113 protein-coding genes, 1 tRNA gene and 1 pseudogene (2 of these 115 running past the window's edge) are annotated in these 111,414 nt (G+C 62.6%); 56 read left to right on the top strand and 59 right to left on the bottom strand.

Features of this window, described 5'->3' with window-relative positions:
• Positions 1-108, top strand: partial view of a DUF680 domain-containing protein gene (locus tag NLY43_RS24365; protein WP_023671148.1) — the end only. 126 nt of this gene lie to the left of the window's left edge; 108 of the gene's 234 nt are visible here — the last part of the coding sequence; its start codon lies off the left edge, out of view; the stop codon is at positions 106-108.
• A 139-nt stretch (positions 109-247) separates the two neighbouring features.
• Here NLY43_RS24365 and NLY43_RS24360 read toward each other — a convergent pair whose 3' ends face one another.
• Genes NLY43_RS24360 through NLY43_RS24335 form a run of 6 tightly spaced genes read right to left on the bottom strand, consistent with a single transcriptional unit; the run spans position 248 to position 6,094 of the window.
• Entirely contained in the window at positions 248-475 is a 228-nt protein-coding gene (locus NLY43_RS24360) for a hypothetical protein (protein ID WP_023671147.1), read from the bottom strand.
• 52 nt (positions 476-527) lie between these two features.
• Entirely contained in the window at positions 528-1,112 is a 585-nt protein-coding gene (locus NLY43_RS24355; protein ID WP_023686457.1) for a sarcosine oxidase subunit gamma, read from the bottom strand.
• The gene (locus NLY43_RS24350; RefSeq protein ID WP_023710914.1) at positions 1,105-4,098 is read right to left on the bottom strand and encodes a sarcosine oxidase subunit alpha; all 2,994 of its coding nucleotides are present in this window, start codon (positions 4,096-4,098) and stop codon (positions 1,105-1,107) included. The genes NLY43_RS24355 and NLY43_RS24350 overlap by 8 nt, the downstream gene beginning before the upstream one ends.
• The gene (locus tag NLY43_RS24345; RefSeq protein ID WP_023683197.1) at positions 4,095-4,406 is read right to left on the bottom strand and encodes a sarcosine oxidase subunit delta; all 312 of its coding nucleotides are present in this window, start codon (positions 4,404-4,406) and stop codon (positions 4,095-4,097) included. Before NLY43_RS24345 ends, NLY43_RS24350 begins: the two co-directional genes overlap by 4 nt.
• 12 nt (positions 4,407-4,418) lie before the next feature.
• Complete coding sequence (locus NLY43_RS24340; protein ID WP_023710913.1) at positions 4,419-4,841, bottom strand: hypothetical protein; 423 nt, start codon at positions 4,839-4,841, stop codon at positions 4,419-4,421.
• Complete coding sequence (locus tag NLY43_RS24335) at positions 4,841-6,094, bottom strand: sarcosine oxidase subunit beta (protein WP_023686460.1); 1,254 nt, start codon at positions 6,092-6,094, stop codon at positions 4,841-4,843. Before NLY43_RS24335 ends, NLY43_RS24340 begins: the two co-directional genes overlap by 1 nt.
• A 202-nt stretch (positions 6,095-6,296) precedes the next feature.
• On the opposite strand from NLY43_RS24335, the gene NLY43_RS24330 reads away from it, so the two are divergent.
• The 8 genes from NLY43_RS24330 (at position 6,297) to NLY43_RS24295 (ending at position 12,495) form a co-directional block, all read left to right on the top strand.
• Positions 6,297-6,665 carry a YrdB family protein gene (locus NLY43_RS24330; RefSeq protein WP_023671141.1) on the top strand — a complete coding sequence of 123 codons (369 nt, stop codon included), beginning with the start codon at positions 6,297-6,299 and terminating at the stop codon, positions 6,663-6,665.
• 134 nt (positions 6,666-6,799) lie between these two features.
• Complete coding sequence (locus NLY43_RS24325) at positions 6,800-7,558, top strand: SDR family oxidoreductase (protein ID WP_023710912.1); 759 nt, start codon at positions 6,800-6,802, stop codon at positions 7,556-7,558.
• Positions 7,559-7,663: 105 nt separating this feature from the next.
• Complete coding sequence (locus NLY43_RS24320) at positions 7,664-8,050, top strand: SET domain-containing protein (RefSeq protein WP_023671139.1); 387 nt, start codon at positions 7,664-7,666, stop codon at positions 8,048-8,050.
• A gap of 176 nt (positions 8,051-8,226) precedes the next feature.
• On the top strand, positions 8,227-8,505 hold the full coding sequence (gene rpsU, locus NLY43_RS24315; RefSeq protein ID WP_023671138.1) for a 30S ribosomal protein S21: 279 nt from the start codon (positions 8,227-8,229) through the stop codon (positions 8,503-8,505).
• A 203-nt stretch (positions 8,506-8,708) separates the two neighbouring features.
• Positions 8,709-9,563, top strand: coding sequence for a tetratricopeptide repeat protein (locus tag NLY43_RS24310; RefSeq protein ID WP_023686462.1), 855 nt, complete (start codon positions 8,709-8,711; stop codon positions 9,561-9,563).
• 259 nt (positions 9,564-9,822) lie between these two features.
• Positions 9,823-10,296: a DUF992 domain-containing protein gene (locus NLY43_RS24305; RefSeq protein ID WP_023671136.1), complete on the top strand. Its 474-nt coding sequence runs from the start codon at positions 9,823-9,825 to the stop codon at positions 10,294-10,296.
• 89 nt (positions 10,297-10,385) lie between these two features.
• Positions 10,386-10,865 carry a DUF992 domain-containing protein gene (locus tag NLY43_RS24300; RefSeq protein ID WP_023671135.1) on the top strand — a complete coding sequence of 160 codons (480 nt, stop codon included), beginning with the start codon at positions 10,386-10,388 and terminating at the stop codon, positions 10,863-10,865.
• A 193-nt stretch (positions 10,866-11,058) separates the two neighbouring features.
• Positions 11,059-12,495 (top strand): MFS transporter, encoded by a 1,437-nt coding sequence (locus NLY43_RS24295; RefSeq protein ID WP_023686463.1) that lies wholly within the window; start codon positions 11,059-11,061, stop codon positions 12,493-12,495.
• A gap of 120 nt (positions 12,496-12,615) precedes the next feature.
• Here the strand turns inward: NLY43_RS24295 and coaBC are convergent, their stop codons facing one another.
• The 3 genes from coaBC to ubiE all read right to left on the bottom strand — a co-directional run bounded on the left by coaBC (position 12,616) and on the right by ubiE (position 16,532).
• Positions 12,616-14,082, bottom strand: a complete 1,467-nt coding sequence (gene coaBC, locus NLY43_RS24290; protein ID WP_023695617.1) for a bifunctional phosphopantothenoylcysteine decarboxylase/phosphopantothenate--cysteine ligase CoaBC — start codon at positions 14,080-14,082, stop codon at positions 12,616-12,618.
• Between the two features lie 67 nt (positions 14,083-14,149).
• Positions 14,150-15,724: a 2-polyprenylphenol 6-hydroxylase gene (ubiB, locus tag NLY43_RS24285; protein WP_023671132.1), complete on the bottom strand. Its 1,575-nt coding sequence runs from the start codon at positions 15,722-15,724 to the stop codon at positions 14,150-14,152.
• A 31-nt stretch (positions 15,725-15,755) separates the two neighbouring features.
• Positions 15,756-16,532, bottom strand: coding sequence for a bifunctional demethylmenaquinone methyltransferase/2-methoxy-6-polyprenyl-1,4-benzoquinol methylase UbiE (gene ubiE, locus NLY43_RS24280; protein WP_023710911.1), 777 nt, complete (start codon positions 16,530-16,532; stop codon positions 15,756-15,758).
• A 133-nt stretch (positions 16,533-16,665) separates the two neighbouring features.
• Here ubiE and NLY43_RS24275 point away from each other — a divergent pair, with 133 nt between their 5' ends.
• The 3 genes from NLY43_RS24275 (at position 16,666) to NLY43_RS24265 (ending at position 19,089) form a co-directional block, all read left to right on the top strand.
• A complete protein-coding gene (locus tag NLY43_RS24275; RefSeq protein ID WP_023710910.1) occupies positions 16,666-17,637 on the top strand; it encodes an adenosine deaminase in 972 nt (323 codons plus the stop codon).
• Positions 17,638-17,772: 135 nt separating this feature from the next.
• Positions 17,773-18,402: a uracil phosphoribosyltransferase gene (gene upp, locus NLY43_RS24270; RefSeq protein WP_023710909.1), complete on the top strand. Its 630-nt coding sequence runs from the start codon at positions 17,773-17,775 to the stop codon at positions 18,400-18,402.
• A gap of 129 nt (positions 18,403-18,531) precedes the next feature.
• Positions 18,532-19,089 (top strand): TIGR02281 family clan AA aspartic protease, encoded by a 558-nt coding sequence (locus NLY43_RS24265; protein ID WP_023710908.1) that lies wholly within the window; start codon positions 18,532-18,534, stop codon positions 19,087-19,089.
• 9 nt (positions 19,090-19,098) lie between these two features.
• Here the strand turns inward: NLY43_RS24265 and deoA are convergent, their stop codons facing one another.
• The 6 genes from deoA to NLY43_RS24235 all read right to left on the bottom strand — a co-directional run bounded on the left by deoA (position 19,099) and on the right by NLY43_RS24235 (position 25,388).
• The gene (deoA, locus tag NLY43_RS24260; protein WP_023710907.1) at positions 19,099-20,418 is read right to left on the bottom strand and encodes a thymidine phosphorylase; all 1,320 of its coding nucleotides are present in this window, start codon (positions 20,416-20,418) and stop codon (positions 19,099-19,101) included.
• Positions 20,418-21,233 (bottom strand): purine-nucleoside phosphorylase, encoded by an 816-nt coding sequence (locus NLY43_RS24255; protein WP_023710906.1) that lies wholly within the window; start codon positions 21,231-21,233, stop codon positions 20,418-20,420. The genes deoA and NLY43_RS24255 overlap by 1 nt, the downstream gene beginning before the upstream one ends.
• 12 nt (positions 21,234-21,245) lie before the next feature.
• Positions 21,246-21,638: a cytidine deaminase gene (gene cdd, locus NLY43_RS24250; RefSeq protein WP_023683183.1), complete on the bottom strand. Its 393-nt coding sequence runs from the start codon at positions 21,636-21,638 to the stop codon at positions 21,246-21,248.
• Between the two features lie 108 nt (positions 21,639-21,746).
• On the bottom strand, positions 21,747-22,718 hold the full coding sequence (locus tag NLY43_RS24245) for an ABC transporter permease (protein WP_023683182.1): 972 nt from the start codon (positions 22,716-22,718) through the stop codon (positions 21,747-21,749).
• 1 nt (position 22,719) lies between these two features.
• Positions 22,720-23,859, bottom strand: a complete 1,140-nt coding sequence (locus NLY43_RS24240) for an ABC transporter permease (protein WP_023686470.1) — start codon at positions 23,857-23,859, stop codon at positions 22,720-22,722.
• On the bottom strand, positions 23,856-25,388 hold the full coding sequence (locus NLY43_RS24235; RefSeq protein WP_023698756.1) for an ABC transporter ATP-binding protein: 1,533 nt from the start codon (positions 25,386-25,388) through the stop codon (positions 23,856-23,858). Before NLY43_RS24235 ends, NLY43_RS24240 begins: the two co-directional genes overlap by 4 nt.
• Positions 25,389-25,606: 218 nt before the next feature.
• Between NLY43_RS24235 and NLY43_RS24230 the strand changes: the two genes are divergently transcribed.
• Together NLY43_RS24230 and NLY43_RS24225 are read left to right on the top strand one after the other, a co-directional pair.
• Positions 25,607-25,813, top strand: a complete 207-nt coding sequence (locus NLY43_RS24230; protein ID WP_198024385.1) for a SlyX family protein — start codon at positions 25,607-25,609, stop codon at positions 25,811-25,813.
• Positions 25,814-25,826: 13 nt separating this feature from the next.
• Positions 25,827-26,237 (top strand): hypothetical protein, encoded by a 411-nt coding sequence (locus NLY43_RS24225; protein WP_023710904.1) that lies wholly within the window; start codon positions 25,827-25,829, stop codon positions 26,235-26,237.
• A 317-nt stretch (positions 26,238-26,554) separates the two neighbouring features.
• Here NLY43_RS24225 and NLY43_RS24220 read toward each other — a convergent pair whose 3' ends face one another.
• From NLY43_RS24220 to NLY43_RS24210, 3 genes are all read right to left on the bottom strand, one after another.
• The gene (locus NLY43_RS24220) at positions 26,555-27,544 is read right to left on the bottom strand and encodes a BMP family lipoprotein (RefSeq protein WP_023683177.1); all 990 of its coding nucleotides are present in this window, start codon (positions 27,542-27,544) and stop codon (positions 26,555-26,557) included.
• A 252-nt stretch (positions 27,545-27,796) separates the two neighbouring features.
• The gene (locus NLY43_RS24215) at positions 27,797-28,120 is read right to left on the bottom strand and encodes a hypothetical protein (RefSeq protein WP_023683176.1); all 324 of its coding nucleotides are present in this window, start codon (positions 28,118-28,120) and stop codon (positions 27,797-27,799) included.
• 116 nt (positions 28,121-28,236) lie between these two features.
• The gene (locus NLY43_RS24210) at positions 28,237-28,983 is read right to left on the bottom strand and encodes a hypothetical protein (RefSeq protein ID WP_023710903.1); all 747 of its coding nucleotides are present in this window, start codon (positions 28,981-28,983) and stop codon (positions 28,237-28,239) included.
• A 359-nt stretch (positions 28,984-29,342) separates the two neighbouring features.
• On the opposite strand from NLY43_RS24210, the gene NLY43_RS24205 reads away from it, so the two are divergent.
• A tRNA-Ser gene (locus tag NLY43_RS24205) sits at positions 29,343-29,432 on the top strand.
• 163 nt (positions 29,433-29,595) lie between these two features.
• Here NLY43_RS24205 and NLY43_RS24200 read toward each other — a convergent pair.
• From NLY43_RS24200 to NLY43_RS24190, 3 genes and pseudogenes are all read right to left on the bottom strand, one after another.
• On the bottom strand, positions 29,596-30,324 hold the full coding sequence (locus NLY43_RS24200) for a DUF3800 domain-containing protein (RefSeq protein WP_023710902.1): 729 nt from the start codon (positions 30,322-30,324) through the stop codon (positions 29,596-29,598).
• Positions 30,325-30,441: 117 nt separating this feature from the next.
• A complete protein-coding gene (locus tag NLY43_RS24195; protein ID WP_023710901.1) occupies positions 30,442-30,717 on the bottom strand; it encodes a DUF3892 domain-containing protein in 276 nt (91 codons plus the stop codon).
• Positions 30,718-31,042: 325 nt separating this feature from the next.
• A pseudogene (locus NLY43_RS24190) lies at positions 31,043-31,159 on the bottom strand (IS1595 family transposase); the annotation flags it as partial.
• Between the two features lie 746 nt (positions 31,160-31,905).
• Between NLY43_RS24190 and NLY43_RS24185 the strand changes: the two are divergent.
• The 7 genes from NLY43_RS24185 (at position 31,906) to NLY43_RS24155 (ending at position 35,659) form a co-directional block, all read left to right on the top strand.
• Positions 31,906-32,193: a hypothetical protein gene (locus tag NLY43_RS24185; RefSeq protein WP_023710900.1), complete on the top strand. Its 288-nt coding sequence runs from the start codon at positions 31,906-31,908 to the stop codon at positions 32,191-32,193.
• Between the two features lie 217 nt (positions 32,194-32,410).
• On the top strand, positions 32,411-32,605 hold the full coding sequence (locus NLY43_RS24180) for a helix-turn-helix transcriptional regulator (RefSeq protein ID WP_084561086.1): 195 nt from the start codon (positions 32,411-32,413) through the stop codon (positions 32,603-32,605).
• Between the two features lie 13 nt (positions 32,606-32,618).
• Entirely contained in the window at positions 32,619-32,918 is a 300-nt protein-coding gene (locus NLY43_RS24175) for a hypothetical protein (protein WP_023710899.1), read from the top strand.
• Positions 32,905-33,321 carry a hypothetical protein gene (locus NLY43_RS24170; RefSeq protein ID WP_023710898.1) on the top strand — a complete coding sequence of 139 codons (417 nt, stop codon included), beginning with the start codon at positions 32,905-32,907 and terminating at the stop codon, positions 33,319-33,321. Before NLY43_RS24175 ends, NLY43_RS24170 begins: the two co-directional genes overlap by 14 nt.
• Before the next feature lie 107 nt (positions 33,322-33,428).
• Positions 33,429-33,665: a hypothetical protein gene (locus NLY43_RS24165; protein ID WP_023710897.1), complete on the top strand. Its 237-nt coding sequence runs from the start codon at positions 33,429-33,431 to the stop codon at positions 33,663-33,665.
• The gene (locus NLY43_RS24160; RefSeq protein WP_023710896.1) at positions 33,653-35,059 is read left to right on the top strand and encodes a virulence-associated E family protein; all 1,407 of its coding nucleotides are present in this window, start codon (positions 33,653-33,655) and stop codon (positions 35,057-35,059) included. Before NLY43_RS24165 ends, NLY43_RS24160 begins: the two co-directional genes overlap by 13 nt.
• Positions 35,060-35,314: 255 nt before the next feature.
• Positions 35,315-35,659: a hypothetical protein gene (locus NLY43_RS24155; protein WP_023710895.1), complete on the top strand. Its 345-nt coding sequence runs from the start codon at positions 35,315-35,317 to the stop codon at positions 35,657-35,659.
• Positions 35,660-35,668: 9 nt separating this feature from the next.
• On the opposite strand, the gene NLY43_RS24150 is transcribed toward NLY43_RS24155, so the two are convergent.
• The 5 genes from NLY43_RS24150 to NLY43_RS24130 form a co-directional block, all read right to left on the bottom strand.
• Positions 35,669-36,190, bottom strand: a complete 522-nt coding sequence (locus NLY43_RS24150) for a hypothetical protein (protein WP_245263995.1) — start codon at positions 36,188-36,190, stop codon at positions 35,669-35,671.
• Positions 36,191-36,311: 121 nt separating this feature from the next.
• Positions 36,312-37,346: a DUF2806 domain-containing protein gene (locus NLY43_RS24145; RefSeq protein ID WP_198025499.1), complete on the bottom strand. Its 1,035-nt coding sequence runs from the start codon at positions 37,344-37,346 to the stop codon at positions 36,312-36,314.
• Positions 37,347-37,484: 138 nt separating this feature from the next.
• The gene (locus tag NLY43_RS24140; RefSeq protein WP_023710892.1) at positions 37,485-38,255 is read right to left on the bottom strand and encodes a hypothetical protein; all 771 of its coding nucleotides are present in this window, start codon (positions 38,253-38,255) and stop codon (positions 37,485-37,487) included.
• 105 nt (positions 38,256-38,360) lie between these two features.
• Positions 38,361-38,933, bottom strand: coding sequence for a recombinase family protein (locus tag NLY43_RS24135; RefSeq protein ID WP_031215761.1), 573 nt, complete (start codon positions 38,931-38,933; stop codon positions 38,361-38,363).
• 84 nt (positions 38,934-39,017) lie between these two features.
• Positions 39,018-39,503: a hypothetical protein gene (locus NLY43_RS24130; protein ID WP_023710890.1), complete on the bottom strand. Its 486-nt coding sequence runs from the start codon at positions 39,501-39,503 to the stop codon at positions 39,018-39,020.
• Between the two features lie 611 nt (positions 39,504-40,114).
• Between NLY43_RS24130 and NLY43_RS24125 the strand changes: the two genes are divergently transcribed.
• On the top strand, positions 40,115-41,305 hold the full coding sequence (locus tag NLY43_RS24125) for a DUF4365 domain-containing protein (RefSeq protein WP_031199157.1): 1,191 nt from the start codon (positions 40,115-40,117) through the stop codon (positions 41,303-41,305).
• A gap of 450 nt (positions 41,306-41,755) precedes the next feature.
• On the opposite strand, the gene NLY43_RS24120 is transcribed toward NLY43_RS24125, so the two are convergent.
• Entirely contained in the window at positions 41,756-42,988 is a 1,233-nt protein-coding gene (locus NLY43_RS24120; RefSeq protein WP_023710887.1) for a tyrosine-type recombinase/integrase, read from the bottom strand.
• A gap of 475 nt (positions 42,989-43,463) precedes the next feature.
• Between NLY43_RS24120 and NLY43_RS24115 the strand changes: the two genes are divergently transcribed.
• The 6 genes from NLY43_RS24115 to NLY43_RS24090 all read left to right on the top strand — a co-directional run bounded on the left by NLY43_RS24115 (position 43,464) and on the right by NLY43_RS24090 (position 49,695).
• Positions 43,464-44,423 (top strand): LysR family transcriptional regulator, encoded by a 960-nt coding sequence (locus NLY43_RS24115; RefSeq protein WP_023710886.1) that lies wholly within the window; start codon positions 43,464-43,466, stop codon positions 44,421-44,423.
• A 165-nt stretch (positions 44,424-44,588) separates the two neighbouring features.
• Positions 44,589-44,900, top strand: a complete 312-nt coding sequence (locus NLY43_RS24110) for a transporter substrate-binding domain-containing protein (protein ID WP_031199156.1) — start codon at positions 44,589-44,591, stop codon at positions 44,898-44,900.
• On the top strand, positions 44,897-45,910 hold the full coding sequence (locus NLY43_RS24105) for an amino acid ABC transporter substrate-binding protein (protein ID WP_286458730.1): 1,014 nt from the start codon (positions 44,897-44,899) through the stop codon (positions 45,908-45,910). Before NLY43_RS24110 ends, NLY43_RS24105 begins: the two co-directional genes overlap by 4 nt.
• Positions 45,911-46,082: 172 nt before the next feature.
• Positions 46,083-47,270: an amino acid ABC transporter permease gene (locus NLY43_RS24100; RefSeq protein ID WP_023710885.1), complete on the top strand. Its 1,188-nt coding sequence runs from the start codon at positions 46,083-46,085 to the stop codon at positions 47,268-47,270.
• Between the two features lie 18 nt (positions 47,271-47,288).
• Entirely contained in the window at positions 47,289-48,413 is a 1,125-nt protein-coding gene (locus NLY43_RS24095; protein ID WP_031199154.1) for an amino acid ABC transporter permease, read from the top strand.
• A 49-nt stretch (positions 48,414-48,462) separates the two neighbouring features.
• On the top strand, positions 48,463-49,695 hold the full coding sequence (locus NLY43_RS24090) for a MalY/PatB family protein (RefSeq protein ID WP_050589736.1): 1,233 nt from the start codon (positions 48,463-48,465) through the stop codon (positions 49,693-49,695).
• Positions 49,696-49,856: 161 nt separating this feature from the next.
• On the opposite strand, the gene NLY43_RS24085 is transcribed toward NLY43_RS24090, so the two are convergent.
• The 3 genes from NLY43_RS24085 to NLY43_RS24075 all read right to left on the bottom strand — a co-directional run bounded on the left by NLY43_RS24085 (position 49,857) and on the right by NLY43_RS24075 (position 57,497).
• A complete protein-coding gene (locus NLY43_RS24085; protein ID WP_156935534.1) occupies positions 49,857-54,899 on the bottom strand; it encodes an autotransporter outer membrane beta-barrel domain-containing protein in 5,043 nt (1,680 codons plus the stop codon).
• Positions 54,900-55,217: 318 nt separating this feature from the next.
• A complete protein-coding gene (locus NLY43_RS24080) occupies positions 55,218-55,511 on the bottom strand; it encodes a hypothetical protein (protein ID WP_023704064.1) in 294 nt (97 codons plus the stop codon).
• 192 nt (positions 55,512-55,703) lie between these two features.
• On the bottom strand, positions 55,704-57,497 hold the full coding sequence (locus NLY43_RS24075; protein ID WP_023683170.1) for a PAS domain S-box protein: 1,794 nt from the start codon (positions 57,495-57,497) through the stop codon (positions 55,704-55,706).
• A gap of 155 nt (positions 57,498-57,652) precedes the next feature.
• On the opposite strand from NLY43_RS24075, the gene NLY43_RS24070 reads away from it, so the two are divergent.
• Positions 57,653-58,021 carry a response regulator gene (locus NLY43_RS24070; RefSeq protein ID WP_023671108.1) on the top strand — a complete coding sequence of 123 codons (369 nt, stop codon included), beginning with the start codon at positions 57,653-57,655 and terminating at the stop codon, positions 58,019-58,021.
• Positions 58,022-58,456: 435 nt separating this feature from the next.
• Here NLY43_RS24070 and NLY43_RS24065 read toward each other — a convergent pair whose 3' ends face one another.
• Both NLY43_RS24065 and NLY43_RS24060 read right to left on the bottom strand, forming a co-directional pair.
• Positions 58,457-58,615: a hypothetical protein gene (locus NLY43_RS24065; protein WP_023671107.1), complete on the bottom strand. Its 159-nt coding sequence runs from the start codon at positions 58,613-58,615 to the stop codon at positions 58,457-58,459.
• Between the two features lie 129 nt (positions 58,616-58,744).
• Entirely contained in the window at positions 58,745-60,745 is a 2,001-nt protein-coding gene (locus NLY43_RS24060; RefSeq protein WP_023686481.1) for an AI-2E family transporter, read from the bottom strand.
• A gap of 185 nt (positions 60,746-60,930) precedes the next feature.
• Here NLY43_RS24060 and NLY43_RS24055 point away from each other — a divergent pair, with 185 nt between their 5' ends.
• Together NLY43_RS24055 and NLY43_RS24050 are read left to right on the top strand one after the other, a co-directional pair.
• Positions 60,931-61,164 (top strand): hypothetical protein, encoded by a 234-nt coding sequence (locus NLY43_RS24055; RefSeq protein ID WP_023683168.1) that lies wholly within the window; start codon positions 60,931-60,933, stop codon positions 61,162-61,164.
• Positions 61,165-61,364: 200 nt separating this feature from the next.
• Complete coding sequence (locus NLY43_RS24050) at positions 61,365-62,444, top strand: aminopeptidase (RefSeq protein ID WP_031199151.1); 1,080 nt, start codon at positions 61,365-61,367, stop codon at positions 62,442-62,444.
• 29 nt (positions 62,445-62,473) lie between these two features.
• Here the strand turns inward: NLY43_RS24050 and NLY43_RS24045 are convergent, their stop codons facing one another.
• Positions 62,474-63,679 carry an ROK family transcriptional regulator gene (locus NLY43_RS24045; RefSeq protein ID WP_023713327.1) on the bottom strand — a complete coding sequence of 402 codons (1,206 nt, stop codon included), beginning with the start codon at positions 63,677-63,679 and terminating at the stop codon, positions 62,474-62,476.
• A 145-nt stretch (positions 63,680-63,824) separates the two neighbouring features.
• Between NLY43_RS24045 and NLY43_RS24040 the strand changes: the two genes are divergently transcribed.
• The 7 genes from NLY43_RS24040 to NLY43_RS24010 all read left to right on the top strand — a co-directional run bounded on the left by NLY43_RS24040 (position 63,825) and on the right by NLY43_RS24010 (position 70,774).
• Positions 63,825-65,090 (top strand): ABC transporter substrate-binding protein, encoded by a 1,266-nt coding sequence (locus tag NLY43_RS24040; protein WP_023710878.1) that lies wholly within the window; start codon positions 63,825-63,827, stop codon positions 65,088-65,090.
• A gap of 81 nt (positions 65,091-65,171) precedes the next feature.
• Complete coding sequence (locus NLY43_RS24035) at positions 65,172-66,107, top strand: carbohydrate ABC transporter permease (RefSeq protein ID WP_023710877.1); 936 nt, start codon at positions 65,172-65,174, stop codon at positions 66,105-66,107.
• On the top strand, positions 66,100-67,005 hold the full coding sequence (locus NLY43_RS24030) for a carbohydrate ABC transporter permease (RefSeq protein ID WP_023671100.1): 906 nt from the start codon (positions 66,100-66,102) through the stop codon (positions 67,003-67,005). The genes NLY43_RS24035 and NLY43_RS24030 overlap by 8 nt, the downstream gene beginning before the upstream one ends.
• 25 nt (positions 67,006-67,030) lie before the next feature.
• Entirely contained in the window at positions 67,031-68,137 is a 1,107-nt protein-coding gene (locus tag NLY43_RS24025) for an ABC transporter ATP-binding protein (RefSeq protein WP_023686485.1), read from the top strand.
• Between the two features lie 44 nt (positions 68,138-68,181).
• Positions 68,182-68,949, top strand: a complete 768-nt coding sequence (locus NLY43_RS24020; RefSeq protein WP_023710876.1) for an SDR family NAD(P)-dependent oxidoreductase — start codon at positions 68,182-68,184, stop codon at positions 68,947-68,949.
• A gap of 26 nt (positions 68,950-68,975) precedes the next feature.
• Positions 68,976-69,965, top strand: coding sequence for a sugar phosphate isomerase/epimerase family protein (locus tag NLY43_RS24015; protein WP_023710875.1), 990 nt, complete (start codon positions 68,976-68,978; stop codon positions 69,963-69,965).
• Positions 69,962-70,774 carry an SDR family NAD(P)-dependent oxidoreductase gene (locus NLY43_RS24010; RefSeq protein WP_023710874.1) on the top strand — a complete coding sequence of 271 codons (813 nt, stop codon included), beginning with the start codon at positions 69,962-69,964 and terminating at the stop codon, positions 70,772-70,774. Before NLY43_RS24015 ends, NLY43_RS24010 begins: the two co-directional genes overlap by 4 nt.
• A 409-nt stretch (positions 70,775-71,183) precedes the next feature.
• On the opposite strand, the gene NLY43_RS24005 is transcribed toward NLY43_RS24010, so the two are convergent.
• The 7 genes from NLY43_RS24005 to NLY43_RS23975 form a co-directional block, all read right to left on the bottom strand.
• Positions 71,184-71,618 carry a hypothetical protein gene (locus NLY43_RS24005; RefSeq protein WP_023671095.1) on the bottom strand — a complete coding sequence of 145 codons (435 nt, stop codon included), beginning with the start codon at positions 71,616-71,618 and terminating at the stop codon, positions 71,184-71,186.
• Between the two features lie 685 nt (positions 71,619-72,303).
• Positions 72,304-72,852: a dihydrofolate reductase family protein gene (locus NLY43_RS24000; RefSeq protein WP_023710873.1), complete on the bottom strand. Its 549-nt coding sequence runs from the start codon at positions 72,850-72,852 to the stop codon at positions 72,304-72,306.
• Between the two features lie 170 nt (positions 72,853-73,022).
• Entirely contained in the window at positions 73,023-73,292 is a 270-nt protein-coding gene (locus NLY43_RS23995) for a PilZ domain-containing protein (RefSeq protein WP_023726509.1), read from the bottom strand.
• A 59-nt stretch (positions 73,293-73,351) separates the two neighbouring features.
• Positions 73,352-73,561 (bottom strand): hypothetical protein, encoded by a 210-nt coding sequence (locus NLY43_RS23990; protein ID WP_023671091.1) that lies wholly within the window; start codon positions 73,559-73,561, stop codon positions 73,352-73,354.
• A gap of 118 nt (positions 73,562-73,679) precedes the next feature.
• Complete coding sequence (locus NLY43_RS23985; RefSeq protein WP_023700951.1) at positions 73,680-74,255, bottom strand: DUF308 domain-containing protein; 576 nt, start codon at positions 74,253-74,255, stop codon at positions 73,680-73,682.
• Between the two features lie 104 nt (positions 74,256-74,359).
• Positions 74,360-74,947: a TetR/AcrR family transcriptional regulator gene (locus tag NLY43_RS23980; RefSeq protein WP_023710872.1), complete on the bottom strand. Its 588-nt coding sequence runs from the start codon at positions 74,945-74,947 to the stop codon at positions 74,360-74,362.
• 144 nt (positions 74,948-75,091) lie between these two features.
• A complete protein-coding gene (locus NLY43_RS23975; RefSeq protein WP_023710871.1) occupies positions 75,092-75,478 on the bottom strand; it encodes a hypothetical protein in 387 nt (128 codons plus the stop codon).
• Here NLY43_RS23975 and NLY43_RS23970 point away from each other — a divergent pair.
• The 4 genes from NLY43_RS23970 to NLY43_RS23955 all read left to right on the top strand — a co-directional run bounded on the left by NLY43_RS23970 (position 75,477) and on the right by NLY43_RS23955 (position 78,252).
• On the top strand, positions 75,477-75,797 hold the full coding sequence (locus NLY43_RS23970; protein WP_156935525.1) for a hypothetical protein: 321 nt from the start codon (positions 75,477-75,479) through the stop codon (positions 75,795-75,797). The genes NLY43_RS23975 and NLY43_RS23970 overlap by 2 nt on opposite strands.
• Positions 75,798-76,058: 261 nt before the next feature.
• Positions 76,059-76,811 carry a DUF4142 domain-containing protein gene (locus NLY43_RS23965; RefSeq protein ID WP_023710870.1) on the top strand — a complete coding sequence of 251 codons (753 nt, stop codon included), beginning with the start codon at positions 76,059-76,061 and terminating at the stop codon, positions 76,809-76,811.
• A 31-nt stretch (positions 76,812-76,842) separates the two neighbouring features.
• Positions 76,843-77,448 carry a general stress protein gene (locus NLY43_RS23960; protein WP_023710869.1) on the top strand — a complete coding sequence of 202 codons (606 nt, stop codon included), beginning with the start codon at positions 76,843-76,845 and terminating at the stop codon, positions 77,446-77,448.
• A gap of 183 nt (positions 77,449-77,631) precedes the next feature.
• Positions 77,632-78,252, top strand: a complete 621-nt coding sequence (locus NLY43_RS23955) for a hypothetical protein (protein WP_031199149.1) — start codon at positions 77,632-77,634, stop codon at positions 78,250-78,252.
• 53 nt (positions 78,253-78,305) lie between these two features.
• Here the strand turns inward: NLY43_RS23955 and NLY43_RS23950 are convergent, their stop codons facing one another.
• The 3 genes from NLY43_RS23950 to NLY43_RS23940 form a co-directional block, all read right to left on the bottom strand.
• Positions 78,306-79,454, bottom strand: coding sequence for an extracellular catalytic domain type 1 short-chain-length polyhydroxyalkanoate depolymerase (locus tag NLY43_RS23950; protein WP_023710867.1), 1,149 nt, complete (start codon positions 79,452-79,454; stop codon positions 78,306-78,308).
• Between the two features lie 208 nt (positions 79,455-79,662).
• Positions 79,663-80,649 (bottom strand): aldo/keto reductase, encoded by a 987-nt coding sequence (locus NLY43_RS23945; protein WP_023710866.1) that lies wholly within the window; start codon positions 80,647-80,649, stop codon positions 79,663-79,665.
• A gap of 244 nt (positions 80,650-80,893) precedes the next feature.
• On the bottom strand, positions 80,894-81,634 hold the full coding sequence (locus NLY43_RS23940) for a FadR/GntR family transcriptional regulator (protein ID WP_023710865.1): 741 nt from the start codon (positions 81,632-81,634) through the stop codon (positions 80,894-80,896).
• 2 nt (positions 81,635-81,636) lie between these two features.
• On the opposite strand from NLY43_RS23940, the gene NLY43_RS23935 reads away from it, so the two are divergent.
• The 4 genes from NLY43_RS23935 (at position 81,637) to NLY43_RS23920 (ending at position 85,329) form a co-directional block, all read left to right on the top strand.
• Positions 81,637-82,662: an NAD(P)-dependent oxidoreductase gene (locus NLY43_RS23935; RefSeq protein ID WP_280800289.1), complete on the top strand. Its 1,026-nt coding sequence runs from the start codon at positions 81,637-81,639 to the stop codon at positions 82,660-82,662.
• Positions 82,663-82,816: 154 nt separating this feature from the next.
• A complete protein-coding gene (locus NLY43_RS23930; protein ID WP_023713329.1) occupies positions 82,817-83,347 on the top strand; it encodes a hypothetical protein in 531 nt (176 codons plus the stop codon).
• Complete coding sequence (locus NLY43_RS23925) at positions 83,344-84,111, top strand: DUF1829 domain-containing protein (RefSeq protein WP_023698607.1); 768 nt, start codon at positions 83,344-83,346, stop codon at positions 84,109-84,111. Before NLY43_RS23930 ends, NLY43_RS23925 begins: the two co-directional genes overlap by 4 nt.
• 330 nt (positions 84,112-84,441) lie before the next feature.
• On the top strand, positions 84,442-85,329 hold the full coding sequence (locus NLY43_RS23920; protein WP_023698608.1) for an AraC family transcriptional regulator: 888 nt from the start codon (positions 84,442-84,444) through the stop codon (positions 85,327-85,329).
• Between the two features lie 319 nt (positions 85,330-85,648).
• Here NLY43_RS23920 and NLY43_RS23915 read toward each other — a convergent pair whose 3' ends face one another.
• Positions 85,649-86,446, bottom strand: a complete 798-nt coding sequence (locus NLY43_RS23915) for a FadR/GntR family transcriptional regulator (protein ID WP_023698609.1) — start codon at positions 86,444-86,446, stop codon at positions 85,649-85,651.
• A 3-nt stretch (positions 86,447-86,449) separates the two neighbouring features.
• Positions 86,450-87,886: an FAD-binding oxidoreductase gene (locus tag NLY43_RS23910; RefSeq protein ID WP_023698610.1), complete on the bottom strand. Its 1,437-nt coding sequence runs from the start codon at positions 87,884-87,886 to the stop codon at positions 86,450-86,452.
• Positions 87,887-88,043: 157 nt separating this feature from the next.
• Here NLY43_RS23910 and gloA point away from each other — a divergent pair, with 157 nt between their 5' ends.
• Positions 88,044-88,454: a lactoylglutathione lyase gene (gene gloA, locus NLY43_RS23905; protein WP_023710863.1), complete on the top strand. Its 411-nt coding sequence runs from the start codon at positions 88,044-88,046 to the stop codon at positions 88,452-88,454.
• Between the two features lie 74 nt (positions 88,455-88,528).
• On the opposite strand, the gene NLY43_RS23900 is transcribed toward gloA, so the two are convergent.
• The 4 genes from NLY43_RS23900 to NLY43_RS23885 all read right to left on the bottom strand — a co-directional run bounded on the left by NLY43_RS23900 (position 88,529) and on the right by NLY43_RS23885 (position 93,223).
• A complete protein-coding gene (locus NLY43_RS23900; protein WP_023710862.1) occupies positions 88,529-89,497 on the bottom strand; it encodes an ABC transporter permease in 969 nt (322 codons plus the stop codon).
• A gap of 4 nt (positions 89,498-89,501) precedes the next feature.
• Positions 89,502-91,004 carry a sugar ABC transporter ATP-binding protein gene (locus NLY43_RS23895; protein WP_023710861.1) on the bottom strand — a complete coding sequence of 501 codons (1,503 nt, stop codon included), beginning with the start codon at positions 91,002-91,004 and terminating at the stop codon, positions 89,502-89,504.
• Between the two features lie 5 nt (positions 91,005-91,009).
• On the bottom strand, positions 91,010-92,050 hold the full coding sequence (locus tag NLY43_RS23890) for an ABC transporter permease (protein WP_245267870.1): 1,041 nt from the start codon (positions 92,048-92,050) through the stop codon (positions 91,010-91,012).
• A gap of 102 nt (positions 92,051-92,152) precedes the next feature.
• Positions 92,153-93,223: a sugar ABC transporter substrate-binding protein gene (locus NLY43_RS23885; protein WP_023671074.1), complete on the bottom strand. Its 1,071-nt coding sequence runs from the start codon at positions 93,221-93,223 to the stop codon at positions 92,153-92,155.
• A gap of 305 nt (positions 93,224-93,528) precedes the next feature.
• Here NLY43_RS23885 and NLY43_RS23880 point away from each other — a divergent pair, with 305 nt between their 5' ends.
• Positions 93,529-95,124, top strand: coding sequence for a GMC family oxidoreductase (locus tag NLY43_RS23880; RefSeq protein WP_023710859.1), 1,596 nt, complete (start codon positions 93,529-93,531; stop codon positions 95,122-95,124).
• Between the two features lie 459 nt (positions 95,125-95,583).
• On the opposite strand, the gene NLY43_RS23875 is transcribed toward NLY43_RS23880, so the two are convergent.
• The gene (locus NLY43_RS23875; protein ID WP_023691904.1) at positions 95,584-95,721 is read right to left on the bottom strand and encodes an endonuclease/exonuclease/phosphatase family protein; all 138 of its coding nucleotides are present in this window, start codon (positions 95,719-95,721) and stop codon (positions 95,584-95,586) included.
• A gap of 174 nt (positions 95,722-95,895) precedes the next feature.
• On the opposite strand from NLY43_RS23875, the gene rsgA reads away from it, so the two are divergent.
• Entirely contained in the window at positions 95,896-96,921 is a 1,026-nt protein-coding gene (rsgA, locus tag NLY43_RS23870; RefSeq protein ID WP_023710858.1) for a ribosome small subunit-dependent GTPase A, read from the top strand.
• 60 nt (positions 96,922-96,981) lie between these two features.
• Here the strand turns inward: rsgA and NLY43_RS23865 are convergent, their stop codons facing one another.
• From NLY43_RS23865 to NLY43_RS23835, 7 genes are read right to left on the bottom strand one after another with little or no spacing between them, the layout of a single operon-like run.
• The gene (locus tag NLY43_RS23865; protein WP_023683131.1) at positions 96,982-97,773 is read right to left on the bottom strand and encodes a sugar isomerase domain-containing protein; all 792 of its coding nucleotides are present in this window, start codon (positions 97,771-97,773) and stop codon (positions 96,982-96,984) included.
• Positions 97,774-97,810: 37 nt separating this feature from the next.
• Positions 97,811-98,581 (bottom strand): GntR family transcriptional regulator, encoded by a 771-nt coding sequence (locus NLY43_RS23860; protein WP_023683130.1) that lies wholly within the window; start codon positions 98,579-98,581, stop codon positions 97,811-97,813.
• Complete coding sequence (locus tag NLY43_RS23855) at positions 98,578-99,453, bottom strand: ROK family protein (protein ID WP_023683129.1); 876 nt, start codon at positions 99,451-99,453, stop codon at positions 98,578-98,580. Before NLY43_RS23855 ends, NLY43_RS23860 begins: the two co-directional genes overlap by 4 nt.
• Positions 99,450-100,190 carry a PIG-L deacetylase family protein gene (locus NLY43_RS23850; RefSeq protein WP_031202142.1) on the bottom strand — a complete coding sequence of 247 codons (741 nt, stop codon included), beginning with the start codon at positions 100,188-100,190 and terminating at the stop codon, positions 99,450-99,452. The genes NLY43_RS23855 and NLY43_RS23850 overlap by 4 nt, the downstream gene beginning before the upstream one ends.
• The gene (locus NLY43_RS23845) at positions 100,187-101,044 is read right to left on the bottom strand and encodes a carbohydrate ABC transporter permease (protein WP_023704165.1); all 858 of its coding nucleotides are present in this window, start codon (positions 101,042-101,044) and stop codon (positions 100,187-100,189) included. Before NLY43_RS23845 ends, NLY43_RS23850 begins: the two co-directional genes overlap by 4 nt.
• Entirely contained in the window at positions 101,041-101,973 is a 933-nt protein-coding gene (locus tag NLY43_RS23840) for a carbohydrate ABC transporter permease (RefSeq protein WP_027049764.1), read from the bottom strand. Before NLY43_RS23840 ends, NLY43_RS23845 begins: the two co-directional genes overlap by 4 nt.
• Positions 101,974-102,021: 48 nt before the next feature.
• Positions 102,022-103,296 (bottom strand): extracellular solute-binding protein, encoded by a 1,275-nt coding sequence (locus tag NLY43_RS23835; protein ID WP_023704167.1) that lies wholly within the window; start codon positions 103,294-103,296, stop codon positions 102,022-102,024.
• A 316-nt stretch (positions 103,297-103,612) separates the two neighbouring features.
• On the opposite strand from NLY43_RS23835, the gene NLY43_RS23830 reads away from it, so the two are divergent.
• The 3 genes from NLY43_RS23830 to NLY43_RS23820 are packed head-to-tail and all read left to right on the top strand — an operon-like array spanning position 103,613 to position 106,655.
• Complete coding sequence (locus NLY43_RS23830; protein WP_023704168.1) at positions 103,613-104,905, top strand: ABC transporter substrate-binding protein; 1,293 nt, start codon at positions 103,613-103,615, stop codon at positions 104,903-104,905.
• Positions 104,905-105,795 (top strand): carbohydrate ABC transporter permease, encoded by an 891-nt coding sequence (locus NLY43_RS23825; RefSeq protein WP_023683123.1) that lies wholly within the window; start codon positions 104,905-104,907, stop codon positions 105,793-105,795. The genes NLY43_RS23830 and NLY43_RS23825 overlap by 1 nt, the downstream gene beginning before the upstream one ends.
• A complete protein-coding gene (locus NLY43_RS23820) occupies positions 105,792-106,655 on the top strand; it encodes a carbohydrate ABC transporter permease (RefSeq protein ID WP_023710857.1) in 864 nt (287 codons plus the stop codon). The genes NLY43_RS23825 and NLY43_RS23820 overlap by 4 nt, the downstream gene beginning before the upstream one ends.
• A gap of 12 nt (positions 106,656-106,667) precedes the next feature.
• Here NLY43_RS23820 and NLY43_RS23815 read toward each other — a convergent pair whose 3' ends face one another.
• Positions 106,668-106,919 carry a hypothetical protein gene (locus NLY43_RS23815; RefSeq protein ID WP_023683121.1) on the bottom strand — a complete coding sequence of 84 codons (252 nt, stop codon included), beginning with the start codon at positions 106,917-106,919 and terminating at the stop codon, positions 106,668-106,670.
• Positions 106,920-107,146: 227 nt separating this feature from the next.
• Positions 107,147-108,331 (bottom strand): Gfo/Idh/MocA family protein, encoded by a 1,185-nt coding sequence (locus NLY43_RS23810; RefSeq protein ID WP_023710856.1) that lies wholly within the window; start codon positions 108,329-108,331, stop codon positions 107,147-107,149.
• A 289-nt stretch (positions 108,332-108,620) separates the two neighbouring features.
• Between NLY43_RS23810 and NLY43_RS23805 the strand changes: the two genes are divergently transcribed.
• The 3 genes from NLY43_RS23805 to NLY43_RS23795 form a co-directional block, all read left to right on the top strand.
• On the top strand, positions 108,621-109,508 hold the full coding sequence (locus NLY43_RS23805; RefSeq protein WP_023710855.1) for a MurR/RpiR family transcriptional regulator: 888 nt from the start codon (positions 108,621-108,623) through the stop codon (positions 109,506-109,508).
• Between the two features lie 79 nt (positions 109,509-109,587).
• Entirely contained in the window at positions 109,588-110,370 is a 783-nt protein-coding gene (locus tag NLY43_RS23800; RefSeq protein ID WP_023710854.1) for an SDR family oxidoreductase, read from the top strand.
• Positions 110,367-111,414, top strand: partial view of a mannitol dehydrogenase family protein gene (locus tag NLY43_RS23795; protein ID WP_023710853.1) — the 5' portion only. Its footprint extends 488 nt past the window's final position; only the first 1,048 of its 1,536 coding nucleotides appear in the window; it begins with the start codon at positions 110,367-110,369; its stop codon lies off the right edge, out of view. The genes NLY43_RS23800 and NLY43_RS23795 overlap by 4 nt, the downstream gene beginning before the upstream one ends.

Below are 111,414 nucleotides of genomic sequence, written 5' to 3'. Positions count from 1 at the left end.
AAGCTCGATTGCGCCGTGACCGGCTCGGTCGAAAAGTCCGACGTCAAGGCCAAGAGCCCGCGTCTCGGCATCGAGATCAACCCATGGATCGTGCCGAGCACGTTCTAAGTTGATCGGGCTCGACCACAGCACAACGATTAATTTAAGGGCGGCAGGATAATCCCGGCCGCCCGTTTTTTCCTCAGCGCCCCCATTTTCTCGGCGCAAGCTGGGCTTCTCCGAGTTCAAACCTGGCGTAGCCGAACGGTTATTTCTTGCGCGGTTTGCGACCCGGCACCGTCTTGGCCTTGCCGGGTCTTGCCGGCGCGCCTGGGATGGCCGTCGAGGTGATCGACACCGGATCGCTGGCCGGAAACGTGTCCTCGAGGCCTTCCTCGAGTTCCTCTTCGGCAGTCACCTCGTGATGCTGCTCATGTTCGAGTGAGCGCACGGCGGACGTCTTGCCAGCTGACTTCGGCGGCGCTTTCGACGGCATCGTATGTTCTCCCTGATGAGGGAAGCAGAACGGCTTGACCCGTCAAACGTTCCTACGCCGCCGCGTCGCTGGCTGCTTCCGACAGGAAAGTAAAGACATAGTCCGAGAAGGAACGCCAGCACTCGACCCGGAAAGCGTCGGCTGCCGTGCGCAACAGCAGGATTTCGCACTTGCCGAGAATGGTGCGCGACGCCGCGCCCACCGGAAAAGCCTCGAGCGACAAATCCTGCGGGCAGCCTGCATTGATCGCGGCGGCAGCCGCCGGGCCGGTGACGGCGAAGGCGACGTTGCGGTGCGAGATGCCGACCGCCGAATGCAATGCGGTCACCTTGGCGCAGTCGGCAAGCGGATCCTTGCCGGCTTCGTCGATCACAAACCATTCGTCCGGTCCGAGCCACAGCGCCGTGCGGCCACCCTTGGCCGCCGAGGTCTTCGGCTGCTTCGGCAAGGTCAGGCCGAGCGCCTTCGACAGCGCCGCGACGGAAGCCTCCGGCGCGCGCAGCGACATGCGCTCCGCCGGCGGCAGCACCTCGACCTTGACATCCGTTGCGGAAACGACGCGTCCAGCCAGGGCCGGGCGGCGCTCGACCGACGGCGCTGCAGCTGGGGCCGTCTTCTTTGCAGCAGCCTTAGCCATTGAGGCGCCCTCCCGTCTCGTCGAAGAACACCATGCCGGTAACCTCGACTTCGATCACCCCGTTCGGCATCGGCACATAGAGCGTGTCGCCCATCCGGTCGCGGCCGCCGGCAACCAGCGCCAGCGCGATCGAGCGACCGCAATTTTCCGACCAGTAGCTGGATGTGACGTGACCGATCATCTTCATCGGGATCGCCTGCTTCGGGTCGGCGACGATCTGCGCGCCTTCCTCAAGCACCACTTTCGGGTCCTTGGTCTTCAAGCCGACCAGTTGCTTGCGGCCCTTGGCGACCAGATCGGGCCGCGTCAGGCCGCGGATGCCGACGAAGTCGGTCTTCTTCTTGCCGACCGCCCAGTCGAGCCCGGCATCGTTCGGCGTCACCGTGCCGTCCGTGTCCTGGCCGACGATGATGTAGCCCTTTTCGGCGCGCAGCACGTGCATCGCCTCGGTGCCGTAAGCGGCGGCGCCATGCTTTTGGCCTTCGGCCCACAGCGCTTCCCAGACGGCCTGGCCGTGATCGGCCGGCACGTTGACTTCAAAACCGCGCTCGCCGGTGAACGACATGCGAAACAGCCTGGTCGGCACGCCGCAGATCTTGCCTTCGCGCACCGACATATGCGGCAGCGCCTCGTCCGACATGTCGATGCCTTCGACCAGCGGCGCGATGATGTCGCGCGACTTCGGCCCCTGCACGGCGATGACCGCCCACTGTTCGGTGATCGAGGTCAGCCAGACGTTCAGATGCGGGAACTCGGTCTGGAGATAATCCTCCATGTGGTTCATGACACGCGGCGCGCCGCCGGTTGTCGTCGTCACATGGAAACGATCCGGCGCCAGTCGGCCGACGACGCCGTCATCATAGATGAAGCCGTCCTCGCGCAGCATGATGCCATAGCGGCAGCGGCCGGGCTCAAGCTTCTCCCATGGATTGGTATAGAGCAGTTCCATGAACCTGGCCGCATCCGGCCCGACCACTTCGATCTTGCCCAGCGTCGAGGCGTCGAACAGACCGGCATTGCTGCGGACCGCGACGCATTCGCGGTCGACTGCCTTGTGCATGTCTTCGCCCGCCTGGGGGAAATACCAGGCGCGCTTCCACTGGCCGACATCTTCGAACACGGCGCGTTGCGCTTCGGCCCAGGGATGGATCGCGGTCTTCCGTGTCGGGTCGAACAGCGGACCGCGCGAATGGCTGACGATCGCGCCGAAAGTAACAGGCGTATAGGGTGCGCGGAACGTGGTCAGCCCGACCTCGGGGATCGGCTTGCCAAGCGTCTCGGCGGCAATCGCCAGGCCGTGCATGTTGGAGGTCTTGCCCTGGTCGGTCGCCATGCCGTTGGTGGTGAAGCGCTTGACGTGCTCGATCGAGCGCATGCCTTCATGCACCGCCTGGCGGATGTCCTTGGCGGTGACGTCGTTCTGGAAATCGACGAAGGCCTTGACCGTCTTGTCCGGCCCGGCGCCGGGCGCCGCGCCCAGCATGCCGCGCGACCAGCTTTCCGACGCGTCGACCTTCGGCTTAACGCCCTTGGCCACTTTGCCGCCCGCATCCTTCGCCGCCTTGGCGCCGGCCGCATAGGCTTCGTCGATCGACGCCGAGAGCCCATCCGTACCGTTGCAGGCGCCAACCGAAACGCAGTCCTGCGCATAGATGCCCGGCACGAAGCGCTTGGTCTCGTCATTGAAGGCGACCTTGCCGCGCGACTGTGAGAACAAATGCACCGACGGCGTCCAGCCGGCCGACATCAGGATGGCGTCGACCGGAATGGTGCGGTCGCCGCCCCCATTCTTCGGCTGCACCGTCATCGAGGTCACGCGCAACTTGCCGCCGGCGCGGATCACCGCGCGGCCGAAATTGACCTCGATCCCGAGCGCCCTCGCCTCGTCGATCACAGGTCCGGTCGGATGGTCGCGCAGGTCAACGATCGCCGCCACGTTGACGCCGGCCTTCTTCAGGTCGATCGCGGCGGAGTAGGCCGAGTCATTGGCGGTGTAGACGCCGACATTTTTGCCGACCGCGACACCGTACTGGTTGAGATAAGTCCGCGCCGCCGAGGCCAGCATGATGCCGGGCCGGTCATTGTCGGCAAACACCATATGGCGTTCGATGGCGCCGGTCGCCAGCACCACGCGCTTGGCGCGTACCTGCCATAGGCGCTCGCGCGGCAAATCGTGGCCGGGGTTTTGCAGATGGTCGCTGACCCGCTCGACCAGGCCGACGAAGTTCTGCGCGTAGTAGCCGAACGCCGTCGTCCGCGACAAAACGCGGACATTGTCCATGGCGGTGAGCTTGGCCACCGCGCCTTGCGCCCAGGCATAACCGTCCTGGCCGTCGATCTTCGCCCCGCTCTCGAAGCGCAGGCTGCCGCCGAAGCTGGCCTGTTCATCGGCGAGGATGACACGCGCGCCGGTTTCGGCAGCGGCGAGCGCTGCCGCAATGCCGGCCGCACCGCCGCCTAGCACCAGCACGTCGCAATGCGCATAGCGCGACGAATAATGGTCGGGATCTGGCTTGTCAGGCGAAACGCCGAGGCCGGCCGCGGCGCGGATCTTCGGCTCGTAGAGGCTCTTCCAGGCTGCCTTCGGCCACATGAAGGTCTTGTAGTAGAAGCCGGCCGAAAACAGCGGCGATGCAATGTCGTTGACCGCGCCGACATCGAAGGCCAGCGAAGGCCAGCGGTTCTGCGACTGCGCGACCAGCCCGTCATAGAGCTCCTGCACCGTGGCGCGGATATTGGGCGCCTTGCGTGCCGCGTCGCGCCTGACCTCGACCAGCGCGTTTGGCTCTTCCGCTCCGGCCGACAGGAAGCCGCGCGGACGGTGATACTTGAACGAACGTCCCACCAAATGCACGCCATTGGCAAGCAGCGCCGAGGCCAGCGTGTCGCCTTCGATGCCGGTGTAAGACTGGCCGTCGAAAGAGAACCGCGCGGTCTTGGCCTGGCTGAGACGGCCGGCGCTCGGAATGCGGAACGCGCCGCTCATTTGGAAGCCATTTCGTTGGAGTTTTTGGGCAGCTTGGACGGTTTCGGCTCGCCGGCTTTGTAAGTCATGACGAACTTGTCGGTGACGGTGTCGCGCACCGCGTTGAAGAAACGCGCGCAGCCATGGATGTGGCGCCAGCGCTCATAGATGATGCCCTTCGGGTTCGAGCGGATGAAGAAGAACTTTTCAAAATCGTCGTCGCTCTCGCCCGCCATGTTGGCCGAGCGCGCAATATGAGCCTCGCCGGCGTTACGGAACTCGAGCTCCGGGCGCTCTTCCTCGCAATAGGGGCAGCGGATGAGAAGCATTATCGTTCGTTCCTACAATTCGCCGTGGCCGACATGCGCGCCGGCCGGTTGGTTGCAAAGCCTCTGGCCCATCGCCGCAAAAGGCGCGACGAGCCGAATGCGCTCCTCTACACTTGCGGCGGGGCGAAACAGCTCGCGATACGCCATGTTGCCGATCGTGAGCTGAAACGGATCGGTCGTCACGATGACGCTGCGTGGCTCGAATGTGTCGTCCTCGCCCAGATCGGAGGGCCTGTTCTCCATGAAGATGACCACCTTCTGGCCACCACTCCACACGCATGCCAGAATACCGGCGTCGATCGAAAACGGCCAATTGGCTTCGTTGCCGGCGCGGCTGATCGGCTGCGTCCGCACCTCGTCCGGTGACGGAAAATGGAACAGGTCCTGCTCCCCCGCCAGCACCAGCGGCACCGCTACAGCCAGTTCCACCATCATCAGTGCGCCACCGCCGCCGCTGCTGCCTCGTCGATGAGGCGCCCGGTGCGGAAGCGCTCGATGGTGAAGGGCGCGTTGATCGGATGCGGATCGTCCTTGGCAATCGTGTGGGCAAAGACATGGCCTGAGCCGGGCGTTGCCTTGAAGCCGCCCGTGCCCCAGCCGCAATTGACATAGAGGCCTGATACCGGCGTCTTGGCCAGGATCGGCGAACGGTCGGGCGTCACGTCGACGATGCCGCCCCACGAGCGCAGCATCTTCATGCGGGTGAAGATCGGGAACATCTCGCAGATGGCGTCCAGCGTATGCTGCAAAATGTGCAGGCCGCCGGTCTGCGAATAGGAGACATACTGGTCGGTACCGGCGCCGATCACCAGTTCGCCCTTGTCGGACTGCGAGATGTAGGCGTGCACCGTGTTCGACATCACCACGCAAGGCACCACCGGCTTGACCGGCTCCGACACCAGCGCCTGCAGCGGATAGCTTTCCAGCGGCATGCGCACGCCGGCCATGTTCATGATCACCGAGGAATGGCCTGCAGCCACCACACCGACCTTCTTGGCGCCGATGAAGCCGCGCGTCGTGTCGACGCCCATGACCGCGCCATTGGCCGCCCGCTTGACGCCGGTGACCTCGCAATTCTGGATGATGTGGACGCCGCGCGCCGAAGCGCCGCGCGCATAGCCCCAGGCCACCGCATCGTGACGCGCCGTGCCGCCTCGCCGCTGCAAGGCGGCGCCGACGACGGGATAGCGCGCCTGCCTGGAAATGTTGAGCGGCGGGCAGAATTCCTTCGCCTGCTCAGGCGTCAGCCATTCATTGTCGATGCCGTTGAGACGGTTGGCATGGACATGGCGCTTCAGCACCTGGATGTCGTGCACATTGTGCGCCAGCATCATGACGCCGCGCGCCGAATACATGACGTTGTAGTTGAGTTCCTGGGAGAGCCCATCCCACAGCTTCAGCGCATGGTCGTAAATGCCGGCGCTCTCGTCGTAAAGGTAGTTGGAGCGGATGATGGTGGTGTTGCGACCGGTGTTGCCGCCGCCCAGCCACCCCTTTTCCAGCACCGCGACATTGGTGATGCCGTGTACGGTGGCGAGATAGTAGGCGGTGGCCAGGCCATGACCGCCGGCGCCGACGATGATGACGTCATATTCCTTCTTCGGCTCCGGCGAGGACCATTGTTCCTCCCAGCCCTTGTGGCCGCGCATGGCCTCGCGGGCGATGGCGAATACCGAATATTTTTTCAACGTTCCAGCCTCGCAAATGGCGGTGGGGTATTTTACTCAGCCCCGGCGCGCGAGGTGTATCACTAGCGAAACGGCGCTTCTACCCTTGCGCTGTTTGCGACGGCGCTTGCCGTTTTGCGCCGCGGTGGAAAAGACCTGCCCGGGCTGGCAGGCATGGCTGCGTTCGGACACACTGGCGATCGCGAGACTCTGGAGGACGAATATGGGCAACGCCTGGTGGAATCTGACCTTGCGTTTCCTGCTGGAACTTGCCGCCTTGCTTGGCCTCGGCTTTGCCGGCTGGAGCCTCTCCGGCGGATGGTGGCGCTGGCTCTTCGCCTTGGCCTTGCCGTTCATTGCAGCTGCGCTGTGGGGAACCTTCGCGGTGCGTGGCGACCCAAGCCGGTCCGGACGCGCGCCGGTTCCTGTACCAGGCGCAGTCAGGCTGGTGCTCGAACTGGCCATCCTGTTTGGCGGTGCAGCCGGATTCTATGCCGCCGGTCACACGACCACGGGCGTTGTCATCACGCTGCTCATCGCCATCAGCTACGCATTTTCGCTCGACCGCCTCGGCTGGCTGCTGAAGCAATAGTCCGGCGCGCGGCGCTTGTGCCGCTGCGAAGTCATTCAGCAAGTCGAGCACGTATCGGGTGGCTAGCACCGTCCCGAACTGCGATCAACATCCCGGTTGCCGGCACAGCCGGCGCGATGAAAGGATGTAAGAAAATGTTCGTACTCACCAATAAAATAGCGATCGTCACCGGCGCCAGTTCCGGCATCGGTCGCGCCACCGCAAAACTCTTTGCCGAAGAAGGCGCCAGGGTCGTCATCGCCGCCCGCCGCCAGGCCGAACTCGATGCGCTGGTCGCTGAAATCGAAGAGGCCGACGGCACGGCAGTCGCGCTTGCCGGCGACGTCCGTGACGAAGCCTTTGCAAAAGCCCTCGTCGATCTCGCCGTCAAAAGGTTCGGCGGGCTCGATATCGCCTTCAACAATGTCGGCTCCGTCGGAGCGATGGGTCCGATTTCGGAACTGTCGCTGGACGGATGGCGCGAGACGCTCGACGCCAATCTGACCAGCGCCTTTCTCGGCGCGAAATACCAGGTGCCGGCGATGGTCGAACGCGGCGGCGGATCGCTGATCTTCACCTCGACTTTCGTCGGTCACACAGTCGGCATGCCGGGCATGACCAGCTATGCCGCGAGCAAGGCCGGACTGATCGGCCTGACGCAGGTGCTGGCCGCCGAATACGGCCCCAAGGGCGTGCGGGTCAACGCGCTGATGCCGGGTGGCACCGACACGCCGTCGGCAACATTCAAGACGCCGGAATCACGCGCTTTCGTGGAAAACCTGCATGCCTTGAAACGTGTCGCTGTGCCTGAAGAGATCGCCCGCGCTGCGCTCTTCCTGGCATCGGATGCGTCGAGCTTCACCACAGGATCGGCGCTGTTTGCCGATGGCGGCGTCTCGATCACCCGGACGTGAAGCATTTCGCGGGCCATCGCCCGCGCCGATCAGCCATAGACCCCGAAACCGGACTTGCTTTTTCCACGCGATTTGGCGATTCGGTTTCGGGTGAGGAGGACGGACATGCTGCTGATCAGGACCTATGTCGCCCAGAGCGCAATCGAAGGCGTCGGCGTGTTCGCCGCCGAGCCGATCAGGAAGGGCGCCTCGATATGGCGGCTCGATCCGGATTTCGACCGGCTGATCCCGATGGACAAATACGAGGCGGCGCCGCCGCACCTCAAGGAATTGCTCGACCGCTATGCCTATCCGAGCCCCGACCGTCCCGGCTTCATGGTCTATGAAGTCGATAATGGCCGCTTCATGAACCACGCCGAGCGGCCGAACACGGATTTTTCGCAATATGGCGGCGCCACCGCCACTCGAGATATATCAGCCGGCGAGGAAATTACCTGCGATTACGGCGAATTCTTCGAGGATTTCGCACGGCTCCATCTGGCCAGCGCCTAGTTGGCGCCCTATCTCGGGGCTGCCGTGGCAAATTGGCGGTTGTCCTTCATTTCCAGTGTGGACAGCGGGGCCTGATTCTGCTATCAGCCGCCACAATTCGTGGTGTAAAGCGCCGCGGAGGCATGTGGCTATGGTCACTTGCCTGTTGATATCAAACCCGAAAGACAGGATTGCCCGTGCAGGTACTCGTCCGCGACAATAACGTTGATCAGGCGCTTCGCGCTCTCAAGAAGAAGATGCAGCGCGAAGGCATTTTCCGCGAAATGAAGATGCGCGGCCATTACGAGAAGCCTTCCGAGAAGCGCGCCCGTGAAAAGGCCGAAGCCGTTCGCCGCGCCCGCAAGCTGGCCCGCAAGCGCGCCCAGCGCGAAGGCCTGCTGCCGATGACGCCGCGCCCGGTTGCTGCCGGCGCCGCCGGTGGTCCTGGTGGTGCTCCGCGTCCGCCGCGGTTCTGACGCCAATTTTTCGTCCTTTTCGAAGGATACTCTGAGGTGGCGCGATGCGGAATCGCCGCCACCTTTTTGTTTGGAGCGCCGCCATTCTGTTGGAGGCCGTTCCCTTGAACGCGCAAACGGCGTTCTAGATTTTGTTACGACAATCTGTGACCCGGCCCGGAGGGGGACCTGGACGGCGCGGCTGAAGTGAGGACAGGGCAGACATGAACGCAATCGGCGTAGAGCGCAAAACCACAATGCGCGGTTTGGCCCTGGCGGCAGCCCTGATGTCCGGCCTGGTGCTTGCCGGTTGCCAGAGCGTTCCGACCGGCGAATTCAACAACATCGACAAGGCGCAAGGCTCAAGCGAGAACATCTCCTCGCTGTCGGCGGTGATCCAGCGCAATCCGCAGGATCCGGAAGGCTACAATGTGCGCGGCTCGGCCTATGGCCGTGGCGGCCAGTACCAGGCGGCGCTGAAGGATTTCGACACCGCCATCCAGCTCAACCCGAATTTCTACCAGGCCTATTCGAACCGGGCACTGATCCAGCGCTTCCTCGGCAACCAGGCGGCCGCCCTTGCCGACTACAACCGCTCGATCCAGATCAATGCAAATTATGACGCCGCCTATATCGGCCGCGGCAACCTCTATCGCAAGGCCGGCCAGACCCAGCAGGCCTTCAACGATTTCCAGAAGGCGATCCAGCTCGACACCACGGATGCCCGCGCCTATCACAATCGCGGCCTGATCTATCAAAGCCAGGGCCAGCACAAGTTTGCCATCGAGGATTTCTCGACCGCCATCTCCCTGGCGCCGGACGCGGCCGAACCCTATAACGGCCGCGGCCTCTCCTATCTCGCCATGAATGACGAGGACAACGCCTTCTCCGACTTCAACATGGCCATCAAGCTCGACGGCAAGAACGCCGAAGCCTGGTCCAACCAGGCGCTGATCTACGAGCGCCGCGGCGACAAGGTCAAGGCCTCGAAGGCCTACCGCGAAGCCGTCCATCTCGACCCGACCTACCAGCCGGCCAAGGACGGCCTGTCGCGCACATCGGGCGCCACCGCCGGCTGAGATGCAGCCGGCGCGCCGCCATCGGCGGCCTTTTATAACAACGTTCTATTCCTGATGCAGTGCGCCGCGTGAGCGGTTTCTCCCAAGGGAAAGCGCAGAGCGCTTCCCCTTGAGATTGCGTATCCAGAAAACCCCACTATCACCCAATCTTAACCACCAGGGGCAAAGCGTTAACCCCTGCCTTGATCGCGCCAAGTTTTCAGCGGAACGCTCCGGGCCATTCAACCGTTGTTGAAGGCATTTTCGAAAGGACTGACCCATGATCAAGAAAATCATCTGTGCCGCGGCACTTGCCACGACGCTGCTTGCCGTTCCCGCCAGCGCCGGCAAGCTTCAGCTCGGCACGCTCGATTGCACCATCGACGGCGGCGTCGGTTACGTCATCACGTCGAACAAGGGCGTCGACTGCACGTTCCGCCCTTATCACCATGGGCCGTCCGAGAAATACACGGGGATGATCTCCAAGCTCGGCGTCGATCTCGGCCAGACGCATCAGGGCCAGCTGGTGTGGGCGGTTCTGGCCGCCACCCGCGGCCATGACGAGGGCGACCTTGCCGGCCATTATTACGGCGTCAACGCCGAGGCGAGCGTGGTGACCGGCGGCGGCGCCAATCTGCTGGTCGGCGGGCTGGACGGCGCCTTTGTGCTGGAGCCGCTCAGCGTCCAGGCGCAGACCGGCGTCAATGTAGCGGTCGCCGTGACCTCCCTGGAGCTGATCCACTCGTTCAAATAAGCATGGGCAAATAAGGATCGACTGATCCCTCTACGCGCGGCGCGGAACAGGTTACTGTTTCGCGCCGCATGCTTTTTGGGGGATCCGCCGTGCTGAAACCAGCCATCGCCGCCGCTATCACCATCATCTGTACCGCCCAGGCCCAAGCGCAAGGCCAGGGTATCGAACTCGGTGTGCTCGATTGCGCCATCGGCGGCGGCACCGGCTTCATCTTCGGCTCCAGCAAGGATCTGAGCTGCACCTTCACGCCGGCCGACAAGAGCTTTTCGCCGGAAGCCTATTTCGGCGCCGTCAACAAATACGGGCTCGACATCGGCACCACCAAGCAGACCGTCATGCAATGGCTGGTGCTGACGCCGCTGAGGAACATCTATGCGCCCGGCGCGTTGGCCGGCGACTATATCGGCGCCAGCGCCGAAGTGACCGCGGCGGTCGGCGCCGGCGCCAATCTCCTGGTCGGCGGCTCCTCGCAGGCCTTCACCCTGCAGCCGCTCAGCCTGCAGACGCAGACCGGTATCAACATTGCGATCGGCGTCAGCCAGTTTCAGCTGCGCAGCATTGAGAACTGACCGGCGCATCAAGCGGAGAGGCTTCCGGCCAATCTCGACCGTTTGCACTTCGATAAAAAGCCACTTGAGCTCAACTGCGCTTGAGGTTTTACAACTCGCCTGACTGAAACAGCGCGCATGGCCCCGCCGGAAAGCCTGACTGGCTTCTGGCGCCATGCGCCGGCATCGAGATATGCAAAGGCAGGGTAAAAGAATGACTGGAATCACCAGCAACAAGGTCGACTGGCGGGCATTGTGGGCAAGCGGCGACCTCGCGCGCTTCTGCTTCATCAGCCTCGGCATCCTGCTGCACGCCACCAACGAGACGATGGTGGCGACGGTCATGCCGGCCATGGTCGGGGACCTCGCCGGTGTGCAGTTCGTCGGCTGGTCGCTGGCCGTCTACGAGCTCGGCGCCATTGTCGCCGGCGCAGCGGCCGGGCGGCTGGTCAGCTATGTCGCTCTACGCTCCAACGTCACGGTCGCCGCCCTGCTCTATGCCGTGGGCGCACTGATCTGCGCCACCGCGCCGTCCATGCCGGTGTTTCTTGGCGGCCGTCTGGTCGAGGGTCTCGGCGGCGGTGCGCTGGTGTCGCTGGCCTTCGTCTCGGTCGAGCGGCTGTTTAACCGCAGCATCTGGCCACAGCTGTTCGGCATAATGTCGGCGATCTGGGGCGTCGCCGCATTCAGCGGCCCGATGCTCGGCGCGATCATGGTCGAGCTCCTGTCCTGGCGCTGGGCCTTCGGCGTCTTCGTGCTGGGTGGCATTGCCATGGCATCGGCAAGCTTCATCGTCCTGAACACGCCGGAAGCGGCGAAGCCGCAGGCCGCCGCCGGCACATCGCCGCCCTTCCCCTATGCAGCACTTGGCTGCCTCGCCATCGCCGTCGTGCTGATCGCCACCGCAGGCGTCGACGTCGCCTTGCTGCGCTCGTCGCTGCTGCTGGCCCTCGGCCTCGCCGGCCTGGCGCTGTTCGTTTTCGTCGACGCCATGAAGCCGCAATCGCGACTGTTCCCGTCGGGCCTGTTCTCATGGCGCTCGCCGGTCGGCAGCGGCATGACCATGGTTGCCGCCTTCTCGGTGGCGACAGTCTCTTTTTCCATCTACGGGCCGCTTCTGCTTACCACGCTGCACGGCATCCCGATCCTGACCACAGGCTACATCATCGCCGCCGAATCGATCGCCTGGTCGATCCTGTCGATCGCCGTCGCCAATGCGCCGCTGCAGCGCGAACGGCAGATCCTCGTCATCGGCGCGCTGATGATTGCAGCCGGCCTCGCGGGTTTCGCCTATGCCATCCCCGCCGGCTCGATCCCGCTGATCCTGCTCTGCGCTTTGTTGCAAGGCGGTGGCTTCGGCGTGTCATGGCCCTTCCTGACCCGCATCATCGTCGCCTCGGCCCGCGACGGCGAGCAGACGATCGCCTCGGCCGCCGTGCCGACCATGCAGCGCATCGGCTACGCCGTGGGCGCCGCCATGGCCGGCATCATCGCCAATGCCAGCGGCTTTTCGGACGGACTGAACCGCGAGGCAGCAGCGCACGTCGCCGGCTGGCTGTACCTGGCCTTCGTGCCACTCGGCATTGTCGGTTGCCTGGCGGCGTTGAAGATGGCTTTGGCGGCACGCCGGCCGCAACTGGCGCCAGGCTGAGGGCACGGCCGATCGAGAATTTGGCGACAGCATTCCGCCGGCGCTGTCGGCGTCAAATGCCCTCGGCCACAAGGCTGCTTGCAAGACCATGGCCTGCCCGATTGCGGAACCGGCGGCCGCTCAGGCTTGCAAACGCTCGGCGATGAGCGCGGCGAGCCGCGCCGCCACCTCGCCCTTGCCCATCTCAGGCCATTCCTCGACACCGTCCTTCGAGACGATGCGCACCTTATTGCGGTCGCCGCCCATGACGCCGGTGGGGCCGACGCCGCTTTCATGCGAGACATCGTTGGCGACAATGAAATCGGCGCCCTTCTTCTTCAGCTTGGCCTCGGCATTCGCAATCAGGTCCTGCGTCTCGGCGGCGAAGCCGACAACCAGCCCCGGCCGTTGCCCGTGATGACCGACACTGGCGAGAATGTCGGGGTTTTCGACCATTTGCAGCGCCGGTGGGCCCTGGCCCGCCACCTTCTTGATCTTCTCGCCGGCCGTGCCAGCGGTGCGCCAGTCGGCGACGGCAGCTACGAAGACCGCGGCGTCCGCCGGCAACAACTGTTCGACGGCCGCCTTCATCTCGGCCGCGGTCTCGACATGTGTCGTCACAACGCCGGCCGGATCGGCAATGCTGACCGGACCGGAGATCAGGCGTACATCCGCGCCCAGTCTTGCCAGCGCTGCCGCAATCGCATGGCCCTGCTTGCCCGAAGAGCGGTTGGCGATGTAGCGCACCGGGTCGATCGGCTCATGCGTCGGCCCCGAGGTGACGATGATCCTGCGGCCGGCCAGCGGCTTCGGCCTGCTGTCGAGCAGTGCCTCGATCACTGCCACGATCTCCAGCGGCTCGGCCATGCGGCCCTCGCCCGCCTCGTTGCTTTCCGCCATCTCGCCCTTGGCCGGGCCGACGAAGGCGATGCCATCCTTGGCGAGCGTCGCCCGGTTGCGGCTCGTCGCGGCATGCGACCACATTTTCGGGTTCATCGCCGGCGCCATCAGCACCTTCTTGTCGGTGGCGAGCAGCACCGTCGAGGCCAGATCGTTGGCATGGCCGTTGGCGAGCTTGGCCATCAGGTCGGCGGTGGCCGGCGCCACCACCAAGAGGTCGGCCTCGCGCGACAGGCGGATATGGCCGACATCGTGCTCGTCATTGCGGTCGAACAGTTCGGTGAAGACATGGTCGGCCGAAAGCGCGCCGACCGAAAGCGTGGTGACGAATTCCTGCGCGGCCGATGTCATCACCACGCGCACGCCAGCACCGCGCTCGCGCAGCCGGCGGATCAGGTCGAGCGCCTTGTAGGCGGCGATGCCGCCGCCGATGATCAGCAGGATGCGCTTGCCGTCGAGGGTTTTGTGCGTTTTTGTGGATTGACCTCGCTGGGGCAGATCGATGTCAAAACCTCCATGAGGCTCAACCAAGCGGCGGATTGTTGCATAGAGGGTTTCGCTCGCGGGCATGCCGGCTTCCGCCGACAGCACGCTCTTGGCAAGCGCATCACGCGCCTCTTCCTCCATCGACACCCCGCGCGCCGCAGCGCGCTCACGCAATTTCTGCTTCACGTCGTCAGCTAGATTGCGGACAGTAATGGTGCCCATGACTTGCTCCGCGACATCAATAGCGCGACTGCAACGCTAGCACCACCGTTGCTAGCGTTGCAAGCGATCAGAGCAGCTTCCACGCGATGTAAACCAGCGTCAGCGCGATCACCCACAGCGCCAGCCGGCCCGAGCGGGTGTAACGGGCTTCGGCCTTGCCGATGGCGCGCGATGTCGCCTCGTCGAAGCGGAGGCCGTGCTCCGCCATAAAATCGATCTCGCGCGACAGCCGCTCGGTGCGGGCGGCAAGATCGGGCGCCTGGCGGGCCAGCGCCAGCAGCGCCTTGGCGCCGTCGCGCGCGTCCATCAGCAGGCCGCTCGGCCCGAGATTGCCGGCGATCCACTGGCCGACCACCGGCTCGGCCGTCTTCCACATGTTGAAGGCCGGGTCGAGCGTGCGTGCGACGCCTTCGACCACCACCATGGTCTTCTGCAACAGGATCAGTTCCGACCGCGTGGCCATATCGAACAGTTCGGTGACCTCGAACAGCAGCGTGAGAAGCTTCGCCATCGAGATGGTTTCAGCCGGCTGGCCATGGATCGGCTCGCCGATGGCGCGAATGGCCTGCGCGAAAGCCGCGACATTGTGCTGGCGCGGCACGTAGCCGGCCTCGAAATGCACCTCGGCGACGCGCAGATAGTCGCGCGTGATGAAGCCGTAGAGGATTTCGGCGAGGAACCGGCGCTCCTTCTTGCCGAGCCGTCCGGCAATGCCGAGATCGACGGCGACAATATTGCCATTGGCCTCGACGAACAGATTGCCTGGATGCATGTCGGCATGGAAGAAGCCGTCGCGCAGCGTGTGACGCAGGAACGACTGGATCAGGTTGGTGGCGATCGCCTTCAGATCGTGGCCCGCCGCAGCGAGGCCGGCGATGTCGTTCATCTTGACGCCGTCGACCCATTCCATGGTCAGCACATCGCGCCCGGTGCGCTCCCAGTCGACCGACGGCACGCGAAAGCCCGGGTCATCCTTGGTGTTTTCACCAAGTTCCGAAAGCGCTGCCGCCTCGAGCCTCAGATCCATCTCGATCTTGGTGGTCTGCGCCAGCGTCTCGGTCACCTCGACGGGCCGCAGCCGGCGCGACGACGGGATGTATTTCTCCTGCAGCCGGGCGGCGAGGAAATAGCTTTCGAGATCCTGAAAGAAGCGGCGGCGCACGCCAGGCCGGATCACCTTCACCGCCACCTTGGTATCGACACCGTCATGCATGGCCTGCGCGGGATGGACCTGGGCGATGGAGGCCGCCGCGACCGGCCCGCCGAACTGCGTATAGAGTTCGCCGATCTTGCGCCCGAGCGAGCCCTCGATCGCCGCCACCGCTTCCGCCTGCGAAAAAGTGTGCATCTTGTCCTGCAGCATGGCGAGGTCGAGCGCCATGTCGTTGCCGACGACATCGGGCCGCGTCGCCAGGAACTGGCCGAGCTTGACGTAGGAGGGTCCGAGCCGGACCACCGCCTTGGCCAGCCGGTCGCTGCGCTCATAAGCGAGTGCGCGGCGGCGGGTGAAGAGCCGGGCCATGCGCCAGCCGAATTTCGGCAGGCCGCCGAGTTCGTCGCCCGGCAATGCTGCGATCACGCCTTCGCGAACCAGCACCCAGCCGGCCCGTGCGAGCCGAAAGGCGGCGCCGACGCTGCTCATCGCCTACCCTGCTGCTGCAAACTGTGGTGCCTCAAAGCTTCCAGCCCGAATGCAGGGCGGCAATGCCGCCGGAATAGTTGCGGAACGACACGCGCTCGAAGCCCGCGCGGGTGATCATGGCAGCAAAGTTCTGCTGATTGGGAAATTTGCGGATCGATTCGACCAGGTAGGAATAGGGTTCGCCCTCGCCCGTCACCATCTTGCCGATCTGCGGAATGGCGTTGAACGACCAGGCTTCGTAGACCTTGTCCAGCAGCGGCATCTCGACCTCGGAAAACTCCAGGCACAGGAACCGTCCGCCGGGCTTCAGCACGCGAAAGGCTTCCGTCAGCGCGACATCGATGCGCGGCACGTTTCGGATGCCGAATGCGATGGTGTAGGCGTCAAAGGTGCTATCGGTGAAAGGCAGTTCCTCGGCATTGGCCTCGACGAAATCGGTGTTGCCGGACAGGCCCTTTTTCTCCCCGCGGTCACGGCCGACGCTGAGCATCGAGCCGTTGATGTCGAGCACCGTGGCATGCGTGTTGCCATGGCTGGCGTCTACAATGCGGAAGGCGATGTCGCCGGTGCCGCCCGCCACGTCAAGCACTTTCCAGCCCGGACGTTTCGGCGGATTGAGCCATGTCACCATGGCATCCTTCCACAGCCGGTGCAGCCCGGCCGACATCAGGTCGTTCATCAGGTCGTAGCGGTTCGCCACCTTGTGGAAAACCTCATTGACCAGAGGCTGCTTGTCGCCTGGCCCTACCTTCTTGAAACCATAGGAGGTTTCCATGCCGCCCGCGGCCGTGGTTCTCTCAACTGACATTATTTTGATCCGTCATAAAACCGGCGGGACCATAGCCGATCGATGGTGCGGGCGCTATTGTTTAAGGCGCGGTGTTCGGCCGCGCTTCCAGGTGGTGGGCTTACGGCCTGGACTGATGAGACGGGATAACTGCATGCCTTTGAAAGCGGAACTGCACTGCCACATCGAGGGGGCAGCGGCGCCCGAACTCGTCGTCCGCCAGGCGCAGAAATACGGCAAGGACACCTCGCTTTATATCCAGAACGGCTCGTTCGTCTGGCACGACTTCACCTCTTTCCTCGCGGCTTACGACTTTTCCGCCGACCTGTTCCGCTCCGAGGAGGATTATGCCCGCCTCGCCGACCATTATCTGACCAGCCTTGCCCGCGACGGCGCCATCTATTCCGAAGTCTTCACCTCGCCCGACCATGCCGTCAGGGCCGGCCTGTCGCCCAAGGCCTACACCGATGCGCTCGGCGAAGGCATGCTGCGCGCCAAAGCCAAGACCGGCATAGAGGGCCGCATGATCGTCACCGGCGTACGCCATGTCGGCGTCGAATCGATCGAGCAGGCGGCGCGTTTTGCGGCGCGCTGCGGAAATCCGCTGGTCACCGGCTTCGGCGTCGCCGGCGATGAACGCATGGGCGAGATGGAGGATTATGTCAGGGCCTTCGAGATCGCCCGTGAAGCCGGCCTCGGCATCACCATCCATGCCGGCGAGTTGACCGGCTGGGAGACGGTGCAGGCCGCACTCGACCACATCCGCCCCTCGCGCATCGGCCATGGCGTGCGCGCCATCGAAAATCCCGACCTGGTGCGCCGCATCGCCGATGAGGGCATCGTGCTGGAATGCTGCCCCGGCTCCAACATCGCGCTCAAAGTCTACGACAGTTTCGCCGATCACCCTTTGCCTGCCCTGCAGGCGGCCGGCTGCAAGGTGACGCTGAACTCCGACGACCCACCCTATTTCTGGACCTCGCTGAAGCGCGAATACGACATCGCCGCCGAGCATTTCTCCATGAATGAAAAAGCTTTGACCGCCGTCACCAGGACGGCGATCGAAGCGGCTTTCGTCGACAGGAAGACGAAAAGCGCGCTGCTTGCCCGGCTCGATGCGAAGAGCTGACTGGTGACTGGTGACTGGTGACTGGTGATTGGTTTGCCGGCGGTTCGGCCTGTCAACGGCAATGATCGATCCATCGGGACTCGCAAACCTGCTCACTATTCACTATTCACTATTCACCATTCACTGGAGCAACCCATGCAGGGCGTCACCGTCGTCGACCACCCGCTTGTCCAGCACAAGCTGACCATCATGCGCAAGAAGGAGACGTCGACCGCCGGCTTCCGGCGACTGCTGCGCGAGATCTCGCTGCTGCTCGGCTACGAGGTCACCCGCAACCTCGAACTGACGACGACGACCATCGAAACCCCGATGGAAACCATGGAAGCGCCGACGCTGGAAGGCAAGAAGCTGGTCTTCGCCTCGGTGCTGCGCGCCGGCAATGGCCTGCTCGAAGGCCTGCTCGACCTGGTCCCGGCGGCCCGCGTCGCCCATGTCGGCCTCTACCGCGATCACGAAACGCTGGACGCGGTGGAATATTTCTTCAAGGCGCCGAGCGATCTCGCCGACCGGCTGGTGATCGTCGTCGATCCGATGCTGGCGACCGCGAACTCGGCCATCGCGGCCATCGACAAGCTGAAGGAGCGCGGAGCCACCAACATCCGCTTCCTTTGCCTGCTGGCGGCGCCAGAAGGCATCGAGCGCTTCACCAAGGCGCATCCGGATGTCCCGGTCTTTACCGCTTCCATCGACCGCCAGCTCAACGAGAAGGGCTACATCATGCCCGGCCTCGGCGATGCCGGCGACCGCATGTACGGAACCAAATGACAGCGGCTGGCAAGGCCAGCTGGCATCCAGTCGTTTACCGCCCGTTTACGCAAAGCCGCGGTTTCGGGTTGGCGTTAAAGCGGCAAACACCATGTGCGCACGAGAATGGGCTTTCACGAAGGTCCGTTCATGCTGCGCAAGCTTCTCATTCTGGGCGTGTTCGCCGGAACGTCGGCATCGATCCCGATCGTCTATCAGTCGAACCCGCAGATTCTCGACAACCTGTTGAAGTCGACCGTCGCCGGCAAGGCGCAACCGCAGCCCGAGCTGAGCCTCGCCTCGGTTCCCGACAAGCCGGCCGCACCGCTGCCCACCGGCCGCAAGGTCCTGGTGGCGGCCGACGAGCGCGGCCATTTCACCTCCGCCTTCAAGCTCAACGGCCGCCAGGTCGACGGCATGATCGACACCGGCGCCACGTTGGTCGCCATCAACACCTCGACGGCGCGCCGCATCGGCATCTCGCTCAACCCGTCGGATTTCAGCCATCAGGTCAACACCGCCAATGGCGCGATCAGGGCCGCTGTGGTCAACATCGACCGCCTGCAGATCGGCAAGATCAGCGTCGACAACATCCAGGCCGTGGTCCTCGACGACAAGGCGCTGCGCACCAACCTGATCGGCATGAGCTTTTTGCAGCGGCTGACAAAATACCAGGTCGAAAACGGCACACTGTTGCTGGTGCAGTAGCGCCTTCCGCTACCCGCGCGGCAGCACGCGCCGGATGACAGTCTTGTCGGCGGCTGGTTTCGACGCCCCGATCGTATAGGCCGAAAGCACGGCGGCTGCGGCCGCTTCGGCCTCCGCTTGCGTGCGGGCGTGGACGAGCGCCAGCGGCTCGCCGGTCCGCACCTCGGCGCCGAGCGGCAGCAGCCTGGTGATGCCGACCGCATGGTCGATCCTGTCGTCCGGCCGCGTACGCCCGCCACCGAGCCCGACCACGGCAAGGCCGATATCGCGGGTGGCAATGCCGGTGGCAAAGCCGTTACCTGCCGCCTTGACCGCAAACTCCACCGCCGCTTTCGGCAGATATTTTTCCGGCTTCTCGACGAAATCGGCGGGACCACCAAGGGCTGCGACCATACGTGCGAAGGCGGCCGCCGCGCGGCCGCCGGCCAGCGTCTCGGCCGCGCGCCTGAGACCGTCCTGATTGGACGACGCCAGCCCTGCCGATTGCAGCATCTCGGCGGCCAGCGCCAGCGTCACATCCTCCAGTCGCTTGTCGCGGAGCCTCCCGGTGAGGAAATCGACGGCGTTGCGCACCTCGACCGCGTTGCCGGCCGCCGACGCCAGCGGCTCGTTCATGCCGGTGACCAGCGCCGAGGCTTTCAGGCCGGCGCCGTTGGCGATCTCGACCAGGCTGTTGGCAAGTGCTGTCGCGTCGCGCGACTTCTCCATGAAGGCGCCATTGCCGACCTTGACGTCGAGCACCAGCGACTGCAGGCCGGCCGCGAGTTTCTTCGACAGGATAGAGGCAGTGATCAGCGGCACCGATTCCACCGTTCCGGTCACATCGCGGATCGCATAGAGCCGACGGTCGGCGGGCGCGAGATCGGCGGTCTGGCCGATGATGGCACAGCCGGTCTCGAGCACCGTCTTGCGGAAGCGCGCGATATCCGGCTGGCTGATATAGCCCGGGATGGCATCCATCTTGTCCAGCGTGCCGCCGGTATGGCCAAGGCCCCTGCCGGATATCATCGGCACATAGGCGCCGCAAGCGGCGACGATCGGCGCCAGCATCAGCGAGACATTATCGCCGACGCCGCCGGTCGAATGTTTGTCGGTGACGGGACCCGGCAGGTCGGACCAGTCGAGCACATCGCCGGAATCGCGCATCGCCAGTGTCAGCGCCACCGCCTCGTCGCGGTTCATGCCGTTGAAGAACACTGCCATGGCAAAGGCGCCGACCTGACCGTCCGAGACGCTGCCCGAAGTCACGCCGGCGACAAAGGCCGAAATCTCCTGCGCCGACAGTTTCTGGCCATCGCGCTTGCGGCGGATGATTTCCTGGGGAAGCATCAGGTGCCCTTTGGCTCCGGCAACCCATCCTGGAACACATGCGCAAAGATCGTCGCCAGCCGTGCGCCGCCGATCGGCGCCATGTCCTTGGTCTCCTGGTGCGACAGTTCCGCCCCGGTCATCCCGGCGGCGAGATTGGTGATCACCGAACAGGCGGCTACGCGAAGCCCAAGGAAGCGGGCGAGAATGACCTCCGGCACGGTCGACATCCCTACCGCATTGGCGCCCATGACGCGCGCCATGCGGATTTCAGCAGGGGTTTCGAAGCACGGACCGGAAAACCACATATAGACGCCCTTGTGCAGCGCCGTCCCTGTCGCCTTCGCCGCCCGTTCGATCGCCGCGCGCAGGCCGGCATCATAGGCTTCGGTCAGGCCGACGAAGCGGCGGTCGCTAGGCTCGCCGATCAGCGGGTTGGAGCCGGAGAAATTGATGTGGTCGGTGATCAGCATCACCGATCCTGGCAGCATGTCGGGATCGACCGAGCCGGCGGCATTGGTAAGGATCAGCTTGGTGATGCCGATGCCGGCAAGCACCTCCAGCGCCGGCCGCATTGCAGCAGCAACGCCGTGCTCGTAGTAATGGGCGCGGCCGGACAGCATCAGCACCGGCGTGCCGGCGAAAAGCCCCGCGACCACCTCGCCGGCATGGCCAGTCACCCCGCTGCGGGGGAAACCCGGCAGGTCGGCATAAGAGATGCGCACGGCATTTTCGACCTGGTCGACAAGCCCGCCAAGGCCCGACCCCAGCACCATCGCCGTTGTCGGCGCCAACCCGTCCAGCCTTTCAACGAGGTGGTCCAGAGCTTCCTTCATATCAGCCAACTCTCACTTCAAAATGTCGCCACGAAACCCGTAGGGCAGCATGTCGCCCATCGTCACGGTCTCGACCACGCCGGTGTTGTCGCAAAGATAGAGCTTCGTGTCCGGCCGGCAGAACTCCGCCAGCCTTTGCCGGCAGCCGCCACAGGGCGAGCATTTGGCCATGCGCGAGGCAATGACGGCGATCTCGACGATCTTGCCGCCGCCGCCCATGATGTAATGGCCGAGCGCCGTGGTCTCGGCGCACCAGCCTTCCGGATAGGACGCGACCTCGATGTTGGCGCCGGTGAAGACACGGCCGTCCTCGGTGCGCAACGCCGCACCCACCGGAAACTTCGAATAGGGCGCGTAGGCCTTGGCCATGGCCTCCTGCGCGGCTTCGAACAGATCATGCGACATCTAGACGTTCTCTCCGACGATCGTGGTCAAAACCCGGCGCTTTGCGTTTTCGTGGCGCCTTTCGAGCACCGGGCCGCATGTTCGGCTCAGTGCTCCTGGGCGCCCGGATCAACGTTCCTTGACATAAGGCACGCCGCCGGCGCGCGGCGGGATCGCCTTGCCGATGAAGCCGGCAAGCAGGATCACGGTCAGCACATAGGGCAGCGCCTGCATGAACTGCACCGGCACCTTGCCGATCAACGGCAGCGGCGAACCCTGCAGGCGGATCGCCGCCGCGTCGAGGAAGCCGAACAGAAGACAGGCGAACATGGCGTTGACCGGCCGCCATTTGGCGAAGATCAGCGCCGCCAGTGCGATGTAGCCCTTGCCCGCGGTCATGTCCTTCACGAAGCCGCCATTCTGCACCATCGAGAGGTAGGCGCCGGCAATGCCGGTCAGCACTCCGGTGCAGATCAGCGCCCGGTAGCGTAGCCAGGCGACCGAGATGCCGGCGGTGTCGACGGCGGCCGGGTTCTCGCCGACGGCGCGCAGGCGCAGGCCGAAGCGGGTGCGAAACAACACCCACCAGGTGAACGGCACCATGGCGAAAGCGAGATAGACCAGAATCGAATGGCCAGAGAGCAGCTCGGAATAGATCGGCCCTATGATCGGCACGTCGTGGATCGCGGCAGCACCAGGCAGAGTGATGGCCTCGAAACGCTCGCCCGGCTGCAGCGCCGGCGTTCGCCCGCCCTGCTGGAACCAGGCTTGGCCCAGAATGATGGTCGAGCCGGCGGCGACGAAGTTGATTGCCACACCGGAGACGATCTGGTTGCCGCGATGGGTGATCGAGGCGAAGCCGTGCACCAGGGCAAACGCGACCGACATCACGATCGCCATGCCGAGACCGAGGAAGGCCGAATGGAAGACCGAAGCGGCGGCCGCACCTGCAAAGGCGCCGACCAGCATCTTGCCTTCCAGCCCGATGTCGAAAACGCCTGCGCGTTCCGAATAGAGGCCGGCAAGGCAAGCGAGCAGCAACGGCACCGACAGGCGTATGGTCGAGTCCAGGATCTGCACGATGGCGATGAAGACGTCCATCTCAGGCGCCCTTCCCTTTGACCGCTTCGATGCCGACCGACCTTGGACTGAACGAGGCGAACAGCGCCTGGACGTAGGGCCGGAACATGTGCTCCAGCGCACCGGCAAACAGGATGACCAGGCCCTGGATGATGACGATCATGTCGCGGGAAATCGCCGGCATTTCGAAGGCGAGTTCGGCGCCGCCCTGGTAGAGCATGCCAAACAGGATCGCCGCCAGCACGATGCCGACCGGATGCAGACGGCCCATCAGCGCCACGGCGATGCCGACGAAGCCGGCGCCGGAGACGAAATCGATCGCCACATTGTGCTGGTCGCCCATCACCGGGTTCAGCGTCATCATGCCGGCCAGCGCGCCCGAAATCATCATCGCGATGATGATGATGCGGGTCTCCGAAATGCCGGCATAGCGCGCCGCTTTCGGGCTGTGGCCATAGGTGCGCATCTCGTAGCCGAGCTTGGTGCGCCAGATCAGCAGCCAGACCAGGAATGCCATGAGCAGCGCCAGCAGGAAGCAGATGTTGAACGGCGCCGAGCGGATCTTGGCGCCGAACAGTTCGATGATCCAGTTGAGTTTGGGCAGTTCGGCGCCGGCGAGGAAGTTGCGCGTCTGCGGCGCCTGCGACGCCGCCGGCTTCAACGGCCCGACCAGGAGGTAGACCATGATCGAGGCTGCGATGAAGTTGAACATGATGGTCGTGATGACGATGTGCGACCCGCGCTTGGCCTGCAGATAGGCCGGGATCAGCGCCCACAGCGCACCGACGGCGGCTCCGGCGACGATCGCCAGCGGAAAGGTCAGCCACCACGGCAGCACAGTGTCGAAGGCGAGGCAGACCACGCCCACGCCAAGGCCGGCAATATAGGCCTGGCCCTCGGTCCCGATGTTGAACAGGCCGCAATGCGCGGCCACCGCCACCGACAGGCCGGTGAAGATGAAGGTGGTGGCATAGAACAGCGTGAAGGCAATGCCGGTTCCCTTGCCGAAAGCGCCCTCGACCAGGATGACGGCGGCACGAAACGGGTTTTCGCCGACCAGCATGACGACGAAACCGGCAACGATGAAAGCCACTGACAGATTGATCAGCGGGATCAGCCCATAATCGGCCCAGGCCGGCAGTTTGGCGTAAGGCGTGCTCACTCTGCCGCCTCCTGGCGATCGACGCCTGCCATCAGCAGGCCAAGCTCGCCTTCGGTCGCCTCCGGGCCACGTTCGCCGACGATGCGCCCGGCAAACATCACCAGGATGCGGTCCGACAGCGAACGGATCTCGTCGAGCTCGACCGACACCACCAGCACCGCCTTGCCCTGGTCGCGCATGGCAATCAGCCGCTTGTGGATGAATTCTATGGCGCCGACATCGACGCCGCGCGTCGGCTGGCCGACGATTAGAACACCGGGATCCTGCTCCATTTCTCGCGCCAGCACGATCTTCTGCTGGTTGCCGCCGGAGAAATTCGCCGTCTTCAGACGCGGATTGCCGGGACGGATGTCGTATTTCTCGATCTTGTCCTTGGCATCGGTCATGATGGCGTCGATGTTGAGGAACGGCCCTTTGAGGTAGCGCGGGTCGTCATGGTAGCCGAGGATCGAATTCTCGTTCTCCTCGAAGGCCAGCACCAGGCCGACATGATGGCGGTCCTCCGGCACATGGGCGAGCCCACGGTCGCGCAACTCGCCGGGATCGGCGGCCCCGGTCAGGTCGATCGGCTTGCCATCGAGCATCACCGAGCCGGAAACCGCGCGCCTGATGCCGGAAATCGCCTCGAGCAGTTCGGACTGGCCGTTGCCGGCGACACCGGCAATGCCGACGATCTCGCCGGCGTGGATATCGAAGGAGATGTCGTCGACCATGGTGACGCCGCGCTGGTCTTTCACCGTCAGGTTCTTGACCGCGAGCTTGACCGCGCCGGCCTCCGTCTCGCCCTTTTCGACCCGCAGCAGCACGCGCCGTCCGACCATCAGTTCGGCCAGTTCGCCGACTGTCGTCTTGCTGGTCTCGCGCGTCGCCACCATCGTGCCCTGGCGCATGACCGAGACATTGTCGGTGATGGCCATGATCTCGCGCAGCTTGTGGGTAATCAGCACCACCGTTTTCCCCTGGTCCTTCAATTGCCTGAGGATGCGGAACAGATGGTCGGCCTCGGCCGGCGTCAACACGCCCGTCGGCTCGTCGAGAATCAGGATTTCGGCACCGCGATAAAGCGCCTTGAGGATTTCCACACGCTGCTGCAGGCCGACCGGCAATTCCTCGATGATGGCGTCGGGATCGACTTCCAGCCCGTATTCGCGCTCGAGCCGCTCCAGTTCGGAGCGCGCCTTGGCGATGCTCTTTTTCAACAGCGCATCGCTTTCGGCGCCGAGGATGATGTTTTCCAGCACGGTGAAATTGTCGACCAGCATAAAGTGCTGATGCACCATGCCGATGCCGAGCGCGATGGCGTCGTTGGAGGTCTTGATCGACGCCGGCTTGCCGCCGACGCGGATCTCGCCGCTGTCGGCCTGATAGAAGCCATAGAGGATCGACATCAGCGTCGACTTGCCGGCGCCGTTCTCGCCGACGATGCCGTGGATGGTGCCGCGTGCGATCTCCAGATTGATGTCGCGATTGGCGCGAACGGCGCCAAAACTCTTGTTGATGCCGATCAGTTCGATTGCGGCTTGCGCCATGCAGCCTGTCCCACTCTTATTTTTTTATCGCTTGGTCAAAACGCCTAGCATGATGCCCCACCCGTGCCAATTGGCGGCGCAGTGGCCACTCTCGACAAATCCCGGTGCGCTTGTCAATTTCGAACGTGGCCGCAGACCTTCACATTCACTAATATGCAAGGCTCAACAGTCGCATCATGCTGCAACTGCGTGCACCAGGACCTGGGGAGTTTCGAATGATCATGCCTGTCGACCGGCTGACGACGCTGGAAATCCGCGCCGCCGAGCAGGAAAAGACCATCGAGGAACTGTCGGGCCAGATCGCCGAACAGTGGACGGCGATCGAACGCATGCAGCGCAAGCTCGATGCCCTGACCGGGCGCTTCATGGCTCTGGAGGAACAATCGGGACCCGACGTGCCGATAACCAAACCGCCGCACTGGTAGCAAGGAGAAGCCTATGGCCGGTGAAAGCGATCGCGTTGCGCGGGCGGGCGATTATGTACTTGGCCTGATGAACGATCGCAACCGCGAACGTGCCGAGCGCGACCTGGAGATCGATCCCGCCTTCCGCGACACGGTGATGCGGCTGGCCGAGCGCATGCATGTCTTCGACCGTGGTCCGCCATCGGGCGGCAGCGATCGCTGGCGGCTGATTTCGCAACGCATCGCCGAACTGCCGCAGATGCGTGTGGTCGGCCAGGGCGAAGCGAAGCCGGTGATCGGCAGGCTGGAGCGGAAGCCCTATGGCGTCGGCGTGCATTCGCTCGGTGGCCGACGCGGCTTCGCTATCGCCATTGCGCTGATGGTGGTGTTTGCGCTGGGTTATCTCTTGGGCTTGTTGTCGACCGGCGGTGCGCTTCTGCCCTGACGTCCAAGGCAATCGCATATGGACTCTTGCGAAGAAGGACCCGCAACGCCGGAACTGCCGATCTCCCCCCTTGCGGGGGAGATGGCCGGCAGGCCAGAGGGGGGTGTGAAGGATCGCCAACCTGAATGGCTCCAGAATGAACCGTAATTGGCTGTTAGGCCGAGGGACAGCACCCCCCTCTGCCTTGCCAGGCATCTCCCCCGCAAGGGGGGAGATCGGACGTCGCCGAGACCTCCGCCAATCCTCAACATCCTTTAAAGCCCTCAAACAAAACCGCCGGGCTTTCACCCGGCGGTTCGTAAGCGAATTCTTATCAATCAATACGGGCAGGCGTTGTCGGCGGTGTAGTCGTGCACCTGGATCGTGCCGGCGATGATGTCGGCCTTGGCCTTTTCGACGGCAGCCTTCATTTCGTCGGTGACCAGCGCCTTGTTGTTGTCGTCCATGGCGTAGTCGACGCCGCCCTCCTTGAGGCCGAGATTTTGCAGGCCGCCTTTGAAGGTGCCGTTCTTGCCGTCCATGAAGGCGGTGTAGACGGCCACGTCGACGCGCTTCAGCATTGAGGTCAGCACCTTGCCGGGCTGCAGGCCGTTCTGGTTGGAATCGACGCCGATGCCGAGCTTGCCGGCATCCGCCGCCGCCTGCAGCACGCCGACGCCGGTACCGCCGGCCGCGGCATAGACCACGTCGGAGCCCTGGTCGATCTGTGTCTTGGCGATCTCGCCGCCCTTGGCCGGATCGTTCCACGCCGCGGGCGTGTCACCGGTCATGTTCTGGATGACATCGGTCGCACCGGCCGCCTTGGCGCCGCCGACATAGCCGCATTCGAACTTGCGGATCAGCGGAATGTCCATGCCGCCGATGAAGGACACCTTCTTGGACTTCGAGGCCATCGCCGCCAGGATGCCGACGAGATAGGAGCCTTCGTTTTCCTTGAACACAAGCGAGCGGACATTGGGCATATCGACGGCATCGTCGATGATGGCGAAGTTGAGATCGGGATATTCCTTCGCGACCACCTTCAGCGCATCCTCCCAGGCAAACCCGGCCATGACGATCGGGTTGCGGCCGTCCTCGGCGAAGCGGCGCAGCGCCTGCTCGCGTTGCGAGGCGTTCGACACTTCGAACTCGACATAGGCGGTGCCGGTCTCGGTCTTGAACTTTTCGGCGCCGTGATAGGCAGCCTCGTTGAAGGATTTGTCGAACTTGCCGCCGAGATCGTAGAGGATGGCCGGCTGGACATCCGCGGCGAAAGCCGGAAGAACCATTGCGGTTGCGGCCAGGAGGCCGAGAACGATACGTTTCATGTGATCCACACCCTGTCGGTTATTTTTTTCCGTTACGCGCCGTCCGCCTGCCCGGTTCTCCGGCAGGCATGCGGCATCAGCCAGGAGTGTACTCCCCTCCCGCTCAAGGCAATCTGGCACGGCCCGAAACAAAATTCACGCGGAATTTTGACCTTTTGGAAAAGCATGCCCCCCGTTGGAAAAACATGCCCAATGCGGTGACAGCTGTGGACGATTGCCGCGTTGTCGTCGCAAGTCCGCTGGGACAACCCATCAGCCCGGCGCGAATTCTCCGCCGCGCCGCCGGCGCCGGTAGCCGATCGCATAGAGGATGAAGGCAAGCACCGCGAACACGGCAAACCCCGGCTGGGCAAGCACCCAGGCGATGCCGCCATCCCATATCATCGGATTGACCTTGGCGCGCACGAAGGTCTCGAAGGCCGCGCGGGTGTCGGGCGAAACCGCCAGCCAGCTCGAATTCAGCGGCGTCATGACCAATGTGGAAGCCGCCACCGAGCGCGTCGCGTCGAGCACGGCCATGATGACGGCGACCGAGAGTGCGATCATGGCCGCGAGGCGAAACAAAAAACGCAACATCGAAATCTTCCCCGGTCCCCAAGTTCCTCCCGAGGACCTTCCGGTCAAAGGCGAGGAATAGAACGCGCACGCCCGGCGTGCAATCGCCATACGCGAATTTGAAGCCTATCGCCCGCCTATATGGCCACCTTTCGGCTCCGCCGATGGACGAGCCAGACGCCGAGGACGGCGCCGCCAATGGCCCCGACCACCAGCCCGGCAAGGCCGATGAACACCGCGAAGTAGCCGCAGCCGCCTTCGAAACAGCTGATGTCGGTGGCTTCGGCGATCCCCGCGCCGAGCGCGAAGCCGGCGACAGTGCCGACGACGGCGCCGAGGGTGATGCCGGCCAGCGCGGCGACGATCGAACTAAAGGCTGACGGTGCCTGCGCTTCCGGCCTTGCATAAAAGGCCTTGGCCTCGTCGCGGCGGCGCAGCAGGTAAATGCAAAACAGGCCGATGACGATTTCGGTGGCGGCGATCGCAAGCTCCCTGGCGGAGACGGTGAAATCGGGCACGGTCAGCGCATAGACCTGCTCGGCCAGCCGCCAGGCGATAGTGGTGATCTGCCAGATGGTGAAATGACGCGGAAAGCGCGCGGAACGGCTTAAGGCGAGGCCGAGCAGATAAAGCCCCCACACGATGGTGACGATGTCGAAGGCCAGTCCGCCAAGCACGAAATAGAAGACCCTGTCCGGCAGGCCGGAACTCTCGAACAGCCACCGCGCCGAGACCAGCCAGTAGACCGACCATGCCATCACGAAGAGGAGCCAGACCACGGGCACGAAGGACAGCCCGCTGTCCGGACGCCCTGCGGGCGTCAGCCCGCCTGGCATGCCTCCGGCCGGCGTTCCGCTGGCCGGCTGTTCATTGCTCGATGTCATGTCTGGACGTTGCCCCCGCAAAGCCTCCGCCGCACTCGACAGGTGGCGAGGGGCGAAGTCAAGCGCGGCCGGCCCTGCCGCCTTGCCCGTGCACACCATTCAGAACCGAAGCGCCTTAGAAGCGGAGCCGTTCAACGCCCCGCGAAACGATGCATGGCCGGCAAAGCGAATAGACTGCCGTTATGGCTTGGCATTCGGCGCCGGATCGACTAGATGAGCCCCGCGCCTGTTTGATTGACGGGCGCCGGGAAGGGCATCCGCTGGTTGGCGGTGTCCATCAAGCGGGTCTTCCCGCAAATCCCAAAGGGATGCATCTCCCCAACCCGCGTGGCAAAACCGGCCGGCGCGAATGCAAGGACGGAGAGGTGGCCGAGTGGTTGAAGGCGCACGCCTGGAAAGTGTGTTTACGGGAGACCGTAACGCGGGTTCGAATCCCGCTCTCTCCGCCATTTGTCAAAAATAACGAAATCAAATCAATACGTTAGAAAAACGTCGACCATGGCCCCACATTCCTACCCACATAGGAATATTTTCCTATTCTTATATATAAGTGCCCCGATGATTGCTTAGGCTCCTTGAGTGCAAATTCAGGTCCCTGTCCGGGCGCTCGTACTATTCCAGAATTCCGCTGATGAGGTGGGTTGGCACGCTTGGCCATATCTTGATAGCGCGTGCATACGTCTGGTCGTCATGGTGAAACATCGGCCGCAGGTCTTTTATGAAGCGCGGTTCGTATAGTCCGAACTCGCTTGCCTCCCAAGCCTGTCCGATGGAGCTCACCACGCAATCGGCAATCTGCAACCCGCGCAACTCTTCGTTCGGCTTGATGAAGATGCCCTTGTTGCGGAGGAAGCTCCACTCCATCCGGTCCTCCTTCACGAACGGGCTGGAGATGACGCGTTCAAGGTACTCGTTTAGGTTTTCGACGGTCAGTCCGCGCCGGCTCGACAGGTACACGTGCATTTCATCGTACATGCCATGATCGCGACACCAAATCGTAGCCTTTTCCAGCAAGAAGCGGAGAGCATAGAAATACAGAAAGTAGCGTTTACGGAAATTATCAGGCTTCAGGATGCCGGGCTTGTAGATGGCTACGGCCATCGCTCGCAACCCGGTGTCCCGCATCGCGTCAATGAAGCCGAGACGGACGTTATGGCTCGCCTTCTGAAAATGGAAATGCCAGTTTGGCGCTCGGTGCTTTGATTTGAACGCGTCATAAGCAAGTTTCGTAGCCTCAAAGACGATGTGATCGCGCTGTATGGCGCCGCCGACTATCAACCAGTCTGATGAGGTAGGGCTAAACCCCTCTTCTCCGCTTTCATCGACATAGAGAACTGCCATGCCAGAAACCTCAAAAGACGAGGACCAGGAAAGGGACGACGAGGTTTTGCGTCGCCTGTTGAAGACCCCTCCCGATCAGAATACCGGGAAGGGAAAAGCCCGCCGCGCCAGATGGCATCAAGGACAGTGAGGGAGTGCCAAGAGATTGTTAGGTTCAACGCCGTCCGAGTCGGTTTTTAGATACTTTCGGCCGTTTCTCGTGTGCACATTGATCCAGACAGAATTGCCCGCTGTATCTACCGTCCAGAATTTGTCGCCTCCCTCGATAAGCGTGATTAGCTGGTCAATGGTTCTATACCACTGGGTGTCGCCCTTCCCTCCCAGCCCCTGGAGGCGGCGGTCTGGATCGTTGTTGTCGGGTTTGTGGCAATTGACTTGGAATGTTCCTGCCATTGGTGTTTTTCCTGTTTAGGGCCACAGGATGGCTTGACCGACTCACCGAGGAGCTTATTTTGGTGTTCGTTCTCATGTGCCTAGCCGTCCTGTGGCTTGGTTGCATTGGCGGCGGTGATTCGGGAAAAATCACCGCCGTTTGCATTCGGACAGACAGAGGACATGGCTAGCAACCCCTAAATGTCTCTATGCCCGGTTTCCACAGGCATAATTCTTGCGAAGTAGAATAAGCGCTTTCTGTTTAGGCGAGACTGGCCTTGAGCAACCCGACGATGGATCAAACAGTTATCGCGCGTCTTGCGCAGATAATCTTTTGGCGCGTCCACATCCGAGATTATCAAAGCTGCGCGGCGATTGTACCGGAAGTCAAGGTCGGCCAAGTAGCGATGCAAGTAGGCCAGCCGTGGCACTGATAGACACCAACCCTGCTGCGCTCTGACACTCAGAGAGATCTTTGCATGTCAGGTGTTAATATGGTCCCTACGCATTGCGTACCGGCTATAGCAAAGGCTCGTCCTGAAGCGGCGGCACGGAGCTGGTGAGCCATGCTTATCGCCGCGCGATAAAGCCATACGAGACTCCCGACCCGGACGCGCTACTAGGCAGGTGAAAAGCCATACGTTTCGCGGCGCGAAACAACCATACCAGACTCCTCGCCAGCCCTGATGCGAGCGAGGGGGTGAGCCATACATTCCACATTATGGAATACCCATACCAGCGGCTGATCGCACGCGCGACCGCAGCAACCGACTCCTCAGATGTTTCCGAGCGGACGACTCTAAGCGAACGCAGTAGCGCGGGCCTCTTCTCGCAGTTGTTCGTGAGCAGTGAGGGCGTGTCGCGCCGCGACATATCCATACACCAGCCTCCCATCGTGGTTCTGCGACCAGGTTATTCGACAGATATCCCTATCAGGACTGGCGGGCGGGCTCCTCTGAAACAGGACTCCTCGCGAACTTCCGCTTTCGAGCCAGACATCTGCTGCAATCAGCGTTAAGACTCGTCGCATTTCTTACGCGGAAAAGACTCCTCAAAATTGTTCCCGGCGGGCGACTCGGTAAGACTATTGCATTTCGGGAAAGCTTTCCCATCATGGTTGTTACATCAAATGTAACTCGCCCGTTTTGGTGCCGAATTAGCTACAGAGCGAGCCATACATCTTCAACATAAACGATCAGGAGAATGACAATGGAATACGAAACACCGGAAGAGACTAAACTTTTGAAGCAGGTAGCAATTGTATTCGCTGAATGTAAGGCGGCAGGGATCGAATATGAGGAAGTTTTAGCCGCCATTAATGCCGCATACGGTGGGATCAAAAGGCCCCGCACCGTAACGTCTAAGGAAGACCAAAAAGCGCATATGAGCGTCAACCGCGCAGAGGCCATGGTTAACCGCCGCAGGGACGCCATCATACTCGCCGGTATGACTGGTGCACAAGTTCGTCTTGCAAAGAAGTTAGCCGACGAAAATTGAACAAACCCGCCAAACAGTTTCAAAGCTAAGACTTATGCTGCGATATATATTCATATATCCCAGCATTTAGGTATGGCTGCACAATAAACTTGGAATCTAATGATTCCGATTGCGTCACCGGCGTTGGCCGGATATATTTACCGGTCCCGATCGCAATAAATCGCAATACACTTCGATGAGATGATCTGGATATAAATCAAATTTGGAGACTTGTAAAATGAAAACATTTCTGAGGCGCCCGGAAGTTCAACGAGTGACCGGACTTAGTACGAGTAGTTTGTACGAGCGAATGCAAGCTGGCGACTTCCCAAAACCTATCCGGATAGGCCCGAAGGCAGTCGCCTGGGACGAAGCGGAAATAGCCGAATGGCAAGAGCGCTGCCTCGCCAATCGCGACAAAGCAGCAGCTTAAAGAGGGAAGCACGATGATGTCAGACAAAAACAGCCACTCGGCCCTCACAGATCCTGACGACTTTTATACGCGGCCTGCGCCGAAGGGCGACAACGTTATGCCATTCGCTGGGGAGCAATGGCGGGGCGAGATGGCCGAGATGCACAAGCGCGACCAGGCACGACAGTTCGAAAGCGAGCGAGTTGCACGAGAACTGCTGGCACTGGCCGCTAACGCGCCCGACGATTTCGCCGCCTTCGTGTATTCGTATCCAGTAATTGCCGCGTATTTGCTGCCGGTATTCGAGAAGGCTTTCGCCAATGTCGAAGGCTAAGCAACGCAGGGTAACCGATAAGGAGGCCCGGCGCATTCTTGGCCGGCTTCGACTCAAAGACGGTGATTTGGGCGGACAGGTGCTAGCCGCATCGAACAACGTCCTCGCCCAGATGAAGGCGCTCATGTGGTTGTCGGAGGCATGGCCTGAAGTGGAGGCGACCTTGCGACCGCTTTTCATGCTCCATCATGCGGAGTGGATGGCCCAGTTCGAGGTCTCGAAGCGCGTTTCGTTCCGCACGTTGTTCCAATGGGCGCAAGCGCTGACCACCACGATGCGCATTATGGGGATGCCACCCACGTCCGAACTGTTGGCCGCACAAGCCATGGCTAGTGCGCTGGCTGAGGCCGAGCTTCGACGGCGCGGGTTCTTCGGTGAAGGCGCTGAGCTTGAATTGGTGTGACGTGCCGCCCCACCGGGAAAGGCCGCTGAGTGTTTCGGCGCTGGCGGATTTCGCCCTTTCCGTAATCGTAATCGTCTGGATCGTGCTGACCTGAAAGGAGTCAGAAGATGGGCATCGTGATTTCAATTGACGAAGTGCGGGCGAAGAGGGCGGAGCGACAGCAGCTCCTCGATCCGCGCGTTGACAAATCATTCGTAGCGGCGTGGCAGGCGACCTTTGAAGCTCTTGAGCTTGTCGAGACGATCCCCCTGCCAAAGGCGGCGCGAGCACGGGAACTGCTGCTGCGGGGGCTGGAAGTGATGCTTGAACGCGAGACTAGGAGGCTCGGACAATGGGCGAACTGATGCCGATTTTGGATGGGTTCGAATTCAACGTGGTCGGTGAGATCACTGCCGACGAAATGGCGGCCATGACTGCGGAGGATTGGGCACAGATAGACGCTTGGGAAAAAGCGCAGGGAAAACTGTCGACCGCGCAGAGCGTATCGCTGGTGCAAATGTTCGCCGCCCAACTTGCGATCAAGCAAGGGAAGGACGGGGGTGGCAGTCCCTCGAAGGAATTTAGCCGGACGAAAAATTCGAACGGCACCGCGCCCTCGTTGGAAAACGCGAAGCTGGCCATCCAGAAGCTCGGCATCGTCTTTCGCTACAACCTTTTTTCGCAGCGAGTGACCGTCGAGGGCCATGACCGGCTAGGGGTGTCGATGGATGACATCGTGCTTCAGTTGAGGAACGTCGTGCTTGAACGGCTCGGCTTTGATCCTGAGCCCCACCACACCCGAGACGCCATCCGCATATTGGCGCTGCAGAACTCGTTCGATCCGGTGCGGGAATATCTGGACGTGCTCGTCCCCAAAGCGGGCGTCAACTGCTTGGACACATGGCTCACCGATTGTCTGGGCGCGGAGGACAACGAACTTACGAGGGCGTTTGGGCGGGCGGTGCTGATCGCCGCTGTTCGACGGGTCAGGCGGCCCGGAAGTAAATTCGATTTCGTGCTTGTGCTGGAAGGGCCGCAGGGCGGGGGCAAGTCGAGCGCGCTGAAAATCCTGGCCGGGGGCGAGGAGTACTTCAGCGATGAGATCGTGCTTGGCGTCTCGTACAAAGAACAGCAGGAGTTGCTCCAGGGAAAATGGATCGTAGAGCTTCCCGAACTCGCGGGTTTGAAAGCCTCCGACATTAGGGGGCTGAAGCAGTTCGTGTCCAAAACCCACGACCGGGCGCGACCGGCGTTCGGGCGCTCGGTGGAGGAAATGCCGAGGCGGGGCGTTATGATAGGCACGACGAACGATGCTGAATACTTGCGGGACATGACGGGGAACCGGAGGTTCTGGCCTGTCGTCGTTGGGAAGATCGATCTGCCAAAACTCCGGGAAATTCGGGACCAACTGTGGGCCGAGGCGGCGGCGGCGGAACTGGAGGCCGACGATCCCATAACCATTCCGGAAAGTTTGTGGGCTGCGGCGGCAGAACGGCAAGCCGAGCGGGTAGCGGGTGACCCATGGGAAACAATTTTGGCGGACGAGTTGCCAGCCTACGCAACGCAAGTGGGCGGGGAGTTGCGGATCGCCACGCAAACAGTGATTGAGAAGGTGATGAAGCTGGACATGCGCGAGGCGAGGCGCGGTGACACGGCCCGGCTGGCCGAATGCATGCGGCGCCTGGGGTGGACCGGTCCGAAGGTACTTTGGCTCAATGGTGCTGATGTCCGGGGCTACGCGAAGTCGGTGGCGGGATGAGCGGGGATGGTATGGCTGTTTTCCCCGCAATGGCCATGCTTTGCCCGGTCACCCTACACACCCTACACCCTACACGTAGGGTCGGAACGGTTTGTCCGGCGTATGTCATGTTTCCCATCGGTTCCATTTTGATGTGTAGGAGCCAGTAGGGTGTAGGGAATCCATAATTCCATTGATTTAAAACGATAATTTGGTGCAATGCACCCTACGCCCACCCTACACCCTACGGTTCCGGCCCGGAAAGAGAAGGCAAAAATGACCGAAAGTGAAACTCTCAGCCCGGCGCTGCAAAAACTACTCGGCATCATGACCTCGCCAGACGTCCCAGTCGATCGATCGATCGAGGCAGCAAAGGCAATCATCGAGTATGAGGCTCCGCCCGAGGTGTTCGAACTCACCTACCAATTCTTGATGGGCGTGGCGAATGACCCCAAGGCCGATGTTGGACTCCAACTGGAAGCGCTGAAGCTCATTCGGAAGGTCGAGGCGCGCCGCGTGTCACCCGGCACGACGAAGGGCGTGGACCCGATGGATGGGCTGGGCAAGCGGCTTGAAGAGGCGAGACTGCGGGCGGAGGCGAGGCGGAAGCTAGTCAACTGACCAGGCGGCTTAGCGAGGCATCGAGAAGATTTCCAGACTAACCGGACCACCCTTGTTGCAGCTTGTGCAAAACAATGCCCGTTCCACCGAGCTAAAAAGCGCCCCCTTCCCGTACCGCCGGATGAGTGCCTCCGGCTTCACCGGGGCATGATGGGAGCAGTTCTTGCACCACGCTCGCAGCGTGTGCCAGCTTCGCAGATCACCGAGCGCAACGTCCAGGCCGGCATGAATGCTACCGTCCACGATGGTCTCAGGCGGAATGGTCGTCTCTCCGGGCGTGAGGATTTTTTCCATCACATGCCGGCTGTTGTAATGAACTAGAAGCGCGCCCGGCCTTCGGCGAATGGCAGCCTGCCACGCAGCTTGACTTACCGATGAATCCGGCGAGCGGTTGATGGTCTCTGCGAGTTCCTTTTCCTCGCGATCCCAAACCTCAATCCGAAAGTTGTCCTCGGCTGTTTTTCCCATAGCTCCGCAAGCCGAACGCAAGGCGCCAGGCTCCATTTCCTCGATCTGCTGATGCATCTGCATACGGAACAAATTCCTAGCCGGTCAATGCCGGCTTGACATTTTTGTTCCTATTTTGTTCACTGTAGCAAATGAGCGACGAAATCAGACTGCCAAGCCCTGGTCACATCACTGCGTTCAGAAACTACGGCTTTGGGGCTTCAAACAGGGTTGCGATCCGTGCTTCGGAAAGGCGCTCTTTGCCATCCAGCTTCACAATCTCACGCAACGTGATGAGGTCACAATCGCTTTTGGCTTGCGCAACTAAATTATCGATCGTGGCCTGCTCATTGACCGGTAGAAACGAGGCAAGTTCAAATCCGGCCCTGGTCAGGTTGTAGCCCTGAAGCTGAACATCACGACCCAGCTTGATGTGGAATTCTACGAATTTTCCTTCGACTCTTTGACCCACGCACGGATTGTCATCGGTTCGGTTAAGTTTCTTTGAGACCCCCATCCCACCAGCCGCGTCCACTAGACCAGCAGCATCTAGTTCATCAATTCTAGGCATGGGCTTGGCCAGTTTCAGAATATTCTTATTTTCCGCGACTTCGGAGCTTAACATTGTCTTCCCCAATCGACGTGTTGCGAACTCTTGGAACACAGAAGCAGTTTCACGATCCAGCTCGGAAGCGATCCGGAGGGTTCGCAGTGAGAACGCGCCGGGCTTCCTGATCTCCCCAGCAAGTATGCGGCCCCACAGCTTGCGCATATTTTCGCTGGTGGCCTTCTCGGCATAGCCTTCGAAGAAATTCAACCAATCATCGTCAACGTCTGCGCTTGTGCCGTGATCGATCGTCGGTCCTGTATGATCCTCGATGGCGGCCTCAAAGGCTGAAGACGTGAGTTCCTCAAAGGCCTCGAGTGCAACGTGGGCAACGTTCCGCTTCTTCGGATCGAGTTGCGCCATGAGGCGAGCGGCCTCATGTGCTGACATGCCCCTCTTTTCTATATCTCTGACACCGGCATTTACCGCCGCTTCGATCAACCGCCGCTGACCTTCAGTGACGGCCTCTGTCAACACAGGCTTGCGTTCCAGATCGGGGGTCCAGCGCCCAAAGATAGCGCCTACTAAGCGGTCAAATACTGAGACGGTTCGAAGATTGGTGGAACCTGTCACACCTCGATCAGTCAATTCAAAAGAAATATCGAGCCTGCCCTCATCACTCTTTTCGGTCATTGGTCCCCATCCCATCATTTGGTGCTGAGCATAGTGGAGTGGTGAGGCGCCATTCAATAAGGTCGTCTTGCAATTCGGGTTCGCTGCATAACGTGCTGACAACAAATAGCAGGAGACAAGCTAAGCTGTCGCTACGATTCATCCGCAGTGGGTCGCTAGATAGTCCGACGCTTCCAGCGCGGCCGCAAAGTCAGCATTCTTTAGCTCTGCCGAAGTCTTCTGCGAGGCGTTTTGCACGTTAGCGTCAATCACGCATAGCAGTTGATGAATGGCTTGTAATTGCTGTGGCTTTGTGAACTGAACCGTTCGTTCCGGATATCCAGGCTTGAGGCTGCGAAGTCCCCGGGCAGCAGATATTAGGCCCTTTGCCGCCTCTGCGAAATCCACGAATGCGTCCGAGACGGGGGAGCCAATGTAGGTCGAGCCCTGTTCGCCCCCCTTGCCGACCAGAATAGCGGCACCTCGGATATCATTCACTCGTCGGAGAACTCCTGCCATCTGAGTGTCAATAAGCTTATCGATCTCGGCGGCCTGGAGAATAGCAGTCTGCGCGCCAATGAAACGCGCTTGCATCCGAGCTTCTTCCGCTTGCTGTTTTGCAACCTCGCGGTTCTGGCGAAACTCCTCCCTGGTTAGGCGCAATTCTTCGCGCTGAAGCGCAAGTTCCTGCGACTGCACCATGGTAGCAACGAACAGCCAAAGGAACGCGAGTGGCGCGCAAGCGCCTGCGAGGAAGTCGCCAAAGGTGTTTAGCGAGAGGTCGTTATTGGTAATGTGCAGAAAGCCGTCAACTCTGGGATCAAAAAGCACAAATGCGATTAAGGCCGCATAGACCGCTGTGGCGATCCACCCGAAAACCACCCAGCCAGACAACCTTCGGCGCCCAGTCGGCGCGTCGTGGCCCTCCATCTACCCCTCCACTTTGAATCCCTGGGGAGAGCTTACGCCGCATCCCTCAGAATGCGAAACACAGTCGCCCGCCCAATCCCCACCTTGCAATGTCGGTTCATTCCTTCAGCCTCCGGCTTGGTGCTTGATCCGCTGCACAGTGCCGACGCTGACGCGGTGCTTCGCCGCGAGCGCGCGAACGCTGCCTTCATCACAAGCGATTGCCTCTTCCGTCGCCTTAGCAACGCGAGGACGGCCCAGCCTCTTGCCCTTCGCCCGCGCCGAGTTGAGACCCGATTTGACTCGCTCGCTTATCATGGCGCGCTCGAACTCCGCGAACACCCCCATCATTTGAAACATGGCTTTGCCCGCTGGAGTCGTCGTGTCGATGCCCTGCTGGTGGAGGAAGAGATCAACGCGCAGCGCGTGCAGGTCGGAGAGGAAGGCGACAAGGCCCTGAAGTGAGCGGCCCAGCCGGTCGACGCTCCACGCCATCACCACATCGAACCGCCGGCGGGCAGCGTCTTTGCAGAGCGCTTCGAAGGCGGGGCGCTTGGCGCTTGCTCCGCTAACGCCGTGATCGCGGTAGACCTGGACGATTTCCCATCCCGTCCGGCCCGCGACTTCCCGCAATTCGCGCTCTTGTCGGTCGGTAGTTTGCTGGTCGGTGGATACGCGGAGGTAGAGTGCGGCGCGCATGGCGTTCGCCCTTTCCATGATGTGCTAACGATCAACCGGACGGCCCGCTTTCACGAGCCGCCCAGCTGGCATTGGCGATGGCTGTTAGATGGTCAGTTCAAATTCAGTCGCTGCCTTCGCGGCAAGCGATGCCTGATGGGCAGTCCGCGCCTGAGCGTCGAGGCGGTCGCGCTTCGCATTGGGAAGCCCCGTGAAAAGCCCCATGAGGAACTTGTTTCGGTCCTTCGCGTCGGTCTGCTCATACCGGGCCTTGCTCTCCGGGCTGAGTGCATTGCGCACCATCTGACGGATGAACCGGACGTGTGGCTCTTCCGCAGGACCAGCCGTTCGCCCGATCGCGCCCTCAATCAGCCGTTTGCGCTTAGCGTCGAAAGCGGCGCTGGCCGCCTCCTGGCTCTTCGCGCCCGCGTATGCGTCCTGCAGAGATTGAAGCGCGAAGCCCATCAAGTATTCAACCGAAGCGTCTGGAAGGGCTTGGCCGTCCAACGTCCATTTACCCTTTTCAACGGCCAAAGTGGCCTCGCCCAAACTACCGAACTCGCGATGTGAAAACGTGCGCGTAACTTGCATAGCTGTATCTCCGTTCAATGGTGCGGCTGTGCCGCGTTAAGTGACTGAATTTACGAGAAAACTTCGCTCTACTATGCGCTACAGTCAAGCGCGATGTTCAAAAAACAAATGGTTTTTGAACGCAAAAATGACAGGCTCAAAAGCCCGCATTTCCGCCCTTTCGGCGCGGGCGTTTCGTAGGGGTTTTTTGAACACGCATCCCGAGGACTCAGATCGGATCGGGAGGCCTGGGATATGGCTCAACGTGGCGTGTTGCCGATCATGATGGATGGCGCATCGGGCGACCATGAACGCCGTGGCCGTGGGCGGGCCGTAGACGCGCGTTCATGCCATCGCCCGTCCACATACCGGGGCGACGTGCGCGCCCACCACGCGGCCAATGCGGGCGAACGAATGCGTATGGTCTTTTAACTCGAGACCCCCCACCCCCTTTCAGAATTTGGCGGAGGGCCTTTCGCTGGTGCCACCGGGACACCCCGCCCCTGCCTGGTCCCTCGCAAATTTGTCGAGAAATTCGGACGCCTCTTCGTCAAGAGTTAGAGGTACCGACTTGTTGCTTCAGACAAATGAAAGGCCCATACAGGTTGCAAATCCCCAGCTTGGGCTGCGCCATGAACCTAAATGAAGACAAACGGAAGTTACCAAAACTTGGCGATCACGCGACGTCCGGGCAATTGGGGGAAGCATCTGTCGAAGTTGCTGTATTAGAACTCGGCCAATTATATGAGCGACGGAGTGGCCTCGATTTTGGCGTGGACGGGGTGATTGAACTAGTCACCGACGGCTCAGTGAAACAGGCAAGCGGGCGCCAGGTAGCCGTGCAAGTCAAACGCGGCCTAAGTATCGTCGTGCCTACCCGATACGGCCGGACCCTATATTGCACTGAACAGCATGCCAACTACTGGCTGGGGCATTCACTTCCAGTCATCGTGGTTCATTGCGAACCTGAGACCAACCGCCTTCGCTGGCAACATGTATCTAGCGACACTCTGCGTCACACCGCTAACGGCTATGCGATAGATTTGCCTGAGCAAAGTGATCTGCACACCGCTCTCGAAAGCTTGAGGCTTATCGCCAGGACGCGCAGCAGCGCAGCGATCGCTGCCAAAGAGACTCTGCGCCTACTTTACAGTTTGGAAAAAGGTGTCCTTGCGCCCGAAGATGAACTGGGTCTGACCGCGCTTGCATTCAGCCGCGCTGCTTTGAGGGGCGAAACTTGTGAGATTGAGATTCAGATCGACGGCGAAGCTGATTTAATAGGAAGCATCGACGCAATTGCCGATGTATCTTCGCCAACGCCTGAACAGATCAAACAGGCGATAGTCCGAAAGGACATTCTTGCCAACTACCGAAAAACTGCTTCAAGGCTTCGTCGTGTTCTAATGTTGCTTCTGGCTGAACCAACGATTTCAACGGAATTCGGCTACCAAGACGATTTGCTCGCAGAGGCGATTCGCTTTGCGGCACCACCCTTTGCGGCACAACAAAACGCACGCGGCGACACTTATCTACAGGCCTGGCCAGGGCCCTATTTACAAAATCCTGTGGTTGGCTTTTTTGCACCGGCTGGCAGCTTGGAGGATTTCTACGCTCGAGACCCGCACAACCGTAGCCTGCTTTCCATGGGCAATTTGGGAGGTGTAACAGTCGGAGAGTTGGGAAATAGAGTCGTTGTAACTCGCTTCTTACCCACCCTTGCCCGTGTCTTAGTTAGCTTCGCCGATATGAACGGTCTCCAGGACAATGCTGTAATGGAGAAGATTGGACTGCCTCCTACGCTGTGGCTGACAGGTCCTGGCTAGAGAGCAGCGGATGCGACCATTGGCTTGTTATTATCTGTAGTCAGGTTCTTGGTGGGTTTTCTGGGGCAAGGTGGTGATGACTGTCATGAGGATTTTTCGAACGTTGGCAGCGACGCTTTGCGCCATAAGCGCGGCTAGTTGCGTTTCAGCGCGAAATGGTGAACCCAGCAAGACGTGGGAGTCCAACAAGTCTGTCGACGCTTTGGCTACCTGTCTGGTGCCAGCCCTGCTCATAAAGCATACATTTCCCGGCGACCCGGACGTTACGCACTACCTTCAGACGATCATTCCTGGTCGCGTCTACGAGGTTCAACCCCAGCAAATAATCACGCTAGGCGTCGAGCGGTATTTTGTCCGTCTGACGGTCAAGGAAGGCGGAGCCACTCATGTCGAACTTTTTGCAGATTCGGCCTACCGGCAACACGCGTTGAACGCCGTAAACAGTTGCGCTTAGGCCGTCTTCCCTGAGTTGCAATAACCGGCCCAAGCCGTCATCAGCCGCCGGCGCTTCTCCAGCATGTCGCCCCGCTGATAAGCCGCCTCCGTCTTGTCAGTGAGGACGTGCGCCAATGCCGCCTCCGCAATCTCGCGCGGGAAATTAGACCGCTCCGCTGCCCAGTCGCGGAACGTCGAGCGGAAGCCGTGGACGGTCAGGCCCTCCATCCCTTCCATACCCCGGAGGAGTTCGAGCATCGCCATATTGCTGAGTGGCTTCCCTTTTCGCGCGCCGGGGAAAAGGTAGGGGCTTTCCGCCTCGCGTGGAACGCCCTTCAAAATCTCGATCGCACGATCCGAGAGCGGGACGCGGTGCGGCCGGTCGGCCTTCATGCGCACGGCGGGGATTGTCCAGAGCTTGTTGGCGAAATCGACCTCGCCCTCCATCACCCCGATAGCCTCGCCTGTGCGCACAGCGGTCAAGATGGTGAACTCAAGCGCACGGGCCGAGATGCTATCCATTGACCGGAGCTGGGCCATGAACGCCGGCAAGTCTGCGTAAGGCATGGCCGCATGATGCTCGACCTTGGCGACCTTCGAACGCGCCGGAAGCAGCTTGTCGAGATGGCCGCGCCACCGGGCTGGGTTATCGCCGCCGCGGTAGTGGCGGGCCTTCGCCCAATCGAGAACCAGTTCGACACGGCCCCTGACGCGGGTGGCTGTCTCGGTCTTCGTTGTCCAAATCGGCTCTAGGATTTGCATGACATGCGCGGTGTCCACCTTTGCCACCGGCAGATCGCCGATCACAGGAAACGCATATGTGGCGAGTGTGTTCTGCCACTGGTCCGCATGTTTCGCGTTCTTCCAGCCAGCCTTCTGCGCGGCGATGTAGCGCTCGGACGCCTGCTTGAATGTGATCCGCTTGGCATCGTCGGCGCGGAGAGCAGCGGTACGCTCGCGGCGGTCCTCGATAGGGTCTTTGCCGTCCGACACGAGTTGCCTTGCCGCTCGCGCCCTCTCCCGTGCTTCCTTGAGGTTGAAGGTCTGAACGTCCCCTAGCCCCATGTACCGGGCCTTGCCAGCGAGCATGAAGCGGAAGAGCCAGGACTTGGTGATAGCCCCCTCCTGCGCACCTTTCGCGGTACTCTTTGCCACTTGCAGATAAAGGCCGCCGCCGTCACCGTAGGTGCCCGGCTTGGCTTTCTTCGCCACCTCGACGGCACTTAACTTGTTGATCGACCTGGCCATACGCCCGCCCAACGCTCTTGTTTGCGATGGTCAAAACATACCTACAATCCAACCCACAAACAAGCATTGGATTTGACCGGAATTAAGCAGAACTCTTCGGATCGATTTGGGCTGTTTTTACAATGTATTTATTGCGTTTTCAGAACTCGGCGGAACCTGCCGTGAGTGCGGCGGACGGACGCTCTCTCCGCCATTATCAAGCCAATGAAACCGCCTGCGATTTCCCACCCAGCGGGTGCGGCTGACTTTACTTCACATGCTCGCCCTGGGTTCATGGCGGATTGCCGGCTTGCTCGCCAAGCCAGGCGCAGAAATGCCGCGGAGCCATGCGGCGGTCGTCGTCACCTGGTCCGCCAGAGTTTCAAAGGCGTAGCGCCGAACCTCTGTCTTCACTCTTCGTGCCCCATCTGTCACCGTCGCAACCAACGCGGTAGTGCCGCCTGGTGCGGTCTCAGGTCGCAGATGAGGTAATTCCATGAATTATAACGATATCGACCTCAATCTATTGCGGGTCTTTGACGTGATGATGCGGGAAAGGAGCGTGACGCGGGCGGCTACCGAATTGGGCAGAACACAATCAGCTGTAAGCCACTCCCTGTCGAAGCTTCGGTATCTATTGCAGGATGAATTGTTCACCAGAGATGGCGGCGAGATGCGGCCAACTCCCCGGGCAGTTGAGCTGCTGTCGAATATTTCCGCCGCACTCGCGACGATCCGCGCATCGATCGACCGGCATCAGATCTTCAATCCAGCAACGACGCGACGCAACTTTCGAGTTGGGCTTACAGATTATCATGCCATGGTTTTCATCCCGGGCCTCATTCGAGAATTTTCCAGGCAAGCTCCTGGCGCGACGCTGAACGTCATTCCCGCAAACGGACCCGAAATCGGTTCATCGGTCTATTTGAGACAAGTTGACTGTGCGCTGACGGGAGCAGCGATACGCGACGACCCAGGTCTCTTGAAGGTGGAGCTTGGCCAGGACCGATTGTTTTGCGCGGTGTGGAGTGGAAGCAAGATCGCCAGAAGCGCTATGACGCTGGAAACCTATTTGGCCAGTTCTCACCTCCAGATTTCCGCAGATGGCCTGGCGGAAGGCCTCGCGGATGCCGCCCTCAAACAGATGGGTCTTCGCCGCAATGTCGTTGCGACCATCTCGAACTATCCGGTGCTGCCCTGGGCGCTTCGCGGCACTGAACTGATTACCCATTGCGGTGATGCCATCCTGCAAATGATGGACGAGAGGAGTGAGGTGACGTTGGTCCCGCCACCCATTCCGATATCGAATGTGAATGCCTGGCTTATTGTTCACCGCCAGATGGCGAATGACCCGGGAACCAGGTGGCTCCGGGAAATCATCGTGGGCATCTACAACGAGTCGCGGACCAAGAGACCAAGGGTCGACCGTCGGAGACCTGGGTCGGCCGTAAAATAGGTCGCGCGCGCTGTCGTCTGTTTCAACACTCGAGCGCCTTTTTACCTGCGAGCGGGTGCTGCGCAATTATGAGGGGCGCTCATTTTGACCATGAGGACAATCGATTTGACGAATAGTTTACCTGGAGAGCACATTCCCTTTCAACAATAACAGGGGAATGCCGAAATGAGATCAACGTTCAAGGGCCTACTTGCCCTCGCCATCGCGTGCACCGCCTCCTCGGCGTGGTCCGCAACCCTCGACAATGTCAAGAAAAATGGCGTGCTGACCTGTGGCACGAATTCGGCCACGGCTGGCTTCAGCCTCCCCGACAATGAAGGCAAATGGACCGGATTTGTCGTCGATTATTGTCGCGCCGTGGCCGCTGCCGTGCTCGGGGATGCGCAAAAGGTCAAGTTCATCCCATTGACGCCAAAGGATCGCTTCACCGCCTTGCAGTCGGGAGAGATCGACAATAACAGGGGAATGCCGAAATGAGATCAACGTTCAAGGGCCTACTTGCCCTCGCCATCGCGTGCACCGCCTCCTCGGCGTGGTCCGCAACCCTCGACAATGTCAAGAAAAATGGCGTGCTGACCTGTGGCACGAATTCGGCCACGGCTGGCTTCAGCCTCCCCGACAATGAAGGCAAATGGACCGGATTTGTCGTCGATTATTGTCGCGCCGTGGCCGCTGCCGTGCTCGGGGATGCGCAAAAGGTCAAGTTCATCCCATTGACGCCAAAGGATCGCTTCACCGCCTTGCAGTCGGGAGAGATCGACATTCTCGCGCACAACGCAACCTGGACATCGTCCCGCGATACGTCGCTAGGCATACTGTTTGCCGGCACGTATTTCTATGACGGCCAGGGGTTCATGGTGCGCAAGGCCGACAACATCACGTCAGCCAAGGGGCTCGACGGCGCATCGATATGCGTCACCCAGGGCACCACGACCGAGTTGAACCTTGCCGACTATTTTCGCTCGCAGTCGATCAAGTACACGACGGTTGGTTTCGCGGACGAGGAAGCTGTGGTGAAGGCTTATGAGGAGGGGCGTTGCGACGTCTTGTCCGCAGACACCTCCACCTTGAACGCGTCGCGGCTTCGCATGGCCAAGCCGGACGACAGCATTGTTCTTCCCGAGCTGATCTCCAAGGAGCCGCTTGGCCCGGCCGTGCGGCAGGGTGACGACCAGTGGCTCAATGTGGCGAAGTGGACGCTCTACGTCATGGTGGCCGCGGAGGAATACGGGGTCACCTCCAAGAACGTCGATGCCATGAAATCGTCGGACAACCCCAGCATCCGCCGCTTGCTTGGCGTGGACGGCAGCATAGGCAAGGACATCGGGCTCGGCGATAGCTGGCCGGTCGAGGTGATCAAGCAGGTCGGCAATTACGGCGAAGTGTTTGATCGCAATGTCGGCAAGGATTCGCCGCTGAAAATGGAGCGCGGCATGAACGCGCTCTGGAACCAAGGCGGCGTTCAATACGCTCCGCCGATCCGCTAACGCATGTCGCTCAAAAATGGCCCCGGTTTTGAGACACGACGTGCATAAAAACAAAGACCCTAAAGCGCGTCGCCTGAGTCCGTTCAAACGCGACGCGCTTTAAGCAAAGCATGGTTGCAAGGCGCTGGCGTGTTACCGTCAGCGCCTTGCACGGACCGGATAGGAACAGGCCATGTCCCATTTGTCGCTTCCCGCGCCGTCGCGCAGGAGGTTGTCGCTGCACGATACGAAGGTGCGGGGCATCTTCTACCAGCTCTTGCTCGCCGGCTGCCTGCTGGCCTTGGCCCTGGGCATCGGCATGCAGACTGCATCGAATATGCGGGTCCGGGGGATTCCGCTCTCATTCGACTTTTGGAATGAGTCTGCCGGCTTCGACATCAATCAAACCCTGATACCGTACGATGCATTGTCCAGCTACGGTCAGGCGTTCTGGGTGGGAGTGGCCAACACCCTCTACGTCAGTCTCCTCGCAATCCTGTTTGCGACCTTGCTTGGCTTCGTCATCGGCGTTGCCCGCCTGTCGCCGAACTGGATCGTTTCGAAGGTGGCGACCGCCTATGTCGAGCTTGTGCGCAATGTTCCGTTGTTGCTGCAGCTGCTGTTCTGGTACAACGCCGTCCTCAAGCCGTTGCCCTCGCCGAAGGCGTCCATCGCCATTCCCGGCGGCATCTACCTCAACAATCGCGGCCTCATCGTTCCGGAGATTCATCTGCATCCGGGAGCGGGGCTGGTGGGCCTGGCATTCGTTGCGGCCATTTCCTGCTGCGTTGCATTCTGGTTTCGCGCCAGGAGCGTCCAGAGACGGACGGGCAGGCAGCTGCCGGTGCTTCTGGTCAGTCTGGCGACCTTGATAGGATTTCCGCTGGTCGTGTTCCTGGCGGCTGGCGAGCCGGTCTCGTTCGTCGCCCCGCAGCTACGGGGTTTCAATTTTCAAGGCGGGCATCAGCTCTATCCGGAGTTTGCCGCTCTCCTGATCGGTCTGTCGGTCTACACCGGTTCATACATCGCCGAGATCGTGCGAGGTGGAATCCAGGCAGTGCCAAAGGGCCAGACCGAGGCTGCGCATGCGCTGGGGCTGGCGCCGGGCAAGACGCTTCGTCTGGTCGTCGTTCCCCAGGCGCTGCGCATCATCATACCCCCTTTGACAAGCCAGTATCTCAATCTCATCAAAAACTCGTCGCTTGCCGTGTTCATCGGCTATCCCGACCTCGTTCAGATCTTTGCCGGCACGGTGCTCAACCAGACCGGAGCCGCCGTCCAGGTCATGGCGATTACCCTGTCGGTCTATCTCGTCATCTCCCTTGCCACGTCATTGGCCATGAACGCGTGTAACCGACATTTTGCAATCGTTGAAAGGTGACGGATGAGCGATCAGTCCATGCGTTCGCCAGTTGACGTCAGCGCGCTCATACCAGCCATGGCGCCTCCCGCGGACGTTCGACCGGGTCCAGTGAGCTGGATGAAAAAGAACCTGTTTTCGACGCCGTCTTCAGGCGCGCTGACAGTATGCTTTGTCCTCCTCGCCGCGTGGCTGCTGCATCACTTCCTGAGCTTTGCGATCTTCAATGCGGTCTGGAGCGGCGGCCACGAAGCTTGCCGTACGAACAGCCAGGGGGCTTGCTGGCCTTTCATCGCCGAGAAGTTCGACTACCTGCGATACGGCGCGTATCCGGTTTCCGAGCGGTGGCGCGTGGACGTTGCGCAGGCGATCGGCGCCATCCTCATCGTTTGGCTCCTGTGGACGAAGGCTCCGCGGCGCAAAGTGGCGGCGTTGCTGTTCTTCCTCGTCTACCCCGTGGCCGCGTTCATTCTCGTGCGCGGCGTTGCCTGGCTTCATTTGCCTGTCATCGATACGACGCTCTGGGGCGGTCTCTTGATCACGTTGCTGATGTCGATCGTGGGTATCGTCTTCTCGCTACCGATCGGGGTTATCCTGGCGCTTGGGCGCAGGTCGGAACTCCCTTTCGTCAAGACGGTTTGCGTCACGTTCATCGAAGTCGTCCGCGGCGTGCCGTTTATCACAGTGTTGTTCATGGCGAACTTCATGATGCCGCTCTTCGTCCCGGATTATCTGACACCTGATCGTCTGTTGCGCCCGCTCATCGCGATAGCGTTGTTCTCGTCCGCCTATATGGCCGAGGTCGTGAGAGCCGGCCTTCAGGCGATCCCGAAGGGCCAACACGAAGCGGCCAAGGCGCTCGGGATCGGCTACTTCGACATGATGCGCCTGATCGTCCTCCCTCAGGCGTTGACGATCGTCATACCGAGTATCGTCTCGACCTTCATCGGTCTGTTCAAAGACACGACTCTGGTCGCCGTCGTCGGCATCGCGGATTTTCTGAAGGCCGTCGAAACGGCGCGCATCGATCCGAACTGGGCAGGCCCGACGATCTCATCAACCGGCTACCTCTTTGCGGGGCTGGTCTACTGGAGCTTTTGCTTCGGCATGTCGCGTTACTCGCAATCTATGGAGCGCCAATTGGCGCGTGGCCACAAATCCTAGGAGGCGCTGATGATGCCGCAAGCAATGCCCGCGGCAAGGTGACTATCAAATGGCTTGTGCAGACACGCCCGCATCGGCGCTTGGGCAACGACATATCGCGGGAATAGATTTCGACCAGATCCACGACCGTCAGCAGTTCGGATCCGTCAAATGGGCCAACCAGTGGGACGAGTTCTCTCCCCAGGTCGAGGGCCAGGACCTGCTGTCGCTGTGGACGGCGGATATGGACTTCCGCGCTCCGGAAACCGTCATCGCGCGACTGCGCGAGGCCGCGGAGCATGGCATTTACGGCTACACACGCCGCGATCCGCGCCACTATGAGATCGTGCAATCGTGGTTCGCGCACCGGCACAACTGGTCGCCGAAACTGGAGACCTTGCTTCCCGCGCCGGCGATCATGCCGTCGGTGGCTGCGATACTGCGAACCTTCACCAAGCCCGGTGACTGCGTCATTGTGCAGTCGCCCGTGTACTCGCCCTATTTCGAAGTTGTTCAGGGAAACGGGCGGGTTCTGCTTACGAACCGGCTGAGGCTGCAGAACAACAGATATGAACTCGATCTCGAGGATTTCGAGAAACTGGCGGCCGGCGGTGCCAAGGCATTCCTGCTGTGCAATCCTCACAACCCTGCCGGAATGGCCTGGACACGCGAAGAATTGACGGCGCTCAACGACATCTGCGAGCGTCATGGCATCCTGGTCATATCCGACGACATTCACTGCGACATAAGGTTGTCGGATCGCCCCCACATCGTCTTCTCCTCCATCTCGGAAGATGCTGCGGAGAAATCGTTCATCTGCACCGCTCCAACGAAGACTTTCAATCTTGCCGGGGTTCCTTCGGCAACCATTTCGGTAGCCAGCAAAAAGCGCCGCGGGGCGCTTCTTGCCGCAATGCAGGCGTCATTCATGGTGAATGCGAACTTTTTCGGCCGCCTGGCTTTGGAGGTTGCTTACAGCAGCGGCGCGCCGTGGCTCGACCAACTCACGCGCTATATCGCCGGCAACATCGATCTGGTTTGCGAGTTCGCCGGTGAACACCTTCCAGGCATCACGCCCATGCGGCCCGACGCATCGTTTCTGGTGTGGTTGGACGCGTGCGCGCTCGATCGCCGAGTGGGTGGAATTCAGAAATTCTTTGTCGATCGGGCCGGGGTTAATCTCTATGACGGCCGCGTCTATGGGCCTGGCGGCGAAGGCTTCATTCGCCTGAATGTCGGCTGCCCGCGTCCTCTGTTGCGCCAAGGACTGGAGCGCATGTCCAGCGCGCTGGCATCCCTGTGATCGACCGCCAGGGTGCTTCGGATGCGAGCCTGGTAGTTGATGCCGGCAGCCGGTAAGGAAACGTCCGAGGGCGACGAGCCGGGTGGCCCGCAAGTCCGGATTCCATAGCCGTGCCGGACACGACCCTCAAGCCAAAGTCGACATGTCCATCTCGATCGCCGCTACCATTTCACAGCGAACCCGAGCTTGGCGCCCAGGGCGTGGCTATCGCCAAAATCCTTGAGGCTTGTCCGCGCTGTCCCTTCTCCGAAGACGGCGTAGCGGCCGTCCGCCCAGCTCAGCGAGCCACCGAGGCCGACACCGCCCCACAGCGCCTGATTTTCGCTGACCAGTTTCGTGCCAGACACATCGACATCATTTCCGTCGAGGAAGTCGTAGTAAAGGTTGCCGAGCCCGTAGATGTGCGTGCGGCTGACTTGCCCCGCATCGTCCACCCACTGGTCTTCATAGTCCGCGGAGAGGCCGAGGCGGCCGACGAGACTGTTGCTGCTGCCGGGCGACACGACGGCGCCAAACGGGTCGGTGAACGCGTCGAAGTCGACCGAGGAATAGGCAAGCTGGGCCTGCGGCGTCAGCGACCAGTTGCCGTTGAGGGCGATCTTCTGTCCGGTCTCGATGCTCAGCCCGTAGCCGAAACCGTTGTTGCCGTCCGCAAGCGTGGTGCCCAGCGTGGCCGACCGGATGTCACTGTCATACCATGTCGCCTCGGCCTGCGCGTCGACGTAGAAGCCACCGCTGCCGAACCAGGTGAGCGTGCTGCCGACGCCGTAGCCGGTGGCAGCGATCGACCCTGCCCCGAAGATCGAGGAGACGTCCGACGACGCGGTTCCGTAGTGGGCCGTAATCCCTCCGATCAGGGTACCGGCGTCGCTTTCGTGCAGCAGGCCATCGACGCCGGCCTGCAGCTTCCAGGTGGTCACGTCATAGTTCGTGCCGGAGGTCGACGTCTCAGGCTTGATCTCGGCATGGGCAGCTTCGATGCGCGCCCATATCGCCTTGCCGTCGACCGAGCCCTGGCCTGGCAGGTCCGCACCTTGCGGCGTAGCACCCTCGCCCCACGACCGATTGCCAATGCGTTGCTGCATGGTGCCCAGTTCATTGAAGGCCTGCAGCACCCCTTCATAGGCCTCGTACAGAGGCACGCCGGGCGAATAGAGCGGCTGCGGATCGGGATCGCCGTTGACCAGGGCCGAGCGCAGATACCAATCGCCATCGGCCGGTGTGCTGACGCCGTTCTTGTAGAGCCTGTATGCGTAGGCGCCCGCGACGACCGCTGCATCGTCTTCGAAGGTATAATTGCCGTCGAGCGAGAAGCTGCCGTTTGAGACGCCGCCGACGTCGACGATCTTGATGCCTCCGACCGTTTGGGCGCCCGACCCGCCGAAATTGACGACCTGAAGGGTACCCGTCCCTGACGTGTTGCCGGCGATCACCAGCATGTCTGTCGGCGAACCGTCACCACCGAGCGCAGCGTTGAGAACGACGGCGCCGCTATTGCCGACATAGTCGCCGCTTACGGTAAGTGTGTCGCCTGGGACGCCACCCGCGATGCGCACCGTTCCGGCGTTGCTCAGCCCCGCAATCGTCTGGGACGTGCCGGCAAGATCGAGCGTGGCGCCCGAGGCGACGGAAAACTGCGAGGAGGAACTGAACGCGTTCGCAGCGCCCGCGGCAAGCGTGCCGCCGCTGACCGTAGTGGCGCCGGTAAAGCCTGAGTTGTCCAACGCAAGCAGCAGCGTGCCTTGGCCGTCCTTGATGAACGTACCGGCGCCCGAGAGCACGCCGGCATAGCTGGCGGAGGCGACTTGGTCGAATGTGAAGGAGGCGCCGGCGCCGATCGCGACATCGCCACCGAAGCGCTCGGCTGCCGAGACGAGGCCGCCTTGATTGACGGTCCAGTCCAGCAGCGACGTGCCTGACAGCGTCAGCACGCCGGCGCCATCCTTCATCATTGCGCCGGTGCCGGAGATATCGCCGGCGAAGCTGGCGTCCGCCGCCTGGTCGAACACGACAGTGCCGGAATTGCCGATGTCGCCACGAATCGAGGTTGCATCGCCGACCAGCGTGCCAGCGCTGACCAACGTGTTGCCGCCATAGCTGTTCGTTCCCGTAAGCGTCAGCGTGCCGGCGCCGGTCTTGGCAAGGCTGCCAGCGCCAGAGATCGCACCGGACAAGGTCAGGTCGGCCACAGTGTCGAAGGTGCCGCCGGCCGACGAAAGCGTGACGTCGCGCGCCGAGCTGAACGCCGCTGTGTTGCGCAGCGTCCCGCCGGAGAGCGTCAGGCCGCCAGCGGCAACGCCGAGATTGTTGTCGGCTGAAACAGATAGCACGCCGCCCAGGACGGTGGTGCCGCCCGTGTAGGTGTTGGCGCCGGACAGCACCAGCGTGCCCGCATCGGTCTTGGTCAGGCTGCTGGTCCCGGTTAGCACGGAGGCGATGGTGGCGGTGTAACCTGCTCCGGCCACCGTGCCGTCGCCGACCCGAATGATGCTCTCGCCGCCAGCGCCATCAAGCGTGATGGCGTCGCCTTCGATGCGGTAGCCATCGGCGGCGAATTGCATGCCCGTAATCGCAAGCGCGCCGGCGCTGCCGTCGGCGATGACGGTGCCGCCGAGCGTCTGGAAGATGGCGAAGCCGGGCTGCGGCTTCATCGCGCCAGTTACCAGGCCGGTGCTCGTCGTCCAGTTCAGGCTTGTCGCCGTCCACGTGCCGTTGCCGCCGTCGACCAGATCATTGTTGGCATTGCCGGCCGCGTCACCATCCCAGAAGAGCAAGTCGGTGCCGACGCTGCTGACGAGATTGACCTGGTTGGCGACGGAGGTCTGCACCGTCAGGTCGGCGGCCGTGACACCGGCCGGCAGATTGCCGAGCTCGAGACCATTGTCGGTGAGTGCGCCGCCATAATTGATTAGCCGGTAGACGCCAGGCCCGAAGCCGCCGACATCGGTGATGTTGAGGCTGCCGTCCAGCGTCAGCGCGCCGGTCACCTCGATCAGGTCGTTGACACCGCCGCCGACAATGCCCGCCTGGCCGAGCTCGTAGTCGAGCATAGAACCGGAGCTCAGGCTGAGCGATCCGACCGTAAGCGTGCCAGGGCTGGACCCCGGCGCCAGCACACCGCCATCGGCGACGATCACCGCGCCGCCTATCGAGCCGGAGCCGCCCAGCGTGCCGCCGCTGTTGACCGTCGTTTCGGTATTCCCAAGCGAACCTTCGACGACGAGCTTGCCCCCGTCGACCGTGGTGCGGCCGGAATAGGTGCTGTCGCCGTTGAGCACCAGGGTGCCGGCGCCCTCCTTGTAGACGCCGCCCACGCCGCTCAGCTCGCCATTCGCGGTCAGCGTCGTACCCGCCGCCGCGCGGAAGTAGCCATAGGCGGAAGTGAGCTTGACATCGCGGCTCATGGCGAAGCTTGCTGTCGTGCCGAGTTCGCCGCCGTCGAGTGTCAGCAGGCCCGTAGCGGCACCCAGATTCTGGTCCGACGCGACCGAGATGCTTTTGCCGGTCCCGACCTTGGTGCCGCCGCTGTGGGTGTTGGCACCGGTCAGCGTCAGCGTGCCGAAGCCTTCGATGTCGACGCTGCCCGAGCCGGAGATATTTCCGCCGAAGGTGTGGGGGCCGAGGTCGAGAAACGAGACAGCGCCGTTGTCCAGGATGTCGCCACGGATCGCCACGGTGTTGCCGGCAAGCGTTCCTGCATTGACGATGTTGCCACCCGTATAGCTGTTGGACAAATTGCTGACGTTGAGCGTGCCGGCGCCGCTCTTGACCAGTGTGCCGGTGCCGGTCACCTGGCCTGACACGTCCAACTGCGTGCCTGCCACCATGTCGAACCCGCCGGTCAAATTGATCAGGACATTGCGATTGGTGGCGAAGCTGGTGGTCGTGCGCAACGTGCCGCCGTCGAAGGTCAAGCCGCCCGAGAGGGCGCCCAGATTGTTGTCACTCGAAATTTGCAGGGTCCCGCCGGACAAGGTCCAAGGCGTGACGGCAGTTGTCGTCCCCGTTAGGGTCCAGGTGCTGTTTCCGGTTTTCTCGTAGAACCCAAACCCGTCATATTTGGCGCCAGCGCCGATCTGCGACACACCGAAACTGGCGCTGATATCGCCACCCAGCTTGAATGTATCCGCGGCGCTGAAAGCGACCACATTGCCTATGATGGTGGAGCCGGCCTGAATCTCCAGCGAATTGACGCCGCCGGTGAACTGGATGGCTTTGCCGGCTGCCGGCGTTCCGCCACCGGTGCCGACGGCACCGCCGCTGATCGTACCCGCATTGATGACCGCGATGTTGGCGCCCTTGATCCCTGCGGCGCCATCGCCGCCTGCCAAGGAGCCCTGACCGCCACTGCCGCCAACGATCGTCGCACCTAGCTTGTTGATGACGGTTCCACCTGAAAGCAGCAGAACAGCGGCGCCACCGTCCCCACCGCCGCCGAGAACTGTTCTTCCACCGGCACCCCCGAGCAGATTCCCGCTGTTCTGGATTGTCCCGCCGCCCATCAGGACGATGGCAGCTGCGCCGCCGCCACCACCTGCTTGGACCCCAATTGTGGAAAGACTCGTGCCGCCGGTAACGCTGCCGCCCGCCTCTACAAACACGTTTGCGGACGAGAATATGCCGACGCCGCCACCACCGCTGCCGCTGTTGCCATTGGTCCCACCTCGGCCGCCAGTGCCACCACTCACCGATCCTGTGCCAGTGACTGTAACGTCGGCCGTGGCACTGACGCCCACACCGCCACCGCCACCGCCGCCGCTCCTGACGACGCCATTCGTGCCAGGGGAGCCCAAAGCGCCGGCCCCGCCGCTGATGCTGGTTGCAATGGTCCCGTCTGTCGAGATGACCAGACCCGTAGCACCAGTGGCACCGGCAACGCCATTTGGGTTGTTGGCTGTCCCACTTACCGCTCCCGATCCTCCTGGCGCCCCGTCACCCGTCGTGAGGTCAATGCCGCCACCACCGCCACCAGCGGTCGCGCCATTGGCGGCATTCTGACCCGTGGCACTCGCGAGCGCGCCGTCAACGCCACCTTGTCCAGCGCCTGCGCTGCTACCATTGCCGCCATCGGCCCGAGCCGGCGCGGCGCTCAGCGCAAGGGCAACAGTTAGGATCGTCAAGGTGCCGGAGCGAAGCGACACGACTTGCGGCAAGCGCGCGAGATGCAAAACCCAAAACCCATCACGCGCAATCCGCTCCGCCATGCCTAAGCTCCCTGATTCCTGAGTGCGCGAAGGCAGCATGAAAGCTATTCGCCCGCAAGAAGTTTATAGTCGTGAGAGCTACCAAGAAGCTAACGGTGATCAGTAAAATGAAGTCTGCGACTTTTGAGCGACAGAAAATAGTCAATATTAGATATAGCTTATTAAACAGAGACCTTACGGAATCGCGAGAACAATCTCGCTGCATGAATTTATGCGGAAACGTTCGGACCTCCTGGGCCCAGCCGATCCCATCGGGCGGAGGTGAGTTTCGCCTCTACGGGGCGATGAGGCGCTAGGCTGCCCCTTGGGCGACCCTCACTATCCTGCAAGAAGTGATTCTGTAATCGACTCCCACTCTGCGTCTAGCTTGCCAGTTGCCACAGGCTGCCCGGCGCGGCGGTACCAGTAGGCTGCATTAGAAAGGTCGCCTTCTTTGCGGTGCAGATAGGCATGAACCCATACAGAGGCCGGATCAGATTCGTTGGCCTGCACACACTCATGCGCCCGCTCCCAATCGCCCTGTCTATCCCACCATAGAGCGTGGAGCGCCATCCCAAGATTCGCCGGGGGCTCTACACCCTGAAGGGTCGCACGGAACTCGTCGATGTCCATAGTTACCTCGCCTCTGGCTACGCCGGTCCTGTCCCGTTCCGTGCAACGAAATGCGCCCTCTGCCGGTGATTTGCTCTGCCGACTTTAGCAATGGCTCTGGCGATCTTTAGCGGAAACGGGGTTTTCGCTCGGCAAAGGCCGCATCAAGGGCTTCCAATTGACGAATGCTCGTTGCAGGGCTGCTTCCTGCTTCTAAGCTTCATGGTCGGCAGAAGCTGCCACGGAAACCAAAGGCGCTTCCAGGCTCCATGTTATGCCATGCGGACCGTGTTCGAGAATTCCCTGCCCACTGACCGCTGCGGGCGCAACCCGCTTCAGCACAACGGTTCCAAAGCCACCTTGTCCGACAGTCTGGACCTGCGGACCATCGGATTCGGCCCAGGTGAGGTGAAAGAGCCTCGAAGCACCGGAACCGGTGATGCCCCATGTGACCGAAATCCGGCCCTTGTCCCCTGAGAGCACGCCGTATTTGGCCGAGTTGGTCGCCAGTTCGTGGAAGGCAATCCCGAGATACTGAACTGCGTTGGGACTGAGCACCAATGATGGGCCCGACATTTCGATCACATCCCCCCGCGGGAAAGGCTCGACCTGGGCCGCCAAGAGGTCGCTGATCGTGGCACCCTTCCAATCCGCCGAAACAAGCAGGTCGTGAGATCGCGACAACGCCATGATGCGCTCGCGCACCTGGGTTTCAAAGTGTTTTGGCGTCTCCGATCGCTTGTTGGTCTCCCGGATCATCGACAGGATGACCGAATACTGGTTTTTCACCCGGTGGTTGACCTCGCGCATCAGCATGCGGATGCGGTATTCATTCTCCTTCGCCGACGTGATGTCTCGCGCTATCTTCGATGCGCCGGTGATCTGCCCGGTTGCGTTACGCACGGGCGATATCGTCAGCGAAACCGGAACCAGGCTGCCATCCTTGCGCAGGCGGGTCGTTTCGAATGGTTCGACGCGCTCGCCGCGGCGAATGCGTTGGAGGATGCGGGGTTCCTCGTCCTGATGGTCTTCGGGGATCAGCATGGTCACCGACCGGCCAATCGCTTCGTCGGCGGTATAGCCGAAAAGCCGTTCGGCGCCGTGGTTCCAGCTTTTTATGATGGTGTTGAGATCCTTGCTGACGATAGCGTCAAATGAGGATTCCACGATCGCTGACAGGTGCTGCCTGGTTTCTTCGGCACGCTGGCGGTCCGTCAGGTCCAGCAGCATGTTGACGGCGCCAATCAGAGCGCCGTGCTCGTCCCGCAGCGGTGTCGGGTAGGGCAGGAACGGAAAAAACGATCCATCGGGACGCTGCGCAACAGCTTGCTGATTGCGGACCGGCCTGTTCTCCTTGAGCGCGATGGCCATCGGGCATTCATCGTGCGGCAATTCCTTGCCGTCGGCACTGAACAGCTTGAACGTCACACACCATTTATCCTTGCCGACCTCAGGCTCCCTGCCTGCCAGATCGGCCGCGGCGCGGTTGTAGTAGGTGATCGTCCCATCCTGATCGGTCGTGTAGATGGCGACGGGTAGGCCGTCGAGTATCTGGTGATAGGTACTGTCATGCTGCCTGAGCTCCGAGCGGGTGTGCACCAAGTCGGTTACATCGACCGTGAAGCACCGGGTGTTGATCAGCTTGCCGTCCCGGAAATGTCCGCTTGAGGTGACTTCGACGTGCTTGATCGATCCATCGCTGGCCCTCAATCGCGCCGGATATCTTACGATCTTCTCGCCATTGGCAAGGCGACCCAAAATGTCCTCTATGACGTCCCGGTCGGGATAGAACTCGGCGATGTGGCAACCGAGGTAGTCCTCTGCGGGATAGCCGAGAAGGTCGAGCTCAGCCTGGTTGGCATGCACGATTACGCCGTCTGCGTTCACCAGATGGAGGGCAACGGCGCCGTTTTCGAAGAAATCCTTGTAATCGAAATCCAGACCGTCATTGCTGGACACCCCCGGGTTTTCGAAGGCGACAACATTCGCCTGTGTTGCTTCATGCATCCCAAACACCTTGTCCAGTCCAACCAAATATAATGCGGCTTGGATCAGTTGGTTCCCATTGCTCGCGGTCTCGACCCGCTGCGTACGGGAACCGGACCCTAAAAGGGTCGTAGCCTCGACTCGTCTTCCATCTACAAACGTGCGATCATCCGCGCATGGGCAAACCCTTGGTCCTTGTCGTCGACGACGAAGCCTTGATAGCACTGGATATGGAGTCCACTCTTTCGGAGGCGGGCTTTGCCGTGGCATTGGCGGCGACATGTTCCCAGGCGAAACGTTTTCTTGCGGACCATACCCCCGCCGCAGCGATCCTGGACGTAAGGCTGTCGGACGGCGAGGCTGTTGACGCGGCAAAAACCTTGGCAGGGCGGGCGGTTCCTTTCATCGTCTATTCCGGCCTGGGGCTCGAGGAAACCCCCGAAGCGTTCTCGTCCGGCGTAAGAGTGATGAAACCCGCCGGACCTGCAGAGGTGGTCCGGGCTCTCAAAGCGATGACCGCCGGGCAGCAGAAGGCGACGGGATAGCCGTGCTCTGAGCACCTTCGGTCTAAACTAGCCAGGCGCTGCCGGAGCAGCTGCCGTGCCTCACGGAGCAGCGAATTGCGGCCGGTGCCGATCAGGCGAACAAGGTCGCGCGCTTGATCCTCGGTGATGCCGGTCTCTTTGGCAGTTGACAGCACCAGTGCTTCATTCCCTTCCACTTTCTTAGGGTTGTGCTCGTCCTTGCCCGTGCTGATCATGCCTTCTCCATCGGCTCAACGCCAGGATCTGAGACTCATTCTTCGACGCACGGTCAACCTCGCTGTGCCGCGTTTGAGCGACAGAGATAGCGGCTCAATTATTGCGTTGCCAGAAACGATCCTGGCAACAGCCAAGTGGCCGGGTCCGTTCGTACGATAAAGCGCCCCGCGCAGGGACGGCGCCAGCATGGGCCAGATCGACCAGACAGATTGACCGGTCCTATGCCTCTCCGAAATCGGTTTCGTTTCTTGACGTCGGTTGCCGCTCGTAGTCAACGGGCGGCGGCAGGAGCATGATTTCGGTCTCCTTGCGGCCGAACTCTCGGCCGATCTGGAACGCCGCGTAGATCGCGCCGAGGCGGATAAGGAATCTAAGCATGGGGGTTCTCCTTCGATGTTAGGAACCGCAAGGCCGCGAGATTGTTCCATGGTTTGCGAGTGGGGACGATCTTGCCGTCGCACCAGGCATTCCAGCGCCGGCGCGGCAATCTGAGACATGGCGGTGCGGCTAGGCTGTTGCGGCCGTTGCCTGGGCCGGGATCCGTTTTCGAGGGGCCGGACGGCGTCGATCGCGGCGTTTCGAAACGACTTTGAGGGGAACGGCCGGCGCTGGAGAAAGTGCGCCAAGCACAGCGTTGACCATGCCGTGCGCTACGAAATCGGCGCTGATGTCGGCGGCCAAAGCTTGCCTTTCTTGCCCGACATCGCCCTGCTCCGCGTCTGACCAGAACACAATCCCAATTCTCAAACCTGCCTTGGCGCGCTTCAGTCTCCGGACCAGAAAGCGGGCATGCTTGAGCGAATCCCGGTTCAGGAAACCGACCACGACGGTGTCGATCGCCTCTAGTTCGAGACGACGAATACCTGCCGGCTCCATATCGACAAAACTGGCCTTCGCCACCGTAGCACCTTGCACCTCCAGCACCTGAGCGAGCATGGCGGCAGCGGCATCGTCGAGTTCGCCGCGACCGCCGGCACAAAGCACCGACATGTCCTTGCCGTCGGGCAGCTCGATCTCTTCCTCTTCGACGCCATCTGTTTCCCTGCTCGCGCTCCCTTCCGCGGTGGTTGCCGGCGCATCTTCCTCGCTTGCCTCTTCCTGTGCATCGTCGGCAAGATTTGCCACAAGAATTTGGGCGCTCGCCGCCACCTGCCTTCGCTGTTGATCGCCCATCACGCCACGCATGCGGTCCTGCTCGCCCAACAGGAGAGCAGGAATGGCGACAGTGTCGTAGAAATCGATCAGGTACTTCTCCTCGAGGATCTCCTCGGCATGGTCAGTGGCCTCGTCGGGATCGCCGGCCAGGAGCCGTTGATAGAGCCGGGCGTGAGATTCAAGGACGGGCTCGTTGCCAAACAGGACGTCGAGAAATTCGAACTGCGGAACATGTCGCCCGAGGACGACGAGGCAAACTGTCAGCGGCGTCGAAAGGACCAGGCCGAGCGGCCCCCACAACCATGTCCAGAAAATTGCCGCAACGATGATTGCCAAAGGAGAAAGTCCCGTGCGCGAGCCATAGAGCCACGGTTCGATGACGTTGCCGGTTACCAATTCCATGACGACAAACAGTGCGGCGGTCCACAGCACCAGCGACCAGCCGGGCGCAACCGCCAAGGCCAGAAACAAGGGCAGCAGCATGCCGATAACAGGGCCGATATAGGGAACGAAGCGCAGCGCCAGTGCCAGCAACCCCCACAGCAGCGCGTTGGGAATGCCGAGCACCCAAAGGCCAATTGCGATTGGTATCGCGTAGACGATATTGACCACCAATTGCATGATCAGATAGCGGCCAACCCGTTTGCCGGCATCCTGCAATGCCTGCGTTGTGCGATGGAGGTCGCCATAGCCGACGAGGCGGATAAACCGGTCGCGCAGATCCTCGCGCTCAAGCAACATGAAGATGACGACGATGATGATCAGGCCAGCTGATGCCAGCGGGCTGATCAACGGTCCGATGATGTTCTGCAATACCTCCAGAGGTCTCTCGCGGGCGACGATCTCGACGGGAACAGGCTCGCGCCGGGGCTTGTCGGCCGCAGGCGGCGCCACATCCTGCTTGTCGATCTCCTGACCGACACGCTCGATCACCCCGCTCAGCCTGGCAATTATGCCGCCACCAACGCCCGTCTCCTTGAGGGAACGTACCTTGGTCAGAATGTTTGTCTGGTAGACGGAAATGTTCTGAGCAAGCTCGCTTACCTGGGTCGCAACAATGAAGCTGAACAGGCCCAGGGCCGCGAATGCGCCAATCACGCTCAGAAGCACTGCGGGCAGCCGAGGCAAGCCGACACGCTTCAGTGCGGAGACCATCGGCACCAGCGCAAAGGTCAAAAGCAGCGCGATGGCAATGGGAAGGAACACCTCACGACCGAAATACAGCGCAGCTACTGTCGTGACGATGGTTGCCACGGTAGGCAGAGCTGTGCGCGGATGGGCATTGCCTGCCGCAAGAATCCGTCCTAGCCCTCGCTCGGACGATGAGATGTCGTTTCGACGATTGGCAGCCACGTGATTCCCCCCGTTTCCTAGCGATAGTTAGACCCATTCGCCTGCCGGGCAATGTTTAGCAGGGCCGAATACATACGTTTTGCGGTTTTGCGCCCTGGGCGCTGTGCTCTGACGGTTCAGTCGATATCGTCGGAGCCGCAAATCTGTGGTAAAGCCGCCGCCCAACCAACCAAAGGACGACATCTGTGAGCGAACCGACTGTGGCTGAAGCGACCGAAAGTATCTATGCCTCGCTGCGGGCGGACAATGCCGACATCGACGCCCATATCGCGGAGCTCAAGGCTGCGCTGACACGAGAGGGCGCAAAACAGGCGGTGTTCAATCCGGCCAAATTGGCCCAGAACAACCGCTCGGGCCGTAAGTTGATGCAGGCTTATTTTCGCCAGCGCGGCGTGAGCGTCAGGTTTTCGGACCAGTAGCGCGCGGCAGCTTGGGGGAACCGCGTCTCGACGGACGGTCCGTATCTCGCCCGCTCCGCCCTGCGGTGGACTTTCGTCAATCCTAGATCGAATGGCCGCCTTGCCCTGCCCAGGTCGGTGTCACCCCCTGCCCCTGCAGCTCTTGACGGAAACCGGTGCCTCCTGTTTGAGGTGGACCAGGACGTTTGCTGCATGGGGAGATGGGCAAGGGTGGGCAAACAGTGAAGCGCGTTCTTCAGATGCTTGCCGCGGCGATCATCGCGTCCGGGGCGACCGGCTGCACGAGCATTTCCTACTACGCGCAGTCGTTGCAGGGTCACACGCAGATCATGGCCGCCCGCAAAAATATTGCAAAACTCATCCGTGATCCTTCGACGCCTGAAGCATTGCGCGCCAAATTGACGTCGGCCAGCGCCATAAGAAGGTTTGCGACAGATGAGCTGGCATTGCCCGAGAACAGCAGCTACCGCAGCTATGTCGACATCCATCGCGATGCCGTGACCTGGGCCGTTTTTGCCGCGCCGCAATTCTCGCTTGCGCCACGAACATGGTGCTTTCCGGTTTTCGGCTGCGTTCCATACCGGGGTTATTTCTCCCGGAAATCCGCGGCTGAAAGCGCTGTCGAGCTTCAAAGACAAGGCCTGGACGTCTATGTCTCGGGCGTCACCGCCTATTCCACGCTTGGCTGGTCCAGTGACCCGCTGCTGAGCACCATGCTGCGTCAGGACGACACCTATCTCGCAAGCCTTGTTTTTCATGAACTGGCGCATCAGCGCCTCTATGTGGATGGCGATTCCGCATTCAACGAGGCGTTCGCCGTTGCCGTCGAAACCAGCGGCGTCAGGAAATGGCTCCGCGCCGCCGGCGACCGGGCCGGATTGCGCCGCTACGAAGCCGATCGCAAGCGCAGCGCCGATTTTCTTGGACTGGTGGCGAAGACGCGCGACGAGCTAAGGCAGGTCTATGGTAGTCCCCGCACCCCGGAAAAGATGGCGGCCGCCAAGGCAGCAACCATCGACCGGTTGCGGGCGCGCTACCGGCAGATGCGCGACAAGCACTGGGCGGGATACCGGGGATACGACGCCTGGTTCGCTGCCCCGATCAACAACGCCAAGCTCGCGGCAACTTCTGTCTACGGTGAACAGGTTCCGGCCTTTCTTCGCTTGTTCGACCTGTGTTCGGGCGACTATCCAAGGTTTTACGCTTCTGTCCGGCGGATCGCGGATTTGCCCAAATCGTCACGCGCCGAAGCGCTCAAGGCTGCGGACACGTGCAATTGACTTGAACAAGCACAGGCTGGTCCTGACGATCACCCCAGCGACAGTTCCTTCGTCTGGTGTCTCAAAACGAGGCCGACCGCGCCCAGCAAGGCATCGTTCTCGGTGTGCCTGCCAACGATGATGCGCGTGCGCAGCGCGGGAGCGACATCCCGGGACTTGATCAGCGTGTGGCGTTCATAGGACGCGATCAGCGGCGTCAACAGAATGTCCCCTGCCAAAGCCATGTGGCCGCCGATGATGATAAGCGGCGGATTGAGCACCGAGCCGATCAGGCCGAGACCCCGGCCGGCGATCTCGGCGGTATCCTCGATCATCCGCAACGCCCTGACGTCGCCCTGCTCGGCCATGGCGATGACATCGTCCATGGTGACTTGCCGCCCAACGACACGCGAAATCTGTTCCAGCGGCCGGGCAAAACTCGCGTAGAGCTCCAGGCATCCGCGATTGCCGCAGCGGCAAAGGTCGCCGCCGGGATCGATGCTGATGTGCCCGAATTCGCCAGCGCCGCCGGCGACGCCCGTCACCAGCCGGCCATGCTGGACTATGGCGCCGCCGACACCCAGATCGATCTTGAACAGGACGAAATCGTCCTGGCCTACGGCCGCGCCCCACATCAGCTCGGCAATGGCCGCGCAGTTGCTCTCGTTGTCGGCGAAGATCGGCTGTTCCAGGACGGGTCCGAACACATCTCGTATGTTGACGCCGGCCCATGTTGGAACCATGCTTGCGCGCAGCACCACTCCATCGCGGCTGACAGGGCCGGAGACGGAGACACCAACCCCCAGGAGCCCCGCCATCGGCAGACCATTTTCCCTGTAAGATTGGGCAATTGCCGATTTGACCGCCTGGGCCGCCTGTTGCGGCTGGTAGTCCAGCGCCATTGGAATATTTTGTTCGGCAATGACGGAATGCGAGACATCGGCGACGATGAGCCGTATCTGCTGAAGAGCCAGGTGAATGCCGACGCAGGTGCCCGCTGTCGGATTGAGCGTCACCGCCGCGGCTGGCCTGCCGATGCCTCTGATGCCGTCGCGGCTGGTCGGGGCTTCGATCACCATTCCAGACCTTTTCAAGCCGTTAAGCGCGGTTGACACCGTCGAGCGCGCCAGACCGGTGGCGCGTGCGATCTGCAACGCGGAGAGTGCGCCGCGCTCGCTCAGGCAGCGCACGATCATGCTCTCCGGCGACGCGGAGGGTCTGTCGATCAGCCAGGTTCTAAGCGAAGGTTTTGTCATGGCTCAACATAAACATCGTTGACTGATAGCTCCAATATGTCATCTTGGAAAGAACTCGAGATTGACGCATCTCGCCGGCGGCGGCTTCAAACCGCGGCCATAAGCGGTCGAGACGAACCGTGCAACACGATATGGGAGTGAAACGATGAAGTCCGTCATGACCGCGCTTGCGGCCGCTGCTGCGTGCACATTTTTCGCCGGAACAGCCTTCGCCGAACCCAAGACCAACCTTTTGCACCAGTGGGCGACCGGATCGGACGCCCAGGCGATCGCCAAGCTCGGCGAGATGTTCACCGCCAAGGGCGGCAAATGGGAACAGACCTCGATCGCCGGCCACACCGCCAATACGCTGGCCAAGCTGCGCGCCGACGTGATCGCCGGCAATGCCCCGCCTGCCGTGCAGCTCAAGGGCCCCGAGATCGCCGAATGGAACGAGACCGGCATGACCGCCGATCTCGACGAGTTGGCGGCCTCGGAAGGGTGGGAGAAAGTGGTGGCGCCGGAATTGCTTCCGGTGATGAAGCCGACCGGCAAATGGGTCGCCGCGCCCATGAACATCCACCGCATCAACTGGCTCTGGGCCTCGCCCAAGGTCATGCAGGCGGCCGGCGTGGCGGAAATGCCCAAGACCTGGGCCGAGTTCAATGCCGCCTGCGACAAGATCGTCGCCACAGGCAAGATCTGCATCTCGCATTCGACCGCCGACTGGACGGATTCGACGGTGTTCGAGGTCGTGCTCTACGGCCAGGACATCGATCTCTACCGTAAGGCCTTTGTGGAAGGCGATGTCGAGTCCATGCGCAGCCCGGGAATGGTCAAGGCCTTCACGCAGATGCGCCTGATGACGAGCAAATACATGGATCCGGGCATGGTCGGCCGCGACTGGGATTCGATGTCGGCGCTGGTCGGCAAGGGCGACGCGGCGTTCCACATCATGGGCGACTGGACGATCGGCCTTTTGACCGCCGCCGGCTTCAAGGAAGGCACCGACTATGTCTGCGCCCAGGCGCCGACCGATTGGGGCAAACCCGGCTTCATCCTCAACTCGGACTCGGTCGTGTTCTTCAAGCAGAAGGACCAGGATTACATCGACGGCCAGAAGCTGCTGGCCAGCCTGATCCTGTCGCCCGACTTCCAGACGGTCTTCAACCAGGCCAAGGGCTCGATCCCTGCACGCCTGGATATCGATCTGTCGAAGGGCTTCAATCCGTGCCAGCAGCTCTCGCAGAAGGATCTGCAGGCTTCGATCAAGGACGGCACGCTGGTCCGCTCGATGGCGCACAACATGACCATCCCGCAGAAGATGCGCGGCGCGATCATGGACTCCATTACCGAGTTCGTGGCGACACCGGACATGTCGCCCGAGGATGGCGCCAATGCGATGGCCGACGCGGCGGAAGCACAGAAATAGACGGGAATGGCCGGGCGCGATGCCTATCCGCCCGGCCGTCCTCCCTTCCAGTCCCGTGCTCTGCCAATTTCCGTGCTCTGAATGTCAAATCACGACCTGATCCTGTCGGTCCCGACGCCCGCCCGCCCCTGGCGCGAGCGGCTGGGCTCCGCGATGCCCTTGCTGGTGCTCGGCCCCTCTCTCGTGGCGAGCTTCGTCTACGTCTTCGTGTTCACCGGCTGGACGCTCTATATCTCGCTGTCCAACTCCTCGCTGCTGCCGACCTACGGCTTCGTCGGCCTCGAGAACTACGCGTCGCTGTGGGCGAACCGGCGCTGGAACATCGCCTACAACAACCTGTTTTTCTTCAGCGCTTTCTACATCGTCGGCTCGATGGCGGTGGGACTGCTGCTGGCGATCCTGATCGACCAGCGCGTGCGCGGCGAAGCGGCCTGGCGCACGATCTTCCTCTATCCGCTGGCCGTCTCCTTCATCGTCACCGGCACGGTCTGGAGCTGGCTCTACAATCCGACCGACGGCATCCAGGCCATGGTGCGCGGTTTCGGCTGGGCGAGCTTCAGTTTCGCACTCGCCAGCGACCGGCACTATGCGATCTACGCGGTGATCATCACCGGTGTCTGGCAGGCCTCGGGCTTTGCCATGGCGCTGTTCCTGGCCGGCCTGCGCTCGATGGATCAGGACCTCGTCAAGGCCGCGCAGATCGACGGCGCATCGACGTTCCGCATTTATCGCAAGGTGCTTCTGCCAACCATTGCGCCGATCTTCCTGGCGGTCGCCGTCATCCAGATCCAGTTCGCCATCAAGACCTTCGACCTCGTGGCGGCCCTGACCAAAGGCGGCCCGGGGATCTCGACCACCTTCCCCGCCATCTACGTCTATGACCTGATGTTCCAACGCGGCCAGATCGGCGAAGGTGCGGCCGCCGCCATCATGATGCATGCCGCTGTTGCCGTGGTGCTGGTGCCCTATTCATTCTGGGTGGTCTGGCGCCGGCGCAAGGAAGCCGGCCATGGCTGACGTCTCCCTGGACCAGTCGCTCGACCGTCGCGCTGCCGCAGTCGCGTCGCGCCGGCATTTTCTCACCCGCTTCGCCATCTATGGGCTGCTGGTCGTCTTCGCGGCGATCTACCTGGTCCCGTTGCTGGTGGTGGTGCTGAATTCATTCCGCGACCAGCAGGAGATCGCGCGCAACGGGTTGATCTCGCTGCCGCGCAGCTTCCGCCTCGATGCCTGGGGCCAGGCCTGGAGCACCTATTGCATCGGCGGCACCTGCGAGGGCATGCAGCGCAACTTCTACAACTCCCTGAAGATGACGATCCCGGCCACGATCATCTCGACGGCGGTCGGCGCGATGAACGGTTACATCCTGTCGAAATGGCGCTTCAGAGGTTCGGAAGCTTTGTTCACCTGCATGCTGCTCGGCGTCTTCATTCCGGGCCAGATTTCGTTGATGCCGTGGGCGTTCATCCTCGGCAATCTCGGCCTCAGCAATTCGGTCTACGGGCTCGTCCTCATCCACGTTATCCAGGGCATTTCGTTCACCACTTTGTTTTGCCGCAACTACTACGTCAGCATCCCCGACGACCTGATCAAGGCGGCGCGCATCGACGGCGCCGGCTTCTGGCGCATCTTCCGCAAGATCATTCTGCCGCTCTCCTCACCGATCCTGATCGTCACGGTGATCTGGCAGTTCACCGGCATCTGGAACGAATATCTGTTCGGCGTCGTCTTCACCTCCGGGCAGCAACAGCCGATCACGGCAGCGCTCGTCGCGCTGACGGCAAGCGGCACCAATGTGCGCGCCTACGATGTCATGAGCGCCGCCGTGCTGATCGGCGCGCTGCCGCCGCTGCTGATCTATCTCTTCGGCGGCAAGTATTTTGTGCGAGGCCTGACGCAAGGTGCCATCAAATGAGGCGCGATCAAGTGAAGGGCATTGCATGTCGACATTGATCATCCGATCGCTGCGCAAGAACTTCGGCGCGGTCGAGGTGCTGAAGGGCATCGATCTCGAAGCGCGGAACGGCGAGTTCATCGCGCTGGTCGGACCGTCCGGCTGCGGCAAGTCCACTCTGCTGGCGATGATCGCCGGGCTCGAATCCGTTACCTCCGGCGAGATCCGCATCGACGGGCGGCTGGTCAATTCGGTGGCGCCGAAGGACCGCGACATCGCCATGGTGTTCCAGTCCTATGCCCTGTACCCGACGATGACGGTGCGCGAGAACATCACCTTCGGCATGGAAAGCCGCCGCGTCCCGAAGCCGCAGCAGGACGAGGCCGTCAAGCGGGTTGCCGCCTTCCTGCAGATCGAACCGCTGCTAGGGCGCAAGCCCGGACAGCTTTCGGGCGGCCAGCGCCAGCGCGTCGCCATGGGCCGGGCGCTGGTGCGCGATCCCAAACTGTTCCTGTTCGACGAGCCGCTCTCCAATCTCGATGCCAAGCTGCGCGTCGACATGCGCACCGAAATCAAGAAGCTGCATCACCGCGTCGGCAAGACCACCGTCTACGTCACCCACGACCAGGTCGAGGCGATGACGCTGGCGTCGCGCATCGCCGTGATGCATCAGGGCGAGGTCCAGCAATTCGACGATCCCGCCACGATCTACAATCGTCCGGCCAACATGTTCGTCGCCGGCTTCATGGGGTCGCCGGCGATGAATTTTTTGGCCGCCGAACTGAGCCAGGAAGGCGGTCGCCGCACTGTTGTCCTGCAGACCGCCGACGGCAAGACGGCCAGCCTGCCGATCGTCCAGGCGCTCCCATCCGACACGCCGCGACAGCTCGTGCTCGGCATCCGTCCCGAGCACATCTACCGCTTCGATCCCGACCTTGCGCGCCGCAAGCCGGGCATCGCGCAGATCGATGCAGTGGTCGAACTGGTCGAGCCGACAGGCGCGGAGACCATGGCCGTCCTGCGCCTGGGCGGCAAGGAGATCACCGGCCGTTTCGACCCCGACGGCACGCCGCTTATGGGCGAGACGGTGACGCTCGGCATCGACATGGCGCGTGCCTGCCTGTTCGACCCGACGACCCAACGCCTGATCTGATCTGACCCGATCTGACCGAAGCCTGATCTGAAAAGAGTTCCGCCTTGTCCTTCGCCACCTATCCGAGCCTGTCCGAGCGTGTCGTGCTGATCACCGGCGGTGCGTCGGGCATCGGCGCCGACACGGTCCGCGCCTTCGCCGCCAATGGCGCACGAGTGGCGTTTCTCGATCTGCAGCAGGAGGCCGGCGAGGCGCTCGCGCGGGAACTCGCCGCCGCGGCAGCGCACGCGCCCCTGTTCCTGCGCTGCGATGTGACCGATATCCCCGCCCTCCAGGCCGCGATCGGCACGGTGCGCGACCGCCTAGGGCCTGTCGCGGTGCTGGTCAACAACGCCGCCGATGACAATCGCCAGCCGGTCGCCGACGTGACCCAGGCGACATGGGACCATGCCCAGGATGTGAACCTCAGGCACCACTTCTTTGCCGCTCAGGCCGTGCATCCGCACATGAAGGAAGTGGGCTTTGGTTCGATCGTCAATTTTTCCTCGATCGCCTGGCGTTTCGGCGCGTCAGAGATGGCCCCCTATGCGGCGGCCAAGGCTGCGGTGGTCGGGCTGACCTTCGCGCTGGCGCGGGCGTTTGGCCCCGACAACATCCGCGTCAACGCCATCGAGCCGGGCGCCGTCATCACCGACCGGCAGCGGGAGCTTTGGTACAAGACCGAAGGTTCGGTCGACCAGGTCGTGCAGCGCCAGGTGATCCGCAAGGTTCTGCTCGGCGAGGAGATCGCGCGCACGGTGCTGTTCCTCGCCGCCGACGACAGCCGCATGATCACCAAGCAGTCGATCACCGTGGATGCCGGCCTGAGATGACCACACCTGACTCAAAGGATCGCTTCATGCTCGAGGTCGGCCTGAACCCCTACGGCCTGACCTATCATCTCGGCCTCCAGGGCCGCGGCACGCCACGCGCCAATCCGCAGCCAGCGGGGCTCGAAGGTTTCATCGCGCTCGCGACCGAACTCGGCGCGCGCGTGCTGGAGATCTGGGTGCCATGGCTGAGCGAGCTTTCCGACGACGCGGTGATCGCGCTGCGCGAACGGCTCGCCGGCCTTGGCATCACGCCGGTCGTCAGCGGCGGCCTGCTGGTGGGCGAACCGCTCGACGATGCGTTTCGGGCCGCGCGCCTGCTCAAGGCCAAAATCATCCGGACGGCGCTGACGCCGGTTCTCTGCGGCGACCGCAACGCCGCCGGCGCAAAATGGAGCGAGTACGCCGGCATCATTCGGGGGCGATTGGTGGAATGGGGTCCCCGCGCGAATACCGAAGGGTATGTCCTTGCGATCGAAAACCACCAGGACTTTACCAGCCGGGAACTCGTCGATTTCTGCGCCCTCGGTGGTGACAGTGTGGGCGTCACCTTCGACACCGGCAACACGTTCCCGGTCGGCGAAGCGCCGCTCGATTTTACGAAGGTGATCGCCCCCTATGTCCGCCATGTCCACCTCAAGGATTACCGCGTGCAGTTCACGACCGAAGGTTACCGGCTGATCCGCTGCGCCATCGGCGACGGTGCGGTGCCGTTTGCCAAGCTGTTCGCCATTCTTGGCCAGCACCACGATCGCATGACCGCCGTTCTCGAACCGGGCGCCTTAGAGGCCCGGCATGTCCGCTATCTCAGCGACGACTGGTGGCGCGGCTATCCGCAGAAGACGGCACGCGAATTTGCCGCCTGCCTGGCGGCCGCGCAGCGCAACCGGCTGCCCGACGATGCCGACTACCGCACGCCTTGGGAGCGCGAAGCCGACGTCTCACTGGTTTCCTATGAGCTCGACATGATCCGGCGCAGCGCCGCCAACATGCGCAAACTGATGGAGAATATCCGATGACGGCACGTGAACTCGATGGATTGACCGCCTTCGTAACCGGCTCCGGCCGTGGCCTCGGCCGCGTGATGGCCGAGCGCCTGGCCGAACTCGGCGCCAATGTCGCGATCCACGACATGGACGAGGAAGCGCCGGCGAAGTACGGCGAGTTCGCCAATCTCGGCGAAGTGGTCGAGCGCCTGAAGCGGCACGGCACGAAGGTCACGTCGGTGACCGGCAACATTGGCGACCAGAAGGCGGTGGCCGAGATGAAGCGCAGGATCGAGGCCGATCTCGGCGACGTCCATGTGCTGGTCAATTGCGCTGGCGGCGACATCGGCGCCAAGGGCGGCAAGCCGAACCCGAACAACGCCCTCGACATCGAACTGGACGACATCCGCGTGCTCACCGAGAACAATCTGATCGGCACGATGCTGGTCTGCCAGGCCTTCGTGCCGCCGATGAAGCAGCGCGGCGGCGGCTCCGTCATCAACATCGCCTCCGCGGCGGCACATCTCGGCTGCTCGCCCGAGGTCGTTTACTCCACCTTGAAGGCCGCGGTCGTGCATTACACGCGCTGTCTCGCCAAGGAACTGATCGACGACGGCGTGCGCATCAACGCGGTCAGCCCAGGCGCCACGAAGACGGCACGCTTCCAGGCGACCCGCACGGTCGATCCGGAGCGCATGGATTCGAGCAAGAAGTCGCTGAACCGCTATGCCGAGCCGGAGGAGATCGCCGAGGCGGTGGCCTTTCTAGCCGGCCCCCGCGCACGATTTATCAATGGGCAGGTGCTCCGCGTCGATGGCGGGTTTACGATCTTTCCGGGGTGATGGCGGGGTGCCTCGGATTTCAATTTCGGGGCCGAAAGCGGAAGGTCCGTTTTCGGGATTCCTGGGTTAAATTGCCCCCTCACGCCTCGAGCTTTTCGCAGCGTCAAAACGGCTGTGGAGGGATTGGCAGGCTATACCGCTGACGAAGCGCACATGTGACGCACCGAGGATAAGTAACCCCGCTTGGTCACGAGGGCGCTGCCGACCGGTTGGTCGAAACTGGCGCTGGTACTCGCTATTCACGAACTTGCCGATCACCCTGACGAGGTCCACTAAGCAATGGTGAACGTCATTTCTGAAGTCGCAAGCAACTCGGCCGCCCTACTCCATTGAGGTCAGCCATGCCTTCGCGGAGCCGACGCAATCTCTGCTGGAGCCTGCATGCTTCTTCAGGCGCAAGCGCTGTGTCTCAGTGCGGCATGAATCCTTTTCTCAGCCAAGCCAATATCTTGCTCCCATTGAGGACCCTGCGGACACGCCCGGCGGCCCAGCCAGCCTGCATGGTGGCGCCGGTGTGGCAACTGCAGACGATCTCATGCAACTGCCAATCGGAGAGTTCGAAGAAGCGTCTGGCTTCCCCGTAGGTATCCGATTGCATGCCCGACGCACGCAGCAGTGGATCGTCAAAGGCGACACTGATCGCCGATCCGACCGCGCGCGCTTCTCCGCGGACAGAGGGATGCAGATGCTCAGTCCCGGTGAGAGCCACAAGGGAGCGCGTCGGATTTCGATAGAGCAGTTCCGCCCACCGCTCTATCCGTTGCGTCCTTGTAGCCAGCAGAGCCGGCGATAGTGGACTGATGTCCGCGACTGACTGGAGTTGATCGAGTGTCTGGTGCTTCATGACTGCCTCCTGTTGGTCGTTCCAATCCCAAGGCCTTTGCTGCAGGATTGGCTCACACGCTAAGCCGCCTCGTAAAGGAGCGGCGGCCGATCAGGTGTTGCCACCAATCGCCCACAGGCACCACGCGGCGGCATCTGCAGCGACCCCAACTGCATTCCTTCGCCAATGTTCCAGCGGGATGAAAAAAACTGTGCGGCCGGCCGACCCGACGGACCCGGCTGGCGCACGCAGGATCCTGAACTGCTGGACGATGATGACGCAGGCCTGGAAAGGCGGCTAGGTTGGACCTTGCTTTTCAGGCTTGACCATGATGTTTCACTACCCGCTCGGTCATCGCGGGAAGGCCAGGAGCAGAGCCGCTGGCAACGGTGAGTTGCGGACGAGGGCGGGCGGTGGAGGACGACGCCCTTGGGCCGCCAGGTCACTGAAGGACCAACCGAAGCGGCGCTTCGGGCGTAAAAGCGATGTCCTTGTAGGTCTGCAATGTCTGCTTATGGAGGAACGGCGGCAAGGCCTCTTTGACCGGCATGGGGCGCATTGCTGACCGGCAGATTTTCGGCCGACAGCAGACCCTCTGCTGCTTGGGTACCCAGCACGCAAGCTGACATGTGAGACCTCGGTGCGAAGGCCGGGACCACGCCCTCTCGCGCTTGGTTCGCATGTTGGCGCTGAAGCGCCTTATCGTTCAACCTCGCGGCACATAGATCATATGAACCGTATCGTCATCGATCAATGTGCTCGACACCAGTTGCAGCGGAGGCCTTGCCTCGTGGAAGAAAGGCTTGCCCTTGCCGAGCACGAACGGCCTCACGTGCAGGTGATACTCCTCGATCAGCCCCAGCCTGGTCATAAGGCCGGCCAGTTCCGGACCGGAAACGCTCAGGGTACCCTCCGTGCGGGCCGCGATCTCGCGAATCTGCGCTTCAATATCGCCGGAGATGAGGGTGGCGTTTGGGCCTACCCGTGAAAGTGTGCGCGAAACGACCCATTTGGGCAGCTTGCGCCAGAGTGTCGCGAACTGGCGAAGCGGAGCGTCCCATTCCGCGTGATCATCGTCCCAATAGCGCATGACCTCGTACATCCGGCGGCCATACACAGCGCCGGTATGGTTGCGAATCGTCTCGATCCAGTACTCGAAGTGCTTCTGGCTTGGTGCGCCCATGACCAGATTTCCGGCAAGGTCATCGACATAGCCATCGATGGAAACGTTCATTCCCAAGATAAGTTTGGCCATAAGCAGCGCCTTCACATAGTCGGTTCACGGATTAACCGCTTGTAATTTGCAAGCAGTCAGACGCTATAGCAACTGATTGCAAATCGCAAGTAGCATAGAAAGAAGCGTTCGTGCCGCAAACGAGCCCTGCCTTGTCCCATCAACCCTGCATCCGTCCCGGCTATCGCCCTCTACGCCTGCCTTCCCGAATCAAGCTGCACCCCAAGTCGCTCGTTCCGTCTCCACCGCACCACGGCGCGATAGCTGGTATGATCGACCGGCACGTGAAGCACGAAACGGTCGGGGATTGCGATATCGGCCTTCACCCGCAGCTCCGCACCGTGGGCGTGCTGGTTACAAACCAGACAATTGATACTGGCGTCGCCAACGCGGATTGTCGCTTCCTTCAGAACAAGATCACGGATATGCGACCGTCGCTCTATCGGTGGGTCAGCCGGCATTGCCTTATCCCTCTGATTTGACGACCTGAAACTCTTCTGAACCCGGAATGGAAAGCGCGCTACCGGCCCAGCGGTTGCCTCGAAAGACTGACGAGCTCGGCTTCGTCGACCACGCCGGCCATATAGTTCGCGATAATCCGGGATGCGATGGCGTCGCGTGCTTCGGGCGACTGACCGTCGCGCTTAAGCTGCTCGAATACACGGCCCAACAGCTCGAGTTCGGATGGCTGCAAAACGCCGGCCTCGGTGGCTTTGCGTCGAATGGGCATTTGTGATCCTCCACTACGGTCAACAACATACGACCGCGGCAGGGAAACTCAACTCACCTGTCGAGGGCGCCGCGCAGGCGGCGGCGACCACAAATCCCGTTTTCGAAACGCGACGCCCTCAGCCGGCGGCCTCAGCCGCCTTGCGCCGCGCGTCGCTGACCGTCAGCCAGACTGCCGAGACCAGGAAGTAGAAGGCGCCGAACGCGGCATAGGGCGCGACATCGGTGATCCCGACCGTCGCATCGCTGCCCGCCATCTTCACGAAAAAGATGCCGGCGAGCGCCGACTGGGCGCCGCTCAGCACCATTGCCCACTGCGCGCCGGACTTCCAGCGCCGGACCGCGGTTGCCAGCTGAAAGAGGCCCGACAGGACCGCCCAGACGCCGAACACCGCGAGCACCGCATTCATGCTTTTGCCCAGAGCAATGGCGACCGCCGCCGTGGTGATGATGCTGATGACGAAGTTCAGCAGCTGCGTTTTGTTGCGGCTTAGCCCACCGCTGCGCTGGGCGTCGACGAAATTGGCCAGCGCATCCCAGGCGGGATAGGCGACCAGCATGATGGCTGCCAGGGACGGCATTGTGCTGGCGACGGTAAAGGCAAGCAGCACCCAGGCGGCCGCCACGGCAAAGCGTATGAAATAGTAGCTCTTGAGCCATGAGGATTGGTTGGCTTCATTCGTCTTGGCAAGCATTTTCGGATTTCCCTTTTTGTGTTTACCTACTAGAAGGTAGGCATGATGGACGCGTCGAGGGAATTCGGTGAAGGGGCTCGCCGCCCCTGTCGCGCAAATTCCTGTTAGTGAACCTTCCGAGACAGACGCTGCACGGTTGGCGTCAGAATGGTGCCGAACATGGCGGGGTTGCCATAGGCGCGCGCGGACAGCATGGCGCCATGAACGGTCGCCATGAAGGTCTCGGCCTCCAGCTCCGCCGAGCCTGCAAATCCGAGAATCCCCTGCTCGGCGCCGTGCTCCATGACCCTGGTCAACCAGGACGACAGAAACCTGAAGTAAGCCCGCACTTCGACGGCAATTTCAGCCGGGAGCGCAGGGAGTTCGCTGGCAAGCAGCGCGCAGACGCAAAACGGGACGCTCGCATCTTCAATGCATTTTGCCCAGTAGTCGGCATAGGTTTGAAGCAGTGCAAGCGGGTCCGAGAGTTTACTTTCCAGATCTGCCATGCCGGCCTCGGTACGCTCGCGATGGCGCGCCACAAGCGTGCGGACAAGGTCGACCTTGCTGGGGAAATGATGGTGGATGCTCGCCTTGCGGATCCCCACCTCGCCGGCGATATCGGCATAACTGAATCCGTTGTAGCCGCCGGCCACGATGAAGTTTCGCGCGGACGCCAGAATCTGATCGGAGGTCGCCACAAGGTTGCTCATGGCGTTTACCTACCTACTAGTAGGACAGCTGTCAACACCGAATTTCCGAGCGGGAGTTTTTCACTCAAGCGATACTGATCTGGCGTCCATAAATACAAAGCCCGCCAGCAAAGCCGGCGGGCGCAATAGTCATAAGATACGCCACTAGAACCAGCTTCGGTCGCGTTCCTGGCTTTGCCCGAGCAGCATGCCGATCAATAACCCGGCAATGCCGCCAAGCACGAAAGCGCTGCTGATGGTGCCGGGATTTTGCTGGACGGCTTCGGACACCGTCTGCGCCTGCGATCTCAGCTGCTGCGTTGCCCGTGCCGCGCGCTCGGTCGCGCTGCCGTACCAGCCGCCGGCTTCGCCGACGGCATCTTCTGCACGCTCGGCAAGCGTCCGGTTGATCTTGCTGATCTCGCGCCTCAGCGATGCGACCTGCTTCTCCAGGGCCTCCTGGGCCTCTCGGGCGGAAATCTTCGGGGTGTCCTTCGGGGTTTCCTTCGCGGTATCCTTCGGGGTGTCCTTCGGGGTGTCGTTCTCGGCCATGGCTGTTCCTCTCGTTGAGGCAGGGGGAACGGCCAACGGACAAGGATGGTTCCGCCGCCTGCGCTCACAGTCATTCACCCGGCCGGCCGCCAACTTTGGGAACACTCTCCCGATCCAACGGTTGTGGCTGATGGAGGGCACGCATTTGTCGAATCGATCGAGCCATGCTGAAACGCTGCGGACGGTCTCCGACCTGCTCCACCGCGCCCGCCGTGTCATTCGCGACGGCGGCCATGCGGCGGCGATGTTCGAAATAGACACGCTGCTGCAGGTCGCACAAACAGAGGTTGCTCGCCGCCTCGAACGCAACGATCGCTGAACCTCGATAGGCCACCGCGGGCGGTGTTCATTTGCGGGCGGCGAAGGCCTCGTTTCCCTTTGCGATGGACTTGCAAGGCGCCCATCGAGCGGGTCGCCGTCCGCGCCACGCGTCGACATCGCAAAGGCGCAAAAGCCGAGGATGAGGGGCCATCATCGCGGCATCGACCCTCCCGGCTATAACGCTTTGGCGGCGGAACAAAGCTTGGCCGCACTGGTTAGGCTCACAGCACGATGTGTGCCCCAACGAGGATCTCTGTCCATGAAAACACGTGTTCTTATAGCTTCGCTGGCCACCGCCACAGCCATGGTCTTCGCCCTGCCCGCCTTCGCCGCCGACAGTGCTCAGGACTTTGTCGACAAGGCCGCCATCGGCGGCATGTTCGAGGTGGATTCGAGCAAGATCGCCGAGGGCAAGGCGCAGGATCAAGGCGTCAAGGATTTCGCCAAGAAGATGATCGACGATCACGGCGCCGCCAACGCCAAGCTTGCGACCATCGCCGGCGAACAGAAGCTGAAAGTGCCGACGGAGCTGGACGCCAAGCACAAGGCCGATCTGGAGGCTCTGCAGAATGCCAACGATGCCGTCGACAAGCCCTATGTCCAGATACAGCGCGATGCGCATTCGGAGGCGGTCACGCTGTTCGAGAGCTATGCCAAGGACGGCGACAACGCGCAGTTGAAGACCTTCGCCTCCGAGACCTTGCCGACGCTCAAAATGCATCAGGAAATGGTCGAGAAGATCGCTTCCGCCGACAATGCATCGTCGACCACCAGCTCCACCACCCCGGCCGTGAGCACGACCGACACCACCAATCCGGCCGCCCCGATCCCGGGTGCCAACAGCTTCACCGAGGATCAGGCGAAGAGCCGCATTCAGGATGCCGGCTTCTCCGGCGTGTCCAAGCTGACCAAAGACGACCAGGGCATCTGGCGCGGTCAGGCCACCAAGGATGGCAAGACCACGACCGTGGCGCTCGATTATCAGGGCAACGTCGTTGCCGGCGCCAACTGAACCTCTGAACCAGATCGAGGAGATCAAGACCATGAAAACCGTAACAGGACTTTTCGACAACTACGATGATGCCTCCGATGCCGTCGGCGAACTGGAGGCAATCGGCGTGCCGCAGGCCGACATCAGCATCGTCGCCAACAATTCGGATGACTGGTACGACGACGGCGACACCTCCAACGCCGCCGAGGATGCAGCCGGCGGCGCCGGTCTCGGAGCCGTCATTGGCGGCGCCGGCGGGCTTCTGACAGGGCTTGGCATCATGGCCATTCCGGGCGTCGGTCCGGTCGTGGCCGCAGGATGGCTGGCCGCCACCGCGGTCGGCGCCGTTGGCGGCGCGGTCGTCGGTGGCGCTGCCGGCGGCATCGTCGGGGCGCTGACCGAGTCCGGTGTCCCCGAAAGGGATGCGCATGTCTATGCGGAGGGCGTTCGCCGCGGTGGCACGATGGTGACCGCCAGGGTCAGTGACGAACTCGCCGACGAGGCCGAGCGTATTCTTGGCGAGTCCAACTCGGTCGATCTGCAAGACCGCCGACGCGCCTATGAAGCCGGTGGCTGGACCGGCTTCGATGCCGATGCCGACCCCTACACCGACATCGAGGCCGAGCGCGACAAAACGCGCAACGCCAGCCCACTCTGATCATCGAGCCCCGCCGCCGTACGGCGGCGGGGCCGAGGGTGCTGTCGGCGCGCTGCAAGCGACGTTCAGATTCGGCCGTAAGGGGGCGGGTTCTCATCGGACCTGCCCCTTTTCGCTGTTGCCTTGGCTTTACCGGCTCTTGCCGTGTTAGCATCGAACCAACGAAACCAGCCCCAGGAAGGCATGAGCCCGTCCCCGCAACTGATTGCCGAATGGCCGTTGTCGCCGTCAGCGACACTCGGGTCCGCCGTGCGCTCCAAGGGGATCGAACGTGAAGTCAGAGCCCGCCTGCCATGGGCAGTCAGGAAGCACGTCAAGGCCGAGACGGGGCGCATCGCATTGCGAATGTCGAGATCCGAAGCGGAAGCGTTCAAGGCCGCCTCTGCCAGTATCTCCAAAACACTGGAGGGAGTGGAGGCGCTGCCTGTGCTTCCACGCGAGGTCGAGGATATCCTTACGATCTCTTCGCGCGAGCGCCACAAATGGCTCAAGGACGGTCGGCTGCAAAGCACCGGCACACGCACCGTCAAGATGCGTGGGCGATCAAAGTCTGTCACCTTCCACGTTTTCGACCCGCGCCACATCGAGGACGTCCTGGACCGCGATCTGGCAACCGTCTGGAGAGAGCAGGATGTCCAGGCGGTCGCCGAGAACAGGCGGCGCGGTGCGGGCAAGGCCGCGTTGACGCGCGCGGGAAAGGGCACCGGCCGGGCTCGCACTGCGAGGAAGGCCCGGAACACGGACGGCCCGGCGCCCGGATTGAAGGGCTGGGATGCGTTCGAGGACGAAGGCCTGCTGCGATAATGATGCTGGCGCTTGCCCTTGTATTTTGGGCGTGTGCGGGGCGAGCCTCAGCCTCAGCGCATCAATCCCGCTGCCCTGAGCGCGTCCTCGATGACCTTGGTAATCCCGCCCGCCGGACCGCTTGGCGGATTGACAGGCTCCGGGGCCGGATCGACACGGACAGCTCGCGGTTTTTCCTTCGGCGAGAAAGGCTGCAATGCAGTGCCTGAAGCGGCCTCGGCTTTCGCCGCGCGTCGTACGTCTGGCTTCGTCAGCCCCCAGAAACGGGCGATGTGGCGCGTCGAGGAAATCCCGACATCCAGCATGAACGGCCCTGCTTTGCCGAGAGCATTGTCGCCGGTCGCCTGCAATGGCGTGCCATGGCCCATGCCGGCAATGCTGTATGCCTCGACCACGTCGCGGCCTTTGCCATCGGACCAGACTTTTCGGCTCTGACCGTCGACCTTTTCCGTGCGTGTCGGCGCTTGAGCGAGGCCGTGCACGCCCTGCCATTGCGCCAGCACCGCGTCGGCATTGGAAGGCACCACTGTCGTATCGGCCGAGCCCTGCCAGACCGAAATCCTCGGCCACGGCCCCTTGTGCGGCGAAGCTTCCCGCAACAGACGCTGCAGGTCGGTTCTGGACGGTCCGCCATGGCCACGCATGCGGTCGAAGGCTTCGGGGATGGTCGAGGCGCTGCCATAGGCAAGCCCGGCAATGATCGCGCCACCGGCAAACACGTCCGGGTAGGTCGCCAGCATCACCGCCGCCATGGCGCCGCCGGCGGAAAGACCGGTGACGAATATCCGCTTGCGGTCGAGACCGTGGGTGACCACCGCCGCCTCGATCATCTGGCGGATGGACAGCGCCTCGCCGCTGTCGCGGCTTATATCGCCTGGCACGAACCAGTTGAAGCAAAGATTGGCGTTGTTGGCGCGCTGCTGCTCGGGGAAAAGCACGGCAAAACCCTGCTCGTCGGCAAGTTCGGTCCAGCCGGAGCCATGATCGTAGCCGGCGGCAGTCTGGGTACAGCCATGCAGCACCACGACCAGCGCTGCCTCCTTCGGCAGGTTTTCAGGGAGATAAAACCGCGCGCGGAAGGCGCCGGGATTGGACCCGAACCCTGTCATCTCGGACAGGTGGTCGTCCTTGCTCAGCCCTGCAACGGCTGGCCGGCGGCGCATCGCGCTCAGCCGGGCGATCGTATCGGATATGTCTCGCAAATTGGTATCCTTGCGCGCCGGAATGGGCAGACTCGTGCACACAACGCACACGCAGCAATATCGTTGCTGCACTGCACAATAACAAGCGGCACGGCCGAATAAATGACCGGTGGATCAAAGGATCCGCTGCACAGCTTGTAACGACGAGCGCAATTTTGCCCCGGCTGACCTCTGGTCAGTCAGCCGGTCGAGGGCGGCAGGCGCTGGCTCACCAGCGCTGATGCACGTAGGGCTTGATGTTCTCATCGTAGACCGCCTTCACCTTGGCCATCAACTCGGAGGATAACGGCGCAAGCTCAGCCGCTTCCGCATTGGAAACCGCCTGCGCCGGATTGCGGGCGCCGGGGATGACAACCGTCACCGCGTTGAACATCAGGATCCAGCGCAGCGCGAATTTCGCCATGGTGGTGTCGCCTGACACCAGCGGCCGCACCTTCTCGACCGCCGCCAGCCCGACGTCAAAGGGCACGCCCGAAAACGTCTCGCCGACATCGAAGGCTTCGCCATTGCGGTTGAACAGGCGATGGTCGGTGGTCTCGAACTTGGTGTCCGCCCTGAACTTGCCGGACAACAGGCCGCTGGCCAGCGGCACGCGGGCGATGACGGCGACATCGTTCTTTTTCGCCTGGTCGAAGAACAGCTCGGCCGGGCGCTGGCGGAAGGCGTTGAAGATGATCTGCACGCTGACGACGCCGGGATATTGCATCGCCTTCAGCGCCTCTTCGACACGCTCGACGCTGACGCCGTAATTGCGGATCTTGCCCTGCTCCACCAAACGGTCGAGACGCTCGAACACCTCCGGGTGGTAGTAAAGATCGGTCGGCGGGCAATGCAGCTGCACCAGGTCGAGCGTGTCGGTCTCGAGGTATTTCAGGCTGCGGTCGATCCAGCCGTTGAGGTTCTCGACGCTGTAGCCTTCGACGGTCTGCTTCGGCAGCCGCCGTCCGGCCTTTGTGGCGATGAACGGGCGCGCGCCACCGCGTTCCTTCATCACCCGTGCGATCAGCTTTTCCGAACGGCCGTCGCCATAGACGTCGGCGGTGTCGAGGAAGCTGACGCCGGCATCAAGCGCGGCATGCAGGGCTGCGACCGCATCGTCATCATTGACCTCGCCCCAGGCGGCGCCGATCGCCCACGCGCCGAAGCCGATCTCGCTGACTGATCTGCCGGTACGGCCAAATTTCCGTGAATGCATCTCGCTGTTCCTGACTTGCGGCTTCGCCGGCAATGCCGGCTCCATGATTGCGATTTTTCCGGGAGCCTCATATCGCATGGCAACGCGATTGACATCCCTCTTCCCTGGATTTACCAGATTACAGGGTTGTATGACAACGGGGTAAGACTGCAACAGTGGGAGCCGGGAGGAACATTTCGCTGATGCACGAACTCTATCTCGGCGGGGTCGCCGGATGAGCAGTCCGTCAACCGTGGTTGGCCCCCTAATCGTGAACAGCCTTGTTGCGCAGATCCTCGAAGCGGGCATAGCTTTTGGTCAGATGGCTGCGCATGGCGCGCCGCGCGGCATTGACGTCCCTGGCTTCGATTGCCCCGAGAATGGCGCGATGCTCGCGCTGCATGCGGTCGAGATATTTTTCCCGCTCAGCCTCCGTCATCCGGTCGAGCCGCGTCCAATGGCGCGGGACCATGGCGCTGCCGAACGTGTCGAACAACCGGGTGAAATTCGGGTTCTGCGTCGCAGCGAGAATGGCGCGGTGGAAGCCGAAATCCTCTTCCGAGCCGGAGCCGCCCGCACGCACCGCCGCTTCCAGCGCATCGAGCCGCGCGCTCATCTGCTGGAGCGCCGCCTCGCTGCGCCGCTCGGCGGCAAGGCCGGTCGCTTCGACCTCGATGCCCATGCGCAGTTCGAGCACGCGCAGCACCTCGTCGATCGATTCGAGATCGTCGGGCAGCACGGAAAACGTCTTCGGCGGCGGATCCTTGGCGACGAAGGCGCCGAGCCCCTGGCGCGTGGTGATCAGCCCGCGCGCACGCAGCGCCGCCAGCGCCTCGCGCACCACGGTGCGGCTGACGCCTGTGGCAGCAACAATCTCCTGCTCGGTCGGCAGCCGCTGCCCCGGCGCAAGGTCGCCGGATTCGATCTGCGCAATCAGCGTGTTGACCAGACCCGTCCGCAGGTTGGGCGCCTGCGGTATGGCGTCGAAAGTCATGGGCTCCGCCATCGGTGGCACTCCGGTTCGATTCTTGTTCGAAGGCCGAATCTTATTCAAAGAATTGCATCGACGGGTGCCCGCCGCAAGGTGACGAAAGTTCGGCCCGCTGGCACGAGCCATGGGAGGATTGCATGAAAGAACGCATCGGCTTCATCGGCCTGGGCAGCATGGGCGCCGGCATGGCCGACAATCTGCTGCGCAAGGGCTGGCCGCTGACGGTGCATGTCCACCGCAGCCGCACGGCCGCCGACCGGCTGATCGCCGCCGGCGCCACCGAAGCGCCAAGCCCGCGCGCGCTCGCCACCGCGAGCGACATCGTCATCCTGTGCGTCACCGGCTCGGACGAGGTCGAAGCGCTGGTCAAAGGCCAGGATGGCCTTGCTGCGGCAGCTAAGCCGTTGCTGATCATCGACTGCTCGACCTCCAACCCGTCATCGACGACAGCGCTTGCCGCCGACCTCGCGGAGCAGGGCATGACGCTGATCGACGCGCCGCTGGCGCGCACGCCCAAGGAAGCCACCGAGGGCAAGCTCGACGTCATGGTCGGCGGTGCGGCCGAAATCGTCGCCCGCGCCCGGCCGGTGCTCGAGGCCTTCGCCGCGCGTGTCGTCCACACCGGCCCGACCGGCAGCGGGCACACCATGAAGCTGCTCAACAATTTCATCTCGATGGGCTATTCCGCGATCTATTCGGAAGCGCTGAGCCTCGGCGCCAAGGCCGGCCTGACGCCGCAGGTCTTCAACAGCGTTATATCAGGCAGCCGCATGGATTGCGGCTTCTACCAGGCGTTCTTCGATTTCGTCCTCAACCGCAACGAAAACGCCCAGCGCTTCGCCATCGCCAACGCGCTGAAAGACATGACCTACCTCGCCTCCTTCGCCCAAGCCGCCGGCATCGCCAACCCGATCGGCGCCGCGGTGCGCAATGGGTTTGCGATGGCCGTCACGACGGGTCATGGCGAGAAGTTCGTGCCGGCGCTATCGGATATTGTTGCGGGGTTGAACGGGGTTTCGCTGGTGGGGGCGGCGGAGACGTGACAGCGCTGGAGCGATACGGCGCGGCGATTTAGTATTCGAACGCGCAAGCCAACTGCCCATCTGCATCCTTCGCAGTATTACTCGACGCGCCAAAATTCTGTGAACAGTTGGAAAGAGACTGTTTCCAAAAGAGATTCCACCGTTACGGTGCGTCATGTTCATCAAACCGTCAGCTACCGAGCTGAACCAGGTCAATGACTTTCTCGCTGGTGCGAAATCGCTTCAGGGCGGCCCGCCGGAGTGGACCGACTCCACAAGGATAGGGGACAAAGAAGCGAAATGGCCTATTGAGGACGATATCGGGATCGTCAGGGCGCATCTTCGTTTCCGCTTTCGCTTTCCCGAATATCCGTCGATGAGTTTAATCTTTAGGGGGCAGCCCATCTGGCGTGTCGATGTCGCGCAGCCAGATGAGTGTAAGCCAAATCCCCATGACGCCGGGAAGTTCAACTTGCCACCAAGGGTGTGCGGTGTTCATGAGCATGCGTGGTACGACAATGTCGACGCTGTCAGGAACAGTGGCTGGGGTGGTTTGCCATATAGGCGCCCCATAAATGTGCAAGTACGAAAGCTGCCGCAGGTACTTGCCGATTTTTGCGGCCGCGTTAACCTCACATTGTCCCATGATCAGAGATCATTCGATGTGCCTGCACAACGGACAATGCGCCTGGAACAAAAGCCATGACTCTGAGCGACGAAATCGCCGGTCTGCTAGCTGATTACGAGATCCTCAAGGCGACCGAGGAGGGTATTCGTGTGCCCACTCATTGCCTATATCCTTCTTTCGAGCCGGTGGATGTTTTTGTCAGCAAGAAGCGTGATGGTTTCGAAGTCCACGATTCCGGCAACGCATATCGCTCAGCGTGGGCACACGGGCGTGATCCTCGACTGATTGCCAACGTCATGGAAGAGCAGGCGGCGCGCTTCAATCTGACTGAGCGAGGCAATGTCCTTGTGGCTCGTGTTTCAGACAAAGAATGGCTTACGGCGGCTATCCTAGCTGTAGCAAACGCTTCCGCTGCGACCGCGAATGCCGCTGTAGCAAAGTTTGTGGCTGCCGCAGAAACATCTCTCAAGGAGCGGATAGGCCGTATTCTTGAGAAGACAGTCCCGAAGGATATGCCTACGGAGGAGAGATTCAGTTTGCGCGGCAAGAGCGGCAAGCAGCATGTTTTTGATTTTGCGGTTGTAAGGCGTGACGCCGCGCCGATCTTGCTTATTGATGCTGTCGCGCCGCATCATAACTCGATTGCTGCAAAGTACGTCGCGTTTTCCGACGTGAAGGCTGCGCTCAACGAGCCAATTGAACGCTTCGCGGTGTTTGACCGTGCCCTTGAGCACGATGATGCAGCGCTGATGGAACAAGTTGCTGATCTCGTACCCTTGGCGTCTTTCGCGCAGGGTACACAGAGAGCGTTGAGCTATGAGCGACATCGCAAAGTGTTATGAAATTCTTCGGCCTCATGCTTGGCGCACTCCACGTCAGTCGTAGCGGAGAACGCGGGCGTCTTTTGCCTTAGCGGGCATCGCTTTGGGTGTCTTCGGCGTACCTTTACACCCTAGCCCGATTGCGCACGGCCTTCTGCAGCCGTGAATGCCGCACCGGACGCAACCTCCTGCGCCCGTGACACTGACTCCGCGGCCGCTTCAATCTCAGGCAGATCAGGTGCGCCTCTAGCACCCGCTGGCGCCCACCAGCCCATCCATGTCAAACCGCAAGATCGGTCGAGCGCGACATGCCCCGGAGCGCCTATCTGGTGCCGCCACGGAAGACACGGAATGAAGACGCCACTTGAAAACTACCATGCCCGGATGCAGAGGGTGCTGGACCACATAGACCAGCATCTGGACGACGATCTGGGCCTGGAGGCGCTAAGCGGCGTCGCGGCGTTCTCGAAATTCCATTTCCACCGGCAGTTCACATCAACCTTCGGCTTGTCCGTGCATCGCTATGTCCAGCTCGCCCGCCTGAAGCGCGCTTCTTACAGGCTTGCCGAGAGCGACGCCCAAAGCGTCACCGACATAGCGATGGATGCCGGTTACGACGCACCGGATGCCTTCGCCCGCGCCTTTCGGCAACGGTTCGGACAATCGCCTTCGTCGTTCCGGAAGTCTCCCGACTGGGGGGCGTGGCTCATGGCCTTCGGGCCGCTCGACAAAGCAAGGACCACGCTCATGCAGATAATCTTCGAACCCGCCGACGTGATGATCCGCGATGTGCCGCCGACGCCGGTGGCGATCATGGAGCATCGCGGCGACCGGGCGACGCTCCAGGACACCATCCAGCGCTTCATCGCCTGGCGCAAGGCGGCCGGCCTCTCGCCCGAGACAAGCCCGACCTTCAACATCTTCCGTTCCGAAAGGGAGCCGGCGAACCCGGCCGATTACAGCATGGATATTTGTGCCGGAACCGACCTGCCGGTAGAAGGCGGGCGGATCGAGGACGCGCAGATGAAGGCCGGCGTGATCCCCGCCGGACGCTGCGCGGTGCTGCGCTATCCCGGCAACACCAACAATCTCGAGCCGGCAGCGCTTTACCTGTACCGCGAATGGCTTCCGGCCAGCGGCGAGGAGGCGCGCGACTTTCCGATCTATTGCCAACGGCACTTTTCGTCGAACGGACCGGTGCGTGAGGTGGTGCTTGAGCTGTTTTTGCCGCTGAAATAGCGCGGTGGGGTGGCGCCTATCTCCGGCCCTGAGCTGGTGAGCCGACGACCGAGTGACATCTGATATGGCGCTCCCCCACTCCGTCTCGGCTTCGCCGAGCCACCTCTACCCACATTCGTGGGGGAGAGGAAACCCAAGCTTTTGAAGGGCTGCGATCTCGGAGATTGGCATTTCCTCATCCCCCATGAAATGGGGGGTCCGAAGGACGGGCGAGACCCGTGGCTCGCCCCGGCAAGGTGGCTCGGCGAAGCCGAGACGGAGTGGGGGTCAGCGCCGTCATAGGCGATTGGCCCAGCGCGCGGACAAGGCAAGGCTATCCCTAAGCCTGCCCGCGCACAGCCTTTCGCAACCGCGAATGCCGCACCGGCGATGCCACCTCCGGCGCCGGCGCTGCCTCCACAGCCGCCTCGCCCTCATGCAACCCCACCCGCAGCGCGGCACCCGCCAGATGGTCGCGCATGGCCGCTTGCGCTCCTTCGGCGTCACCGGCACGGATCGCTCTCAGGATGCGCTCGTGCTCGCCCAGCGTGATGCGGGCCATGTCGTCGGATTTCTGCTGGTTGCCGGCGGCCAGAATGCTTTCGCGCACCCGCTCGGACACGAAGACCAGGAATTGGCCCATGTAGGAATTGCGCGTCGCCTCGGCGACGGTGCGGTGGAATTCGAGGTCGCTGCGCAGCCAGGCGACGCTGCCATAGGGGGCGGCGCGCATGCCGGACAGCGCATCGCCCATGGCTTTGAGATCGGCGTCGCTGCGCCGTTTTGCGGCAAGGGCCGCCGCCTGCACTTCGAGGATGCCACGCAGTTCGAACAGATTGCGAAACGAGTCGGCGCGCTGCAGCGTCTCATGGTCGATGGTCAGCACCGTCGGGTTGTTGCTCTCGACGACGAAGGCGCCGCGCCCCTGCTGCGACCAGATTCGGCCTTCCGAGCGCAGCCGCGCGATCGCCTCGCGCACCACGTTGCGGCTGACGCCGAAAGTGGTTGCCAGCGCCGCCTCGGTCGGCAGCTGGTCACCCGGCTTCAGCCGGCCTTGCGCGATCTCGCGCGAGATGGAACTGGCCACCAGAGTGGAGAGGTGTGGGCCGCGATTGACCTTGTCGAGTTTCAGCGTCATCGCTCACCTATAGTCGACGGCGGGTGCGGACGCCAGAATGCGGCCGTTGCTGAGAATGTGGCGCGGGTCGAATGCGTCCTTGATGCCGGCGGCGAGGTCGAGCGTCACCGGATCGATGCGTTCGAGGAACGCCTTCTGCTTGACCCGGCCGATGCCGTGCTCGGCGCTGATAGAGCCGCCATAGCGATCGACGACGGTGAAGATCTCGGCTTCCGCCTGCTCGAACAGATGTTCCATCGCCTCGGTGCCCATGCCTTCCGGCGGCACGACGTTGAGGTGGATGTTGCCGTCGCCGACATGGCCGTAGGTGACGGCCAGCGCGTCGGGCCGGGCTTTCTCCAAGGCGGCCAGCGCATCGGTGACGAAATCGGCAAGCCTGGAGATCGGCACCGACACATCGGTGCGCAGGTAGCGCCCGCCCCTGCCCTGCCGCTCGACCATGATCTCGCGGTAGAGCCACAACCGCTCACCTTGAGCCCTGGTCGAAGCGATGACGCCGTCCTCGACGATGTCCTCGACGCTGCCGAGAAACCCCAGCAGCATATTGGAGAGGTCGATCAGCCCGCCCGACGACACCTCGATCAGCACATAGACGGGATAGGGCTGGCTGAGCGGATCGGGAAAATCCTGGCCTTCGCGCATGGTGATCTCGATGCCGCCGCGCAGGATCAGTTCGAAGGCGGTGAGCAAATCGCTGCAATCGCGCCTCGCCCTTGCATAGAGTGCCATCGCGTCCTCGACGGAGCGCATGCCGACCAGCGCGGTTTCGATCTGCGTCGGCTTGGGGAACAGCTTCAGCGCCGCCGCGGTGACGACGCCTAGCGTGCCCTCCGAGCCGATAAAGATCTGCTTCAGATCATAGCCGCGATTGTCCTTGCGCAGCACTTTCAGCCCGTTCCAGATGCGGCCGTCGGCCAGCACCACTTCGAGGCCAAGCACCAGGTCGCGCGTCATGCCGTAGCGCAGCACGTTGAAGCCGCCGGCATTGGTGGCGACATTGCCGCCGATGCGGCAGCTGCCCTGCGCGCCGAACGTGATCGGCAGCAGGCAGTCGCTCGCTTCGGCGGCGCGCTTGGCGTCCTCGAGAATGCAGCCGGCCTCGACCACCATGGCAAAGTCGATCGGGCTGATCGAACGGATACGGTTCATGCGCTCCAGCGAGATGACGATCTCGCCGCCATCCGCCGCCACTGCGGCGCCCACGAGCCCGGTCAGGCCGCCTTGCGGCACCACCGGAATGCGCTCGGCATGGCAGAACCGCATCAGCGCCGACATCTCCTCAACCGAAGAGGGCCGCGCCACCGCCAGCGGCCGGCCGAAATGATCGCCCGACCAATCGCGGCTGTAGCGCGCCAGATCCACTTCCTCGGTCAGCAGCCCGCCATTCGGCAGCAGGCCGGCCAGGGCTGCGATCTGCGATGCGGAGGGCGCGGCATTCATGGATTGGCTCTGGGCCCCTCGGCAAAACGACTGGACAAATACCGACGTTGTCGTGTTATCATACAACCCTGATTGAGAACATCAAGCGAGGCTTGCCGCCAAGCGTTCGATGTGGATGATCAGACCCGCAAATCACAGAATTCGGAGGACTTCCCCAATGAGCGACGCCCCGGGATTTCGCTATATGCACACCATGATCAGGGTGCTCGACCTCGACAAGTCGATCGCCTTCTACACCGAGGTGCTCGGCATGACCCTGCTGCGCCGCGACGACTACCCCGGCGGCAAGTTCACCAACGCCTTTGTCGGCTACGGCCCTGAGGACAAGGAAGCCGTCGTCGAGCTGACGCTGAACTGGGGCCGCGAAGAACCCTATGAGATCGGCACCGGCTTCGGCCATCTGGCGCTCGGCGTCAACGACATCTACGCCGTCTGCGCCGAACTGGAAAAGCGCGGCGCCAAGATCCCGCGCAAGCCCGGCCCGATGCAGCACGGCACCACCCACATCGCTTTCATCGAAGACCCCGACGGCTACAAGATCGAGCTGATCGGCCTCGACACGATGTGATCCGATCGGGCCGGACCGCATCGGCCTCGCGCCGATGCGGTCCCGTCCTGTCCGCGCTTGCCTGGGAGGCGGGATCACTTGATGACCGCGATCTTGCTGCGGTCGATGGTGATGGCGACGGCGGCAATGAGCACCGCGCCGAACACCATGTTTTCCAGGAAAATATTGACGCCGACAAAGGTCATGCCGATGCGCACGATCGAGATGATCAGCGCGCCGACCGCCGTGCGGGCAACGCCGCCGAGCCCGCCGGTGATCGCCGTGCCGCCGACGATGACGGCGGCGATGGCCGGCAGCAGCAGCTGGTTGGCCAGCACCGGCGAACCGCTCGACAGCCTGGCTGCCAGCACGATGCCGGCGATGGCCGCGAGCATACCCGACGCGGCAAAGGCGATGATCTTGGTGCGGTCGACATTGATGCCCGCGGCCCACGCCGCCGGCTCGCCGGCGCCGACCGCGATCGCCTGGCGGCCGAAGCGTGTGTAGCGCAGCGCCAGAAAGGCGGCGATGCCGATGACCGCCGAAATCAGCACCACCACCGGAATGCCGATGATGGTGGCGTTGATCCACGCCGTGTTTTCTCGGCCACCTTCCTCGATGGTGATGGCGCGGCCGTTGGAGACCCATAGCGCCAGGCCGGTGACCACGCCGCCGGTGGCGAGTGTCGCGACGAAGGACGGCACGCGTAGCTTGACGTGAACGACGCCGCTCAACACGCCGAAGGCGAGCCCCGACAGGATCGCCACCGGAAAGGCGGCAAGGCCGAGCGAAGGCAGCAATTGCGCCAGGATGACGCTGGCCAGCGATGCCACCGCCTGGATCGACAAATCGATGCCGCCGAGCAGGATGGCGAAGGTGACGCCGGTCGAAAGGATGAACAGCACGGCAGTGTTGGCAAACAAAAGCGCCACGGTCTCGCCGGTCAGGAAGCCGGGCGCGGCGATCTCGATGATCAAAAGCAAGCCGACAAGCAGCACCAGCGGAATGGCGCCTTGCGTCCACTTGCCTTCGAAAACCCGCCTGATGGAGAACGCTTCATTCATCGGCTCACACCATTGCCCTGAGAAGATCGACCTGGTTCGGCTTGTTGCCCGGACTGGCATCGAAGCGCGCGGTGATTGCACCATCGCGCATCACCAGCACCTGGTGCGACAGGCCGATCGTTTCCTCCAGCGTGTCGGAAATCAAAAGGATCGCCACGCCTTGCGCGGAGAGATCGCGCACCAATTCGTAGACCTCCTCCTTGGCGCCGACATCGAGCCCGCGTGTGGGATGGTCGAGCACCAGGATGCGCGAGCCCGCCGTCATCCAGCGCGCCAGCACCACTTTCTGCTGGTTGCCGCCGCTGAGTTTGCGGCAGGCGGCATCGGGGCCGGGCGCCTTGATGCGCAGCCGCTTGATCCAGTCGGCGGCAAGCCGGCGCTCCTTGCCATAGTCGATGGCGCCATGGCGCATGACGCTGGAGAGATCGGCCAGCGAAATGTTCTCCGCGATCGACAGGAACATCACCAGCCCTTCGAGCCGGCGCTCGCGCGGGACATAGCCGATGCCCTTGCGCACCGCCGGTTCCGGCGAGGAGAAGCGCACGACATCGCCGGCGATTTTCATCTCGCCCGCATCATGCTGGACGAAGCCGCCAACGGTGCGCGTCACCTCCTCGCGGCCGGAGCCGACGACGCCGGCAATGCCGACGATCTCGCCCGCCCGGATCGAGAGATCGACGCCGTGATAGAAACCGTTGGCGCCAAGCCCCTTGGCCTCGACCATCACGATATCGCGCGGCGCCAGCTGGCGGGCCTCGCGATAATACTCCGCCTGCAGGCCGCGCCCGACCATGATCTCGTGCAGCTCAGGCGCGGTGACTTCGGCTGCACGATGTTCGGCAACGACGGCGCCGTCCTTCATCGTGTAGACGCGGTCGGAGATATTGAGCACCTCGTCGAGGCGGTGCGAGACGAAGACGAAGCTGGCGCGGGATTTGAGCGACCGCACCCGCGCGAACAGCACCTCGATGTCCGCGGCGTTGAGCACCGAGGTCGGCTCGTCGAGCAGGATCAGCAACTGCCGCTCGACCACTTCCTCCAGGGTCAGCGCCTTGGCGAGCTCGACCATCTGGCGCGCGGCGAAGGTGAGTTCGGAGGTGCGCGCGGTGACGTCGATGTCGATGCCGATCTTGGCCAGTTGCCGCCGCGCCGCCGCGTTCATGGCGCGCCAATTGACGAGGCCGAAGCGGGTGAAGCGGTCCTCTTCGCCGAGATAGATGTTTTCGGCAACCGTCAGGTTCAGCACCAGCGACTGCTCCTGGAACACCATGCCGATGCCATGCCTGGCCGCATCACGGGCGTTGCGCATGCGCAGCTGTTCGCCATCCAGCGTGAGCGAGCCGCCATCCGGCCGGTAGCCGCCGGCCAGCACCCGCATCAGCGTCGACTTGCCGGCGCCGTTCTCGCCGATCAGCCCGACAACTTCATTGGGCCGCACCTCGATGGAGACGTCGCGCAGCGCCTGGACGCCGGGGAAATTCTTGATGATGTTGGACGCCTGCAGCATGGCGTTCACTTGACGATTTTCAGGCGGACACGGTCGAGCGACAGCGCCACCGCGGCGATGATCATCAGACCCTGCACCGTCTGCTGGATGTAGGGCGAGATGCCGAGCAGGATCATGCCATTGGCAAGCACGGTGACGATCAGCACACCGATCAGCGTGTTGACGACGCCGCCCTCGCCGCCGGTCAAAGCGGTGCCGCCGACGACCACTGCGGTGACCGCTGCAAACAGCCTGCCGTCGCCGATGACGGCGTGCGACTGGCCGAGCTGTGCCGCGGCCAGCACGCCGGCAATGCCGAAGAAGAACCCTGCCAGCGCAAAAGCGGTGATGCGCACGCGCACGACATTGACGCCGGAGAGCTTGGCGACATCCTCATCGCCGCCGATCGCCAATATGTGGCGGCCGAGCTTGGTGTGATACTGGATGACAGTGGCGAGCAGGAAGGCGCCGAACGCGACCCAGACCGCCACCGGCAGGCCGAGGAAACGGTGCAAGGCCAGGTCGCGGATCGAGGCGTCGTTCAGCTTGATGGCCGTGCCGCCCAGCATATAGACCGACAGGCCAAGGCCGATGAACCACATGCCGAGCGTGCCCATGAAGGACGGGATGCGCAGCATGGTCTGGACGAGACCGCTGACGAAGCCCATGGCGGTGCCGGCGGCGATGGCAGCGAGCACCGCCCACCACCCATAGTCGTTGCCGTTGCCGTCATTGGCGGCGAGCAGCACAAGCACCATTGCCGCCACCGAAAGCGTGCCTTCGACTGCGAGGTCGATGCTGCCCATCAGGATGATGAAGGTCAGCCCCATCGCCAGCGTCAGCGGCACGGCGGCGGAATTCGCAAGCCGCACCAGATTGCGCAGCTCGATGAAATTGGGGTTGGCAATGGCGATGAGTACGCAGAGTACAATCAGCACCGCCATCGGCGCCAGGCTGCGCCAGCGCCTGCCGCCCAGGAATGTCGCGATACGGCCGGGGAACGATGTCATAGGCGTCGTCCGCTCGATGTCCGAAACGGACTTCAGGGGTTCTGTATGGATTGTCAAGAAACCGCTTCCCGTCTGCTGGTGACAGCCGTCGCGACAAGGGGATCGCGACGGCTGCGGGAGGAAGCGGGCCGCCAGGGAGTTGCAGCCCACTCCGATGGATCAGGTGCGGATTGCTCCGGTGACCCGGCCCCACAGATCGTTCCAGTCGATCTCGGGCTTCGCATCGACATTGGTCTTGTAATATTCCTCGACATTGTCGTGCGAGATCAGCACCGCCTTGCCGTAGAACTCACGGTGCTCCGCGGGCTCCTTGGTTGGGTCGAACTTGCCGATCTTGGCGTTGTAGCCGATGGCCAGACCCATGCCGCCCTGCCAGAACGGATCCGAAGTGACGGTGCAGGCGAACTCGCCGGTGCGCACCGCATCGACCGCCGTCTTGATGCCGTCGACGCCGACGATCGGCACCTTGCCGGCGAGGTTTTCGGCGCGCAGCGCTTCCAGAGCGCCCGAGCCCATATCGTCATTGGCCGCCCAGATGCCCTTGATGTCGTCGCCGAAGCGGGTGAGCAGATTGCCCATCAGGTCGAAGGCTTCGGTCGACTTCCAGTTGGCGACCTGGAAGTCGAGCAGCTTGATGTCTGGGTTGGCGGCAAGGGCTGCGTCGAGGCCCTTCTTGCGCTCGATCGCCGCCGTGGTCGAGATCAGGCCGCCGAGCGCTACGATGCCGCCCTTGCCGCCAATGGTCTTGAACAGGATCTCGGCGATGGTCTTGCCGCTGTCGATGCCGTCGAACTCGATATGCGAGACATAGTTCGGGTTGAAATCCTTCGGGTGCAGATCCCCAGGCTTGTTCCACTGCGTCACCACATAGGCGCCGGCCTTGGCGCAGGCCTCGACGATCGGGCGCGCATCGGGCGTGTCGTTGGGATCGGAATTCAGCACCATATTGCCGCCGGTCTTGGCCAGCATCGCCTTGATGTCGGCAATGCCCTTCTCGCTGTTGCCTTCCGAAACCAGCGTGACGTGCTCCAGCCCGGCCCATTTGGCATACGCTTCGGCGCCGGTCTTCCACACCGCGTGATAGGGGTTGGACAGCGAGCGGATCGATGTCACCAGCGTCGGCTTGTCCTGCGCGCGCAGCACGCTCGGCATGGCGAGTGCCGCCACGCCGGCGGTGGCGCCCATCATCAGCGTGCGCCGGTTGACCGCAAAATTCTTCGTGTCGTTCATACCTCGAAACCTCCCGATTGAATTCTGTTCCGCCCGGCATCTTGCGCAGGGAGCGCGGCCGGGACCTCCTGGTGAGGATCGTCAAGCTCCTCCACTTGTACGACAACCCTTCAACACGATAACCATACCCTTTCTCTTGACGTGGCACAAGCGACTTGAGATCGTCGCGCGCAAGAGGAAGGGGCGGTGATTTTCATCGCCCGCCGGAGCATGATCCCTAGAAGTGGGAACCGGTTTTCTCGGACAAATCGAGAAACCGTTTTGTCCGGAGATCATGCTCCAACAAAGAGAACCCTGGAGTGGAAATGACGGATTACATCATTGTCGGCGGCGGTTCGGCTGGCTGCATTCTGGCCGCCCGGCTGAGCGAGGACCCGGACGTGTCCGTCATGCTGCTCGAGGCCGGTCCGCCCGACACCGATCGCTACATCCATCTGCCGGTCGGCTTCTTCAAGATGACGTCGGGGCCGCTGATCTGGGGCTATGACACCGCGCCCGGCAAGGAAATCGACGGCCGCACCATGGTCTATCCGCAGGCCCGCGTGCTGGGCGGGGGCTCCTCGATCAACGCCCAGGTGTTCACCCGCGGTTGCCCGCAGGATTATGACGGCTGGGCGGCTGACGCCGGCTGTGCCGGCTGGAGCTATGCCGACGTGCTGCCCTACTTCGTCCGCTCCGAGGGCAACGACACTTTTGCCGATGCGCAGCATGGCATTGACGGCCCGCTCGGCGTCTCCAGCGGCGCGCCGCATCCGCTGACCCGCATCTTCGTCAAGGCGGCGCAGCAGGCGGGCCTTCCTTTCCGCGCCGACTTCAACGTCGGTGAGCAGGCGGGCGCCGGCTTCTACCAGACGACGACGCGTCGGGGGAAACGCTCGAGCACGGCGGTCGCCTATCTGAAGCCGGCGCTCGGCCGCAAGAATCTGACGCTACGCACCGACGCCTCGGTCAGCCGCATCGTGGTCGAGAACGGCCGCGCCATCGGTGTAGAGATCATCGTCAATGGCCGCACCGAACTGCTCCGCGCCGAGCGCGAAGTCATCGTCGCCGCCGGCGCCATCGGCTCGCCGAAATTGCTGATGCTGTCCGGCATCGGCCCGGCCGTGCATCTCGGCCATCACGGCATCGAGGTGGTCCACGATTCCAAAAACGTCGGCCAGAATCTGCACGATCACATGGACGTCGATGTCGTCGCCGAGCTCAACGGACCGCATGGCATCGACCGTTACAAGAAGAAGCGCTGGCAAGCGGTCGCCGGTCTTGAATATGCGCTGTTCGGCAAGGGGCCGGTGGCCTCCAACATCGTCGAGGCCGGCGGCTTCTGGTGGGGCGACCGCGCGGAGAAGACGCCGGACATCCAGTTCCATTTCCTGCCCGGCGCCGGCGTCGAGGAAGGCATCGGCTCGGTTCCCGGCGGCAATGGCTGCACGCTGAACTCCTACCATGTGCGCCCGCGTTCGCGCGGCAGCGTCACGCTCAAGTCCGCGGACCTGCGCGATGCACCCATCATCGACCCCAACCCGTTCGCCGAGCGCTATGATCTCGAACGCGCCATCGACGGCATCGAGATCAGCCGCGAAATCCTGTCGCAGCCAGCCTTCGCCAGATACATCAGCCGCGAGCATCTGCCCGGCAAGGCGATGCAGGGGCGCTCAGCACTCGAAGCCTTCGCCCGAGAACATGGCCGCAGCGCCTATCACCCAGTCGGCACCTGCCGGATGGGCGGCGATGCCGACAGCGTCGTCGATCCCGAGCTGCGCGTGCGCGGTCTGCAAGGCCTGCGTGTCTGCGACAGCTCGGTCATTCCAAGCATCGTGTCGTCGAACACCAACGCCGCCGTGGTCATGATTGCGGAGAAGGCTGCGGATCTGATTGCGGGGCGAACGCTGCCGGTGGCGTAAGCAGGACAATCGCATGTGGTGGCGCCACGCGATTGCCCTGCCTTGAGCACCTGTCGCTGAGCGCATAGCACTCGAACCGCACTAAAAACGACAGCCTCCCGCAGCGCCTTCAACCGACGCTTGCGCAACCCACCAACCGACCGGAAACCCCCGGTTGCGGGCTCGTTGCCGACGCCGGCGCGGGGATGTGAAAGCGCTTTTGCGCCAGTTCCGCGATCACACCATATGAACCGATCCAAGCTCTGCTAGCTTGTGGGCGTGGGACTTGTCCCGCTTTGGCCGGTGCTTCAGGCAACCCCATCCCAACCCCCCGCCCCCTGCGGTACCGGCCATCCCCCTCCCCCTTTTGGCAGGCTTCTCGACCTGCCATCCTCAGCCGTCCCTGCCAACTTCGAGGTCGACGACGAGGCCTGATGCGTGGCATGCAAATCAAGACCATCGGCAGCGTACCGAGGGATTTCACATCGGCTGTCTGGACGACGTCCTGGAGAGCGACAGATCGGGGTCGAGCCGCCTCAGCTCCCGGTTGATGGCCGCCAGGCGCTCCGGTTCGCCTTCCGTGTTGCAGACATTGAGAGTAACGACGCGTAAGCGCATCAGCGAACCACCGCCGCGATGCGTTCCAACGTGGTGCGCGAAACGGCTCGGCCATCGGCGCGGTTCGGCTTGCCAAATGCCGCCATGCCGCCCATACACGGCTTGAACAACCGCCCCGAGGGTCCGCGCCCATTTTGCCAAAGGATACTCTCCGATGTCTGTGACGCCGTCCCCCTGGTCAAAGCCGTGACGGCCTCCCTCGCAAGCCTGGGCTGGACGGATTTCTTCGGCGACCAGCTTGAAGCCGATGAGGCAGACCTCGTGCCGACGCGCATCGCCTCGGTGCACCGCGACCGCCTGGCCGGCCTGTCCCGGGCAGGGCCAGTGGATCTGACGCTGCCGGCCAATGCCAACACCGGCGACTACGCCGTCGGCGACTGGGTGCTGGTCGAGCAGCATACACATCTGCTGCTCCGCCGGCTGACCCGCAAGACGGTGCTGGAGCGCCGTACCCAGGGCGGCAGGATCCCGCAGCTGGCCGCGGCCAATGTCGACACGCTGTTCATCGTGACGTCCTGCAATGCCGATTTCAACATCGCCCGGCTCGAGCGCTATCTGGCGCTGGCCAACGAGGCCAGAACGACGCCGGTGATCCTGCTGACCAAGGCCGACACCGCTGACGATGCCGAGAGATACCAAAGCCAGGCTGCCGCCCTTCAGCGTGGTTTGCCCGTAGTGACGCTGAACCCGCGCGTCGCCGATGCCGCAGCGGCGCTTGCTCCCTGGTGTGGCGCAGGGCAGACGGTGGCGCTGGTCGGCTCCTCCGGCGTCGGCAAATCGACGCTGGTCAACACGCTGGCCGGAGCGGCGCAGCAATCGCCGCAACAGACTGCGGGCATTCGCGAGCACGATGCCAAGGGTCGCCACACCACCACGGCGCGGTCGCTGCACCCCATCGCCGGTGGCGGCTGGGTAATCGACACGCCGGGCATGCGCACGCTGCATGTCAGCGACGTCGCATCCGGCATCGACACGCTGTTTGCCGAAATCACCGAGCTCGCACCGCTGTGCAAGTTCCGCGACTGCACCCATGTCCACGAACCGGGCTGCGCGGTGCAGGCTGCGTTGAAGGCGGGTACGCTCGACCCTGAGCGCCTTGCCCGCTGGCGCAAGCTGTCGGAGGAAAACCAGGGCAACACGCCGGTTCAGAGCGGCCCGCGCGGCAACAAATCGCCTGCCGGGCGCCCGAAGCGGCGTTGAGAGGATAGGAATTGTGGAACGAGACGTCGGAGGCCCGGCATGTGCCGGGCCTCCCTTTTTTCACTCTCCGCGCATCGTTGCCTGGAAGGTCGGCAGGTGCTTCTGCTGCGCCTCCAGCATACGCTCGCGGTAGACGCCATAGATGACGTCGGTGTCGTGCAACGTCACGCCGGCAATGGTCGGCGAGGCGAAGACCGGCAGTTCGATGCCGCGCTTGGCGAGCTGCTCGGCGGTGCGCGCGATCAGCTCATGCGCCAGGATCATGGCAAGCACCGTCGATGAGCCCGACACCGGCCGGCTCCAGCCCTCGACCGGCACGATGGCGTCCTCGATCGGCGAACAGGTGTCGATGACGAGGTCGGCGGCATCCGCCAGCCGCTTGCCGGACGAGTGCGTCGCCGGCTTGTCGAGATTGTTCTTGCTGGTGACAGCGACGACGAAGATGCCGCGCTTCCTGGCATAGAGCGCGGTGTCGATACCGGACGAGTTGCGGCCGCTATGGCCGAAGATGATGATCGAATCGCCCTTGTTGAGCGGCTGGTGGTCGAGGAATTTTTCGGCGTATTTTTCCGTACGCTCCAGCCACAAAAGCTCGCGGACGCCGCCGGCGCCGAGCACATTGTGCCACATCACGCGCGGGTCGGTCAGCGGGTTGAAGCCGACATAGCTGCCATAGCGCGGAAACACTTCCTGCACCGGCAGCACCGAATGGCCGGAGCCATAGAGATGCACCAGCCCGCCGCCCTCGAGCGAGTCGGCAAAGCGGCTGGCGGCCTGGCCAAAGGCCTCTTCATTGACTTTCGCAGCCTGGTCGATGAGGGCGGCGAGACGGTGGATGTAGAGATCGGACACGTGGGTACTCCTGTTTGCTGTGTCGGTCTGGAATGGATCAGCTTCTCGGGTTCAGCGGCACGCGTCCGGCGCGCAGCGTCGAGCGGATTTCGTAGCGGTCGCCGCGCATGATCGAGACCGTGAATTCGAACGGGCCGCGCTCGTCGGTGGTGATGCGTTCGACGACGAAGGCCGGGCTGCCGACAGCGAGGTCGAGCAGTTCGGCGTCCGCCGCGCCGACCGCGCCGACCCGGTAGTTCTCCCGCGCGGCCACCGGCACGATGCCGTAATGGCGCTCCAGCGCCTCGTAGAGCGAGCCCTGCAGCAGGCCGGCATCGAGGAAGCCCGGCACGCGCACGGCCGACAGCTGCGCCGTCTGGATGCCGATCGGCTCGTTGTTGCCGAGCCGCAGCCTGCGAATGCGCACCACCGGATCGCCCTCTTCGATCTCCAGCGCGCCGGCAGCCGCCGCGTTGGCGGTGGTCAGGCTGCAGTCGAGCAGACGCGAGCCCGCGACCACGCCCATATTGCCCATCTCCTGGGTAAAGCTGGTCAGCTCACGCGTGCCGGCGACCAGCGTGGTCGAGCGCACGAACGTGCCGCGGCCATGTTCGCGCCTGAGCAGCCCGGCCTCCTCGAGATTGCGCAGCGCGTGGCGCAGCGTGATACGGCTGACGCCGAACAGGGCGCACAGCCTGTCCTCCGCCGGGATCTGGTCGCCCGTTGCCCATTCGCCGCTCTTGACGATGGCGCGGATCGCCTCTTCGACCTGATACCAGAGCGGCTCCGGCCGTCTGCGGTCCGGCTGCTGAAAGCTTGCTTCGCTCATCGCACCTGCCTCCACCCTTGCCCAACGGCGCCGGCCAGCGCCGCGCCGACGAGGCCGGCGCGGGGACCAAATTTTCCGGGCTTGACGTCGATGCCGCGCAGATGCGGCGGCAGTTGGCGTCGCAGCGCTGCAAGCAGCGGCGGCCGGATCACATCCAGCGCCTCCGCCAAACCACCCGAAATCAGAACCGCTTGCGGATCGAGCAGCGCGACAGCGCCTGCAAGCGCGGTGCCGAGCTGTCGCGCCGGCAGTTCAAGCAAGGTGAGTGCGGCCAGTTCGCCAGCCTGGGCAGCGGCGATCAGCTGGCGGCCGTCGGCAAGGCCGATCTGTCCGGCAAGGGCATCAAGCGCCCGGCCCGACGCGACGCGCTCCAGCCAGCCGCTGCGCTCCTCGCCAGGATCTTTGACGTCGGCGCAGGCCCAGCCGAACGAGCAGGCGCCGCCATGCGCGCCGGCAACGATGCGGCCATTGGCCAGCACCGCCGAACCGATGCCGGTGCCGATGGCGAGCAGGATCGCATCCGACATGTTTTTCGCACTGCCTTCGACAGCCTCCGCCAGCAGCGCAATCTGCGCGTCATTGCCGAGCGCTACGCGCAGTTTGGGAAACAGCGGCTGGATATCGACGCCGTCGAGGAACGGCAAGTTGGGGATCCAGCGGCAGACCGAGCCCTCGACCAGTCCCGGCACCGCGATGCCAAGCGCTTCGGCCGACCCGGCCTCGGCGCACAGCGCGTCGATGCGCGCAACGAAGGCATCAAGGGTTGCCGGCGCCGGCTCGCTGCCCAGCGCCTCCAACGCACCGACATCGCCCGTAGACACGGCAGCGCGCAGATTGGTGCCGCCGAGGTCGATGGCGAGTACCCGCCTCATCGACCGGACCCTTTGCCGAAGGGGAGCGAGAACAGGCCGCTGCCGGCATTCCACGAATGCGACGCCGCCGCGAAGGCCTGCGCATGGCGCGTGCCGCGCAGGCAGCCGCGCAGCCGGTAGAGCGAACTGTAATAGTCGACATAGGGGAAGCTGCTCAGGCCGCGCGCCAGCTCATACTCCATGACCGCGTCGCGCCAGGCCTCGAACCCGTCGCTGACATCGACGAGATGCTCGGGCCGGAAGCCGTCATCGTCCTCCCAGTTCTCGCCGAACAGCAGCAGTTGCGGCGTGTGCGCCGGATGGTCGCTGGCAACGGTCGGCAGTCCGGCGAAGAAGATACCGGTCTTCGTCAAATGCGCGGCGGCGCGATGGTCCTTGTGCCAGCTGCCATGCCAATGCGTGATGACGATCTCGGGTTTCAGCTCGCGAATGATGTCGCCCACTTCGAGCGCCGTCTGATCGTCTGTGGGCAGGAAGCCGTCGCGCAGGCCAAAGCCACGCATGGTGACGCCGAGCCGCTCCGCCGCGCTGCCCGCTTCCTCTTCCTTCTGCACGCAATAATGCGCGGGAACCAGGTACGGATGGCCCTGCTCACCCATGGTCAGATGCAGGAAGGTCACCGTGGCGCCGCGCTTGACGGCAGCGGCCGCCAGCGGCCCAGCCATCACCTCGGCATCGAGGGCGTGTGCGCCGACCACCAGGATGGATTTCGCCGCATAAATCCTGTCTTCGATCATTTCATGCCCCCTCCGGTACCGACGCCTTCGCGAATCTGGCGCGCCAGCAGACAATACATGATCAGGATGGGCGCCATGGAGATCGCCAGCGAGGCGAACACCAGGCCCCAGTCGGTACGGAACTGGCCGACGAAGACGCTGATCGCCAGCGGCACCGTCTTGTAGCGGTCGTCGAAGATGAAGATCAGCGGGAAGAAGAAATCGTTCCACACCGCGATCGCGGTGAAGATGGCCACGATCGACACCGCCGGCTTGACCATCGGCAGGATGATCTGGAACAGGATGCGCACCTCGCCGGCGCCGTCCATGCGCGCCGCCTCGTCCAACTCGGAGGGTAAGACGCGCATGAAATTGGCGAAGATGAACACGGCGAAGGGAATGCGGATCGCCGAATAGACCAGGATCAGCCCGGTCAGCGAATCCAGCAGGCCAAGATTGCGCATCAGCGTGAACAGTTCGACCGAGGCGAGCCGGATCGGCAGCATGATGCCGGACAGGAACAGGCCGAGCATGATGGCATTCCAGCCAAGCTTGTAGCGGCTGAGCGGATAGGCGGCCATCGCCGAGACGACGATGGTGAGGATGACCGCGCCGCCCGTGACGATCAGGCTGTTGATGAAATTCTGGCCGAGATCGGCGCGCGTCCAGGCGTTGATGAAATTGTCGAGGGCAAAGCTTTGCGGCAGGCCGAGCCTGTTGTCGTAGATCTCGGCCGTGGTCTTGAAACAGGAGACGATGAGGATGTAGAGCGGCAACAGCACGGCCGCCGTCCAAACGACCAGCACCGTCCAGCCGGGCAGCCGCGCCAGCTGCCGAGAGATGGCCGGTCTTTGCGAAATCGCCAGCGCGCTCATAGCTGCACCGTGCGGCGGTCGAAGAAGCGCAGCATCATGAGCGTGCCGATGCTGAGGATCAAAAACAGCACGGTGCCGAGCGCCAAAGCCAGACCGATATCGGTGATGCCGACAGCACCTTCCGCGCCGAAGGCCAGCCGGTAGAAGTACGTCACCAGCGTGTCGGTCGAATAGCTCGGATTGCCCTGCACGCCCTGCATGACATAGACGATGTCGAACTGGTTGAAGGTGTTGATGAACGACAGCGTCGTCAGCGTGCCCAGCGCCGGCATCAGCAGCGGCAGCGCGATCGAGAACAGCATGCGCGCATTGCCGGCGCCGTCAAGTTTTGCCGCCTCGAAAATCTGGCCGGAAATCTGCCGCAGACCTGCCGTGTAGATCAGCACCGGCAGGCCCATCCAGTTCCAGGCATCGACGGCGATCAGCATGGCGAGCGCGGTGTGGCTGTTGCCGAGCACAGTCAGGCTGCCCTGGTGCAGGCCGAGCCCGTTCAGCGCCCATTCGACGACGCCGCCCGGTGCCAAAAGCAACCGCCACAGCGCGCCGACGATGACCGGGCTCAGCACCGCCGGAAAGAAGAACACCGACTGGAAGAACGCAGCACCCCTGTCGCGCAGGAACAGCAGCCAGGCGAACAAAAGCCCGATTCCGTTCTGGAACAGCATGATGCCGAAGAACCAGGCGGTGTTGTGCCACAGCGCGCCGTAGAGCCGCGCGCCGCTGGGGAAAACGAACAGCCTTGAGAAATTCGACAGGCCGGCGAACTCGACCATGCGCAGCCCCTTCCAGACGAAGAAGCTGCCCCAGAGCGACATCCCCAGGGGATAGAGGACGAACAGCGCATAGACCGCCAGCGCCGGCAGGGTGAACAGCACGGCCATGCGCTGCTGCGTGCGGCGAAGGCTGCTGGTGCGGCGAAGGGTGCTCATGCGCTTTTCTGGTCCGTGAGAGGCCGGCCGCTTTGCGACCGGCCGCGCCTACTGCTTCGGCTTGAACCAGGTGGCGACTGCGGCCTGCATGTCGGCCGCCAGCTTCTCCGGCGCGATGTTGCCTTCGACCATGTCGATGATCTCCGACTGCAGCACCGAAGACGCCGTCGGCGACTGCCAGCGGAAGCCGACCAGCGTCAGATAGGGCGTCGAATTCTTCGCCATCTCCATCATCGAGGCCAGCACTGGATCCTTCACCGTCACATCCGTGCGGGCCGGCGGCCAGCCGAGCTCGTCGGCGAACATCTGCGCGAACTCTGCCGAAGCGATGAAGCCCAGCACCTTGGTCGCGGCCTCCTTGTTTTGGCTCTCGGAGACCAGGCCATAGGAGCCGTCGGAGAAGGCCGAGGTGTACAGTTTTGCACCGGCATCGTCGGCGGGGAACGGGAAGATCGAGAATTTCAGCTTCGGGTTCTGCGCCTTGAAGCTGCCGTTCTCGAACGAACCGCCGAGGAACATCGCCGCCTTGCCGCCGATGAACTGCTGCGTGGCGGTGGTGTAGTCGATGCCGGCGAAGCCGTCGGGGAAATACGGCTTCAGCTCGGCGAAGCGCTTCAGCGCCGCCACATAGCGCTGATCCTCGAAGGTCGCCTTGCCGCTCATCATCTCGTCGTAGAAGCCGGGACCATAGACGGTCGGGCCGACGACGCCGACGGCGATCTCCAGTTCCCAGGCCGAGCCGTTGGCGCCACCGGTGGCGATCGGGGTGATGCCGGCCGCCTTCAGCTTCTCGCAGACGGCGGTGAAATCCTTGTAGGTCTTGGGGATCTCGATGCCCTGGGCGGCGAAGATATCCTGGTTGTAGAAGACGCCCATCATCGGCACCGAGTAGGGCACGCCGTAGAGCTTGCCGTCAGCGCGGCCACGCGCGCCGCCAAGCGCTGCGTCCTCCATGTTCTTCAGCTCCGGCACGCTGTCGTCCAGCGCGTCGAGATAGCCCGCCTCGACGAAGGGCTGCAATTCGCCATAGGCCTTGAGCTGGGCGATGTCGGGCCCGCGCCCGCCGCGCAGCGCCGTACTCAGCCGGTTCTGGTAGTCGGCATCGGGCGTGAACTGGATGGCGACCTTGATGCCGGGGCTCTTCGCCTCGAAGGCATCGAAGATGCGGCGCATCGCGGCCTCGTCCTCGGTGCGCCAGCTCCACAGCGTCACCGTGCTGTCGGCGGCTCGCGCCGGCAATGAGGCGAAGACGCCGGCGCAGGCGGCGGCAAGGCCGCCGATCAGCCCAAGTGCTGCGCGCCGGTGAAGTGAAAGCATGCTCATTGCCAGTCTCCCATTGTTCTCTGTCCTTGGCGTCCCGCGGCGTTCCCGTGCCGTGAGAGGTCATTGGTTCGGCAAAAGTCATTATAACGACATAGCGGTATTCGCAAGGGGTCTGCTACGCCTCAGGAATGGCGGTGTTGGCCCGCTCACGACATTGCAGTACCTGCATCCATTTGTTATCTAACGATAAATATCCACATTCCAGCGCCGCAAAGAAATCTGTGACCGTACCATGTGAGACTTTTTCGCCAGCAAGCCCTTGCGTCGCCGCGCTGACTTGTCATAACCTCATGTGAACCGATAGGGAGGATGAGGAATGTCGTTTGCTTGGACTTCGAAACTGGCACTGGCCGCGGGCCTCGCCATCCTGCCCGCCACCGGCTGGGCGCAATCGGTCAACATCTCCTACCTCACCCACTGGTCGCCGGAGACGGTCGCGCTGCTGGAAGCCGCAGCCAAGGATTTCGCCAAGACCAATCCGGATGTCAGCGTCACCGTGCGCGCCGTTCCCTTCGGCGATCTCCTGACCACGCTGCGCTCGCAAGGTGGTGGCGCGGACGGCCCGACCATCGGCGGCATCTACGATCTGTGGCTGCCGGAACTCGCCCGCGACAAGCTGGTCGCGCCCGCCCCCGATGCGGTGGCCGGCGAGGTCAAGGGCGCATGGCCGGCGGGCATCACCAGCGCCGCTTCGGCCGGCGGCACGCTCTACGGCATCCCCAACGAAATCGACGTCTACGCGCTGAACTACAACCAGGCGCTGTTCAAGCAGGCCGGCATCGCGGCGCCACCCAAGACCTGGGACGAGTTCAAGGACGCGGCCAAGAAGCTGACCAACAAGGATGCGGGACGGCAAGGGTTCGGCATGATCAATTCCTGGGCCGCCGGCGTCGTCCACCCCTTCGCCTCGCTGCTGGTCTCCAATGGCGGCGACCTGGTCAAGGACGGCAAGCCGGTGCTGGACAGCCCGCAGGCCGCCGAGACTTTCCAGCTCTATGAAGACCTGATCAAGTCGGGCGCCAGCGTGCCTTCGATGGCGACAGCCGACGCCAACACCACCGGCCCCTTCCTCGACAATTTCGTCTCCGGCAAGACCGGCATGATCATCATGGCCAATTGGTGGGAGAGCGCGCTGAAGGCCGGCATGGGCGACAAGTTCGCCGACATTGCAACGGCGCCGATTCCCGTCGGCCCGAGCGGCGACAAGCCGCATTCGATATCCTACTCCTGGATGACCGTGGTCAACGCCAATGCAGGTGCCGCCGAGCAGAAGGCGGCGTGGGACTTCCTCGCCTGGCTGAACAATCCAAAGTCCGGCAAGAACGGTGCTTCCGCGATGTCGGATATCCTGATGTCGATGGGCATCCTGCCCTCACGCCTCTCCGACATCGAGGCGCACAAAGACAAGCTCGGCTCGGAATTCCTCTCCGGCTATGTCAGCGTGCTCACCGATGCCAAGCCGTTCCCTGTCGTGCCCGGCGGCCAGGAATTCTCGGAATCGCTGCAGCAGACGCTCGAGGCGTTGCAGTATGGCCAGGTCTCGGCCAAGGATGCGCAGGCGACGGCGCAGGCCGACGCCATTTCGATCCTGGAGCGCGCCGCCAAATAATGATTCAGAGGTACCGTGCCTCGGCGGGCATCATGCTGGCGCCCGCCGTGACGCTGATCGGCATCTTCGTCCTGTTGCCGATGCTGCTCACCGTCTGGCTGTCGTTCCAGGACTGGTCGACGCAGACACCGTTTTCCAGCGCCGGCTTTATCGGCCTCGACAATTTCCGCGAGATTTTTGGGGTCTCCTCGGTCGGCCGCGACTTCAAGGGCGCGCTGGCTAACACCGCGATCTACACCGCGCTCTCCGTCATCCTCATCCTGCCGCTGTCGGTGGCCTTTGGGCTGATGGTCTACCAGCGCGATGTCGCCGGCGGCACGGCGCTGCGCACGGTGCTGTTTGCCACCTACATGGTGCCGATGATCGCCGTGGCGCTGGTCTGGTCGAAACTCTATTCGCCGAGCGAAGGCCCGCTCAATCAGATGCTCGGTCTAATCGGCGTGGGACCACAGCCCTTTCTGTCGTCACCGCGCTCGGCGCTGATCTCCATCGTCTTCCTCAATGTCTGGCAGCAGGTCGGCTATTTCACCGTGCTGGCGATCGCCGGGCTGACGCAGATCCAAGGCAGCCTCTACGAGGCGGCGAAGCTCGATGGCGCCAGCCGCTTCGAGCAGTTCCGCTTCATCACCCTGCCGCTGATGCGGCGCACGCTTCTGTTCAGCGCCGTCATCGCCATCATCAACGCCGTGCAGGTGTTCGAGCCGGTTGCCCTGATCACGCAGGGCGGGCCGGTCGGCTCGACCAATGTGCTCACCTACCACATCCGCCGCGTCGGCATCGAGCGTGCGCAGGGTGGACTGGGTTCGGCCATGGCGGTCATGCTGATGCTTTCGCTGATTGTCGTCGTCTGCGCGCTGTTTGCCTTCGCCAACCGGAAGAACGACGAATGAGCGCGGGATCGTCGAGCCGGCTGTCGCGCCGGCGCCCGTCCGGCCGCAAGGCGCTGCTGGCGACGCTGATGCTGCTGGTCGCCGTCGCCTCGGCCTTCCCGCTGGTATGGATGGTGCTGTCGAGCCTCAAGACGCCGGCCGAGAGCATGCAGGTGCCGCCGGTGTGGATCCCCCTTACGCCGAGCTTCGACGCCTATGAGAAGGTGTCGGGCGTGGTCAATGTTGGCCGCTCGATGTGGAATTCTCTGGTCATCGCCTCGATCACCACCGCCGGCATTCTGCTGACCAGCATGATGGCCGGCTACGCCTTCGCCAAATACCACTTCCCCGCCAAGTCGCTGCTGTTTTCTGTGCTGATCGCCACCATGTTCCTGCCGCCGATCGTGACGCTGATCCCGCTCTATCGCCTGGTCGGCTCGATCGGCCTCAACGCCAGCCTCGCCGGCATCATCGTGCCCAATCTCGCCAATGCTTTCGGCATCTTCCTGATGCGCCAGTTCATCTCCGGCGTGCCCGACGAGCTCATCGACGCCGCGCGCATGGACGGCGCCTCGGAGTTCTTGATCCTCTACAAGATCGTCGCGCCCAGCATCGCACCCGCAATCGCGGCTCTGGCCCTCTTCGCCTTCGTCTATCACTGGAACAGTTATCTCTGGCCGCTGACCGTGCTGCAGGGCAATGCCGACGCCTATCCGATCGTCATCAGCCTGAGCCGTCTGCTCAGCTACAACAGGGGCGCCGTCAACACCGGCCTGGTGATGGCCGGTGCGACCCTGGCCGTGCTGCCGCCGCTCATCCTGTTCGTCTTCCTGCAGCGCTTCTTCGTCGATTCCATCGTCGGTTCGGCGATCAAGGGATAGCTGCACCAGCCTTCAAGCGCTCGGCCTGGTTCCGCCACAGATCAGATAGTAGCACTCGTCATAGCGCATGTAGTCAGCCGCGCCCTTGTCCGGCCATTCGCCCGTGTCGAAACGGATTTTGAGTAGGCTTCTGCACTGCGCCACCTTCGCTGCATTGCTGTCCGGGAACAGGGTAACGAGCAGGCCTTGCGGAGCGCCGAAGGAAACCGCCGAAAGAACGAGGCAGCCGAGGCTGGCAGCAAGGAAGAGAGACAAGTTGCGCATTGTTACCGAATACGGCTAGGCCGATGCTCTGACAATGAACAACCCATATCATGATTAACACATGCATAGCAGCGTTTTGCCCAGTAAAGCGACCGAAGAGTACTTGGCGCCCCGCCGCTGCCAGGTCTGCTGCGGCGGCGGTAGCGCCTTCGGCAGGTCAATCCCTTAGGGCAGCGCCAGTCCCCCAGGTGATTGCTTCTACCGCTGAACCGCGGCAGCTCCCGTCCTCACCCAAACCTTGCCGCCGTCCAAGCCCCACCCGCTGCATTCGACTCCACCGCCGCCGCGGCAAACTTCACCCCGCGCGCACCATCCACAACATCCGGCACCTGCGCGGCCCTTGCTGCATCGACCGCCCCACCTGACCTATGCGCACGAATAATATCAGCGGCGTCGCGGTAGAAATTGGCGAAGGCCTCGATATAGCCTTCCGGATGCGCCGCTGGCATGCGCGACACGCGCTGGCTTTCAGCGGTCGAGCCGTGACCGCCACGCACCAGCGTGCGGGTTTCCTCGCCATATGGTGAGAAGCGCAGTTCTTCCGGCCGGCCGCCCGACCATTCGAGCCCGGCTTTGTCGCCATAGATGCGCACCGAGAGATCATTGTAGTGGCCGGGCGAGGTCTGGCTGGCCAGGATCGTGCCGCGCGCGCCGCCGGTCCAGCGCAGCAGCACATGTGCATTGTCGTCGAGCCGACGTCCCGGCACGGCGGTGAACAGATCCGCCGACACCGCCTCGGCCTCGCAGCCGGAGATATAGCTCGCCAGGTTGAAGGCGTGCACGCCGATATCGGCCAGCACCGCCGACTGCCCGGCGCGCGCCGGATCGGTGCGCCACTCCGCCTGCTTCTGGCCGTCGGCGTCGATCGGTTTGGTCAGCCAGTCCTGGATGTAGGCGCCGTGCACGGAAACGATCCGCCCAAGCGCACCCGCCGCCACCATCTCGCGCGCCTGGCGGACCATGGCGTAGCCGGTGTTGTTGAGGGTGACGACAAAGCGGCGCTTCTTCGCCTTCGCCAGCGCCACCAGCGCCTCAGCGTCGGCCAGCGTCGTCGACAGCGGCTTGTCGCAGATCACGTCGATGCCGGCCTCGAGAAAGGCCGTGGCAATCGGCGCGTGCAGATGGTTGGGCGTGACGATGACAACCGCCTCGATACCATCCGGCCGCGCGGCTTCGGCCTGCGCCATCTCGCGATAGTCGGCGTAGCTGCGCTCGGGCGCGATGCCGATCTCGGCGGCCGAGGCGGCGGCGTTCTCCGGGTCCGACGACAGCGCGCCGGCGACCAGTACGATCTGGTCGTCCAGGCGCATGGCGAGCCGATGCACGGCGCCGATAAAGGCATTGCGCCCGCCGCCGACCATGCCGACCCTGAGCCGCTTGCCCGCCGATCCGTCCGATGTTGCGTAGACCATTTCAAACTCCTCCACCTGTGGCTTCGTCATCCTGGGGCGTAGCAAGGAGCGCAGCGACGCAGCGCAGACCCCAGGATCCATGCCGTGACATCAGAGCGATGCTACGGTGCAGAACCTTCTCGTCCGCTGCATTCCTCGACCATCGTCACGGCATGGATCCTAGGGTCTCCGCGACGGAGCTTCGCTCCTGCTTCGCCCTAGGATGACGACGTTGGGAAACCGCACCCCTTTCGAACGCGATTTCCAATTTTCATATTGTAAAACGATCGTACCGCGCTAGCCTGAAATCATGAGTGGGGCAAGCAAGGCATCCGGGCGATCGAGCACCGACGAGGCGGCGACGCGCAAGCGCGGGCGCTCTCTGGCGGCGCTCGGCTACATCCAGCCGCAGACCTACGAGGAGCTGCGCGCCGTGCTGTCGTCGGGCACGGTGCATTTCCCCAAGCGGCTGCGCCAGGTGGCGATCTTCCTGTGGCAGCATCCGAGCGATGTCGCGCTCGGCACCATCGCGCAGGTGGCGGCACAGGCCGGCGTGCAGCCCTCGACGCTGGTACGCTTTGCGCAGATCTTCGGCTATTCCGGCTTTTCCGATTTCCAGGGCCTGTTCAAGGAGCACATCAAGGGATCGTGGCCGGAAGGGCGCGGCGAGCCGCGCACCGAGACGGAGCCCAATCTGCATTTCCTGCACGGCATGGTCGGGGCATCGCAGGCCTCGCTTGGCCGCATCGAAGCCGGCTTCGACGTCGCGAGTTTCGACAAGATGGTAACGCTGCTGGCGGCCGCCGAGCTGATCTATGTCATCGGCTCCAAGCGCGCCTTTCCGGTCACCGCCTATCTGTCGCTGACACTGTCGCAGCAAGGCGTGCGCAACGTGCTGGTCGACAATGTCGGCTCCTCCGCACTCGACCAGATCGGCTGCATCGGCGCACGGGACGCCGTGCTTGCGGTCTCCTTCAGCCCCTACAATTCGATCACGCCCGATCTCGTCGCGGTGGCGCATGAGCGCAAGGCCCGCATCGTCACCGTCACCGACAGCACTTTCAGCCCGCTGGTTCGGCTCTCGGACGCTTGGCTGGAAGTGGTGGAATCCGACTTTGCCGGCTTCCGCTCGCTGGCGGCGTCACTCGCTGTCGGCATGGCGCTGGTCCATGGGGTGGCGGCGCGGCGCGGCGAATGAGCCGCCGCTGGCACAATTGACTATCCAGAATTGCCGTTCCATATTTAAAAAAATAGAAACTTTATTCCCGGGAGGAGGAATGGAGATCCGGCTTGACGGCAAGGTGGCTCTGGTCACCGGGTCGACGCAAGGCATTGGCCGCGCCATTGCCGAGACGCTGGCGCGTTCCGGTGCCGCCGGGCTGCTGGTCACCGGGCGCGAGAGGGCGCGTGGCGAGGCCGTGGCGGCCGAGCTTTCGCAATTGGGCACGCCGACCATCTTCGTCGCCGCCGACCTTGCCGGTCCTGACGCCCCCACCCTTCTGGCGCAGGCCTGCATCGAGCGCTTCGGCCGCATCGATGCGCTGGTCAACGCCGCCGGCCTGACCGATCGCGCCTCTTTCCTCGACGCCAGCCTCGACGATTGGGCGGCGCTGTTTGCCGTCAATGCGCGCGCGCCGTTCTTCCTGATGCAGGCGGCGATTGCCGACATGAAGCAGCGCGGCCAAGGTGGCGCCATTCTCAACATTCTGTCGATCAATGCCCATTGCGGCTCGCCGGAGCTTGCCGTCTATTCCGCCACCAAGGGCGCGCTGGCGACGCTGACCAGGAACGCCGCCAACGCCCACCGCTTCGACCGCATCCGCGTCAACGGCATCAATGTCGGCTGGACCGACACGCCGGCCGAACGCATCATGCAGGCGGAGACTTTGGGCAACGGCCCTGGCTGGCTCGAGAAGGCCAACGCCGCGCAGCCTTTCGGCCGGTTGCTGACGCCGGACGACATCGCCAGCCTCGCCGTCTTCCTGCTGTCCGACGCCGCCGGCCCGATGACCGGCGCGGTTGTCGACCAGGAGCAGGCGGTGATCGGAGCGAACCGGTGAGCGCTTCCATCGAAACGCTTGGGCCGGCGCTGCTCGATCGCTTGCCGGCATCGGTCCAGACACCGTCCTACGACCGCACGATGCTGGCGCCCGGCATGGCGCATCTCGGCGTCGGCGCCTTCCATCGCTGCCATCAGGCCGAATACACCGACGATCTCATCTCGCTGCGCTTCGACCGCTGGGGCATCGTCGGCATCAACATCCGTCCGCCCCGCCTTGCCGACACGCTGGGACGGCAGGGCGGGCTCTACACAAGGCTGATCCGCGAGAACAGCCACATCGAGGCGCGCGTCATCGGCAGCATCGTCCGGGTGGTCGACAGCCAGGAGAGTGCGGCACCGGCGCTCGGCGTGCTGATCTCACCCGATATCGAGCTGGTGACGATGACGGTGACCGAAAAAGGCTATTGCCACACCCCGTCGAGCGGCGAACTCGACCTTGGCCATCCCGACATCGTCCACGACCTCGCCAACCCCGAGACGCCACGCAGCGTGCCCGGCCTGCTGGTGCGGGCGCTGGAGCAGCGCAGGGCCACACATGAGCGACCCATAACGTTTCTCTCCTGTGACAACATCCCGACCAACGGTACTATTCTGAACAATGTCGTGCGGACGTTTGCCGAACGGCGGAGCAAAGGGCTGGCCCGCTGGATAGAGGCCAATGTCGCGTTCCCCGCGGCCATGGTCGACCGCATCGCGCCGGCGGTGACGCAGGATGACCTCGACAGTGTCGAACAATGGTTCGGCTACCACGATGCCGCCGTCGCTGTCGGTGAGCCGTTCCGGCAATGGGTGATCGAGGAAAAATTCGCCGGCCGCATGCCGCGCTGGGATCTGGTCGGCGCCACCTTTGTCGACGACGTCACGCCGTTTGAGCATCTCAAGATGCGGGTGCTGAATGGCGCCCAGACGGCACTCGCCACGCTCGGCGTTCTGGCTGGTCTCGAGCACACATCGGATGCAATGGCCGACCCGCTGCTGTCGGACTTCATCAGGCGCATGCTGGTCGAAGAGACTGTGCCGACGCTGATGCCGGTGCCGGGCA

The organism is Mesorhizobium sp. C416B (assembly GCF_030323165.1).
In the GTDB taxonomy this organism is placed as follows: Bacteria; Pseudomonadota; Alphaproteobacteria; order Rhizobiales; family Rhizobiaceae; genus Mesorhizobium.
The sequence above is the reverse complement of the archived record's forward strand: the minus strand, read 5'-3'. Positions and strand labels throughout refer to the sequence as shown.

Excerpts from the sequence above, each read along its gene's own strand:
- NLY43_RS24360 (WP_023671147.1), bottom strand. The coding sequence starts at position 475 with ATGCCGTCGAAAGCGCCGCCGAAGTCAGCTGGCAAGACGTCCGCCGTG.
- NLY43_RS24355 (WP_023686457.1), bottom strand. The coding sequence starts at position 1,112 with ATGGCTAAGGCTGCTGCAAAGAAGACGGCCCCAGCTGCAGCGCCGTCG.
- NLY43_RS24350 (WP_023710914.1), bottom strand. The coding sequence starts at position 4,098 with ATGAGCGGCGCGTTCCGCATTCCGAGCGCCGGCCGTCTCAGCCAGGCC.
- NLY43_RS24345 (WP_023683197.1), bottom strand. The coding sequence starts at position 4,406 with ATGCTTCTCATCCGCTGCCCCTATTGCGAGGAAGAGCGCCCGGAGCTC.
- NLY43_RS24340 (WP_023710913.1), bottom strand. The coding sequence starts at position 4,841 with ATGATGGTGGAACTGGCTGTAGCGGTGCCGCTGGTGCTGGCGGGGGAG.
- NLY43_RS24330 (WP_023671141.1), top strand. The coding sequence starts at position 6,297 with ATGGGCAACGCCTGGTGGAATCTGACCTTGCGTTTCCTGCTGGAACTT.
- NLY43_RS24325 (WP_023710912.1), top strand. The coding sequence starts at position 6,800 with ATGTTCGTACTCACCAATAAAATAGCGATCGTCACCGGCGCCAGTTCC.
- NLY43_RS24320 (WP_023671139.1), top strand. The coding sequence starts at position 7,664 with ATGCTGCTGATCAGGACCTATGTCGCCCAGAGCGCAATCGAAGGCGTC.
- NLY43_RS24310 (WP_023686462.1), top strand. The coding sequence starts at position 8,709 with ATGAACGCAATCGGCGTAGAGCGCAAAACCACAATGCGCGGTTTGGCC.
- NLY43_RS24305 (WP_023671136.1), top strand. The coding sequence starts at position 9,823 with ATGATCAAGAAAATCATCTGTGCCGCGGCACTTGCCACGACGCTGCTT.
- NLY43_RS24295 (WP_023686463.1), top strand. The coding sequence starts at position 11,059 with ATGACTGGAATCACCAGCAACAAGGTCGACTGGCGGGCATTGTGGGCA.
- coaBC (WP_023695617.1), bottom strand. The coding sequence starts at position 14,082 with ATGGGCACCATTACTGTCCGCAATCTAGCTGACGACGTGAAGCAGAAA.
- ubiB (WP_023671132.1), bottom strand. The coding sequence starts at position 15,724 with ATGAGCAGCGTCGGCGCCGCCTTTCGGCTCGCACGGGCCGGCTGGGTG.
- ubiE (WP_023710911.1), bottom strand. The coding sequence starts at position 16,532 with ATGTCAGTTGAGAGAACCACGGCCGCGGGCGGCATGGAAACCTCCTAT.
- NLY43_RS24275 (WP_023710910.1), top strand. The coding sequence starts at position 16,666 with ATGCCTTTGAAAGCGGAACTGCACTGCCACATCGAGGGGGCAGCGGCG.
- upp (WP_023710909.1), top strand. The coding sequence starts at position 17,773 with ATGCAGGGCGTCACCGTCGTCGACCACCCGCTTGTCCAGCACAAGCTG.
- NLY43_RS24265 (WP_023710908.1), top strand. The coding sequence starts at position 18,532 with ATGCTGCGCAAGCTTCTCATTCTGGGCGTGTTCGCCGGAACGTCGGCA.
- deoA (WP_023710907.1), bottom strand. The coding sequence starts at position 20,418 with ATGCTTCCCCAGGAAATCATCCGCCGCAAGCGCGATGGCCAGAAACTG.
- NLY43_RS24255 (WP_023710906.1), bottom strand. The coding sequence starts at position 21,233 with ATGAAGGAAGCTCTGGACCACCTCGTTGAAAGGCTGGACGGGTTGGCG.
- cdd (WP_023683183.1), bottom strand. The coding sequence starts at position 21,638 with ATGTCGCATGATCTGTTCGAAGCCGCGCAGGAGGCCATGGCCAAGGCC.
- NLY43_RS24245 (WP_023683182.1), bottom strand. The coding sequence starts at position 22,718 with ATGGACGTCTTCATCGCCATCGTGCAGATCCTGGACTCGACCATACGC.
- NLY43_RS24235 (WP_023698756.1), bottom strand. The coding sequence starts at position 25,388 with ATGGCGCAAGCCGCAATCGAACTGATCGGCATCAACAAGAGTTTTGGC.
- NLY43_RS24225 (WP_023710904.1), top strand. The coding sequence starts at position 25,827 with ATGGCCGGTGAAAGCGATCGCGTTGCGCGGGCGGGCGATTATGTACTT.
- NLY43_RS24220 (WP_023683177.1), bottom strand. The coding sequence starts at position 27,544 with ATGAAACGTATCGTTCTCGGCCTCCTGGCCGCAACCGCAATGGTTCTT.
- NLY43_RS24215 (WP_023683176.1), bottom strand. The coding sequence starts at position 28,120 with ATGTTGCGTTTTTTGTTTCGCCTCGCGGCCATGATCGCACTCTCGGTC.
- NLY43_RS24210 (WP_023710903.1), bottom strand. The coding sequence starts at position 28,983 with ATGACATCGAGCAATGAACAGCCGGCCAGCGGAACGCCGGCCGGAGGC.
- NLY43_RS24200 (WP_023710902.1), bottom strand. The coding sequence starts at position 30,324 with ATGGCAGTTCTCTATGTCGATGAAAGCGGAGAAGAGGGGTTTAGCCCT.
- NLY43_RS24195 (WP_023710901.1), bottom strand. The coding sequence starts at position 30,717 with ATGGCAGGAACATTCCAAGTCAATTGCCACAAACCCGACAACAACGAT.
- NLY43_RS24185 (WP_023710900.1), top strand. The coding sequence starts at position 31,906 with ATGGAATACGAAACACCGGAAGAGACTAAACTTTTGAAGCAGGTAGCA.
- NLY43_RS24180 (WP_084561086.1), top strand. The coding sequence starts at position 32,411 with ATGAAAACATTTCTGAGGCGCCCGGAAGTTCAACGAGTGACCGGACTT.
- NLY43_RS24175 (WP_023710899.1), top strand. The coding sequence starts at position 32,619 with ATGATGTCAGACAAAAACAGCCACTCGGCCCTCACAGATCCTGACGAC.
- NLY43_RS24170 (WP_023710898.1), top strand. The coding sequence starts at position 32,905 with ATGTCGAAGGCTAAGCAACGCAGGGTAACCGATAAGGAGGCCCGGCGC.
- NLY43_RS24165 (WP_023710897.1), top strand. The coding sequence starts at position 33,429 with ATGGGCATCGTGATTTCAATTGACGAAGTGCGGGCGAAGAGGGCGGAG.
- NLY43_RS24160 (WP_023710896.1), top strand. The coding sequence starts at position 33,653 with ATGGGCGAACTGATGCCGATTTTGGATGGGTTCGAATTCAACGTGGTC.
- NLY43_RS24155 (WP_023710895.1), top strand. The coding sequence starts at position 35,315 with ATGACCGAAAGTGAAACTCTCAGCCCGGCGCTGCAAAAACTACTCGGC.
- NLY43_RS24150 (WP_245263995.1), bottom strand. The coding sequence starts at position 36,190 with ATGCAGATGCATCAGCAGATCGAGGAAATGGAGCCTGGCGCCTTGCGT.
- NLY43_RS24145 (WP_198025499.1), bottom strand. The coding sequence starts at position 37,346 with ATGACCGAAAAGAGTGATGAGGGCAGGCTCGATATTTCTTTTGAATTG.
- NLY43_RS24140 (WP_023710892.1), bottom strand. The coding sequence starts at position 38,255 with ATGGAGGGCCACGACGCGCCGACTGGGCGCCGAAGGTTGTCTGGCTGG.
- NLY43_RS24135 (WP_031215761.1), bottom strand. The coding sequence starts at position 38,933 with ATGCGCGCCGCACTCTACCTCCGCGTATCCACCGACCAGCAAACTACC.
- NLY43_RS24130 (WP_023710890.1), bottom strand. The coding sequence starts at position 39,503 with ATGCAAGTTACGCGCACGTTTTCACATCGCGAGTTCGGTAGTTTGGGC.
- NLY43_RS24125 (WP_031199157.1), top strand. The coding sequence starts at position 40,115 with ATGAACCTAAATGAAGACAAACGGAAGTTACCAAAACTTGGCGATCAC.
- NLY43_RS24120 (WP_023710887.1), bottom strand. The coding sequence starts at position 42,988 with ATGGCCAGGTCGATCAACAAGTTAAGTGCCGTCGAGGTGGCGAAGAAA.
- NLY43_RS24115 (WP_023710886.1), top strand. The coding sequence starts at position 43,464 with ATGAATTATAACGATATCGACCTCAATCTATTGCGGGTCTTTGACGTG.
- NLY43_RS24110 (WP_031199156.1), top strand. The coding sequence starts at position 44,589 with ATGAGATCAACGTTCAAGGGCCTACTTGCCCTCGCCATCGCGTGCACC.
- NLY43_RS24105 (WP_286458730.1), top strand. The coding sequence starts at position 44,897 with ATGAGATCAACGTTCAAGGGCCTACTTGCCCTCGCCATCGCGTGCACC.
- NLY43_RS24100 (WP_023710885.1), top strand. The coding sequence starts at position 46,083 with ATGTCCCATTTGTCGCTTCCCGCGCCGTCGCGCAGGAGGTTGTCGCTG.
- NLY43_RS24095 (WP_031199154.1), top strand. The coding sequence starts at position 47,289 with ATGCGTTCGCCAGTTGACGTCAGCGCGCTCATACCAGCCATGGCGCCT.
- NLY43_RS24090 (WP_050589736.1), top strand. The coding sequence starts at position 48,463 with ATGGCTTGTGCAGACACGCCCGCATCGGCGCTTGGGCAACGACATATC.
- NLY43_RS24085 (WP_156935534.1), bottom strand. The coding sequence starts at position 54,899 with ATGGCGGAGCGGATTGCGCGTGATGGGTTTTGGGTTTTGCATCTCGCG.
- NLY43_RS24080 (WP_023704064.1), bottom strand. The coding sequence starts at position 55,511 with ATGGACATCGACGAGTTCCGTGCGACCCTTCAGGGTGTAGAGCCCCCG.
- NLY43_RS24075 (WP_023683170.1), bottom strand. The coding sequence starts at position 57,497 with ATGCATGAAGCAACACAGGCGAATGTTGTCGCCTTCGAAAACCCGGGG.
- NLY43_RS24070 (WP_023671108.1), top strand. The coding sequence starts at position 57,653 with ATGGGCAAACCCTTGGTCCTTGTCGTCGACGACGAAGCCTTGATAGCA.
- NLY43_RS24065 (WP_023671107.1), bottom strand. The coding sequence starts at position 58,615 with ATGCTTAGATTCCTTATCCGCCTCGGCGCGATCTACGCGGCGTTCCAG.
- NLY43_RS24050 (WP_031199151.1), top strand. The coding sequence starts at position 61,365 with ATGGGCAAGGGTGGGCAAACAGTGAAGCGCGTTCTTCAGATGCTTGCC.
- NLY43_RS24045 (WP_023713327.1), bottom strand. The coding sequence starts at position 63,679 with ATGACAAAACCTTCGCTTAGAACCTGGCTGATCGACAGACCCTCCGCG.
- NLY43_RS24040 (WP_023710878.1), top strand. The coding sequence starts at position 63,825 with ATGAAGTCCGTCATGACCGCGCTTGCGGCCGCTGCTGCGTGCACATTT.
- NLY43_RS24035 (WP_023710877.1), top strand. The coding sequence starts at position 65,172 with ATGTCAAATCACGACCTGATCCTGTCGGTCCCGACGCCCGCCCGCCCC.
- NLY43_RS24030 (WP_023671100.1), top strand. The coding sequence starts at position 66,100 with ATGGCTGACGTCTCCCTGGACCAGTCGCTCGACCGTCGCGCTGCCGCA.
- NLY43_RS24025 (WP_023686485.1), top strand. The coding sequence starts at position 67,031 with ATGTCGACATTGATCATCCGATCGCTGCGCAAGAACTTCGGCGCGGTC.
- NLY43_RS24015 (WP_023710875.1), top strand. The coding sequence starts at position 68,976 with ATGCTCGAGGTCGGCCTGAACCCCTACGGCCTGACCTATCATCTCGGC.
- NLY43_RS24010 (WP_023710874.1), top strand. The coding sequence starts at position 69,962 with ATGACGGCACGTGAACTCGATGGATTGACCGCCTTCGTAACCGGCTCC.
- NLY43_RS24005 (WP_023671095.1), bottom strand. The coding sequence starts at position 71,618 with ATGAAGCACCAGACACTCGATCAACTCCAGTCAGTCGCGGACATCAGT.
- NLY43_RS24000 (WP_023710873.1), bottom strand. The coding sequence starts at position 72,852 with ATGGCCAAACTTATCTTGGGAATGAACGTTTCCATCGATGGCTATGTC.
- NLY43_RS23995 (WP_023726509.1), bottom strand. The coding sequence starts at position 73,292 with ATGCCGGCTGACCCACCGATAGAGCGACGGTCGCATATCCGTGATCTT.
- NLY43_RS23990 (WP_023671091.1), bottom strand. The coding sequence starts at position 73,561 with ATGCCCATTCGACGCAAAGCCACCGAGGCCGGCGTTTTGCAGCCATCC.
- NLY43_RS23985 (WP_023700951.1), bottom strand. The coding sequence starts at position 74,255 with ATGCTTGCCAAGACGAATGAAGCCAACCAATCCTCATGGCTCAAGAGC.
- NLY43_RS23980 (WP_023710872.1), bottom strand. The coding sequence starts at position 74,947 with ATGAGCAACCTTGTGGCGACCTCCGATCAGATTCTGGCGTCCGCGCGA.
- NLY43_RS23970 (WP_156935525.1), top strand. The coding sequence starts at position 75,477 with ATGGCTGTTCCTCTCGTTGAGGCAGGGGGAACGGCCAACGGACAAGGA.
- NLY43_RS23975 (WP_023710871.1), bottom strand. The coding sequence starts at position 75,478 with ATGGCCGAGAACGACACCCCGAAGGACACCCCGAAGGATACCGCGAAG.
- NLY43_RS23965 (WP_023710870.1), top strand. The coding sequence starts at position 76,059 with ATGAAAACACGTGTTCTTATAGCTTCGCTGGCCACCGCCACAGCCATG.
- NLY43_RS23960 (WP_023710869.1), top strand. The coding sequence starts at position 76,843 with ATGAAAACCGTAACAGGACTTTTCGACAACTACGATGATGCCTCCGAT.
- NLY43_RS23955 (WP_031199149.1), top strand. The coding sequence starts at position 77,632 with ATGAGCCCGTCCCCGCAACTGATTGCCGAATGGCCGTTGTCGCCGTCA.
- NLY43_RS23945 (WP_023710866.1), bottom strand. The coding sequence starts at position 80,649 with ATGCATTCACGGAAATTTGGCCGTACCGGCAGATCAGTCAGCGAGATC.
- NLY43_RS23940 (WP_023710865.1), bottom strand. The coding sequence starts at position 81,634 with ATGGCGGAGCCCATGACTTTCGACGCCATACCGCAGGCGCCCAACCTG.
- NLY43_RS23930 (WP_023713329.1), top strand. The coding sequence starts at position 82,817 with ATGTTCATCAAACCGTCAGCTACCGAGCTGAACCAGGTCAATGACTTT.
- NLY43_RS23925 (WP_023698607.1), top strand. The coding sequence starts at position 83,344 with ATGACTCTGAGCGACGAAATCGCCGGTCTGCTAGCTGATTACGAGATC.
- NLY43_RS23920 (WP_023698608.1), top strand. The coding sequence starts at position 84,442 with ATGAAGACGCCACTTGAAAACTACCATGCCCGGATGCAGAGGGTGCTG.
- NLY43_RS23915 (WP_023698609.1), bottom strand. The coding sequence starts at position 86,446 with ATGACGCTGAAACTCGACAAGGTCAATCGCGGCCCACACCTCTCCACT.
- NLY43_RS23910 (WP_023698610.1), bottom strand. The coding sequence starts at position 87,886 with ATGAATGCCGCGCCCTCCGCATCGCAGATCGCAGCCCTGGCCGGCCTG.
- gloA (WP_023710863.1), top strand. The coding sequence starts at position 88,044 with ATGAGCGACGCCCCGGGATTTCGCTATATGCACACCATGATCAGGGTG.
- NLY43_RS23900 (WP_023710862.1), bottom strand. The coding sequence starts at position 89,497 with ATGAATGAAGCGTTCTCCATCAGGCGGGTTTTCGAAGGCAAGTGGACG.
- NLY43_RS23895 (WP_023710861.1), bottom strand. The coding sequence starts at position 91,004 with ATGCTGCAGGCGTCCAACATCATCAAGAATTTCCCCGGCGTCCAGGCG.
- NLY43_RS23885 (WP_023671074.1), bottom strand. The coding sequence starts at position 93,223 with ATGAACGACACGAAGAATTTTGCGGTCAACCGGCGCACGCTGATGATG.
- NLY43_RS23880 (WP_023710859.1), top strand. The coding sequence starts at position 93,529 with ATGACGGATTACATCATTGTCGGCGGCGGTTCGGCTGGCTGCATTCTG.
- NLY43_RS23875 (WP_023691904.1), bottom strand. The coding sequence starts at position 95,721 with ATGCGCTTACGCGTCGTTACTCTCAATGTCTGCAACACGGAAGGCGAA.
- NLY43_RS23860 (WP_023683130.1), bottom strand. The coding sequence starts at position 98,581 with ATGAGCGAAGCAAGCTTTCAGCAGCCGGACCGCAGACGGCCGGAGCCG.
- NLY43_RS23855 (WP_023683129.1), bottom strand. The coding sequence starts at position 99,453 with ATGAGGCGGGTACTCGCCATCGACCTCGGCGGCACCAATCTGCGCGCT.
- NLY43_RS23850 (WP_031202142.1), bottom strand. The coding sequence starts at position 100,190 with ATGATCGAAGACAGGATTTATGCGGCGAAATCCATCCTGGTGGTCGGC.
- NLY43_RS23845 (WP_023704165.1), bottom strand. The coding sequence starts at position 101,044 with ATGAGCGCGCTGGCGATTTCGCAAAGACCGGCCATCTCTCGGCAGCTG.
- NLY43_RS23840 (WP_027049764.1), bottom strand. The coding sequence starts at position 101,973 with ATGAGCACCCTTCGCCGCACCAGCAGCCTTCGCCGCACGCAGCAGCGC.
- NLY43_RS23835 (WP_023704167.1), bottom strand. The coding sequence starts at position 103,296 with ATGAGCATGCTTTCACTTCACCGGCGCGCAGCACTTGGGCTGATCGGC.
- NLY43_RS23830 (WP_023704168.1), top strand. The coding sequence starts at position 103,613 with ATGTCGTTTGCTTGGACTTCGAAACTGGCACTGGCCGCGGGCCTCGCC.
- NLY43_RS23825 (WP_023683123.1), top strand. The coding sequence starts at position 104,905 with ATGATTCAGAGGTACCGTGCCTCGGCGGGCATCATGCTGGCGCCCGCC.
- NLY43_RS23820 (WP_023710857.1), top strand. The coding sequence starts at position 105,792 with ATGAGCGCGGGATCGTCGAGCCGGCTGTCGCGCCGGCGCCCGTCCGGC.
- NLY43_RS23815 (WP_023683121.1), bottom strand. The coding sequence starts at position 106,919 with ATGCGCAACTTGTCTCTCTTCCTTGCTGCCAGCCTCGGCTGCCTCGTT.
- NLY43_RS23810 (WP_023710856.1), bottom strand. The coding sequence starts at position 108,331 with ATGGTCTACGCAACATCGGACGGATCGGCGGGCAAGCGGCTCAGGGTC.
- NLY43_RS23805 (WP_023710855.1), top strand. The coding sequence starts at position 108,621 with ATGAGTGGGGCAAGCAAGGCATCCGGGCGATCGAGCACCGACGAGGCG.
- NLY43_RS23800 (WP_023710854.1), top strand. The coding sequence starts at position 109,588 with ATGGAGATCCGGCTTGACGGCAAGGTGGCTCTGGTCACCGGGTCGACG.